The 115343-nt window shown below is 66.3% G+C and carries 101 protein-coding genes (2 of these 101 running past the window's edge); 47 read left to right on the top strand and 54 right to left on the bottom strand.

What is annotated here, in order from left to right:
* Positions 1 to 26, top strand: the end of a protein-coding gene (locus tag QX108_RS28210; RefSeq protein ID WP_315784153.1) for an alpha/beta fold hydrolase. Its footprint begins 1045 nt before the window's first position; the window shows 26 of its 1071 coding nt (coding positions 1046-1071); its start codon lies beyond the left edge, outside the window; its stop codon occupies positions 24 to 26.
* Positions 27 to 123: 97 nt separating this feature from the next.
* Positions 124 to 510: a hypothetical protein gene (locus QX108_RS28205; protein WP_315783785.1), complete on the top strand. Its 387-nt coding sequence runs from the start codon at positions 124 to 126 to the stop codon at positions 508 to 510.
* 269 nt (positions 511 to 779) lie between these two features.
* Here QX108_RS28205 and QX108_RS28200 read toward each other — a convergent pair whose 3' ends face one another.
* The gene (locus QX108_RS28200; protein ID WP_315722177.1) at positions 780 to 1502 is read right to left on the bottom strand and encodes a hypothetical protein; all 723 of its coding nucleotides are present in this window, start codon (positions 1500 to 1502) and stop codon (positions 780 to 782) included.
* Between the two features lie 201 nt (positions 1503 to 1703).
* On the opposite strand from QX108_RS28200, the gene mbfA reads away from it, so the two are divergent.
* The 3 genes from mbfA (at position 1704) to QX108_RS28185 (ending at position 4831) form a co-directional block, all read left to right on the top strand.
* Complete coding sequence (gene mbfA / locus QX108_RS28195; RefSeq protein ID WP_315783783.1) at positions 1704 to 2675, top strand: iron exporter MbfA; 972 nt, start codon at positions 1704 to 1706, stop codon at positions 2673 to 2675.
* 73 nt (positions 2676 to 2748) lie between these two features.
* A complete protein-coding gene (locus tag QX108_RS28190; protein ID WP_315783781.1) occupies positions 2749 to 3279 on the top strand; it encodes a cytochrome b in 531 nt (176 codons plus the stop codon).
* A gap of 82 nt (positions 3280 to 3361) precedes the next feature.
* Positions 3362 to 4831, top strand: a complete 1470-nt coding sequence (locus QX108_RS28185) for an amidase (RefSeq protein ID WP_315783779.1) — start codon at positions 3362 to 3364, stop codon at positions 4829 to 4831.
* A gap of 185 nt (positions 4832 to 5016) precedes the next feature.
* On the opposite strand, the gene QX108_RS28180 is transcribed toward QX108_RS28185, so the two are convergent.
* Both QX108_RS28180 and QX108_RS28175 read right to left on the bottom strand, forming a co-directional pair.
* Positions 5017 to 6105, bottom strand: coding sequence for a Zn-dependent alcohol dehydrogenase (locus tag QX108_RS28180; RefSeq protein ID WP_315783777.1), 1089 nt, complete (start codon positions 6103 to 6105; stop codon positions 5017 to 5019).
* A 41-nt stretch (positions 6106 to 6146) separates the two neighbouring features.
* A complete protein-coding gene (locus QX108_RS28175; RefSeq protein ID WP_315783776.1) occupies positions 6147 to 7931 on the bottom strand; it encodes an acyl-CoA dehydrogenase family protein in 1785 nt (594 codons plus the stop codon).
* 110 nt (positions 7932 to 8041) lie between these two features.
* Here QX108_RS28175 and QX108_RS28170 point away from each other — a divergent pair, with 110 nt between their 5' ends.
* A complete protein-coding gene (locus tag QX108_RS28170) occupies positions 8042 to 9061 on the top strand; it encodes a glutathione S-transferase family protein (protein WP_315722183.1) in 1020 nt (339 codons plus the stop codon).
* An 89-nt stretch (positions 9062 to 9150) separates the two neighbouring features.
* Positions 9151 to 9852, top strand: a complete 702-nt coding sequence (locus QX108_RS28165; RefSeq protein WP_315783774.1) for an SDR family NAD(P)-dependent oxidoreductase — start codon at positions 9151 to 9153, stop codon at positions 9850 to 9852.
* A gap of 254 nt (positions 9853 to 10106) precedes the next feature.
* Here the strand turns inward: QX108_RS28165 and QX108_RS28160 are convergent, their stop codons facing one another.
* Together QX108_RS28160 and QX108_RS28155 are read right to left on the bottom strand one after the other, a co-directional pair.
* Positions 10107 to 10718, bottom strand: a complete 612-nt coding sequence (locus QX108_RS28160; protein WP_315783772.1) for a GNAT family N-acetyltransferase — start codon at positions 10716 to 10718, stop codon at positions 10107 to 10109.
* A 78-nt stretch (positions 10719 to 10796) separates the two neighbouring features.
* Positions 10797 to 11000, bottom strand: a complete 204-nt coding sequence (locus QX108_RS28155) for a DUF1127 domain-containing protein (protein ID WP_172131266.1) — start codon at positions 10998 to 11000, stop codon at positions 10797 to 10799.
* 112 nt (positions 11001 to 11112) lie between these two features.
* Between QX108_RS28155 and QX108_RS28150 the strand changes: the two genes are divergently transcribed.
* From QX108_RS28150 to QX108_RS28140, 3 genes are all read left to right on the top strand, one after another.
* Positions 11113 to 12033: a transcriptional regulator GcvA gene (locus QX108_RS28150; RefSeq protein ID WP_315783769.1), complete on the top strand. Its 921-nt coding sequence runs from the start codon at positions 11113 to 11115 to the stop codon at positions 12031 to 12033.
* Positions 12034 to 12150: 117 nt separating this feature from the next.
* Positions 12151 to 13461, top strand: a complete 1311-nt coding sequence (locus QX108_RS28145; protein ID WP_315722187.1) for an MFS transporter — start codon at positions 12151 to 12153, stop codon at positions 13459 to 13461.
* A gap of 84 nt (positions 13462 to 13545) precedes the next feature.
* A complete protein-coding gene (locus QX108_RS28140) occupies positions 13546 to 14028 on the top strand; it encodes a CinA family protein (protein WP_315783767.1) in 483 nt (160 codons plus the stop codon).
* Positions 14029 to 14208: 180 nt separating this feature from the next.
* On the opposite strand, the gene QX108_RS28135 is transcribed toward QX108_RS28140, so the two are convergent.
* From QX108_RS28135 to QX108_RS28090, 10 genes are all read right to left on the bottom strand, one after another.
* Positions 14209 to 15549, bottom strand: coding sequence for an HlyD family type I secretion periplasmic adaptor subunit (locus QX108_RS28135; RefSeq protein WP_172131269.1), 1341 nt, complete (start codon positions 15547 to 15549; stop codon positions 14209 to 14211).
* 13 nt (positions 15550 to 15562) lie between these two features.
* On the bottom strand, positions 15563 to 17305 hold the full coding sequence (locus QX108_RS28130) for a type I secretion system permease/ATPase (RefSeq protein WP_315783764.1): 1743 nt from the start codon (positions 17303 to 17305) through the stop codon (positions 15563 to 15565).
* Between the two features lie 193 nt (positions 17306 to 17498).
* Complete coding sequence (locus tag QX108_RS28125) at positions 17499 to 17768, bottom strand: GlsB/YeaQ/YmgE family stress response membrane protein (protein WP_009030922.1); 270 nt, start codon at positions 17766 to 17768, stop codon at positions 17499 to 17501.
* A gap of 124 nt (positions 17769 to 17892) precedes the next feature.
* Entirely contained in the window at positions 17893 to 18876 is a 984-nt protein-coding gene (locus QX108_RS28120) for an ABC transporter ATP-binding protein (protein WP_315783763.1), read from the bottom strand.
* Positions 18877 to 19116: 240 nt separating this feature from the next.
* A complete protein-coding gene (locus tag QX108_RS28115) occupies positions 19117 to 20529 on the bottom strand; it encodes an amidase (protein ID WP_315783762.1) in 1413 nt (470 codons plus the stop codon).
* A complete protein-coding gene (locus QX108_RS28110) occupies positions 20526 to 20723 on the bottom strand; it encodes a hypothetical protein (RefSeq protein WP_006611297.1) in 198 nt (65 codons plus the stop codon). Before QX108_RS28110 ends, QX108_RS28115 begins: the two co-directional genes overlap by 4 nt.
* A 28-nt stretch (positions 20724 to 20751) precedes the next feature.
* On the bottom strand, positions 20752 to 21801 hold the full coding sequence (locus tag QX108_RS28105; RefSeq protein ID WP_315783761.1) for an oligopeptide/dipeptide ABC transporter ATP-binding protein: 1050 nt from the start codon (positions 21799 to 21801) through the stop codon (positions 20752 to 20754).
* Positions 21802 to 22081: 280 nt separating this feature from the next.
* Positions 22082 to 22981 carry an ABC transporter permease gene (locus tag QX108_RS28100; RefSeq protein WP_315783759.1) on the bottom strand — a complete coding sequence of 300 codons (900 nt, stop codon included), beginning with the start codon at positions 22979 to 22981 and terminating at the stop codon, positions 22082 to 22084.
* A gap of 2 nt (positions 22982 to 22983) precedes the next feature.
* The gene (locus tag QX108_RS28095) at positions 22984 to 23937 is read right to left on the bottom strand and encodes an ABC transporter permease (protein ID WP_315722194.1); all 954 of its coding nucleotides are present in this window, start codon (positions 23935 to 23937) and stop codon (positions 22984 to 22986) included.
* 128 nt (positions 23938 to 24065) lie between these two features.
* A complete protein-coding gene (locus tag QX108_RS28090) occupies positions 24066 to 25685 on the bottom strand; it encodes an ABC transporter substrate-binding protein (protein ID WP_315784150.1) in 1620 nt (539 codons plus the stop codon).
* Between the two features lie 249 nt (positions 25686 to 25934).
* On the opposite strand from QX108_RS28090, the gene QX108_RS28085 reads away from it, so the two are divergent.
* Positions 25935 to 27530, top strand: a complete 1596-nt coding sequence (locus tag QX108_RS28085; protein ID WP_315783757.1) for an ABC transporter substrate-binding protein — start codon at positions 25935 to 25937, stop codon at positions 27528 to 27530.
* Positions 27531 to 27809: 279 nt separating this feature from the next.
* On the opposite strand, the gene QX108_RS28080 is transcribed toward QX108_RS28085, so the two are convergent.
* Positions 27810 to 30044, bottom strand: coding sequence for an adenylate/guanylate cyclase domain-containing protein (locus tag QX108_RS28080; RefSeq protein WP_315783755.1), 2235 nt, complete (start codon positions 30042 to 30044; stop codon positions 27810 to 27812).
* 110 nt (positions 30045 to 30154) lie between these two features.
* Positions 30155 to 36451 carry a VCBS domain-containing protein gene (locus QX108_RS28075; RefSeq protein ID WP_315783752.1) on the bottom strand — a complete coding sequence of 2099 codons (6297 nt, stop codon included), beginning with the start codon at positions 36449 to 36451 and terminating at the stop codon, positions 30155 to 30157.
* 600 nt (positions 36452 to 37051) lie between these two features.
* Between QX108_RS28075 and QX108_RS28070 the strand changes: the two genes are divergently transcribed.
* Positions 37052 to 37822: a transglutaminase-like cysteine peptidase gene (locus QX108_RS28070; RefSeq protein ID WP_315783750.1), complete on the top strand. Its 771-nt coding sequence runs from the start codon at positions 37052 to 37054 to the stop codon at positions 37820 to 37822.
* 16 nt (positions 37823 to 37838) lie between these two features.
* Here QX108_RS28070 and QX108_RS28065 read toward each other — a convergent pair whose 3' ends face one another.
* The gene (locus QX108_RS28065) at positions 37839 to 39314 is read right to left on the bottom strand and encodes an amidase (protein ID WP_315783749.1); all 1476 of its coding nucleotides are present in this window, start codon (positions 39312 to 39314) and stop codon (positions 37839 to 37841) included.
* Between the two features lie 274 nt (positions 39315 to 39588).
* Here QX108_RS28065 and QX108_RS28060 point away from each other — a divergent pair, with 274 nt between their 5' ends.
* From QX108_RS28060 to QX108_RS28040, 5 genes are all read left to right on the top strand, one after another.
* A complete protein-coding gene (locus QX108_RS28060; protein ID WP_315722200.1) occupies positions 39589 to 40170 on the top strand; it encodes a LysE family translocator in 582 nt (193 codons plus the stop codon).
* 87 nt (positions 40171 to 40257) lie between these two features.
* The gene (locus tag QX108_RS28055; protein WP_315783747.1) at positions 40258 to 40611 is read left to right on the top strand and encodes a hypothetical protein; all 354 of its coding nucleotides are present in this window, start codon (positions 40258 to 40260) and stop codon (positions 40609 to 40611) included.
* 58 nt (positions 40612 to 40669) lie between these two features.
* Positions 40670 to 41938 (top strand): divalent metal ion exporter subunit IhpA, encoded by a 1269-nt coding sequence (ihpA, locus tag QX108_RS28050; protein ID WP_315783745.1) that lies wholly within the window; start codon positions 40670 to 40672, stop codon positions 41936 to 41938.
* Positions 41935 to 42924 (top strand): divalent metal ion exporter adaptor subunit IhpB, encoded by a 990-nt coding sequence (gene ihpB, locus QX108_RS28045; RefSeq protein WP_315783743.1) that lies wholly within the window; start codon positions 41935 to 41937, stop codon positions 42922 to 42924. Before ihpA ends, ihpB begins: the two co-directional genes overlap by 4 nt.
* Complete coding sequence (locus QX108_RS28040) at positions 42917 to 46084, top strand: CusA/CzcA family heavy metal efflux RND transporter (protein ID WP_315783741.1); 3168 nt, start codon at positions 42917 to 42919, stop codon at positions 46082 to 46084. The genes ihpB and QX108_RS28040 overlap by 8 nt, the downstream gene beginning before the upstream one ends.
* A gap of 151 nt (positions 46085 to 46235) precedes the next feature.
* Here the strand turns inward: QX108_RS28040 and QX108_RS28035 are convergent, their stop codons facing one another.
* Positions 46236 to 46805, bottom strand: a complete 570-nt coding sequence (locus tag QX108_RS28035; protein ID WP_315722205.1) for a hypothetical protein — start codon at positions 46803 to 46805, stop codon at positions 46236 to 46238.
* Between the two features lie 212 nt (positions 46806 to 47017).
* Between QX108_RS28035 and QX108_RS28030 the strand changes: the two genes are divergently transcribed.
* The 3 genes from QX108_RS28030 (at position 47018) to QX108_RS28020 (ending at position 52551) form a co-directional block, all read left to right on the top strand.
* Positions 47018 to 47413, top strand: a complete 396-nt coding sequence (locus QX108_RS28030) for a GFA family protein (RefSeq protein ID WP_315722206.1) — start codon at positions 47018 to 47020, stop codon at positions 47411 to 47413.
* A gap of 886 nt (positions 47414 to 48299) precedes the next feature.
* Positions 48300 to 49556, top strand: coding sequence for an aminopeptidase (locus tag QX108_RS28025; RefSeq protein ID WP_315783739.1), 1257 nt, complete (start codon positions 48300 to 48302; stop codon positions 49554 to 49556).
* Positions 49557 to 49764: 208 nt separating this feature from the next.
* Positions 49765 to 52551 (top strand): methyl-accepting chemotaxis protein, encoded by a 2787-nt coding sequence (locus QX108_RS28020; RefSeq protein ID WP_315783737.1) that lies wholly within the window; start codon positions 49765 to 49767, stop codon positions 52549 to 52551.
* Positions 52552 to 52641: 90 nt separating this feature from the next.
* On the opposite strand, the gene QX108_RS28015 is transcribed toward QX108_RS28020, so the two are convergent.
* A complete protein-coding gene (locus tag QX108_RS28015) occupies positions 52642 to 53106 on the bottom strand; it encodes a DUF4399 domain-containing protein (protein WP_172131286.1) in 465 nt (154 codons plus the stop codon).
* 323 nt (positions 53107 to 53429) lie between these two features.
* On the opposite strand from QX108_RS28015, the gene QX108_RS28010 reads away from it, so the two are divergent.
* Entirely contained in the window at positions 53430 to 53882 is a 453-nt protein-coding gene (locus QX108_RS28010; RefSeq protein ID WP_172111574.1) for a cupin domain-containing protein, read from the top strand.
* A 2-nt stretch (positions 53883 to 53884) separates the two neighbouring features.
* Here the strand turns inward: QX108_RS28010 and QX108_RS28005 are convergent, their stop codons facing one another.
* Entirely contained in the window at positions 53885 to 54703 is an 819-nt protein-coding gene (locus QX108_RS28005) for an MBL fold metallo-hydrolase (RefSeq protein ID WP_315783735.1), read from the bottom strand.
* Between the two features lie 101 nt (positions 54704 to 54804).
* On the opposite strand from QX108_RS28005, the gene QX108_RS28000 reads away from it, so the two are divergent.
* Positions 54805 to 55728, top strand: coding sequence for an alpha/beta hydrolase (locus QX108_RS28000; RefSeq protein WP_315783733.1), 924 nt, complete (start codon positions 54805 to 54807; stop codon positions 55726 to 55728).
* A gap of 5 nt (positions 55729 to 55733) precedes the next feature.
* On the opposite strand, the gene QX108_RS27995 is transcribed toward QX108_RS28000, so the two are convergent.
* Both QX108_RS27995 and QX108_RS27990 read right to left on the bottom strand, forming a co-directional pair.
* Entirely contained in the window at positions 55734 to 57260 is a 1527-nt protein-coding gene (locus QX108_RS27995; RefSeq protein ID WP_315722211.1) for a permease, read from the bottom strand.
* Complete coding sequence (locus QX108_RS27990; RefSeq protein ID WP_315722212.1) at positions 57257 to 58006, bottom strand: ABC transporter ATP-binding protein; 750 nt, start codon at positions 58004 to 58006, stop codon at positions 57257 to 57259. The genes QX108_RS27995 and QX108_RS27990 overlap by 4 nt, the downstream gene beginning before the upstream one ends.
* 221 nt (positions 58007 to 58227) lie before the next feature.
* Between QX108_RS27990 and QX108_RS27985 the strand changes: the two genes are divergently transcribed.
* From QX108_RS27985 to QX108_RS27950, 8 genes are all read left to right on the top strand, one after another.
* Complete coding sequence (locus QX108_RS27985; protein WP_315783730.1) at positions 58228 to 59004, top strand: SDR family NAD(P)-dependent oxidoreductase; 777 nt, start codon at positions 58228 to 58230, stop codon at positions 59002 to 59004.
* A 6-nt stretch (positions 59005 to 59010) separates the two neighbouring features.
* Positions 59011 to 59190 (top strand): DUF2256 domain-containing protein, encoded by a 180-nt coding sequence (locus QX108_RS27980; RefSeq protein WP_315722214.1) that lies wholly within the window; start codon positions 59011 to 59013, stop codon positions 59188 to 59190.
* Between the two features lie 4 nt (positions 59191 to 59194).
* The gene (locus QX108_RS27975; protein ID WP_315783728.1) at positions 59195 to 59656 is read left to right on the top strand and encodes a DUF3429 domain-containing protein; all 462 of its coding nucleotides are present in this window, start codon (positions 59195 to 59197) and stop codon (positions 59654 to 59656) included.
* 66 nt (positions 59657 to 59722) lie between these two features.
* On the top strand, positions 59723 to 60472 hold the full coding sequence (locus QX108_RS27970; RefSeq protein ID WP_315783726.1) for an aspartate/glutamate racemase family protein: 750 nt from the start codon (positions 59723 to 59725) through the stop codon (positions 60470 to 60472).
* 357 nt (positions 60473 to 60829) lie between these two features.
* Entirely contained in the window at positions 60830 to 61915 is a 1086-nt protein-coding gene (locus tag QX108_RS27965) for an ABC transporter ATP-binding protein (RefSeq protein WP_315783724.1), read from the top strand.
* 24 nt (positions 61916 to 61939) lie between these two features.
* A complete protein-coding gene (locus QX108_RS27960) occupies positions 61940 to 62986 on the top strand; it encodes an ABC transporter substrate-binding protein (RefSeq protein ID WP_315783722.1) in 1047 nt (348 codons plus the stop codon).
* Between the two features lie 3 nt (positions 62987 to 62989).
* Complete coding sequence (locus QX108_RS27955; RefSeq protein WP_315783720.1) at positions 62990 to 63859, top strand: ABC transporter permease; 870 nt, start codon at positions 62990 to 62992, stop codon at positions 63857 to 63859.
* On the top strand, positions 63856 to 64671 hold the full coding sequence (locus QX108_RS27950) for an ABC transporter permease (protein ID WP_172111586.1): 816 nt from the start codon (positions 63856 to 63858) through the stop codon (positions 64669 to 64671). Before QX108_RS27955 ends, QX108_RS27950 begins: the two co-directional genes overlap by 4 nt.
* Before the next feature lie 196 nt (positions 64672 to 64867).
* Here QX108_RS27950 and QX108_RS27945 read toward each other — a convergent pair whose 3' ends face one another.
* Positions 64868 to 65209: a hydroxyisourate hydrolase gene (locus QX108_RS27945; RefSeq protein WP_315783718.1), complete on the bottom strand. Its 342-nt coding sequence runs from the start codon at positions 65207 to 65209 to the stop codon at positions 64868 to 64870.
* 29 nt (positions 65210 to 65238) lie between these two features.
* On the opposite strand from QX108_RS27945, the gene QX108_RS27940 reads away from it, so the two are divergent.
* The gene (locus QX108_RS27940; RefSeq protein ID WP_315783716.1) at positions 65239 to 66432 is read left to right on the top strand and encodes an MFS transporter; all 1194 of its coding nucleotides are present in this window, start codon (positions 65239 to 65241) and stop codon (positions 66430 to 66432) included.
* A complete protein-coding gene (locus QX108_RS27935) occupies positions 66419 to 67768 on the top strand; it encodes an amidase (RefSeq protein ID WP_315783714.1) in 1350 nt (449 codons plus the stop codon). The genes QX108_RS27940 and QX108_RS27935 overlap by 14 nt, the downstream gene beginning before the upstream one ends.
* 264 nt (positions 67769 to 68032) lie before the next feature.
* On the opposite strand, the gene puuE is transcribed toward QX108_RS27935, so the two are convergent.
* From puuE to QX108_RS27900, 7 genes are all read right to left on the bottom strand, one after another.
* Complete coding sequence (puuE, locus tag QX108_RS27930; protein ID WP_315783713.1) at positions 68033 to 69460, bottom strand: allantoinase PuuE; 1428 nt, start codon at positions 69458 to 69460, stop codon at positions 68033 to 68035.
* A gap of 4 nt (positions 69461 to 69464) precedes the next feature.
* A complete protein-coding gene (gene uraH / locus QX108_RS27925) occupies positions 69465 to 69821 on the bottom strand; it encodes a hydroxyisourate hydrolase (RefSeq protein WP_172111590.1) in 357 nt (118 codons plus the stop codon).
* An 81-nt stretch (positions 69822 to 69902) separates the two neighbouring features.
* The gene (locus QX108_RS27920; RefSeq protein ID WP_315783710.1) at positions 69903 to 71195 is read right to left on the bottom strand and encodes a four-carbon acid sugar kinase family protein; all 1293 of its coding nucleotides are present in this window, start codon (positions 71193 to 71195) and stop codon (positions 69903 to 69905) included.
* Positions 71192 to 72466: a ribulose-bisphosphate carboxylase large subunit family protein gene (locus QX108_RS27915; RefSeq protein WP_315783708.1), complete on the bottom strand. Its 1275-nt coding sequence runs from the start codon at positions 72464 to 72466 to the stop codon at positions 71192 to 71194. The genes QX108_RS27920 and QX108_RS27915 overlap by 4 nt, the downstream gene beginning before the upstream one ends.
* A gap of 2 nt (positions 72467 to 72468) precedes the next feature.
* Positions 72469 to 73008: a VOC family protein gene (locus QX108_RS27910; protein ID WP_315783706.1), complete on the bottom strand. Its 540-nt coding sequence runs from the start codon at positions 73006 to 73008 to the stop codon at positions 72469 to 72471.
* A 31-nt stretch (positions 73009 to 73039) separates the two neighbouring features.
* On the bottom strand, positions 73040 to 74896 hold the full coding sequence (locus tag QX108_RS27905) for a TRAP transporter large permease subunit (RefSeq protein WP_315784149.1): 1857 nt from the start codon (positions 74894 to 74896) through the stop codon (positions 73040 to 73042).
* A gap of 50 nt (positions 74897 to 74946) precedes the next feature.
* Positions 74947 to 75960, bottom strand: a complete 1014-nt coding sequence (locus QX108_RS27900; protein WP_315784146.1) for a TRAP transporter substrate-binding protein — start codon at positions 75958 to 75960, stop codon at positions 74947 to 74949.
* Between the two features lie 150 nt (positions 75961 to 76110).
* On the opposite strand from QX108_RS27900, the gene QX108_RS27895 reads away from it, so the two are divergent.
* Positions 76111 to 77166: a LacI family DNA-binding transcriptional regulator gene (locus tag QX108_RS27895; protein WP_315722228.1), complete on the top strand. Its 1056-nt coding sequence runs from the start codon at positions 76111 to 76113 to the stop codon at positions 77164 to 77166.
* A gap of 9 nt (positions 77167 to 77175) precedes the next feature.
* Here QX108_RS27895 and QX108_RS27890 read toward each other — a convergent pair whose 3' ends face one another.
* A complete protein-coding gene (locus QX108_RS27890) occupies positions 77176 to 78069 on the bottom strand; it encodes a LysR family transcriptional regulator (RefSeq protein ID WP_315783704.1) in 894 nt (297 codons plus the stop codon).
* 134 nt (positions 78070 to 78203) lie between these two features.
* On the opposite strand from QX108_RS27890, the gene QX108_RS27885 reads away from it, so the two are divergent.
* The 3 genes from QX108_RS27885 to QX108_RS27875 all read left to right on the top strand — a co-directional run bounded on the left by QX108_RS27885 (position 78204) and on the right by QX108_RS27875 (position 81094).
* Complete coding sequence (locus QX108_RS27885; RefSeq protein WP_315722230.1) at positions 78204 to 79142, top strand: ring-cleaving dioxygenase; 939 nt, start codon at positions 78204 to 78206, stop codon at positions 79140 to 79142.
* Positions 79139 to 79771: an alpha/beta hydrolase gene (locus QX108_RS27880; RefSeq protein ID WP_315783702.1), complete on the top strand. Its 633-nt coding sequence runs from the start codon at positions 79139 to 79141 to the stop codon at positions 79769 to 79771. Before QX108_RS27885 ends, QX108_RS27880 begins: the two co-directional genes overlap by 4 nt.
* Before the next feature lie 117 nt (positions 79772 to 79888).
* Positions 79889 to 81094, top strand: coding sequence for an amidohydrolase family protein (locus tag QX108_RS27875; RefSeq protein WP_315722232.1), 1206 nt, complete (start codon positions 79889 to 79891; stop codon positions 81092 to 81094).
* Positions 81095 to 81100: 6 nt separating this feature from the next.
* Here QX108_RS27875 and QX108_RS27870 read toward each other — a convergent pair whose 3' ends face one another.
* From QX108_RS27870 to QX108_RS27850, 5 genes are all read right to left on the bottom strand, one after another.
* Entirely contained in the window at positions 81101 to 82333 is a 1233-nt protein-coding gene (locus QX108_RS27870) for a carboxylate-amine ligase (protein ID WP_172111601.1), read from the bottom strand.
* A gap of 19 nt (positions 82334 to 82352) precedes the next feature.
* Entirely contained in the window at positions 82353 to 84125 is a 1773-nt protein-coding gene (locus QX108_RS27865; protein ID WP_315783700.1) for an N-acetylglutaminylglutamine amidotransferase, read from the bottom strand.
* A gap of 21 nt (positions 84126 to 84146) precedes the next feature.
* Entirely contained in the window at positions 84147 to 84974 is an 828-nt protein-coding gene (locus tag QX108_RS27860; RefSeq protein ID WP_315783698.1) for a class II glutamine amidotransferase, read from the bottom strand.
* 146 nt (positions 84975 to 85120) lie between these two features.
* Positions 85121 to 85333, bottom strand: a complete 213-nt coding sequence (locus QX108_RS27855) for a hypothetical protein (RefSeq protein ID WP_315722235.1) — start codon at positions 85331 to 85333, stop codon at positions 85121 to 85123.
* Between the two features lie 139 nt (positions 85334 to 85472).
* Positions 85473 to 86354 (bottom strand): LysR family transcriptional regulator, encoded by an 882-nt coding sequence (locus QX108_RS27850; protein WP_315783696.1) that lies wholly within the window; start codon positions 86352 to 86354, stop codon positions 85473 to 85475.
* A 108-nt stretch (positions 86355 to 86462) separates the two neighbouring features.
* Here QX108_RS27850 and QX108_RS27845 point away from each other — a divergent pair, with 108 nt between their 5' ends.
* Positions 86463 to 86882 (top strand): CidA/LrgA family protein, encoded by a 420-nt coding sequence (locus QX108_RS27845; protein ID WP_315783694.1) that lies wholly within the window; start codon positions 86463 to 86465, stop codon positions 86880 to 86882.
* On the top strand, positions 86857 to 87567 hold the full coding sequence (locus QX108_RS27840; protein ID WP_315783692.1) for an LrgB family protein: 711 nt from the start codon (positions 86857 to 86859) through the stop codon (positions 87565 to 87567). Before QX108_RS27845 ends, QX108_RS27840 begins: the two co-directional genes overlap by 26 nt.
* Here QX108_RS27840 and QX108_RS27835 read toward each other — a convergent pair.
* The 4 genes from QX108_RS27835 to QX108_RS27820 form a co-directional block, all read right to left on the bottom strand.
* Entirely contained in the window at positions 87557 to 88402 is an 846-nt protein-coding gene (locus QX108_RS27835) for a type 1 glutamine amidotransferase (protein ID WP_315783690.1), read from the bottom strand. The genes QX108_RS27840 and QX108_RS27835 overlap by 11 nt on opposite strands.
* Before the next feature lie 22 nt (positions 88403 to 88424).
* Entirely contained in the window at positions 88425 to 89255 is an 831-nt protein-coding gene (locus QX108_RS27830; RefSeq protein ID WP_315722240.1) for a hypothetical protein, read from the bottom strand.
* Between the two features lie 132 nt (positions 89256 to 89387).
* Complete coding sequence (locus QX108_RS27825; protein WP_315783688.1) at positions 89388 to 89822, bottom strand: hypothetical protein; 435 nt, start codon at positions 89820 to 89822, stop codon at positions 89388 to 89390.
* Between the two features lie 117 nt (positions 89823 to 89939).
* Complete coding sequence (locus QX108_RS27820; RefSeq protein WP_315783686.1) at positions 89940 to 90626, bottom strand: HAD-IA family hydrolase; 687 nt, start codon at positions 90624 to 90626, stop codon at positions 89940 to 89942.
* A gap of 107 nt (positions 90627 to 90733) precedes the next feature.
* On the opposite strand from QX108_RS27820, the gene QX108_RS27815 reads away from it, so the two are divergent.
* Both QX108_RS27815 and QX108_RS27810 read left to right on the top strand, forming a co-directional pair.
* Positions 90734 to 91447, top strand: coding sequence for a hypothetical protein (locus QX108_RS27815; protein ID WP_315783684.1), 714 nt, complete (start codon positions 90734 to 90736; stop codon positions 91445 to 91447).
* 129 nt (positions 91448 to 91576) lie between these two features.
* Positions 91577 to 93616: a YgiQ family radical SAM protein gene (locus QX108_RS27810; protein WP_315783682.1), complete on the top strand. Its 2040-nt coding sequence runs from the start codon at positions 91577 to 91579 to the stop codon at positions 93614 to 93616.
* 36 nt (positions 93617 to 93652) lie between these two features.
* Here the strand turns inward: QX108_RS27810 and QX108_RS27805 are convergent, their stop codons facing one another.
* The 4 genes from QX108_RS27805 to QX108_RS27790 form a co-directional block, all read right to left on the bottom strand.
* Positions 93653 to 94051: a hypothetical protein gene (locus QX108_RS27805; protein ID WP_315722245.1), complete on the bottom strand. Its 399-nt coding sequence runs from the start codon at positions 94049 to 94051 to the stop codon at positions 93653 to 93655.
* Positions 94041 to 94541: a reverse transcriptase domain-containing protein gene (locus tag QX108_RS27800; protein WP_315783680.1), complete on the bottom strand. Its 501-nt coding sequence runs from the start codon at positions 94539 to 94541 to the stop codon at positions 94041 to 94043. The genes QX108_RS27805 and QX108_RS27800 overlap by 11 nt, the downstream gene beginning before the upstream one ends.
* A 51-nt stretch (positions 94542 to 94592) precedes the next feature.
* Positions 94593 to 95723 carry a PcfJ domain-containing protein gene (locus QX108_RS27795; protein ID WP_315783678.1) on the bottom strand — a complete coding sequence of 377 codons (1131 nt, stop codon included), beginning with the start codon at positions 95721 to 95723 and terminating at the stop codon, positions 94593 to 94595.
* Between the two features lie 417 nt (positions 95724 to 96140).
* On the bottom strand, positions 96141 to 96545 hold the full coding sequence (locus QX108_RS27790) for a DUF1801 domain-containing protein (protein ID WP_315783676.1): 405 nt from the start codon (positions 96543 to 96545) through the stop codon (positions 96141 to 96143).
* Between the two features lie 219 nt (positions 96546 to 96764).
* Between QX108_RS27790 and QX108_RS27785 the strand changes: the two genes are divergently transcribed.
* Entirely contained in the window at positions 96765 to 98456 is a 1692-nt protein-coding gene (locus QX108_RS27785) for a methyl-accepting chemotaxis protein (protein WP_315722249.1), read from the top strand.
* A 303-nt stretch (positions 98457 to 98759) separates the two neighbouring features.
* Here QX108_RS27785 and QX108_RS27780 read toward each other — a convergent pair whose 3' ends face one another.
* The 4 genes from QX108_RS27780 to minC are packed head-to-tail and all read right to left on the bottom strand — an operon-like array spanning position 98760 to position 101352.
* Positions 98760 to 99533 carry a thioesterase family protein gene (locus QX108_RS27780; RefSeq protein ID WP_315783674.1) on the bottom strand — a complete coding sequence of 258 codons (774 nt, stop codon included), beginning with the start codon at positions 99531 to 99533 and terminating at the stop codon, positions 98760 to 98762.
* Positions 99534 to 99554: 21 nt separating this feature from the next.
* On the bottom strand, positions 99555 to 99830 hold the full coding sequence (gene minE / locus QX108_RS27775) for a cell division topological specificity factor MinE (protein ID WP_315783672.1): 276 nt from the start codon (positions 99828 to 99830) through the stop codon (positions 99555 to 99557).
* Entirely contained in the window at positions 99827 to 100642 is an 816-nt protein-coding gene (gene minD, locus QX108_RS27770; RefSeq protein WP_315783671.1) for a septum site-determining protein MinD, read from the bottom strand. Before minD ends, minE begins: the two co-directional genes overlap by 4 nt.
* Positions 100643 to 100662: 20 nt before the next feature.
* Positions 100663 to 101352, bottom strand: a complete 690-nt coding sequence (minC, locus tag QX108_RS27765; RefSeq protein ID WP_409998561.1) for a septum site-determining protein MinC — start codon at positions 101350 to 101352, stop codon at positions 100663 to 100665.
* Between the two features lie 714 nt (positions 101353 to 102066).
* Between minC and QX108_RS27760 the strand changes: the two genes are divergently transcribed.
* The 6 genes from QX108_RS27760 to QX108_RS27735 all read left to right on the top strand — a co-directional run bounded on the left by QX108_RS27760 (position 102067) and on the right by QX108_RS27735 (position 111766).
* Positions 102067 to 102513, top strand: coding sequence for a hypothetical protein (locus QX108_RS27760; protein WP_311976267.1), 447 nt, complete (start codon positions 102067 to 102069; stop codon positions 102511 to 102513).
* Positions 102514 to 102556: 43 nt separating this feature from the next.
* A complete protein-coding gene (locus QX108_RS27755; RefSeq protein WP_315783666.1) occupies positions 102557 to 104188 on the top strand; it encodes an ABC transporter substrate-binding protein in 1632 nt (543 codons plus the stop codon).
* Positions 104189 to 104328: 140 nt separating this feature from the next.
* Positions 104329 to 105858: an ABC transporter substrate-binding protein gene (locus tag QX108_RS27750; RefSeq protein WP_315783665.1), complete on the top strand. Its 1530-nt coding sequence runs from the start codon at positions 104329 to 104331 to the stop codon at positions 105856 to 105858.
* A gap of 212 nt (positions 105859 to 106070) precedes the next feature.
* Complete coding sequence (locus QX108_RS27745; RefSeq protein WP_246739098.1) at positions 106071 to 107642, top strand: ABC transporter substrate-binding protein; 1572 nt, start codon at positions 106071 to 106073, stop codon at positions 107640 to 107642.
* 453 nt (positions 107643 to 108095) lie between these two features.
* Entirely contained in the window at positions 108096 to 108905 is an 810-nt protein-coding gene (locus tag QX108_RS27740) for a helix-turn-helix transcriptional regulator (RefSeq protein ID WP_315799617.1), read from the top strand.
* A gap of 137 nt (positions 108906 to 109042) precedes the next feature.
* The gene (locus tag QX108_RS27735; RefSeq protein WP_315783661.1) at positions 109043 to 111766 is read left to right on the top strand and encodes an autotransporter domain-containing protein; all 2724 of its coding nucleotides are present in this window, start codon (positions 109043 to 109045) and stop codon (positions 111764 to 111766) included.
* A 648-nt stretch (positions 111767 to 112414) separates the two neighbouring features.
* Here the strand turns inward: QX108_RS27735 and QX108_RS27730 are convergent.
* The 5 genes from QX108_RS27730 to QX108_RS27710 all read right to left on the bottom strand — a co-directional run.
* Entirely contained in the window at positions 112415 to 113383 is a 969-nt protein-coding gene (locus QX108_RS27730; protein ID WP_315783659.1) for a nitronate monooxygenase family protein, read from the bottom strand.
* A 135-nt stretch (positions 113384 to 113518) separates the two neighbouring features.
* Complete coding sequence (locus QX108_RS27725; RefSeq protein ID WP_315783657.1) at positions 113519 to 114133, bottom strand: hypothetical protein; 615 nt, start codon at positions 114131 to 114133, stop codon at positions 113519 to 113521.
* The gene (locus tag QX108_RS27720; protein ID WP_172110136.1) at positions 114133 to 114714 is read right to left on the bottom strand and encodes a YqaA family protein; all 582 of its coding nucleotides are present in this window, start codon (positions 114712 to 114714) and stop codon (positions 114133 to 114135) included. The genes QX108_RS27725 and QX108_RS27720 overlap by 1 nt, the downstream gene beginning before the upstream one ends.
* 63 nt (positions 114715 to 114777) lie before the next feature.
* A complete protein-coding gene (hisE, locus tag QX108_RS27715) occupies positions 114778 to 115179 on the bottom strand; it encodes a phosphoribosyl-ATP diphosphatase (protein ID WP_315722260.1) in 402 nt (133 codons plus the stop codon).
* 105 nt (positions 115180 to 115284) lie between these two features.
* A protein-coding gene (locus QX108_RS27710) for a hypothetical protein (protein WP_315783655.1) crosses the window boundary here: on the bottom strand, positions 115285 to 115343 show its 3' end. 346 nt of this gene lie beyond the right edge of the window; 59 of the gene's 405 nt are visible here — the last part of the coding sequence; its start codon lies beyond the right edge, outside the window; it ends in the stop codon at positions 115285 to 115287.

Here is a 115343-nt window from a genome sequence, read left to right as displayed (position 1 = left end):
CGTTCCTGAACAAATCGACAGCCTGATTTTGGACGCGTTGCGGCCTCATCAGGCGAATCGAGGAACGAACATTCGGGGTGCGACGTTTTGGCATCCGGGCGATGCGCATCAGGAGATGAATTCATGGATAAGAAGATCGCAGGCTTGTTGGGCGCGGTTGCCGCTGTCGGCGCGCTCGGCACGGCACAGGCATCGGCGGCTCCCGCCCCCACCGACGTGCTGAAGGCCAATTCCTACGCCGACCTGCTCGAGCCGATCCCTAACGCCGCCAAGGTGCTGCAGGCGCTCGACGAGCAGGCGCCGCCGGAGGCCGAGCCGAAGGTGCAGTTGGCGCAGTGGTATCATCACCACCATCATCATCACCACCATCACCATGGCTACTGGCGCGGCTATGGCTACGGCCCCGGCTATGGATATGGCTACGGTCCCCGGGTCTATGTGGTGCCGCGCCGGTACTACCATCACCACCACCATCATCACCATCACCACTGGTACTACGATCGCTATTGATCGTGGTGCGGTAAGAAGGCAAAGGGCGCCGGCCGCGAGGTCGGCGCTCGTCATTTGAGAAAAGGGCATGAGAGCATCATTGGGAGACAGGGGACTGTCGCGACGAGCAGGCCTGTGAATTTGTTTCTCCGTCATGCCCGGGCTTGTCCCGGGCATCCACGTCTTTCAGCGCGCTGGGACCGACGTGGATGGCCGGGACAAGCCCGGCCATGACGACGAGGAGAGAAAAACGTGTACTTCTGACATCCGATACGATTGTCTGATCAGCGTCAGGACTTACGCGCCTTCTCCTTGGCCGCGCGGTGGAGATGGCGGTAGGTGCCGTCGAACACCGTGTCGGTGCTCGACACCCATTCGGTCTCCTTGGCGAGCACGGGCCGGCTGGCGTGGATGCGGCGCGACTGCAGCTCGCGCTCCGCCGCCTCGTCGGGACTCATCGGCTCCACCGTAAAATTGGCTTCCTCCGGAATCACGATCACCTGCGCGAACGGCTCGCCCGGGCGGAAGATGTGCGTTCGTCCCTCCGCCGGCGCCTTGAACACGCAGAAGAACAGCATCGGCCAGAAGTTGCGCACCAGTGCCGGCACCGCGATCGGACAGGTATCCGTGCGATCGGTGTAGAAGCGCGGATGCGGCTCGGTCCGGATTGCAAAGCCCGGGGGCACCTTGAGATCGAGCAGGATCTGATAGGTGTAGAACGCGCCGCCAAAATTTCGGAATGGCGGCCATTGCAGCCCGGGGCTGGGCGGCTCGCCCCAATCGCCAGTGATCTCCAGCTTGCCGTCGCGCGTCGTGACCTGCAGCTCGAAATCATAGGGGTAGAACAGCTCGATGCCGTATTGCGCGCCTTCGGAGAACGGCACGCAGTGCCAGACCTGCTCGTGCGAGCCATTCGCGCGCGGCTGCCGCTCGCCGGCCCAGCCCGGAATGTCCATCCTGGTCCGCCGCGGCGCCAGTCCTGGATCATTCAGCCTGTATTTGACGCTGGTCATTGGAACTCCTTAGGTAAACAAGCGGAAGCGCGAACGTTGATTTTGCCTATGGGTTCCCTGACTGGGGCCTGAATGCGACCTCACGATATGTTTCGCGGCCGCGGCGCGGCAGCAGTTTGACCGCGCTGCGGCAGAGCCATATACAGATTAGAAACGTTCTAAACACTCGAATGTTGAGAACGGCAATCCGGGGACTTTGGAATGAAGAATTTCGCCGACCTCACCGAGCGCGAGATCCTGGCGATCGCGATCTCGGCCGAAGAGGAAGACGGCCGCATCTACATGAGCTTCGCGGAAGACCTGGCGGAGCGGTATCCGGATTCGGCGAAACTGTTCGAGCAGATGGCCGAGGAGGAGAAGGGCCATCGCCACATGCTGCTCGAACTCTATGAGGAGCGCTTCGGCAAGAACCTGCCGCCGATCCGGCGCGAGAACGTCAAGGGCTTCATGCAGCGACGGCCGATCTGGCTGACCAAGAACCTGTCGCTCGACGCCATCCGCAGGGAGGTCGGCACGATGGAGTTCGAGGCCGAGCGCTTCTATGCCAAGGCCGCCGAACAGGCCAAGGATGTCGGCGTGCGCCGGCTGCTCGGCGATCTCGCCGAGGCCGAGAAGGGCCACGAGAAGGTCGCGGCGCAACTCACCGACAAGATCCTCAGTCCGGACGTCCGGGACAAGGAAGACGAGACGCGCCGCCGCGTGTTCGTGCTGCAATATGTGCAGCCTGGCCTCGCCGGACTGATGGACGGTTCGGTCTCGACCCTGGCTCCACTATTCGCCGCCGCCTTTGCCACGCATCAGAATTTCCAGACCTTCCTGGTCGGCCTCGCCGCCTCGATCGGCGCCGGCATCAGCATGGGCTTTGCCGAGGCGCTGTCCGACGACGGCTCACTCACCGGCCGGGGCTCGCCCTGGCTGCGCGGCGCCGTCTGCGGCGCGATGACGACGCTCGGCGGCCTTGGCCATACCATGCCCTATCTGGTGCCGGACTCCTGGGCCAATGCGTTCTGGATCGCCACCGCCATCGCGTGCCTCGTCGTGTTCTTCGAGCTGTGGGCGATTGCCTATATCCGCGCGCGCTACATGGACACGCCGTTCCTGCAGGCGGTGTTCCAGATCGTGCTCGGCGGCATCATCGTGCTCGGCGTGGGGATATTGATCGGCGCGGCCTAGCATCGCCCGCGGCAGGCGGAACATTCAGCCGCGGTGCTGATTGCGCCCCAGCTCTGATCACGGAAGCCTCGTCATGACACCACGCCTGCACTACGGCACCCCCGCAAAGATCCTGCACTGGCTGGTGGTGCTGCTGCTCGCCGTCCAATATCCGATAGGCTGGCTGATGCCGGATCTGCACGCCAACACGCCGCCGGGCGCGCCGATGATCCTGCACATCTCGTTCGGCCTCACGCTGCTGGCGCTGATCGTGCTGCGCTTGATCTGGCGGCTCACCCATCCGGTGGCGCCGGAGAGCTCGCTGCCGCCGTGGCAGCGGCTGAGCTCGGAGGCTGTGCATTGGATGCTCTATGTGATGGTGCTGGCCAGCACCATCACCGGCTGGCTGTTCGCCTCGTTCCGCGGCTGGAGCGTGTCGTTCTTCTATCTGTTTCCACTGCCGATGCTGGCCGCGCACAACCCCGCCGGCAACCGCGCCATCGACGGCCTGCACCAGGCCTCCGAGTGGCTGTTGCTGATCCTGATCATCGTGCATGTCGGCGCCGCGCTGGCGCACATCGTTGTCTATCGCGACCGCGTGATGCAGCGCATGCTGCCGGGCTGATCGTCCGACCAGCAATTTCGGTCAAGCGGCCGCCGCACGCCTGGGGTAAAAGGCGAGCTCCACGCGCACGGGGAGCAGGACCTTGGCTGCATCGCAATGGACGTTCGCAACCGCCGTCGAGACGGCGAAAGCTCTGGCACATCGCGAGATCTCGTCGGTCGAGCTGACTCAGCTCGCGATCGACCGCATCGAACGACATGACAACAAGATCAATGCCGTCTGCGTGCGCGACTTCGATCGCGCCCTGGAGGCCGCGCGTCGCGCCGACGCGGCGCTGGCGCGCGGCGAGAGCCGGCCACTGCTCGGCCTGCCGCTGACCGTCAAGGAGTCCTACAACATCGCTGGACTGCCGACGACCTGGGGTTTTCCGCAACAGAAGGATTTCATCGCGGCCGAGGATGCACTGACGGTCACGCGCGCGAAGGAGGCCGGCGGCATCGTGCTCGGCAAGACCAATGTGCCGCTCGGACTCGGTGACTGGCAGAGCTACAACGACATCTACGGCACGACGAATAACCCTTACGATCTCGGCCGCACGCCGGGCGGCTCCTCCGGCGGATCGGCGGCGGCGCTTGCCGCGGGCTACGGCTCGCTGTCGCTCGGCTCGGACATCGGCGGCTCGCTGCGCGTGCCGGCGTTTCATTGCGGCGTCACCGCGCACAAGCCGACCTATGGCCTCATGCCGACACGCGGCCACACGCCGCCGCCGTTCCAGCCGCTGCCGAACGAGGCGGATCTTGCCGTGGTCGGCCCGATGGCGCGCTCGGCCGCCGACCTGTCGCTACTGCTCGACGTGATGGCTGGTCCCGATCCACTCGAAGCCGGCACGGCGTATCGGCTGGAGCTGCCGCCGCCGCGGCATGCGCGGCTGCAGGATTTTCGCGTGCTGGTGGTCGCGTCGGATCCGCTGCTGCCGACCGACACCGCCGTGCGCGGGGCGATCGAGCGGCTCGCAACTGATCTGGCGAAGGCTGGCGTCAATGTCGTGAGCGAGAGCCCGCTGCTGCCGGACTTCGCAGCAACCAGCCGGCTCTACATGCGCCTGCTGCTCGGCTTCCTCGGCGCGACCATGCCGCCGCAGGTTCATGCCGAGGCCAACCAGGCCGTCGCGCATCTTCCGAAGGAGGAGATGAGCCTTGCGGCCGAGCGGCTGCGCGGCCTCGCGCTCAGCCATCGCGACTGGGTGCAGGCCAACAACGCCCGCTTCGGCCTGCGCGCGCAGTGGCGAGCGCTGTTCGCACGGTTTGATGCGGTGATCTGTCCGATCATGCCGACACCTGCGTTTCCGCACGACCACTCGCCGGATCAAAGAGAACGTCGCGTCAACATCGATGGCGTGGCGCACGACTACAACGATCAGCTGGCATGGCCAGGCGTCGCGACCCTGCCCGGCCTGCCGGCGACGGCCATCCCGCTCGGGCTTGCGGATGGCCTGCCGGTCGGCGTGCAGATCGTCGGCCCCTTCCTCGAAGACCGCACGCCGATCAAGCTCGCCGAACTGATCGAGCGCGAGTTTGGAGGCTTCACGCCGCCGCCGATGTTCGCGGATTAGTTGGCGTCAGGGACGCAGTCACGCGCCTCACCCAGCGCCGTCGTCCCGGCCTTGAGCCGGGACCCATAGCCACCGGCCGTGGTGAGACGATGACTCGTAGTTGAGCCAACTCGATAAATTCCGCGGTATGGGTCCCGGCTCAAGGCCGGGACGACAGCTGTGTGTACGGCGACAGCCTCTACTCCTCACGCGTCGAACATGATGACGCTGCGAAGGGTCTTGCCGGCCTTCATGTTGGCAAAGCCCTCGTTGATCTCGGACAGCTTCAGCTTGGCGGAGATCCAGTCCTCCAGGTGCAGCTTGCCGCGCAAATAGAATTCGACGAGGCGGGGCATGTCGACGCGGAAGTGATTGGAGCCCATCGACGAGCCCTGGATGCGGCGCTCGCGCAGGAAGTCGAAGCCGTGCAGCTCGATCTTCTGGCCGAACGGGATCATGCCGACGATGGTCGCGGTGCCGCCCGGCGCGAGCATGGCGAACGCCTGCTCCGCGGTCTCCTTGCGTCCCAGCACCTCGAAGGCGTGATGCACGCCGCCCTTGGTGAGTTCACGAACCTGCGCGACGACGTCGCCGTCGGCGGGATTGATGATGTCTGTGGCGCCGAGTTTCGTCGCAAGCTGCAGCTTGGCCGGATTGGTGTCGATGGCGATGATGCGCCCGGCGCCGGCAATCTCCGCGCCGTTGATCGCCGCCATGCCGACGCCGCCGCAACCGATCACCGCGACGGTTTCGCCGGCCGTCACCCGCGCGGTGTTGACGACCGCGCCATAGCCGGTGATCACGCCGCAGCCGATCAGCGCGGCGAGCTCAAGCGGCATGTCCTGGCGGATCTTCACGATCGCGTTCTCGTGCACCAGCATCTGCTCGGCGAAGGACGAGAGGTTGAGGAACTGATGCAGCTTCTCACTTCGTCCCCATGACAGCCGATTGGACGCGCCGGGCGGCATCTTCACCGTGGTGTCGGTGCACAGCACCGGACGACCCGTCGTGCAGTTGTCGCAGGTGCCGCAGAACACCGACAGGCAGGTGACGACGTGATCGCCCGGCTTCACATAGGTGACGTCGGATCCGACCTGCTCGACGATGCCGGCGGACTCATGGCCGAGCACGGCGGGCAGTGGATGCGGATAGAGGCCCTCGATGAAGTGCAGGTCGGAGTGACAGAGGCCTGCCACGCTCGTGCGGATCAGCACCTCGCGCGGCCCCGGCTTGGGCACGCTGATGTCCTCGATCACCAGCGGCTTGTTGACCTCCATCAGCACGGCGGCTTTCATTGGCGTTCTCCCGATCTTGTTTGTTGTTGGTCGTGGCAAGCCTACGCCGCTGACAGCAGTTCGCCAACCTCCTCCATGTCAGCGGCACGTTCGCCGAGCAGCAGTGTCGAGATGGCATCATCCATCCTATTTTCCGCAAGCCGGAACGGATCGGACGGCGTCAGCCGATGATCGACGACGAGCTTGGCGAGCAACAGCCGGCGCGCATCGCCACGCATGGCGTGAATGCGCGCGCTCTCCCAAGTGAGGGAGACGGCGCTCGACGTGTGATACAGCAGGCTAGTGGCGCGGCGGGCTTCGGCTTCGTTGTCGGCGCGCGCCGCGACCTCACGCGCAAAGCCGACCGCGCGATCGACCAGACGATGCAGCTGATCGCGCCAGGCCTGCGGCACGGCGGCGCTATCATCGAGCCGCGCATGCAGATCGGCTGCCAGCGCCTGCTCCGCGCCGTGACGCCCGACCGCGCGCTTCAGCGCATCGAGCGCGACGATGTTGCCCGTGCCCTCCCAGATCGAGCCGAGATGGGCGTCGCGCAAGAGGCGAGCGGTGGCGAACTCCTCGACATAGCCGATGCCGCCGCGCATCTCCAACGCATCGCCGCAGACCTTGCGGGCATCGCGGGTGGCACGGAATTTCAAGGTCGGCGTCAGGATGCGGAGCAGCGCGGCCGCGTCCTGGCTGCCGGCCTCGGCACGGTCGAGCGCATCGGCCGTGAGGAAGCTCATCGACAGCGCCTGCTCGGTCGCGAGCAGGATCTTCATCAGTTGACGACGACCGAGCGGCAGGTCGACGATGCGCTGCCCGAACACCACGCGATTGCGCGCAACGGTGATGGCATCGTGCCAGGCGCGCCGCATCAGGGCCGTCGACTTGACGCCGTTGGAGAGGCGCGACGAGTTGACCATCTCGGCCATCTGAACGAAGCCGCGATCGAGCCGGCCGACCGCATAGGCAATGGCGCCTTCCAGCTTGATCTCGCCCGACGCCATCGAGCGGGTGCCGAGCTTGTCCTTCAGACGCACGATCCGATAGTGGTTCTGGCTGCCGTCATCGAGGAAGCGCGGCATCAGGAAAAGTCCCACGCCGCGCGTACCGCCGTCAGCGCCATCGGGTCGTGCCAGCAGCATCACCACTTTCGCATCGGCATTGGAGCAGAACCACTTCTCGCCATGCAGGCGCCAATGATCACCCTCGGGCACCGCGACCGTGGACAAGGTGCCGACATCGGAGCCGCCCTCCTTCTCGGTCATGAACTGTCCGCCCTGGGTCAGCTTCCGCATGTCGGTCTGCGTCAGGCCGTCGAGATATCGGGCTTTCAGCGCGTCGCTGCCGAAGCTCGCGAGCAGCTTGGCGCAGCCGTCGGTCACGTTGATCGGACAGCCCAACCCGAACTCGGCCTGGTTGAACAGGAAGGTGAAGGCGTGCTTGGCGACGACCGGATATCTGGTGGGCCAGCCGAGAATACCCTTGCGGATCGACATCGCATGGATGCCGAACTCGCCAAAGGCGGCGCGCTCCAGCTCGCGATAGGCCGGATGATATTCGATCCATTGCACGTCGCGGCCGAAGCGGTCGCGCTGATGCAGCACCGGTCCGTGGCGATCGGCCAGCCTGGCGCATTCGTCGAGATAGCCTCCGGCGAGCTCACCCAGCCGATCGAGATGCGGCACGAGGTGGTGAAACAACCGCTCGGGCAGATGGATGCGCAGGAGGTCGGCAAGCGCCGGATCGGCCCGATAGAAGTTCAGCCCGGTGGTATCAGGCGCCAGCAGCTCCGGGCGCTTGCCGCCGGTCATCACGTCATCGCGTCTCAGGAACTGATGCATGATCGTTAAGCCCTCGTTCGTTTCCGCCAGTCTTCTTACGGACTCTTCGACAGGTTGCGCCTGATCGGATACACAACAGCAACGGCTTGCGCCGAACCGGGAGCAGATCCATGACCAGTCAGCCGACGGAGGTTTATCGCATCTTCGGGGCGGAGATGTCGCCCTATTCGGTCAAGGTGCGATCGTATCTGCGTTACAAGGGCATTCCGCATCACTGGATATTGCGCAATGCGGAAAGCGAGGCGGATTATGCGCGACATGCCAAGCTGCCGATCATTCCGCTGGTGGTCGCTCCCGACGACGCGCCGATGCAGGATTCGACGCCGATCATCGACGCGTTGGAGCTCGACTTTCCGGAGCCGCCGATTCACCCGGCCGACGTGCTGACCAGCTTCGTCTCGGCCCTGCTCGAGGAGTTCGGCGACGAGTGGGGCAACAAATGGATGTTCCACTACCGCTGGGCGCGCGACGTCGACCAGCGCGCCTCGGCCGGGCGCATCGCCCGCATGGTTGCGCCGAAGGCCGACGAGACCACCTTCGGCAAGGTGGCGGAGAAGATCCGCGCCCGCATGGTGGAGCGCCTCTGGTATGTCGGCTCCAACGAGGTCAACGCGCCGCAGATCGAGCAGGGTTTCGTCGAGATGCTCGGCCTGCTGGAACGGCATCTCGCCATCAGGCCCTATCTGTTCGGCGGCCGGCCGTCTTACGGCGATTTCGGCCTGTGGGGGCAGTTCTACGAACTGTGGACCGATCCGACCGCCGGCGCGCTGATCGAGGGCAATGCGCCGCATGTGCTGGCCTGGATCCATCGCATGCTGTGGCCACGCGCCGAAGGCGAGTTCGAGCTGTGGCCGGAACTGTCGCTGACCCTGATGCCGATCCTGACCCGGCAGGTCGGCGCATTGTTCATGCCGTGGACGCTCGCCAACGAGCGGGCGCTGACGGAGAACCGGGACATGTTCAGCGTTCAGCTCGGCGACACCGTGTGGACGCAGAAGCCGCAGAAATATCACGCCCGCTCACTGCAGATGCTCCGCAGCAAATACGCGTTCCTGCACGACCGCAGCCGGCTCGACGTGGTGCTGGAGGAGATCGGCTGCCTCAATGGATTGCAGCCGCGCCCGGCCTGACATCAGGCAGATTTGTGGGGATGGACGATAGGAAGATGGCCGCAGCTGCACTAGCTTGAACGGCAGCGAACGCATGTCGAGGACAAGCCATGGACATCCCTGCCTACAAGATCGCCCTGATCGTCGGCGCCGGCGAAGGGCTCTCCGCCTCGCTGGCCCGGCTGTTCGCGCGCGAGAAGATCCGCGTCGCGCTCGCCGCGCGCAAGACCGAGAAACTTGGCGCGCTGTGCAACGAGACCGGCGCCCGCGCCTATCCCTGCGACGCCAGCAATCCCGAGGATGTCGAGCGACTGTTCGGCCTCGTGACGCGCGAGATCGGCGAGCCTGATCTCGTGGTCTACAATGCGAGCGCCCGGGCGCGCGGGCCGCTCACCGATCTGGTACCGGCCGACGTGCAGGAGTCCATTGCCGTCAGCGCCTTCGGCGGCTTCCTGGTGGGGCAGCAGGCAGCGCAGCGCATGCTGCCCCACAAGCACGGCGCGATCCTGTTCACCGGCGCCTCCGCCAGCGTGAAGGGCTATGCGCAGTCGGCCGCCTTCGCGATGGGCAAGTTCGCGCTGCGCGGCCTCGCCCAGAGCATGGCCCGCGAGCTGTCGCCGCAGGGCATCCACGTCGCGCATTTCGTCATCGATGGCGGCATCAGGAGCGCCGGGCGGCAGGAGCCGGCGGAGCGGCCGGACTCGATGCTCGATCCCGATGCGATCGCCGCCAGCTATTGGAACGTGCTGCAGCAGCCGCGCAGCGCCTGGAGCTGGGAGATGGAGCTCCGACCCTGGCTGGAGACGTTTTGAGAACTCCCCACGTGGAGGGCAAATCGCACCACAGTCGCCGTCATTGCGAGCGCAAGCGAAGCAATCCAGAGTCCTTGCTCGGCGCTGGATTGCTTCGCTCACGCTCGCAATGACGTGGATAGGTCCTTGCCAAATGCAAGCTGCTATCACCCGGCTTGACCGGGCGATCCAGTAAACGCAACTGATAGCTGGCGATACGGTGAGGCCGCGTCGTACTGGATGCCCCGCCTTCGCGGGGCATGACATCCTTCAGCCTATCTCAAACGTGCGATCTGCGGGTCGTTGTGGATCACGTGCAGATCTGCACCCGTTGAATGCGCCAGCGCTTGGCTCAGCACCTTCTCGAACCGCACCAACGTCCAATCATCCGCGTGCGGCTGGGTGGCGAAGCCGGCCTTGCGCGCCAGCGCGATCATCACGTCGTTGGTGCGCAGCGCCTCGCCTGACAGCGTCACACCACCGAGTGCACGCGCTCGGCCTTCGAGATGCGCGATCAGTGCCGGGCCGATGCCGTGGCCGTGCCAGCGGTCATGCACCGAGAGGCCGAACTCGACGCGGCCCGTGCTGCGATCGAGCGCGTAGCGCGCCTCGGCCACGATGCTTTCGACGCCGTCGTGATCCATCGCTCCGATCAGGCTGTAGCGGTCATTGCGGCCGAGCGCGACGAAGTCGTCGAGCACCGGCTTCGGCAGTTCGCTGAGCGCGCCCAGGAAACGCCTGTTTCGCGAGCGTGGGCTCAGCGACCGCACATAGGCCTGCAGCACCTCGGCATCATCAGGCGTGACGAAGCGGAGGCGCACCTCCTCGCCGCGCCGCGTGCGGATGACATTGGACGCAGCGTGGACGGCAGCAGCTTGCGTCGGCATGGCGGGCTCCGGCGGAGATGGAGTTGCCGGCGTCCTCCTTTGCGAAGCGGCGCCGGCGCGGCGGGATGAGTGAGGGGCTCACCCCCGCCAGAACGGCTTGTCGATCTCGGCGGCGATGTCGCTGCGAGACAGGCCGAGATCGTGCAGGTCGCGCTCCGACCATTGCGCCAGCTCGTGCCGGGTGCGGTAGCGGAAGCGCCAGGCCGAGAGCAGCTCGGCAACCCCCGACCAGAACCCGGGTGCATGATGTTTCGTCATTGACGAGGAGACGTAGAGGGACATGAAAGCCTCCCGAAATTCCTTGAGGATGCAATATCGAGCGGTTGCGCTTCATCCACAAACGACATTTACTACCGTTTCGGATGAAATAACGTCATGAAACGGGAGGCCGTGAATGGCCCGACTGCCGTCGCTGAATGGACTAAGGGCGTTCGAGGCTGCCGCGCGGCACCTGAGCTTCACCCGCGCGGCGTCGGAGCTGAACGTGACGCAGACCGCAATCAGCCATCAGATCAAGCGGTTGGAGGACGAGCTCGGCATCCGCCTGTTCGTCCGCCAGAACCGCAGCCTGGCGCTGACGCCGCAGGCCCGCGACTATCTCCCGCTGGTGCGTGCCGCATTCGACGATCTCCGGCTGGCGACGGAACGGCTGGTCCGCAAGGACAACGCCAAGGTGCTGACCGTCTCGACCATCGCCTCGCTGGCGGCGAAATGGCTGCTGCCGCGACTGACGGCCTTTCAGGAGGCGCATCCCGGCATCGACGTGCGCATCACGACCTCCACAGGCCTGGTGGATTTCCGCAAGGACGATGTCGACGCCGCGATCCGCTACGGCCGCGGCCACTGGCCGGGCGTGCGCGCCGAATGGCTGATGGCCGACGAGCTGTTTCCGGTGTGCAGCCCGGCCTTGTTGCAGGGCGACAAGCCGCTGCGCTGTCCGGAGGACCTCGCCCATCACACGCTGTTGCAGGCCAGCGGCGGCTATGATGACGACTGGCGGCTGTGGCTGACGGCGGCGGGGCTGCCGGTGGAGCTGTCGCGGCAAAGCCGGCTGAGCTTCGATCTGTCGCTGATGACCGTGCAGGCCGCGATCGACGGGCTCGGCGTCGCGATCGGCCGCACCGCCTATGTCCAGGACGACATCGCCAAGGGCCGGCTGGTGGTGCCGTTCAAGATGACGCTGCCGAGCGATGCCGGCTTCTATCTGGTGATGCCCGAGGGCCGCACAGACCCGCCCAAGCTGAAGGCGTTCCGGCAGTGGTTGAAGGGTGCAGCGCAGCAGAAGTCTCCGTCGCTGAATCCCGTTCAGATCTAGGCATTCGCCAGCAAATCTATTGGCCCAATTGATCAGGCGTGGCAGATTGTCGCACCTTTCCTTCGGCCGGCGTAGAAATCCTCCGCACGAGCCCCTCGACGGTAGGAGTTTCCCCGCGTGTCCTCACAGCCAATCCCGCAGCCGGCTACCATCCATTCGCGCATCGGCGCGATTCTGCGCGCCACCAGCGGCAATTTCCTCGAGCAGTTCGACTTCTTCCTGTTCGGCTTCTATGCCCCGATCATCGCCAAGGCGTTCTTTCCGTCGGAGAACGAGACCGCGGCGCTGCTCAACGCCTATGGCGTGTTCTGGCTCGGCGCCTTGATGCGGCCGGTCGGCGCGGTCGTGCTCGGCGCCTATGTCGACAAGATCGGCCGACGGCAGGGCCTGATCGTGACGCTCGGCATCATGGCGTTCGGCACGGTCGTCATCGCGTTCTGCCCGACCTATGCGACCATCGGCATCGCAGCCCCGATCATCGTGCTGCTCGGCCGCCTGCTGCAGGGCTTCTCGGCCGGCGTCGAGCTCGGCGGCGTATCGGTCTACCTGTCGGAGATTTCCACGCCCGGCAATCGCGGCCTCTACACCTCGTTCCAGTCCTCCAGCCAGCAGGTCGCGATCTTCGTCGCCTCTCTCATCGGCTATGTGCTCAATCAGGCCATGCCCGCGGACATGGTGGCCGCCTGGGGCTGGCGCATCCCGTTCTTCATCGGCTGCCTGATCATCCCGCTGATCTTCTTCTTGCGCCGGACGCTGGAGGAGACGCCGGCCTTTCTCGCGATGAAGAAGCACCCGACCGCGCGCGAAGTGTTCGCCTCGGCGCTGGACAATTGGCGCATCGTGATCCTCGGCATGATGATCGCGGTGCTGACCACGACGACGTTCTACTTCATCACCGTCTACGGCCCCGGCTTCGGCAAGGAGCTGAAGCTGTCAGCGGCGGACTCGCTGCTCGTCACCCTGCTGGTCGCCGTCACCAACTTCCTGTGGAATCCGGTCGGCGGTGCGGTGTCGGACCGGATCGGGCGCAAGCCGGTGCTGGTGGCCATCGCGGTGCTGGCGCTTCTCACCGCCTATCCGGCGCTGCATTGGCTCGCGGCGGCGCCGAGCTTCGGCAAGTTGCTCACCGTCGAGATGCTGTTCTCGTTCTATTTCGGCGTCTACAGCGGCACCATGCTGGGCTGCCTGGTCGAGATCGTGCCGGCGCATGTCCGCACCACCTGTTTCTCGATCGCCTTCGCGCTGGCCGCCGGCCTGTTCGGCACCGCGACGCCGGCGGTCTCGACCTGGCTGATCAACAAGACCGGCGACAAGGCCTCGCCCGGCTACTGGCTGATGTGCGCCGCCGTGCTCGGCATCATCGCCGCGACGACCGTGTATCGCGGCGGCCGGCAGGCCGTCGCGGCGCGCGAGCCGGTCGCGGCCTGATCCGCTTGTCTGTTCGCGTCGCGGGCGGCATCATCGAATGCCGCCCGTTTTTCGTCGGGGGCCGGAGTGGGAGCGAGGTCTGTCATGGATGAACTGATTGCCGTCGCCGCCCGGGCGGCCGAACGGCTGATCGCCAACAAGCAGACCATCGCGGTGGCGGAGTCGTCCGCGGGCGGGCTGATCGCCGCATCGCTGCTCGCGGTTCCCGGCGCCTCGGCATATTTCCTTGGCGGCGCGGTGGTCTATACCCGCGACGCCCGCCGCGTGCTGATGGACATCCCGGACGAGGCGATGAAGGGCATCCGCTCGGCATCGGAGCCCTATGCGGAGCTGCTGGCGCGGCAGATCAGGACGCGCTTCGCGACGGATTGGGGCCTGTCGGAGACCGGCGCCGCCGGCCCGACCGGCAACCGCTACGGCGATGCGGCCGGTCACGCGTGTTTCGCCGTGGCCGGCCCGGCATCAGCCGTGGTCACGCTGGAGAGCGGCAGCGGCGATCGTGGCGCCAACATGCACCTGTTCGCGAAGAGCGCGCTGGAGTTGTTGCTAACAAAGCTTGATGAGTAACTCGGTGTCGTCCCGGACAAGCCCGACGACGCGAAGCGTCGCGTGATCTGTCTTGGTGCAGGCTGGATGTTGAAGCTGTCGCGCAAGCCAACAACCGCCTGTGGTTATGGATCCCCGCTTTCGCGGGGATGACAGTGAGTGTGAGGTGCCAGATGTGGGCCAAGCGAGTGGGCCGGCTCCTCACTTCTCCCGGAACGCCCGCATCAGCTGGTCGTGCAGCGGCTTCATCAGATAGGAGATGACGGTGCGGTCGCCGGTCTGGACGAAGGCTTCCACCGGCATGCCCGGGATCAGCTTGACGTCGCCGAGCCGGGCGATCTCCTCGGGCGGCATCGAGACGCGGATGGTGTAGTAGCTCTGGCCGGTGCGCTGGTCGGTGGTGACATCCGGCGACACGCGGCTGACGACGCCGTTCAATTCCGGCGTCGTGCGCTGGTTGAAGGCGGAGAGACGCAGCAAGGTCTTCTGCCCGACCTGCAGCTTGTCGATGTCCTGCGGATTGACCTTGGCCTCGACCTGCAGGTCGTCGCTCTGCGGCACGATCAGCATGATGGTGTCGCCGGCAGTGATGACGCCGCCGACCGTGTGCACGCTGGACTGCAGCACCATGCCGTCCTGCGGCGCGCGGATGTCGACGCGGCGGAGCTGGTCCTCGGCGGTGACCTTGCGCTCGACGAACTCGCCGATCTTGTCGGTGGTCTCGCGCAGATCCTTGGAGACCTCGCTGACCATGTCCTTGTCGACCTGGATGATCTGCAGCTCGGTCTCGCTGATCTTGCCCTTGGCCTGGGCGCGGGCGGCGATGTATTGCGCGCGCTCGCCATTGAGGCGGGCCGCATCACGCTCCAGCGTGGTCAGGCGCGACAGCTGCACCAGGTGCTGCTCATAGAGCTGGCGCACGCCGTCGAGCTCCTTCTGCACCAACGCGATCTCCTGGTCCTTGGCGCTGACCTGCGCCGACAGCCCCTCGATCTCCTCCGTGAGCTGGGCCACGCGTTCGCGCAGCTGCGCCTTCTGGCCGATGCGGCCGTTGACGCGAACCTCAAACAGCTTGGTCTCGCTGGCAGCCAGGCTCTTGACGTCGGGATCGCTCATCCGCTGCAGCAACTGCGGCGGAAACAGAATCTTGGCCCAGCCGCGCTGCTCGGCCTCGAGCCGGGCGGCGCGCGCCTGCAGCGCGTCGAGATTCTTAGTCACGATGGCGAGAGACGCCTTGGTCACGGTGTCGTCGAGCCGGACGACGATGTCGCCTGACTTGACGACGTCGCCATCGCGCGCGCGGAGCTCGCCGACCACGCCGCCGGTCGGATGCTGCACCTTCTTGACGTTGGATTCGACGACAATCTGGCCCGGCGCGATCAGCGCGCCCGAGATCTGCTGCGTCGCGGCCCAGCCGCCGAGCCCGCCGGCCACCGCAACGACGACGCCCATGCCGACGATGAGGTGACGCCGGATCGACTGCTGCGCGCTCTCCGGCCGCCGGACGCCCGGGACAGGACCGGTGATGACCTGACTGCTCATGCGCCGCAACTCCTCATGACTTCGTCACGCCGGCTTCCGAGACGATCTTGATCGGCGCCGGCGGCCGCGGCTGCAGCACCTGCGCCAGCACCGTCTCCTTCGGGCCGAACGCCTGCGCGCGGCCGTCCTTCATGACCAGAACCTGATCGACCGCCTCGATGCCGATCGGGCGATGCGCCACGACCACGACGATGGCACCGCGCGCCCGCGCCGAGCGCACCGCGCGCGACAGCGCCTCGTCGCCTTCGGTGTCGAGATTGGAGTTGGGCTCGTCGAGCACGATCAGGAACGGATTGCCGTAGAGCGCGCGCGCCAGCGCCACGCGCTGGGCCTGGCCGGCCGACAGCGCCGTGCCCTGCTCGCCGATCTCGGTGTCGTAGCCCTCCCGCATCTTGATGATCATGTCGTGCACGCCGGCCTCCTTGGCGGCGGCGATGATGCCGTCGGCGGAGGCGTGGGGATCGAAGCGGCAGATGTTCTGCGCCACGGTGCCGGCAAACAGCTCGACGTCCTGCGGCAGATAGCCGACATGGCGGCCGAGTTCGTCCGTCGACCATTGGTCGAGCGCGGCGCCGTCGAGCCGGACGTGGCCGCGCACCGGACGCCAGACGCCGACCAGCGCGCGCACCAGCGAGGACTTGCCCGACGCGCTCGGGCCGATGATGCCCAATCCATTGCCGGCCGACAGCGCGAAGCTGACGTCCTGAACGATCACCTTCTGGTCGCCCGGGGCGACGATCGAGATGCCCTCGACCGAGAGCTTGCTGACCGGAGGCTGCAGCAGCGTCGGCACGCCACGCTGCGGCATGGTCTGCAGCAGCTGGTTGAGCCGGTGCCAGCTCTGGCGCGCGGCGACGAAGCTCTTCCAGTGCGCGATCGCGAGATCGACCGGGGCCAGCGCCCGCGCGCTGAGAATCGAGCCGGCAATGATGATCCCGGCGGTTGCCTCCTGGTGGATCACCAGATAGGCGCCGACCGCGAGCACCGCCGACTGCAGCATCATGCGCAGCACCTTGGCGATGGCGCCGAGACCGCCGGCAACGTCGCTGGCGCGCTGGTTGCCGGCGAGGTACTTCTGGTTGGTATCGCCCCAGCGCTCCAGCATGCGGCCCGTCATGCCCATCGCGACCAGCACCTCGGCATTACGGCGGCTCGTGGTGGCCAGATCGTTGCGGCGGGCGGCGAGGCCCATCGCCTCCTTGGCGGGGGTGCGGGTCAGAAATTCCGTGATCAGGGTCAAGGTGACGAGGATGACGGCACCGACCAGCGCGGTCACGCCGAGCAGGACGTGGAAGGCGAAGCAGATCGCCAGATACAGCGGCAGCCACGGCAGGTCGAAGAACGCACCGGGGCCCTGGCTGCCGAGAAAGCTCCTGATATTGTCGAGGTCGCGCAGCGGCTGCAGCCCCTCGTTGCGCCCGCCGGACGACAGCGGCAGCCGGACCACCGTGTCGAACACCCGGGCGTTCAGGCTCTCGTCCAGCGCGGTGCCGATCCGGCCGAGGATGCGGCTGCGGATCATGTCGAGCGCGCCCTGGGCCATGTAGAGACCGGCCGCGATGATGATGAGGCCGATCAGGGTCGGCACCGAGCGGCTCGGCAGCACGCGGTCATAGACCTCGAGCATGAAGATCGAGCCGGTCAGATACAGCAGGTTGATGATGCAGCTCATCACCCCGACGCCGATGAAGGCGCTGCGGCAACCGTGCAGGGCATCGCTCAGCTCGGATTGCCTCACGTGAGGTGCGGCCGCCATCACCACCATCTCTTCAATTGATCAAATGAGCTGCAGAGCCGCCGATCAAACCGACAAGTTGGCGGCAAACAAGGCGAAATATACTGATTCCTGCGGCGAGCGTCCAACGACGCGCGCTTTAGCGTAAATTAGCAGTTGCGCCTGATGTGTCTCGCGGCGCAACGAAAACGTTCAGAACAGCGGGATCGCAGCGCTAGAGGCGTCCGCCGGTTCGCACCAGCCGGACGACGAGCAGCAGAATGATGGCACCGAGCGCGGAATAGACGATCTCGGACACCAGCCCCGTTCCGAGCCGGATGCCGAGCCGCGGAAAGATGAGGCTCGCGACGAGCGCACCGAGCACGCCGATCACGATGTCGCCGATGAGCCCGAAGCCGGTGCCGCGCACGATCTTGCCGGCCAGCCAGCCTGCGATCAGGCCGACGAACAGGATGACCAAAATACCTTCGTTCGATACGTGCATGGCATGTCCTCAAGGGCGGCGGACGGTCGGTCCCGCGCGCCACCGCAGCATAGCGATGCTGTCGCCAGGCTTCGACATGCGATGCAGGGTTCCGTCCGGGCGGCGCTGTGTTTCGGTGCAACCGTTACGTTGCCGCCACACTGGCCGGCGCTTCCGCCAGGATGCAGCGGGCGAGGCGTTGCGGACCGAGACCGACATTCGGCGGCAGCGTCTCCGCGCAACGCGGCTGGGCGAGACTGCAGCGCGGCGCGAACGAGCAGCTCTGCGGCGCATGGTCCAGCGAGGGCGGTGTGCCGGGAATGGTCTGCAGCCGCTCGCCGCGCTTGGCGCCATGGACGGTGGAAGCCAGCAGGCCGCGCGCATAGGGATGGACGGGCTGGCGAACGATGTCGCGCAGGGAGCCCTGCTCCACGATCTGGCCGGCATACATCACCGCGACGCGATCGCAGATCTCGATCGCGACGCCGATGTCGTGGGTGACGAAGATGACGGACATGCCGAACTCACGCTGCAACTCGCGCAGCAACAGCAGGATCTGGATCTGCACGGTGGCATCGAGCGCGGTGGTCGGCTCGTCGGCGAGCAGCACTTTCGGCCGGCACGCCAGCGCGAGCGCGATCATCGCGCGCTGCCGCATGCCGCCGGACATTTCGTGCGGATAGGACTCCAGCCGCCGCTTGGCCGAGGGAATGCGGACCACATCGAGCATCTCGAGCGCCCGCGCCGTGCCCTCCGCGTAGCTCTTGCCCTCGTGCCTCATCACCGTCTCGGCGATCTGCCGGCCGATCGTGTAGACCGGATCGAGCGCCAGCCCCGGCTCCTGGAAGATCATCGACACCGTGCGGCCGCGGAACTGCGACAGCTCCTCGTCGCTCATGGCGAGCACGTCGCGTCCCATCACTCGGACGCTGCCGGATATCTGCGTCCGCTTCTTCGGCAACAGCCGCATCAGCGCCCGCATGGTGACGCTCTTCCCGGACCCGGACTCGCCGAGCAGTCCAAGCACCTCGCCATCGCCAAGCGACAGGCTGACGTCGTTGACCGCGTGCACCGTGCGCTCACCGGTGAAGCGGATGGTGAGGTTGGAAATCTCGACGAGGTTGGTCATCTCTACTTCACTTTGCCGTCAGGAGCGCCTTGGCAAGCTGCCACCCTCCCCTGGAGGGGGAGGGTCGGCTCGCATGAAGCGCAGCGGAATGCGAGACGGGGTGGGGTGGCAGCCCCTCCATTGGCTCGCTTCTAAACGGAGAGACTGTCACCCCACCCCGATTGCGCATTGCATGCGCAATCGACCCTACCCCTCCAGGGGAGGGTGAGAGCGTCGGGCGGGATGCAGGTGTCTGTCCCATCATGGCAGCGTCGGCACCCGGGCGTGAAAGTCTGTCGCCCTCTGGAACGCGGCGCCGATGGTGAGGATCGTTGCTTCGTCGAACGAGCGGCCGATCAGCTGCATGCCGACCGGAAGCCCGGTCGACGTGAAGCCGGTGGGGATCGCGAGCGACGGCAGGCCGAGATAGTTCACCGGCCGCGTGAAGCGGGTGATGCGCTGGATCACGGCTTCGGCGCCGGGTGCGCCGCCGACATCGCTGTCCGCGATCGACGGCGTCACCAGCGGCGAGACGGGCGCGATGATCGCGTCGACGCCCGAGGTCGCCGCGACATGCGCGGCCAGCGCCGCGCCACGCCAGCGCAGCGCTTCGAGATAGGCGACGCCTGAGACGGCGAGCGCGTTCTGCAATCGCATCAACACCTGCGGGCCATAATCCTGCGGCCGCTCGATCATCCAGCGCTTGTGGAACGCGGCCGCCTCGACCGCCAGCACGAGCTGGCAGGCTGCGGTGAGCTGGCGCTGGTCCGGGAGATCGACCTGCACGACATCGGCGCCCTCGGTCTTCAGGACCGCGATCGTCGCATCGAGGCAGCGCGCGACCTCCGGATCGAGGTCGTCGACATAGAATGCCTTGGGCACGCCGATCCTGAGGCCCTTGATCGAGGCCTGGGTCGCCGCAACGTAGTCCTGCACCGGCGCGGCGCTGGCGGTCGGATCCTCCGGATCCGGACCGGCCATCAGGCCGAGCAGCAGCGCGCAATCCTCTGCCGTCTGCGCCAGCGGTCCGACCGTATCCAGCGATTGCGATAGCGGCATCGCACCGGCGCGGCTGACGCGGCCCCAGGTCACCTTGAGGCCAGTGACGCCGCAGAAATTCGCGGGCATCCGGATCGAGCCACCGGTGTCCGAGCCGAGCGCCGCAAACGTCAGGCGGGCGCCGACCGCGGAGCCCGAGCCGGACGATGAACCGCCGGTGACGTAGCCGAGCTTCCACGGATTATGCACGGCGCCGTAATGCGCGTTGTGGCCGGTCGGGCCATAGGCGAACTCGGCCATCTGCAAGGTGCCGAGCCGGATCGACCCGGCGTCCTTCAGCCGCTGCAACGCCGTCGAGGTCGTCGTCGCGACGAAGTCGCGGCGGATCAGCGAGCCGCAGGTCGAGACGTGACCGGCCTCATAATACATGTCCTTGTGCGCGAGCGGTACGCCGTGCAGCGCCCCCTTGGGGCCGTCCTTGGCCAACGCAGCGTCAGCTTCGGCGGCGGCCTTCAGCGCCGGCTCGGACTCGATCGCCATGAAGGCGTTGAGCTTCGGTTGCCACTCGGCGATGCGGTGCAGGCAGGAGCGCGTCACCTCGACGGAGGAGAGCTTCTTCTCGGCGATCGCCTTGGCGACCGCGGTCAACGTCATCAGCGCGGGCTCGGTGCTCATCGGCCCACCTTCAGGGTCTGCGCTACGACGTAGCTCGCCGGCTCCAGGTCGAACGGCAGGGTACCGGCGACGGCCGCGAAATTGTCGAACGCCGGTCCGATCGAGTCGGCGATGCGGGTCGCGACCTCCTTGTCGACCGGCAGGCCGGAGGCCTCCGCGATGGCACTGACTTGCTGGGGCGTGGGTCTGGTCATTGACGCTTCTCGCTGCTGGTGTCTGCCCTCAGGCGGCCGGCGCGCGGCTGTGTCCCGAACGGGGGATCGCCATGTGGCAGGCGGCCTGATGGCCCATTGTATCCAGCTCCGTCAACCTTGGCGCGACATTCGAACAGGGCGCCTCGGCGAACGGACAGCGGGTGTGGAAACGGCAACCGGCCGGCGGATCGATCGGGTTGGGCGGATCGCCAGACAGCGGCGGCACCTCCGTGCGCCTGTCCGGGTCGGACGACGGCATCGCAGCCAGCAGCGCGCGCGTATACGGATGCGCCGGCTTGGCCCAGACCTGCTCGACCGGGCCGAGCTCGACGACCTCGCCGAGATACATCACCAGCACGCGGTCGGAGATGTAGTTGATGACGTTGAGGTCGTGGCTGATGAACAGATAGGTCAGACCGAACTCGCGCTTCAGGTCCATCAACAGATTGAGCACCTGCGCCTCGACCGATTTGTCGAGCGCGGAGACGGCCTCGTCGAGAATGACCAGCCGCGGCGACAACGCGAGCGCACGGGCGATATTGACGCGCTGGCGCTGACCGCCGGAGATCTCGTGCGGATAGCGGTTGGCGAACGTCTCGGGCCGTAGCCCGACCTTGCCGAGCAGCTCGCGGGCGAGCGCCCGCGCTGCGCCGTCGGCCATGCCATGCACCTTCGGCCCGAACGCAATCGACTCCTCGATCGTCAGCCGCGGATTGAGCGAGGCGTAAGAATCCTGGAACACCATCTGCATGCCGCGGCGCAGCTCGCGCAACGATATCTCGTGACCGACCTGCCGGCCATCGAAGATGATCTCGCCGGCATCGCGGTCCATCAGATGCATCAGGAGCCGCGCCGTCGTCGATTTGCCGCAGCCGGACTCGCCGACGATGCCGACGGTCTCGCCCTTGCCGATGTTGAACGAGACGTCATCGACTGCCCGCACCGTCTTGCGCGCGCCGAACAGGCCACCGCGCACGGGGAAGTGCTTGGTCAACCCATCGACGCGCAACAGCGGCTGCGCCTTGCCGCCGAGGTCTTCGATCGGTGCGAGCCCGGTGACGGTTGCTGCTTCGCTCATGATGCACCCGAACGTACGCGACAGAGACGGTGCGCTCCCTCTCCCCGTTCTTCACGGGGAGAGGGTTGGGGTGAGGGGCAGCCGCACGGGAAGTGTATGTGGAGAGACCTGTGCCCCCTCACCCGGATCGCATCTTTCGATGCGATCCGACCTCTCAGCGCGAGCGAAGCTCGTCGCGCCCCCGCATCCGCCTTCGCTCTTCGAGCTACGGCGGACAAGAGCGGAGCGAGGTGCACTACCGATGCCGCGCGCCTCTCTTTACAAATTAGCATGGCAAACATCAGCTCCGGATATCCATGGCGCTACGCAAGCCATCACTCAGCAGATTGAAGCAGATCGACACAGCGAAGATCATCACGCCGGGCAGCGCCGCCACCCAGGGATTGACGTAGATCGCCGTGCGCAGCGTGTTCAACATCAGGCCCCATTCCGGCTCCGGCGGCTTGGTGCCAAGGCCGAGGAACGACAAACCCGCGGCGAGGATCATCGACACCGAGATCAGGCCGGTGGCGTAGACGAAGATCGGCCCGAGCACGTTGCCGAGCATGTGCGCCCGCATGATCGTGAAGGCATTCGCGCCGGAGGCGCGCGCAGCTTCGACGAAATCGCGGTTGCGCACGCCCGTGGTGACGCTCTCGGCGACGCGGGTGATCTGCGGCACGAACACGATGGTCAGCGACACGATGGAGTTGGTGATGCCGGCGCCGAGCGCGCCCGAGATCGCGATCGCCAGCAGCACCGACGGGAAGGCGTAGAACACGTCGATGGTGCGCATGATCATCGTGTTGACCCAGCCGCCGACATAGCCGGCGACGAGTCCGAGCAGGGTGCCGATGCCGAAGGCGAGGATGACCGGCGAGATGCCGATCAGCAGCGACAGCCGCCCGCCATAGATCAGCCGCGCCAGCATGTCGCGTCCCAGCTCGTCGGTGCCGAGCGGATAGTTCGGGGTGCCGATATGCCGCAGGCGGCGGATCATCGACCCCTGATAGGGATCGGCGAGATGCAGATAGGGCGCCAGCAATGCAGAGAGAAAGATCAGCAGCAGGATCGCGACGCAGACCATGCTGACCTTGTCGCGGACGATGCGGCGGCCCACGGTCGCCCAATAGCCGCGCGCGTTGGCCACTGGCGCGGCCTGCAGCGCGGAGTCGTTCATCGCGCTCGAACCGACGCTCATCGCTAGCCCCGCTTGATGCGCGGATCGATCGCGGCCTGCGCGATGTCGACCACGAGATTGAGGATGACGAAGAACATCGCCAGCACCAGGATAGTGCCCTGCAGCAGCGGCAGATCACGCTGGAAGATCGCGGAGTTCAAGAGCAGGCCCGAGCCGGGCCAGGAGAACACCGTCTCGATCAGGATCGATCCACCGAGCATGTAGCCGAGCTGCAGGCCCATCACCGCGAGCGCGGTCGGCGCGGCGTTCTTCAGCACGTGACGGAACACCTGCGTCTCGCGCAGCCCCTTGGCGCGCAACGCCTCGACGAAGTCCTGACTGAGAATGTCGCCGGTGAGCGCGCGGACGGTGCGCGTGATGATGCCCATCGGGATCACCGACGTCGTGATCGCCGGCAGAATCAGAAAGCGGATGTGCGCCCAGTCCCACGCCCACGCGCCGGAGCCGGACGGGCCGGCGCCGACCGCGGGCAGCCAGTTCAGCTCGACCGAGAAGATGATGACGAGCACCATGCCGAGCCAGTAATGCGGCACGGACACGCCGGCGATCGCGATGGAGGTGGCGACCTTGTCGATCCAGGTATCGCGGAAATAGCCGGCGACGAGGCCGAAGAACAGGCCGAGCGAGAAGCCGATGATCGCCGCGGCAATCGCCAGCGTCACGGTGTTCGACACCGCGCGCAGCACCTCGGCCAGCACCGGCCGGCCGGTCGCGATCGAGCTGCCGAGATCGCCGTTGATCGCGCGCCACAGCCACAGGCCGAACTGCACCGGCAGCGGCTTGTCGAAGCCATAGGCGACACGCAATTGCTGCGCGAGCTCCTGCGAGGCGTCGGCCGGCAGCACCGCGACCAGGGGATCGCCGGGCGTGATGTGAACGAGCATGAAGCAGACGAGCGCGACGCCGATGATGATCGGGATCGCATAGACCATCCGCCGGGCAGCATAAGAGAGCACGAGTCACCTACTAAAGGTCTATCGATCGTCATGCCCGGGCTTGACCCGGGCATCCACGCCTTTCCCTCCGCGGGTAAAGATGGATGGCCGGGTCAAGCCCGGCCATGACGGCGACTGATGTTGGTCGCTTACGGCTCCACCGAGATCGGCGAGAAGTCGATGAACCAGCTCTTCGGCTGCACCACGCCCTTGACCTTCGGGCTCATCGCGCGCGGGCCGACGTCGTGGGCGACGTAGAGGAACGCCGCGTCATCCACCGACGCCGCATGCAGCTCGGCCAGCGCCTTGTCGCGCTCGGCGGGATCGAAGGTCTGGCGCGCCTTCTTCACCAGCTCATCGAACTTCGGGTTGTTGATGAAGCCCCAATTGTTCGACACGGGCGGGGCCATCGACGACTGCAGGAAGCGCACCAGCGCGAAGAACGGATCCATCGCCGCATAGGTGACGTTGGTGGCGTTGGCGCCGTTCGCAGAGGCGTCCTTGGCACCGCGGCGCCAGTTGGTGAACAGCGTGTTCCACTCGATGACGTCGAGCTTGACGTCGAAATAGCACTCGGCGAGCGCCTGCTGCAGATACTCGTTCATCGGCAGCGGCTGCATCTGGCCCGAGCCCGACGCCGAGGTCTGCGTCTTGACCTCGAGCTTCTTGTTCGGACCGTAGCCGGCCTCCTGCATCAGCTTCTGCGCCGCCGCCTTGTCGTACTTGATCTCGAAGGTCACGTTGCCGCGCCAGGGATGGCCCTTCTCGAACGTGCCGCTGGCCGGCACCATCAGCCCGGCGAGCAGGCCGTCGCGCAGGCCTTCGCGATCGATGCAGAGATTGGCAGCCTTGCGGACGCGGATGTCGTTCCAGGGCGAGCCCTCGATGCGCGAGAACTGCCACGGCCAGACATGCGGCTGCTCGTTGGCGTAGAGCTTGAAGCCGCGCTGCTTGATCTCCGGCAGCGCATCCGGCGCCGGCGCCTCGACCCAGTCGACCTGCCCCGACAGCAGCGCCGCGGTGCGCGCGTTGGCTTCGGGCATCGGCAGCAGGATCATCTTGTCGGCCTTGGGCACGCGCGCCTTGTCCCAATAGGCTTCGTTCTTGACCAGCTCCAAACGCTCGCGCGGCGTGAACTTGCTCATCTTCCACGGGCCGGTGCCCGAGGCGTCCTTCGCGAACGCCGCCCAGGCGGCTTGCGACTTCGCCTTGTCGTCGGCGCCGGTCGCCGCCTCATAGAGCTTCTGCCACTTGGTCGGGCTCGCCATGAACAGGTTGGTGAGATTGATCGGCAGGAAGCTGTCCGGCTCCTTGGTCGTCAGCTCGACGGTGAGATCATCGATCTTGCGCGCGGACGCGAGCGTCGGCATGCGCGAAGCCGTCACGCCGACCTGGCTCGGATCGAACTGCGGCGCATCCTGCTTCAGCACCTTCTCGACGTTCCACACCACGGCGTCGGCATTGAACGGCGCGCCGTCATGGAAGGTGACGCCGGGGCGCAGCTTGAACGTCCACTTGGTCTTGTCGGCCTCGTCGACCTTCCACTCGGTGGCCAGGCCCGGAATGACAACGCTCGGCTTTTCGGCCGACGACAGGTCCCACATCGTCAGCGCGTCATACATCGTGAGGCCGGTGAAGCGGTTGCCCTCGAAACCCTGGTCGGGCTGGCCGAGCGTGCGCGGAACGTCGGCGGCCGTCATGCCGATGCGCAGCACGGATTCCGCACCCGCCTGCGCCGGCAGCACCAAGGCCGAGACCGTCGTCATCATCGCGGCCGCAACGGTGGCACGCACATTCATGGAGGTCGCAATACGAGAAAGCACGATCTTCTCTCCGATAAGACTGGCTAGATTCTGGGCAGCATTATGCAACGCCTATGCCAGCACGGCCGGCGGAGCTCACCCTGCGACGCGACGTCACAACGTTTGTACTCAAACGATCTCGCTCGAGGGGCTTGGCACCCGGATTGCAGGTTCTGCGCGTCGAATTTGATCCGGTTTCCACGGAGCCTCACCTTCATGCGTCTTCTCAAGCCACTGCTCGCCACCGCGCTCGCGCTCGGCCTCTCTGCCGCTGCCGCACGCGCCGAGACTGTTCTGCGCTACGGCATCTCGATGGCCGACATTCCGTTGACGACGGGCCAGCCCGATCGCGGCGCCGGCGCCTATCAGTTTACCGGCTACACGATCTACGATCCGCTGGTCGCCTGGGACATGAGCGTCGCCGACAAGCCGGGCAAGCTGATCCCCGGCCTTGCCACCGAGTGGAAGGTCGACGAGGCCGACAAGACCAAGTGGCGCTTCACTCTGCGCAAGGGCGTCAAGTTCCACGACGGCAGCGACTTCAATGCCGATGCGGTGATCTGGAATCTGGACAAGGTGCTCAACGATAAGGCACCGCAGTTCGACAAGCGGCAGAGCGCGCAGGTCAAGACGCGGCTGCCGTCAGTGGCGAGCTACGCCAAGATCGACGATTCCACGGTCGAGATCACGACCAAGACCGTCGATTCCTTCTTCCCGTATCAGATGCTGTGGTTCCTGATTTCGAGCCCGGCGCAATACGAGAAGCTCGGCAAGGACTGGGACAAGTTCGCCAGCCAGCCGTCCGGCACCGGCCCGTTCAAGCTGACCAAGCTGGTGCCGCGCGAGCTTGCGGAGCTATCAAGGAATTCCGAATACTGGAACAAGGATCGGCTGCCGAAGACCGACAAGCTCGTGCTGGTGCCGATGCCGGAGGCGCTGACGCGCACCAATGCGCTGCTCGCCGGCCAGGTCGATCTGATCGAGACGCCGGCGCCGGACGCGGTGCCGCAACTCAAGGCGGCCGGCATGAAGCTCGTCGACAACGTCACGCCGCATGTCTGGAACTATCATCTCAGCGTGCTGCCGGGCTCGCCCTGGACCGACATCCGGCTGCGCAAGGCGCTCAACCTCGCGATCAACCGCGACGAGGTCGTCGGGCTGATGAACGGGTTGGCCAAGCCGGCCAAGGGCCAGGTCGACCCGTCGAGCCCGTGGTTCGGCAAGCCGAGCTTCGAGCTGAAATATGATCTGGCCGCCGCCAAGAAGCTGGTCGAGGAGGCCGGCTACTCGCCGGCCAAGCCGCTGAAGACGACCTTCATCATCGCGCAAGGCGGCACCGGCCAGATGCTGTCGCTGCCGATGAACGAGTACCTGCAGCAGAGCTTCAAGGAGATCGGCATCAACATCGACTTCAAGGTCGTCGAGCTCGAGACGCTGTACACGCATTGGCGCAAGGGCGCGGCCGACGAGATGAACGCCGGCATCACCGCCAACAACATCGCCTATGTCACGTCGGATCCGCTCTACGCCATCGTCCGCTTCTTCGCCTCCGACCAGATTGCGCCTGTCGGCGTCAACTGGGGCGGCTACAAGAATCCGAAGGTCGACGCGCTGATCGCCGAGGCCAAGCAGACGTTCGATCCCGCCAAGCAGGACGAGCTGATCGCCCAGGCCCACGCCGCCGTGGTCGACGACGCCGCGCTGGTGTGGGTCGTGCACGACACCAACCCGCACGCGCTGTCGCCGAAGGTGAAGAAGTTCGTCCAGGCCCAGCATTGGTTCCAGGACCTGACGACGATCGGGGCGGAGTAAGGAGCTGTCGTCGCAGCCTCGCAGCAAAGCGGTTGTCAGATAGTGCGCCCTCTCCCCTTGTGGGAGAGGGCATGTGCGGCCTGTCCGCGAACGCGGTTTGGTGAGGGGTCTCTCTCAACGGGCCAACTTGCGGAGAGAGACCCCTCACCCAACCGAGCTTGCCGAAGCGTCCTACATGCCCTCTCCCACAAGGGGAGAGGGCGCATTCATAAGCACTGCACTCATCGCCCGGCAACCGCACCCTGAAGGGGGTAGTTCATCGTTGCTAAGAGTTTAGCGCTACTTCGATGTCAGCGCGTGTGCACCGTTCCAGTCGACCGGCGGCGGGTTCCGCTGATAGCTGCGAATCCGCGCCTCGTAGAGATCGAACAGCTTCGCCAGCTCCTTGGCCTCGTCCTTCTTGCGTCCGCGCGCGATCGCGGCCAGCGCCTCGTCCCAGTCACGGCTGCGATAGGCGGCCAGCATCTCGATGGTGAGATTGCGCAAGAGCTGGAAGCGCTCGGAATACATCACGTCCTCGCGACCGGCGATCGCATAGATCACCTCCGGCTCGGTCTTGCCCTTGACCATGATGAAATCGAGCTCGAGGATCGCGAGCTTGTCCTTGACCGCCATCGCCGTTGCCGAGCCGACGATGATCGGAAAGCCGTATTCCTTGGTCTGGCCTTCGAGGCGCGAGGCGAGGTTGACGCTGTCGCCCAGCACCGAATAGTTCTTCTTGAGCTCCGAACCCATGTTGCCGACGACGCCGATGCCGGTGTTGAGGCCGATGCCGACGTTGAGCGGGATGTAGACATGGCCGCCATGGGCGGCCTCCTGCTCGCGCTCCCGGTTGACCTCGTCGATCTTGTCCAGCATGTCGAGTGCCGCCGTGCAGGCGTTGAGCTGATGCTCCCGGTCGTCGAGCGGCGCGTTCCAGAATGCCATGATGGCATCGCCCATGTACTTGTCGACATAGCCCTTGCGCAAGATGATCGCGTCGGTCAACGGCGTCAGAAAGCGGTTCATCAGCATCGTCAAGCCCTGGGGATCGCGCTTGTAGCTTTCCGAGATCGAGGTGAAGCCGCGCACGTCCGAGAACATGATGGTCATCTCGCGCTCCTCGCCGCCGAGCACGAGTTTTTCCGGCGATTGCGCCAACTGCTCCACCAGCACCGGCGACATGTATTGCGCAAACCAGCCGCGAATCTCCTTGCGCTGCTGCTGCTCGCGAATGAAGCTGGCGAAGATCAGCGTCAGATAGATCGCCGTGGTCGACAGCATCGGATAGGTGAAGTCGATCAGGAACCGGTGCTGCGTATAGGCGTACCAGGAGAGGCCGATCAGAACGCTTGCGAACAGGGCTCCGACGAGCACCAGCGTGACGGCACCGAGCCGCGGCGCGAACACGATCACGAGCAGACCGAAGATCACCGCACCGAAGAACTCGGCCGAAAGCCCCCAGAACGGCGGGGACAGGATCGAGTTCGTGAGGACGGATTCGAGAACCTGCGCATGCACCTCGACGCCCGGCATGGCCGGATCGACCGGCGTCGTCTTGATGTCGTTCAGGCCGATGGCGGACGGTCCGATCAGGACCAGCTTCCTTGCGATCTTCTCCGGCGGCACGCGCCCCTCGAGCACGTCGATGGCCGACACGTAGATCGACGGATCGGAGCGGGCATAGTGCACCCAGATCCTGCCTTTTCGATCCGTCGGAATCTCGAAGCCGCCGATGCGAAGGCTCTTGATGCCGCCGATATCGGCCTTGATCACCAGGGTGTCAGCGCCGCTCACCACCCGAAGCATCTCGAAGCTGAGCGCCAGCATCGTGATGTCCTGCGCCTGCAGGATCATCGGCACACGACGGATGATGCCGTCACGCTCGGGCGGGATCGTGAACAGCCCACGGCCGGACGCGGCATGCTCGATCACCGAAACGTTGCGCAACAGTCCCGGGTAGCTCTCCATGAAGCCATCGGCTTCGGGCCCGATCGTCGCAACGCCCGTGACCGGCAAGGTCTTGTCGAGATCGGCACGGACCTCGTTGCTGGCCGTCTCACCGAGAACGATTCGCGATCGGCGCAGAGCATCGGCGAGCACCTGATCGTTCGACGGCAGCGCCTTCAGCTTCTCGCGCGTCGCCTCGTCGAGATTGGGAAAGGTCTCGGCCGCAAGCGCCGGGTTCAACCGGTCCGGTTCGGCAAACACGACGTCGAACGCAATGACGAGGGCACCGAGGCGTGTGAGCTTCTCGATGATCTCAGCGATCCGCGTCCGTGGCCACGGCCACTGACCGAGCTTGGGATCGGCGACGCTCTTCTCGTCGATATCGACGATCGTGACCGGACGCACGGTCTTCACCCGCGGGCTGAACGCCTGGAAGTTGTCGAATGTCCGCAGGCGCAGCTCCTGCATCGGCGCAGGATCGGCGGCGCGCAGCGCGGCGAAGGCAACCAGCAGCACGAGGCACATCAAGCGCGCATAGCCGAACTTGCGTGCGAACCACCGGGGAACTGCTCTCAATCGCTTCATGGCGCATCCGTATCACGCCTGGACCGGCGATTCCCGAGGCGTCTGATGATCCCGCAAGAGCGCTCGGCTTGGCAACGCTGCCCGCCCGCATCCCGGACGGGCGCCCCGGCTCAGACGAGGTGGAAACCGTCGTGATGCAGCTTGAACTGGTCGAGCGTCACGCCCTTCAAGGTCAGCGTATCATGCGCCGCATCGGTGATGACGGTGTCGTGGCCATTGTTGGCCGATTGCGCCGATGCGAGCAGCGCCTCCGGGTTCGCGAACAGCGACTGATCGAACTCGACGACGTCCCGGCTGAGATCGAGATCGCCGATGGTGGCGCTGCCGAAATGCGGGTTGAAGACGAACGTGTCGTTGCCACCCTTGCCGAAGATCGTGACGCCGCCGCCGACATTGACGAAATTGTCGTCCTGGTCCGTGCCATTCACCGTCGAAGCGCCGTTGCCAGCGAGCGTGACGGTCAGCGCCTTGGTCGCGGTTCCGCCGTGACCGTCGCTCACCCGGGCCTGATAGGTGACGGTCAGCGTATCGCCGGGATTGAGGAAATCCAGGTTGACGTCGGCCGGATGATACGTCCAGTGCAGGACGTCGGGCTTGCCGTCGGATGTGGTGCTGTCGAAGGTGATGGCATGGGCATCGGCCAGCGCCTGGACGTGGGCATTGGCGGGGAGGCTCGGCAGGCCGTTGTACTTGATGACGCCATCGTCGATCACTGCGGCCGTCAGCGTGTCACCGACATCCTTGTCGAGCACGGTCAAGGTGCCCGACATCTTGCTCGCGAGCTGGACCGGCTGATCGGCGACGTTGCCAGCCGAGATGTTGTCGATCTCGAATGCATTCTGGCTGCTGGCCAGCACGACCTTGTTGAACGGTGACAGGCCGAGGAACTCGACATAGCCATTCGAGCTCAGCGACCCCTGGCCGCCATTGGCGAGCAGCGGCGCGACGTCGTTGCCCGTGTAGGACGCGACCAGCTTGTTGCCGTTGTAGAAGGAGATGCTGTTGTAGCTGTCGACCGAGCCCCAATACAGCCCAAAACTGTTCTTGACGCTGTCGAAGGTGATGGTCTCCTGCGCGTGACTGCCGATGCTGAGGTAGTTGGTCTTGTCGGCACCGTCGGCCATGTAGGGCGCCGCCGACACCGGCGAGGAGCCGTGCACGATGCCCGCATTGCCACTGGCCGTGAAGGTCGCGTGCAGCGCCTCGCTGTAGAAGCTGCCGTGACCACGCCCGTTGTCGGAGATGTTGCCGGCCGAGACGTGATCGAAGGTTTCGGTCGGCATGCCCTCGGCATTGGTCTTCGCCGTGCTCGCCAGCACGGTGGCCCGCTCCGACAGGATGACGGTCTGCACCGTCGGGTTGGTCTCGCCGGTGATGACGGGCGCATCCTCTGCGCCATTGACCGTGATGGTGACGGGCACGTCGACGACGACGCCATGGCCGTCGTCGATCGCAACCGTGTAGGTCAGCGTCACTTGCTGGCCAACGCCGAGATAGTCGAACACCTTGTCCCGGGCAGCGAAGGTCCAGGCCTGCGATGCTCCGCCCGTGCCGGTTTCGGTGAGCGTTCCGAGCGACAGCCAGCTCTCGAGCACGGACGCGTCCGCGGGCAACCCGCTATCGTTGCCGGAAGTGGCCACTCCGGTCACCTTCAGGACATGCGCATCGGTGATGTCGGCATCATCGAAGGTGATCGTGCCGCTCGCCTGATCGAGCAGATCCGAGCCGGACGTATCCGTGCGCTCGGCAATCGCCGCGGACTGCACCTCGCTCGTGACGACCGGCAGATCGTTGGTGCCGTTGATGGTCACGACCACCGCCGACATCGCAGTGTGGCCCTGATGATCGTCGATCGTCACCGTGGAGGTGACCGTCACGGTCTGGCCGGCCCCGAGGAAATCGAGCGTGCCGTCGGCAATGGCATAGGTCCAGTCGACTTTGCCATTATTTGCGCCGCTCTGGCTGAATTGCAGCGCCTGTTCGAGCGCGGCGATCTGGTCCGGCGTGAGGTGATCCGACAGATCAGTCAGCTGATCAGCCGCAAGCCAGGTCACGCTCTGCGCCCCGATCGACGCAGTCGGCCGGTCGGTCAGGTCCGCATCGGTGAATTTTACGCTGCCGGTGACGCTGTGCTGATCGGACGCCCCCGTCTGCGCCGCCGCTTCGGTGATCGCACCTGGCCGACCCGCATCCGCGACCACCGGCGCCGTGTCGTCGGCCTTCAGCGTGATCAGCGTTCCGCCCTGCCCGTCATCGCTGCCTGCGAAATGCAAGTCGCTGAAGTCGCCTTCGAGCGTCAGCGCGATGCTGTGCCCTTCGCCGTCGACGACCGTGAGCACGCCCTTTTCCGCATCATAGGACGCCGTCGTCGCGTCGCTCCATTTGATCGTTTGCAGGTCGATCCTGTCGCCGGTGCCGAGACCGGCGAGCTTGGCGGAGAAGCTGGCGTCGTCGATGACGATCTCGCTGTTGCCCTCGCTGCTGAAGTCGATCGTCTGATGGATGTGGCCATCGACTGTCAGCGTCGCATCGGCGTCGACCTTGATCAGCCCGGATCCCTCGACATCGCCCGTGATCTCGAACGTGCCCGCCGTGATCTCGATCGTGCCAAAATTGAAGATCGTTCCGCCGATGCCGCTCAGCCCGCTCGCGGTGATCGTGCCATAGATGTAGAGCGTGCCGTCACTGCTCACCTTGGTATCGGCAAGGCCGAGGGTCGCGCCGGGGTCGACGGTGAAGATGCCGAAATTCTGGACGTCCATATCGGACAGTGTCACGTCGTGGCCGACGATCTGCAGCGTGCCGACGCTGCGGATTTCCAGCGTGCCGCCGGTCAGCGCCGTGTTCCCATCCAGCACCAGAGTCGACTCCACCGGGATCTCGCCATCCTCGTCGATGATGATCACGCCGTCGGTGTTGTCGATGGTGACGTTGTCGAAGGTGGTCGCGGCCGCGGTTTCGACATGCACGGTGCCGTGGTTGACGAGATTGCCTCCGGCGATCGTGCTGTTCTCGATCAGCAGCAGCGCATCGTCGTCGACCTGGACCGTGCCGGAATTGTCGACGGTGACGCCGACCAGGGTCGCCGTCTCGTCTGCCGCAACCTCGAGCGTCGAGCCGTCGCCGATGGTGATGTCGACGCCGGTCAGCGACGCACCGCCCTCGACGGTCAGGACCGCCGTCATCTCCGCGAGCGGACCGATCTCGCCGACCAGCAGCACGCCACCCGCGACTGCGCTGCCGTCGATCGTGCTGTCGCCGTCGACCGAGATCGTCCCCTCGCTGGTGACGGCACCGCCGGCGATGCTCGTCCCGCTCAGCGACAGCGCGCCGCCGAGCGCGATCGTGATCGCGGCGGCGTTCGCATTGGTGATCGTTTCGTCGTCGAAGGCATTGCCGCTGCCCGACACAGCGATGATGCCGGAGTTGTCGAGCGCGCCACCGATCAGCGCGGCGCCGCCGGTCAGTGCGATCGTTCCGCCGGCTTCATTGGTCAGCGTGCCGCCCGACATCTCCGCATGCGAGAGCGTCAGGGTCGCGGACTCCGCGATGGTGACGATCGCGCCAACGGCATTGTCGATGATCGTTTCATTGCCGAGCGCAAGCTCGCCGCCCGCCTTGACGTCGATCAGACCGACATTCGTGATGGTCTCGTTGCTGAAAGTATTTCCGCTGCCCGACACCTCGATCGTGCCGAAATTGGTCAGCTCCCCATTGCTGAGCTCGGCCCCGTTCTTCATGGCGAACAGCCCGTTCACGGGCGTTGGCGTGTCCCCGCCTTCGTTCAGCGTTCCGAAATTCTGAACGACCGGCGCACCTTGGATCAAGATGGTGCCGCCATCGATGCTGCCACCATCCAGGGTCAGCGTCGCGCCGAGGTCGACCTGGATCAGACCGGAGCTGTCCTCGCCGACGTTGGTGACGTCGCCTTGCACCGTCAGCGTTCCGCCGGACAACTCGATCGTGCCGGTGTTGAAGATCCCGGCATCGACCCCGAACATGCCGCCGCCCGCCAGCAGCACGGTGCCGGCATTGTGCAACTCGCTTTGCCCCAGGATCTGCACCGAGCCGCCGACGGTGATCGTCGCAGCCGAGAAGTTGTAGATCAGCGAATCGACCTTGGCCGTCAGCGCGCCGCCGATCGTCAGCGTGCCGTGATTGTCGAGCTCCGGAATGGCTCCGCCGCCGAAATCATTCAGCGTGACCGACTTGGCATAGGCGAGGACGTCCTCGTCGATCGTCACCGGGAAGGCCGGCGTCAGGCCGTGCAGCTGGTCGGTGATGATGATGACGTCGTCATCGGCGGTCGGGACCAGGCCGGTGGCCCAGTTCGCGCCGTCGCTCCACAAATGAACCTGCGCGCCGCTGCTGCCGCCGGCTTGCGTCGTCGCGATCCAGACCACGGCGGGATCGTCGGTCCCGGTGATCGTCACCGTGATCGTCTGGGTCGACGTCGCGCCCTGCGAGTCCGTCAACGTCACCGTATAGGTCAGCGTCACGGTCTGCCCGGCCGGAATGAAATCCGCGACATAGACCGGCAGGTTGCCGAGGCTCCAATTGATCGTTCCGGTGCCGCTGCCGGTGCTGTCGGACGATATCGACGCGGTCAGTGCCTGCGCGAACAGCGCCAGCGGCGCCGGCGGAATGCTGCCGCCGCCTTCCAGAACGGCGCTGGTCAGCGTGGCCGAGACCGTATGCGTGTCGGTGAGGTCGACATCCTTGAAGGTCAGCGTGCCCGCGGTCGGATCGTCGGAGGTCAGCGGCCCGCCGGGAACGTTCGTTCCGCCCTCGAACGCGATCGTCGGCACGCTCGCCGTGATCTCGGGCTTGTCATTGGTGCCTGTCACGGTGATCGTGACGGGGACAAGGGTGAATTCGTTGGACGGCGCAAAATTGTTGTCGACGCGGACGATGTAGGTCAGCGTCAGCGTCTCACCTGCCGCCAGGAAGTCGAAATACTTGTCGGGAACGCTGTAGGTCAGCGTCGCCGTGCCGGAGTTCTTGTTGTTCGGATTAGGCGTGACCGTGATCTTCACGGCCGTCGCCATCACGTCCTGCAGCTGCAGCGCATTCAACGAACCGGTGACATCGGTCTGTTGCGCGCTCTTGTATGAATAGGCGTTGAAGCTCACCGAGACCGTCGGCCGGTCGATGCCGTTGACGTCGAGAAAACTGACGCGGCTGAGCACGGTGTCGAGATCGCTGCCGTTCCCGGTCTGCCCGGCGCGCTCGATCAATCCGAACGCCGCTGTCAACCGGCCGTCGGCGTCGAAAATCCTGACCTCCGGCGGACCCGGGATGTGCAACGGCTGCTCGCCCGTCTGGCCGGTCCCGGTCGTCGGGCCGGCGTCGTCGACCACGCGGACGATCGGCGTTGCACTGGTGCCGTTGGCCAATGTCACCGGCGTCAGCGCCTGCGGCACGCCGATATCGGTGAAGTGGGTCGTCGACTTCGGGTTGGTGTTGTCGGTGAACTTGAGCGTGAAGACGTCGTTGATCAGCTTCTGGATGTCGGGCGAGAGCGGCACCGCGCTCTGATTGACGATGCCGTTGCTGATCTGGATCTGCTGGCCGGCCTGGTTGACGACGGCAATCGGCTGCAACGTCGTCTTGTCGTACAGCACGTAGGAGCCGGTGCGGCCATCGGGCTCGACCAGCACCTGAAACTTGGCATCGGGCAGACCGCCCTGCCCCGGCACCGTGAAGTCGATCTCGACCAGCACGGCCGTGCCGCGAATGCCCATCGTCGCGACGGGCGTATCGACCTTCATGTCGCCATGCTTGGCGGTCTCGCCGGCCACGAACGAGATCGTGCCGGCCACCAGGCTGATCAGCGAGGAGTTGTTCGACCCGTTGGGGTCGTACACCATCTCGTTCAGCACCATCCGGGCGTTCGAGGACAGGCCGAACACGGTGCCGTCGATGAAGGTGATGCCAACCGTCGAATTCGAGCCGGACTGGACGATGTCACCCTTCTCGACGTTGTCGCCGTTGTGAAGGAGGATCGAGACGCCGTTGCGGATGACGGTCGCCGTGCCCTGCAGTTTGGTGACGTGACCGATCACCTTGCCGGCGCTCGCAGCGGTACCGGCCTGGCTGACCTGCACGGCGCCCGACAGCGCGTTGACGAGGTCGCCGGTCAGATGGGCGCCATCGGGCGAGGCCAGCGGCGCCCGCTTCTCGCCCTTGAAGTAATCCGGCAACACGAGTTCGCGACCATCGGACGACAGCACAAGGTCGAGGCCGGAACGCTTGAAATCGGCGTTGAAAAGAAAATGCGCGTCCGGAACGACGATCGCATCCGCCGGCGCATGGGCCGGCGGCGCATCCAGCTTCAAATAAGCCGGCGCGGACGTGCCCAGGCCGTCGGAGAAAAGCGCGGCGTCAGACTTGCCAGCGTAATTCACGGGGCCACCGACTATGGTTAATTATTACATAACAATTTGTGTTCAAAGCGTGCATATCACTGGCGAGTGTCTGGAGGAACCATCTTCAGCTTGTGCTCCCGAGGCGTGGAAACGGCGGCGTCCACCGGTTTGCTTTGATATCGTCAAGCTTGCGCCTTCTTTCTGGCGAGCAAATTGCGGTATAATCAAGTATTCATCGGCCCCGATGGAGCGACTACAAGTCTAGATCTGTATTTCCGAGACCGCGATTACAGAGCCCGACCGGAACATCCGCACCCGCATACTCCTGCGGACCCATTTCGAGCGGAGGACGGAGACCGGGCGGACGGAAATCTACAAATTGCATCAATTAAGTGTGTGCTGGGGGTGATCGACGGCCACAACCCGAACGCGAATCGCAGTGATCCTACGCGACCCTCGCCCGGCTTTCGCTAGGATTTGTCGCATCGGAGCAACACAACGTTCAGCCTGACTGACGCGATTTTATCGCGGGCACCCCCGCCTTAAGCAGCGCCAAAGCCTCGGCGCGCATGCTGGCCCCAACAACACCCGGTTCCGCAGGCGCGTCTTCGCCGGCGAGGTCCGGGGACGGGGCGTCACATGACCATTCTCGCGCTGATCCGCGCATCATTTGCGGCTGCGGCTGCCACGGCGATGCTGTGGATCGGCAGCCCGGCACAGGCGGGTCCCGTCGGGCAGCCGGCGGAGCTCGGGGCCTTCATCGGCGCTGACGAGCCGTTCGGCCTGAGCCGCACGGAGATCGGAGCCGGCCCGCTGCTGAGCAAATGGCTCACGCTGGCGCATCGGCTCGACGACGAGCGCGTGCAGCTCGCTTTGTGCGACGGAGATCGCGAGCGCTGCGTCTCGCCCGCCGCACTGCGCCTGCTCGCCATCGTCGATCAGGCGCGCGCCAGAGACGGTCGCGCCCGGCTCGGCGAGATCAACCGGGCGATCAACCTCGCCATCCGGCCGACCAGCGACCAGGTCCAATATGGCGAGCCCGACGTCTGGACGTCCCCGCTCGTCACCTTCGGAAGCCTGGCGGGGGACTGCGAGGATTATGCGATCGCGAAGTTCGTTGCGCTCCGGCTCGCCGGCATTGCGGCGCAGGATCTGCGCATCGTCATCCTCCGCGATACCGCGCGCAACGAGGATCACGCCGTCGCCGCCGCGCGTCTCGACGGACGCTGGCTGCTGCTGGACAACCAGCGGATGGCCATGATCCAGGACGGCGATGCACGGCAGGTGCGGCCACGCTTCGTGATCGACGAGACCGGCATGTCGATCCTCGAGCCGGCGCCGTTGATGGCCGAGGTCGGCCGCCCACCGTTCGACCGGCCGGCGCCGGGCTCCATGTCCGCCAGCAACTGACGATCGTCCGCAGCGCTCAGTCCCTGGTGACGTGCACGGCCGGTGTCGCCCCGCCGTTCCACTTCCCATCGATGGCGCGTTCGATCTGGGCCGCCAGCTGCAGCAGCAGGCCGTCATCGGCCTGCTTGCCGATCGCCTGGATGCCGAGCGGCAGGCCATGCTCGTTGGTGGCGAGCGGCAGCGAGATCGCCGGAATGCCGCAGAGATTGGCCAGCGGCGTGAACGCGAAGTTGCGCCAGAGATTGCCGAACCAGTCGAGCACGTCCGGATTGTCGCTGATCGTCAGATATTCCGTGGTGCCGATCTTTGGCGTCGGCAGCGCCGTGATCGGGGTCAGGATGATGTCCCATTCCTCGAAGAAGGCGCCGAAGGCGCGCGAGGTCGTGTTGAACACCGCCTGCATCGCCGCGCGCTCGGCGAAGCTGGTGCCGCGGCCCGCTTCCCAGATGCGGATGTTGACCGGCTCGATCAGATCGGCCGGCGGCCGGTCGAGCTGCCGCGACGCCAGGAGGTTGTTGATGACGATCGCGAAGTTCGAGATGTAGCACGTGGTCTGCGCGGCGAATGCCTTGGGATAGTCGACATCCGGCAGCGCGTAGCCGACGTGATGGCCGAGGCTCTCGAGGAATGTGCCGACGCGCGCGAGCTCGGCCGCAATGTGCGGCGTCGCGCGGTAGTCGCCCCATTGATGCGACAGCGCGATCCGCAGCTTGCCGGGATCCCGCTTGATCAGCTCGACATAAGGCTCCGGCGTGGTCCAGTACGGCATGAACTCGCCTGGCGCGCCGCCGCGGCAATGATCGACGAAGGCCGCCGTGTCGCGCACGCTGCGCGACTGGCAGCCCTGGATCGAGACGAGCCCCGACAGGTCCGACAGATGCGGCGCGATCGAGAACACGCCGCGCGACACTTTCAGGCCGATGTTGCCGTTGACGCCGGCGGGAATCCGGATCGAGCCGCCGCCATCGGTCGCATGCGCGATCGGCACCACGCCGGCGGCGACCATCGCCGCACTGCCGGCCGACGAGCCGCAGGTCGTGTAGTCGGTGTCCCAAGGATTGCGCGTCACGTAGACGGCAGGGTTCTCCGCCGAACTGCAGACGCCGAATTCCGGCGTCGTGGTGCGCCCCATCAGATTGAGGCCGGCCTTGCGCATCTTCGTGGTGAGGTGCGTGTCGGCAGCGGGACGGTTGCCGCGCATGTAGAGCGAGCCCTGCTCCTGCAGGCGGCCGGCCATGGTCGGGCCGAGATCCTTCATCAGGAACGGCAGGCCGGCAAACGGACCCGCGGAATTCGCCCCGGCCTTGATCGGATCCTCGACCGCGTCGGCGAACACTTCAACGACGCCGGACAGCTTCGGATCGACCCTGGCGATGCCCGCCGCGGCCTGCTGCGCCAGCTCCGCCGCCGTCAGCTCGCCGCTGCGAACGCGCGCCGCCAGCGCCATGCCATCATGCCGGGCCCACTCGTCCCAGCTCATCGCCAAAGTCATCTGTCGTCCGATCCTTCGCGCGACCACCGATGGATGCGATGATTCTGCGCAGTGGTGTTCCGCCGCGGACCTTAGTTTGCGAAGGCAACGAGTCAATCAAGCACGCTGCATGCCGCCAATACGGCCTGCTCATGCGCCGCGGCTTACCGCTGAGCAAGAACACGTTCCGGAAATCGGAACTCAAGCTCCGTCGAGCCGCGAGCCGATCGCGAGATGCCTGGCCGACCTTGACCCGCATCAAGGCAAGCAGACGGCGCGCGTGCTCGATGCACGGATGGACCTCCCGACCTTCGTCGCCGCAAGCATCGCCCTCCTCGCCACGCCCGGACCGACCAACACCCTGCTCGCGACCGCGGGCGCGAGTCGCGGCATCCGCAGCTCCGTGCACCTGCTGCTTGCAGAACTCGCCGGCTATCTGCTCGCGATCCTGGTCCTGCGCGTCGCGCTCGGTCCGGCGCTCGCGGCGATGCCGGTGATCGGTCACGTCCTGCGCATCGCGGTCGTGCTCTATCTGCTGCATCTCGCCGTCGAGCTGTGGCGCCACGGCGGCGGCCGCAGTGACGATGCCGTGCCGGTGACGCTGCGCCGGGTGTTCATCACGACGCTGCTCAATCCAAAAGCCATCATCTTCGCCTTCACGCTGCTGCCGGCGGACGACACGGCGCGCCTGCTGCCGCACGCCGCCGCACTCGCTTTGTCGATCGCGACCCTTGGAGGCGGCTGGATCCTCGTCGGCGCGACCTTGCGCCACGGCCTCGGCGGCCTCGTGCCGGCTGCGCTCGGCTATCGCTGCAGCGCTGCGGCGCTGGCCGTGCTCGCCTGCGTGATCCTCGCGCCGGCGCTGGCCGTGCCGTAAACGGTTCCGCTTGTTACATTGTTGCTGATCGACAACGCCCGACGCCGCATGCTATCCGCGGAGCGAACAGGGGGCACCGTGCGCGGCATGGGTCGATCATATCTCACGAGCCGTCCGCGCCTGCTGCGCCGGATCGCGGCGTTGTGCCTGATGATCGCCTATCTGCTTGCCGGCACGCTGCACGGCGCCTGCGATCTCGATGTCGCGCATGCGTCGGCCGGCAAGCCGGAGATCGCCTCCCTGCTCGACAAGGCCGGGCACTCCGACCAACGCGGCATCGCCGACCATCATTGCCATGGCTGCTTCTCGGTGGCCGTGCCGCAGCTGCACCTCGCGGCCGTTCCAGCCGAGATCGTCGCAGCAACGGACTGGCCGATCCCCGCCATCAGGGCCGGCATCCTGTCCGAGTCCGATTCCCCGCCACCAAGACACCTGACCTGACGCCACATGCCGGACGGCGAACGCCGTCCTTCCTCGCTCGTCCAGACAGGTTCATCTCATGCCATTCCCCGCGATGGCTGCGCGCGCGATCTGCGCCGCGGCCCTGCTCGCGACGTCCGCGCAAGCCGCGGCCGCGCAGACGCTGACCTTGCGCGAGGCGCTGTCGCGCGCGCTCGCCGCCAATCCCAGGCTGTCCGCCGCCGACCGCGACATCGGCATCGCCTCCGGCCAGCGGCTGCAGGCCGGCGCGCTGCTCAACCCGGAGCTCAGTTACGAGCAGGACAATTCCCTTGGCTCCGGCCAATATCGCGGCACGCGCTCGGCCGAGACGACCTTGCAGATCAGCCAGGCGTTCGAATGGTTCGGCAAGCGCGACGCGCGCATCGCCGCCGGGCAGGCCGGCATGCGCGTCGCCGAGATCCAGCGCCAGGCGGTGCGGCTCGAAGTCCTGTCGGAGACGGCGATCGCCTTCGTGACGGTGCTGGCCACGCAGCGCCGCATCCAGATCCTCGACGACCAGGTCGCCGCGCTCGATCGCCTGACGCCGTTGCTGCGGCGGCGGGTCGAGGCCGGTGCGTCGTCGCCGGCGGAGACCGGCCGCGCCGAAGTCGCCTCCGCCCTGGTGCGGGCCGACCGCGAGCGCGTCAAGGCGACATTGGCGAGCGCGCGCCGTGAGCTCGCCGTGCTCACCGGAGACAGCTCGGCGAAACTCCCTTCCGTCACCGGCCGCTTCGATGTCACGACCCAGCCGCCGTCGTTCCAGACCGTCATCGCGGCCATCGATGCCAACCCCCAGCTCGTGCGCTGGACTGCCGTCTACGCGCAGCGCAACGCCGAGCTGCTGCTGGCGCGGCTGAAACCCTATCCGGACGTGCGCGTCGGCGCGGGCTGGCGGCATTTCAACGACACCCAGGACGATGCGGTCCGGCTCAGCGTCTCCGTGCCGATCCCGGTGTTCGACCAGAACCAGGGCAACATCCTCTCGGCGCAAGAGAGCGTCGCCAAGACCGAGGCCGAACGCAAGGCCAACCGCAACGCGCTGCTGGTGATCGCCGGCCGCGCCTACGACTCGCTGCAGGGCTCGCTGCGTGAGCTCGCGGTGCTGCGCGAGATCGCGATCCCCAAGGCGCAGGAAGCCGCGGACGAGATCGCGCAGGGCTACAGCGCCGGCCGCTTCTCCCTGCTCGAGGTGCTCGATGCGCAGGCGAGCGTGGCGCAGGCGCGGCTGCGCGAGCAGGAGGCGCTGCAGAACATCCATGTCGCCGTGGCGACGATCGAGGGCCTGGTCGGCCGTCCCTTCACCCTGGCACGGGAGACCGCGCGATGAAGACATCCACCGTCATTCTCATTGCGATCATTGCGGCCGTCGGCGGTGCCGGAGCGTCGCGCCTTCTGGTGGATGCGGTGCCGCACACCGAAGCAGCCGCCGGCCATGCCGAGAAGGACCACGCCGAGAAGGCGCCGAAGGATCACGTCGAGCAGGACGAGCACGGCGCCGACCGCATTCGCATCAGCGACGTCAAGCTCGCCGCGGCCGGCGTGACGCTGGCCGAAGCCGGGCCGGCAACCTTGTCGGATACGCTGGCGTTCAACGGCGTGCTCCGCGCCAATCAGGAAGCGCTGGTGCAGGTGACGCCGCGCTTTCCCGGCATCGTCCGCGCGATCAGGAAGCGCATCGGCGACACCGTCGCCAAGGATGAATTGCTGGCATCGATCGAGAGCAACCAGAGCCTGACCGCCTACGATCTCAAGGCGCCGATCGGCGGCACCATCATCGACCGCCAGATCTCGCTCGGCGAATACGCTTCCGAGCAGAAGCCGGCCTTCGTAGTCGCCGATCTCTCGACCATCTGGGTCGACCTGTCGATCTACCGCCAGGATCTCCGGCGCGTCCGGCTCGACGACGAGGTGCTGATCGATCCCGACGACGGCCGCGGCGCAATCCGCGGGCACGTTTCCTACATCGCCCCCGTCGGCGCCAGCGAGACCCAGACCGCGCTGGCGCGCGTCGTGCTGGCCAATGCCGACGGCCGGCTGCGCCCCGGCCTGTTCGTGACTGCGCGGCTGGTGCTGGCCAAGCGCAGCGTCGCCGTCGCGGTTCGCGCCAGCGCGATCCAGACCTTGGAGAACAAGACCGTCGTGTTCGTGCGCGAGGAGGGCGACAAGATCGAGGCGCGTCCCGTCGCGCTCGGCGAGTCCGATCCGACCCATGTCGAGATCCGCGACGGCCTCTCGCCCGGCGAGCACTACGTCGCCGAGAACAGCTTCGTGGTGAAGGCGGAGATGGGCAAGGGGGAGGCCGAGCATGATTGACGCGGTCCTGGCTTTCGTCGTGCGACAGCGCTGGCTGGTGCTGCTGGTCTCGCTCGCCGCAGCGGCGTTCGGCGCCTGGAATTTCACCCGGCTGCCGATCGATGCGGTGCCCGACATCACCAACGTCCAGGTGCAGATCAACACCAAGGCGCCCGGCTATTCGCCGCTCGAGACCGAGCAGCGCATCACGTATCCCGTCGAGACCGCGATGGGCGGCCTGCCGCGCCTCGACACCACGCGCTCGCTGTCGCGCTACGGGCTGAGCCAGGTCACCGTCGTGTTCCAGGACGGCACCGACATCTACTTCGCGCGCCAGCAGGTCAATGAGCGCATCCAGGAGATCAAGGATCAGCTGCCGCCCGGCATCGAGGTCGCGATGGGACCGCTCTCGACCGGCCTCGGCGAGATCTTCATGTATGCGGTGGAAGCAAAGCCCGGCGCCAAGACCGCCGAAGGCACCGACTACTCACCGACCGATCTGCGCACCATCCAGGACTGGATCATCCGGCCGCAGCTGCGCGGCGTGCCCGGCGTGATCGAGGTCAACACCATCGGCGGCTTCGCGCGCCAGTTTCACGTGCTGCCGGATCCCGGCCGCCTGATGGCCTACAAGATCAGCTTCCGCGACGTCATCGCCGCCCTCGCCTCCAACAACGCCAATGTCGGCGCCGGTTACATCGAGCGCAATGGCGAGCAGTATCTGGTGCGCGCGCCCGGCCAGGTCGGCAGCGCCGCCGAACTCAGGGACATCGTGATCGGCGCCCGCGGCGGCACGCCGGTCCGGATCGGCGACGTCGCGGAGGTCGCCGAGGGACGCGATCTGCGCACCGGCGCCGCGACGCTGAACGGCGAGGAGACGATTCTCGGCACGGCCATGCTGCTGATCGGCGAGAACAGCCGCGCCGTGGCGCGGCGCGTCGCCGCCCGGCTCGACCAGATCGCAAGATCATTGCCCGAGGGCGTGATCACGCGGACGCTCTACGACCGCACCCATCTGGTCGAAGCCACGATCCGCACCGTCGAGAAGAATCTCCTCGAAGGCGCAGCCCTCGTCGTCGTCGTGCTGTTCCTGCTGCTCGGCAACATCCGCGCCGCGCTGGTCACCGCCTGCATCATCCCGCTGTCGATGGCGATGACCATCACCGGCATGGTCGAGAGCAAGGTCAGCGCCAATCTGATGAGCCTTGGGGCGATCGATTTCGGCATCATCGTCGACGGCGCCGTCATCATCGTCGAGAACTGCCTTCGCCTGCTGGCGCAGGCGCAGCACAACAAAGGCGGCCTGCTGACGACGTCCGAAAGATTGCAGACCATCGTCAGCGGCGCCCGCGAGGTGATCGGGCCGAGCCTGTTCGGCACATTGATCATCGGCGTGGTCTACCTCCCGGTGCTGACGCTGACCGGCGTCGAGGGCAAGATGTTCACCCCGATGGCGCTGACCGTGCTGATGGCGCTCGGCGCCGCCGTGCTGTTCTCGATCACCTTCGTTCCGGCCGCGGTCGCGATCTTCGTCACCGGCAGAGTGTCCGAGCAGGAGAACCTGGTGATGCGCAGCGCACGGCGGATCTACGCGCCGCTGCTGCGGACCGCGATCGCCTATCGGATGACGGTCGCAGCCGGAGCCATCGTCATCGTCGCCGTGAGCGGCGTTGCCGCGACGCGGATGGGCGGCGAGTTCATTCCGAGCCTCGACGAGGGCGACGTCGCGCTGGCCGCGCTGCGCATTCCCGGCACGAGCCTCACGCTTTCAGTCGACCTGCAGAAGGCGCTGGAGACGCGCCTGCGCCGGATCCCCGAGGTCAGGGACGTCTTCACCCGGATCGGCACTGCCGAAGTCGCCACCGATCCGATGGCGCCGTCGCAGGGCGACGGCTACATCATGCTGAAGCCGCGCAGCGAATGGCCAGATCCGGCCAAGGACAAGGCGAAGCTGGTGGCGGAGATCGAAGCGGCCGCCGACGAGATCCCTGGCAGCAATTACGAGATCTCGCAGCCGATCCAGCTGCGTTTCAACGAGCTGATCTCCGGCGTCCGCAGCGATGTCGGCGTCAAGATCTTCGGCGACGATCTCGACATCCTGCAGGGCGCCGCACGCCAGGTGGAAGCTGCGATCCGCGGCATCAATGGCGCGACCGACGTCAAGACCGAGCAGGTCGCCGGACTGCCTATCCTCACCGTGAAGATCGACCGCCAGGCGCTGTCGCGCTACGGTCTCAGCGTCGCCGACGTGCAGAACGTCGTCGAGATCGCGATCGGCGGCAAGGCGACGGGAAAGCTGTTCGACGGCGACCGCCGCTTCGACATCATCGTCCGTCTGCCCGAGCGCCTGCGCGGCAATCTCGATGCGATTCGCGCCATCCCGATTCCGCTGCCCGCCGGAGAGGACACGACGGCGACGCCGCTGCGCACCGCCTTCAACACCACGAGCCAGCCGCGCTACGTGCCGCTGTCGTCGGTGGCCGCGGTCGCCTCCGCGCCGGGACCGAACCAGGTCAGCCGCGAGAACGGCAAGCGCCGCATCGTCGTGTCAGCCAATGTCCGTGCCCGCGATCTCGGCTCGTTCGTCACCGAGGCGCAGGCCGCGGTCGCGGAGAAGGTCAAGCTGCCGCCGGGCTACTGGATCGGGTGGGGCGGCCAGTTCGAGCAGCTGGTGTCGGCGACCAAGCGCCTCACCATCGTGGTGCCGATCGCGCTCGCATTGGTGTTTCTGCTGCTGTTCATGAGCATGGGGTCGCTCGCCGATGCGGCACTGGTGTTCTCCGGCGTGCCGCTGGCGCTGACCGGCGGCATTGCCGCGCTGCTCGCCCGCGGCCTGCCGCTGTCGATCTCGGCCGGGGTCGGCTTCATCGCGCTGTCCGGCGTCGCCGTGCTCAACGGCCTCGTCATCATCGCCTTCATCGAGCGGCTGCGCCGGGAGGGACGCTCGGTGCGCGTCGCGGTGGAGGAAGGCGCGCTGGCGCGGCTGCGGCCGGTGCTGATGACCGCGCTGGTCGCCTCGCTCGGCTTCGTGCCGATGGCGCTCGCCACCGGCGCCGGCGCCGAGGTGCAGCGCCCGCTCGCCACCGTCGTGATCGGAGGCATCATCTCCTCGACCGTGCTGACGCTGCTGGTGCTGCCCGCGCTCTACGTGCTGTTCAGGCGGGAGACGCGGGCAGGCTAAAGCATGATCCGGAAAAGTGCGCAGCGATTTTCCGAAACGATCATGCACAAACAACAACCTAAAGCGCGATGACGATTCATCCTGATCTCATCGCGCTCTAGCGACGTGGCGAGCGCTCCCGCTTGCCACGTCGCGGGACGATGTCGCGGCGTTAGTTGAACACCGGGGTCGCGTTGGCCATCCAGCCATCCAGCCGGCCATTGCGGGCGAACCGCTGGTAGCGCGGCGCGCGGGCCTCGCGCGTCGTCCGGGAGGCTGCGCCGAACATGGTCGAGCCGCCCCTGGGGTTCACGATCGTGTAGCCCGCAATCGAGCGCGGATGCTCGCGGGTGACGTGACCGCCGGAGTTGCCGTCGTGAACGAGCCAGACGTTGCCGGCCACCTGCTGCTGCAGGATCATGACATGCCCGGAGCGGACCGCCGCCATGCCCGGCGCGGGCGCCGTGCGCGGAAAGCGGCGCCAGTTCGATGCGAGATTCAGCTCGGGAATGACGCGGCCGAAGGTGTAGAGCGACGCCTCGCAGCCACAGAACGCATGCGGGCATCCTGACGGCCGGCCACCGACGACGCGGCCTTCGCCCGGAATCGAGGCCATCGCGTTCATGACGGAGTGGTGGCGGTGCGAATAATGATGATGACGGTGATGATGATGGCGAGGGCGGGCCTCCGCCTGAACTGATAGAGCGAGCAATGCGACGACGACAACAACAACGCGGTACATTCGGAGGACTCCTGTACACTGTGAAATCCCCCTGCCGCGCGCCTTTCAACGGCCAAACGTGTCCTCAACGTGACCGAATCGCCCGCGAGCCATGCATTTGCGGGATGCGCCTGCCCGCTTCGGCAGTTCCCAATTGACCTATTTGCTTGACTCGCTCCCACTGCGCGACCGCGCAGGATCAACTCATCAATCGAAGCTCGCAGGAGGAAAATATGACCGCATTCCGTGGTAGTTGCCTGTGCGGCGAAGTTGCCTTTGCGGTTGATGGACCGTTCGACAAATTCCTCAACTGCCATTGCTCGCGCTGTCGCAAGGCAAGCGGCACGGCCCATTCTTGCGAGGTCATCGTCAGGGCAGAAGCGCTGCGCTGGCTGCACGGCGAAGCCAGCGTCACGCGCTTCGACCTGCCGCAGGCGCGGAGCTTCGCGACCGCGTTCTGCTCCCGATGCGGCAGCCCGATGCCGCATCTGACCCGCAGCGGCCGCGAGGCGATCGTGCCCGCCGGCAGCTTCGATCAGCCGCTCGGCACCGCGCCGGATCGCCACGTCCATTGGACATCTCGTGCGGATTGGTACGTCCACGGTGAGCGCCTGCTCATCGAGGATTGAAGCTGCGAAGCTGGCCCTGCCTGCCCGGCGGGCGACTCGCCCAGGATGGGAAGGCTCGAGCAGGTCTCCGAGCCGCGCAAACGACCGTGCGCACGAATTCTGATTTCACGAGCAGGTTCAAGCTGATTTGGGCTGTCCAGTCCCTCGGACGAAAATATTCCGCTTCGCGTTTTCGGAATTTCATGATCTTCTCCCGTCATCCCGCCTCATCGACGAGGGGCGCTGCGCGGTCGTCACGAAGCGTGGAGTGCGGGATGTGATGGGCGGGCCGGTTTGCAGCGTGAGCAGTCGCGCCGACGAACAACACCGGCCCGTACGGTCAAGTCGCGTGGTCCTGGCCTCCCGAAGCTGAGGTCAAGTCCGTGCCGATGCGCTGCAAGCGCTCGCGTGGATGACGGTGGCCAACAAGCCCGGCGCACCGGGGAGATCGCGAAGCAGCCGTTCAAACCATCGCGCAGGGAGGGCCGGGTCGATCCGGCTGGACCTGTGGTACCTGCCGCCTGCATTTTTTTCGCAGGCGGGCCACGGGCCTCAGCCGAGGCCCGGCCTTCCCTGCACCCTCGGTTTGGAGGGTGATCAATCACAACACTCGGACGCAAACAGCGGGCGCGAGAATGAATGACCGCGCCGATCTTCTCCGCAGTCGTCCCGGACAAGCCGTGACGCGCAACGCGCGTCGCGGCGCCGATCCGGGACCCATAATCCGCAGCAGTCGTGCGAGGCACGCTGGAGCATCCCGCTCGTGCACCCATTCCCGCCGGTGGCTATGGGTCCCGGGTCAAGCCCGGGACGACAGCGAAGAATGCCGCGTTGCCTTCACCATTGACCGCCGTATCCATTGGCCTATCTCTTCGAAGATCCCCAAAGCAACGGAACTGGACACCCGATGACAGCACATCCCCGAAGCTTCGATACCGCCATCGATCCCGTGAAGCTCGACCGCCTCGCCGAGGTGGCGGTGAAGGTCGGGCTGCAATTGCAGCCGGGGCAGGATCTGCTGCTGACGGCGCCATCGGTGGCGCTGCCGCTGGTGCGCAAGGTCGCCGAGCACGCCTACAGAGCGGGTGCTGGGATCGTCACCTCGTTCTTCTCGGACGAGGAGTTGACGTTGGCGCGCTACCGCTTCGGTCATGACGACAGCTTCGATCGCGCCGCCGACTGGCTCTACCAGGGCATGGCCAAGGCGTTCTCGGAGAACACCGCGCGCCTCGCCATCGTCGGCGACAATCCCATGCTGTTGTCCGGCCAGGATCCGGCCAAGGTGGCGCGCGCCAGCAAGGCCAATTCCAAGGCCTATCAGCCGGCGCTGGAGAAGATCACCAATTTCGAGACCAACTGGAACATCATCGCCTATCCGAGCCCGGCCTGGGCCAAGCTGGTCTTTCCGGACGTCCCCGAGGAGGCCGCGGTGGCAAAGCTCGCGGACGCGATCTTTGCCGCGTCGCGGGTCGACCGCGAGGATGCGGTGTCGGCCTGGGAGCGTCACAACGCTGTGCTGCGCGAACGCACCGAATGGCTCAACGGCCAGCGCTTCAGCGCGCTGCATTACACCGGCCCCGGCATGGATCTCACGATCGGTCTGGCCGACGGCCACGAATGGGAAGGCGGCGCCTCGACCGCCAAGAACGGCATCACCTGCAACGCCAACATCCCGACCGAGGAGGTGTTCACGACGCCGCACTGCCGCCGCGTGTCCGGCCACGTCAGGAGCTCCAAGCCGCTGTCCTACCAGGGCACGCTGATCGACAACATCCAGGTCAGGTTCGAGGAAGGCCGCATCGTCGAGGCCAAGGCGTCGAAGGGCGAGGAGGTGCTGAACAAGGTTCTCGATACTGACGAGGGCGCGCGCCGGCTCGGCGAGGTCGCGCTGGTGCCGCACTCCTCGCCGATCTCCAAGAGCGGGTTGTTGTTCTACAACACGCTGTTCGACGAGAACGCCGCCTCGCACATCGCGCTCGGCCAATGCTACTCGAAGTGCTTCGTCAACGGCACCTCGCTGTCGCCGCAGCAGATCGCGGCGCAGGGCGGCAACCAGAGCTTGATCCACATCGACTGGATGATCGGCGCGGCCGAGACCGACATCGACGGCGTCCATGCCGATGGCCGCCAGGTGCCGGTGTTCCGCAAGGGCGAATGGGCCTGATCTGATTCGCGCGGTCGGCGGTGCATCGCATGATGAGACCGCCGACCGCACGAGATCGTGCGTAGAATTGTTTGTTGTTGTTCAAAGCCCGTAGATCTACTGCATCCAATGGTTGAATAGTTCGCTCCTGCCCGCCTCGATTAGTTCGTCCTTAAGCACGATCCATGACACTCGCCCCTGTTGCTCAATTGATTCACAGGGAACGACAATGAGTGCGCTCGCGGTCTCCGCGCAGGGTCGGATTCGCTTTGGGCTCAAGGGCCAGATTCTTTGCCTCGGTGTCGCCGGCGTGGCGGTCATCGGCTGCCTCTATCTCACCGGACTATCGATCGAACGGCGCAGCCAGCAGGTTGCGGATCGTGTCGGGATGCTGGCTGGCTTGAGCGGCGGCATCTGGGAAGGGCTGTTGCAGGCCCGCGGCACCGCGACGGAGTTCCTGCAGAAGCCGTCCGACGCCAAGGTCGCCATGCATGAGCAGATCGTCGCGTCGATCGGGTCACGGCTCGACCGTGCCGACGCAATCCTGTCGGCGGCTCCCGGTGACGAGACCGCGCGGCAGGCCGCTTCGTCGCGCGAGGCCATCGCCGGCCATGCGGCGCGTTTCGCCAACGTCGTCGCAGCGCAGAAGATCATCGGCTTCGACGAGAACGACGGATTGCAGGGCAAGCTGCGCGGCGCTGTTCGCGCGATCGAGACCCAGTTGACGAAACACGATCAGCCGCGTCTCGCCGTGCTGATGCTGATGATGCGGCGGCATGAGAAGGACTTCATGCTGCGCGGCGATCCGAAATACGGCGACGACCTGCGCAAGCGCGTCGACGAGTTCGGCGCGGCGCTTGCGAAATCCGATCTGCCCGAGGCGGTCAAGTCCGAGATCGTCAGACTGATGGACGTCTATCGCGAGAGCTTCCTCGCCTATATGGGCGGACAGACCAAGCTGCTGGACGAGGCGGCAGAGCTGACACGACACTACGAGAGCGTCAGCCCGACGCTGCAGGGAATCCGCTCCGCCGCCGATCAGCGTCTCGGTGTCGTCAAGGCCGAGCTTGCCAGCGTCAAGGACTCGGTGTTCTGGTCGATCTGCATCACGGTGCTGATCACGGCGATTGCGGCTCTGCTGTTCGGACGCTGGCTGGCTTCGCCGCTGCTGCAGATGGCCCGCGCCATGGAGCGGCTGGCGCAGAATGATCTCGATGTCCAGCTGGAGCCGGTGAAGCGCCGCGACGAGGTCGGCCAGATCTCGCGCGCGCTCGGCGTATTCCACGGCAAGCTGCTGGAGAACCGGCAGCTCACGGAGGAGCAGGCCCGCGCGAAGGAAGCCGCCGAGCGCGAGCGCAAGAAGATGTTCGCCGAGATGTGGGAGCTGCTCGAGACCGACCTGGATTGCGCCGTCGCCGAAGTCATGACCATCAGCGGCGATGCGTCGTCGCGCAGCGCTCAGGCCGTCTCGGAGGCGAAGACGATTGCCAGCGAGGCCGGCATGGTGGCCCAGGCGTCGGCTCGCGCCAGCAGCAACATCACGACGGTGTCGAGCTCGGCGGAGGAGCTGTCGGCAACGGGACGGGAGATCGCCCAACGCGCCGCCGAGACGGCCGAGCTGGCCAGCCGCGCCGCGCGGGAAGCCCAGCAGGCCGGCTCGACGGTCGCCGCCCTGAGCGATGCGGCCGAGCAGATCTCATCCGTCGTCAGCACCATCGCCGAGGTCGCAGCCCAGACCAATCTGCTGGCGCTCAACGCCACGATCGAGGCGGCGCGCGCCGGCGAGGCGGGTGCCGGCTTTGCCATCGTCGCGCACGAGGTCAAGGCGCTGGCGCGCAAGACCTCCGACGCCGCTGACGACATCGCCCAGCGCATCGAGCGCATTTCGACTGCGACCTCGGATTCGACGGCCGTGATCAGCAAGATCAGTGCTGCGATCGGCAGCATCGACGGCGCCAGCGCCGCCATGGCCGCGGCCGCCGAGCAGCAGGAGGCGACGTTGCGCGAGGTCGCGCGCAGCCTCACCGAAGCCTCGGCCGGCGTCGCCCTTGTGGCAGAGAACGTCACCCGCATCTCCAGCCGTTCGACGGAGATCGAACAGCAGACCCAGACCGTGTCCGAACTCGTGAACGGCACCAATGGCCGCGTGTCCGAACTGCGGGCCAACCTGATGGTGTCGCTACGGACCTCCAGCCTCGGCGATCGTCGCTCGTCCGACATGCGCCGGCCGCTCAGCACGCCCGCGCGCCTGCACAGCCGAGGCGGTCATGTCGACGGCGCCCTGCTCGATATCTCCGGCGGCGGTTTGCGTTTCCGGGCTGCGATGGACGTGGTCGGGCTGGCCGAGCAGCAGCGGGTCAGGGTCGAATGCGCAGCGTTCGGCGTCGTGGAAGCCGACATCGTGGCGATCGGCAATCGCGACGTTCATCTCAGCTTCGGCGAGCTCGACCAGGCGCAGCGCGAAGCAGTCGATGGATTGCTCGCCAAGATCGATCGCGCCGAACAGGCGCATGTCGATGCCGCGCGGGCCATCGCGGACGAAATCACCGAGGCGATCGAGCGGTCGATCGCCTCGGGCGAGTCCACCGTGGCGCAATGGTTTGATTTCGACTATCAGCGCATTCCGGGCACCGATCCCGAGCAGTTCGAGGCGCCGTTCACGGCGCTCTGCGACCGGCTGCTGCCGCCCATCCAGGAGGCTGCGCTGGTTGCGGATCCGAACGTCGTGTTCTGTGTGGCGATCGACCGCAACGCCTACATTCCGACGCACAACCGCAAGGTCTCACTGCCGCAGCGGCGCGGCGAGCGGGTGTGGAACGTGGGCAACAGCCGCAATCGCCGCTTCTACAAGGACCGCGCCGGCATGGCGGCGGCCCGGACCCTTCATGGCCATCTCGCGCAACGTTACGAGCGTGACATGGGCGGCGGCGTCACCATGCTGGTGAAGGAGATCGACGTGCCGATCAGGATCAACGAACGCCATTGGGGCGGGCTGCGGCTGGCGTTCAAGATGTAGATGAGCACGAGCTTGCACCACACAGACGCCAGCCGCGCAGCCCGCCATGACGCGGGCCGCACAGCGGTCGTGCTCAGGCGACTTGGCGTGCTAGGGCGACTTGGCCTGCGTGGTCGGCTCGACCGTGATGGTGATCCGCTCCGACATCACGGGCTTGTTGTGCGGAACGTGGCTCCAGTCGCCGAGCACCATCTGCAGGGTGTGACTGCCCGGCGTGAGGTTGACCGAGGCTTCGGTCTGGCCCTTGCCGAAATGAACGTGCTCGGCATCCACCGGAATGGCTTCGTTGAGCGCGTCACCCGTGAGCGCGGGCGCGTCGATCAGCAGATGATGATGACCGGTGTTCGGCGCCTCGGTGCCGGACGGCGCCACGCCCATGCCCGACAGGCCGAAGCGGATCAGGACCGGCGAGGAGACCTTGTCGCCGTCCTTGAGGTTGATGAAGTAGGCCTTGGCGTTATCCGGAGCGGGCGTCTCGCCGGCCATGACATGGGTTGTCGTGGCGAGGCTGGCGGCGGACAGGGTGAGGGCGATGGCGAGGCTCAGTCGGCGCATCCTGGAAATCCTTATCTCTGCGACGGCGGAAAATCTCTAAAGGTGAAGGCACGATGCAGGATGGGTCGTGCGACCAGCGGAGGCATGTCGCATCTTGCAGTGCGAGCAAACAGTAGATCGGCAGGTTTGGCGAGGCCGCGAACAAATTGCGGCGTTCGCGTGAAGTTTATAGCGCTGGCGTGGTTGTGATGCGACGGCTGGTCGCGGCAGTTCGTTCACATCTTAACGATCGCGGAAAGCAGCCATTAGGCGCAACCGGCTACGGTTGCAGGCCCATGCCGGCCCACGTCCGGTCATTTCAGCCCATGAATTTGAGGTCCTCAATGTCTCCTTCCTTGATCGAAACCGCCAATCTCGCCGTCGACCTGTCGCCGGCGCCGATCGAGCCATCCTGGATCATCGAGGGCAACCCGACAGCGACCTCCTGCACCGTCGCCCGCAGCAGCGACGGTCTCGGCTCGACCATCGTCTGGCATTGCACCGAGGGCAAGTTCAACTGGTACTACGATTTCGACGAGACCATCCTGATCCTCGAAGGCTCGATCACGCTCGAGAGCGAGGGCATGCCGGCGAAGCGCTACGGACCCGGCGATGTGATCTTCTTCCGCGACGGCGCCCATGCCAAATGGCATGTCGAGGGGCACGTCAAGAAGCTCGCCTTCTGCCTGAAGACCCAGCCTTACGTGCTCGGCCTCGCCGTGCGCGTGATCAACAAGCTCAAGCGCATGTTCCTGACGCCCGAGGGCCGCCGCGGCACCAGCCTTGCGGGTGCCTGAGCTTACACGCCGTCCAGGATGATCACGGTCGGACTCGACGGCAGCAGCTCGCGCGACATCTTCAAGGTCCGCTCGACGCGGCGGTCGATCTCGAACTGCTGGCCGATCTTGCGCATGAACTCGTCGAGCGGCGTCGCGAAGCGGTGCATCGGCAGCACGACCGATGCGCGCAGCCGCTTGGTGATCTCCGAGATGCCGTCCAGCGACATCGTGTAGGTGCCGTCGATCGGCACCATCACGACGTCGAGCCGGCCGATCGCGGCGAAGTGCGTCTCGTCCAGCTTGACGTGCAGATGGCCGAGATGGCCGATGCACAGGCCGGCAACCTCGAAGATGAAGATAGAGTTGCCGTCCTTGATCATGTCGGCACCGAGCGAATCGCTGAAATAGCGGCGGATGTCGGTGGTGATGTTGCGCACCAGCACGTCGCCGATCCGCTCGAACACCTGCGCCGGCTTGCCGTCGTCGCCCCAGCCGCGCAGCACGTGCGGAATGCGCGGATCGGGCGCCAGCGTGTAGTGCGTCGAGTGCGCCCGGTTCATGGTGATCACGTCGGGCAACCGTCCGACCTGATAGGCGCCGCTGTAATCGGTGGCGATGCGGATGCCCATCGGGGTGTCGATGAAGTAGGTCGAATGGCCGGCATAGGTGATCGTCACCTCGTTGGCGGCGGCGGTCCGGCGCAGGCTCACCGGCATGGCGCGCGGCGGGCTGCTGGCCATGGCGAGACATTCGCTGGTGCGCGGTCCCGATTGTTGCGCCAGAGCGGGCGATGCGAACGAGACCAGGACGGCGAGCAGCGAGACCAGCGAGCGCAGCATGGCGGTTCCTCTTCAACGGCGCGTGAGAGTGTAGCGAGGATTCCGGAACAGAACTATCCTCATCGCAATGCGCGGCGGACTCAGCGAAGCGGGAGGTTGGCATGAATGATCGGGACGGATCGTCGCAGGCGCAGCCGATGCAACCGATCAAGGCAGTGGATGCCGGGGTCCTGAGCATTGCCTATGTCGAGAGCGGGCCGGCCGATGGACCCGCCGTCATCCTGCTGCACGGCTACCCCTACGACATCCATTCCTATGTCGACGTCGCGCCGCGCCTTGCGGCCCAGGGCTGCCGGGTCATCGTGCCCTACCTGCGCGGCTATGGCCCCACCCGCTTCCTCGATCCCTCCACGCCGCGCTCCGGCCAGCAGGCCGCCATCGGCGCCGACCTGATCGCGCTGATGGATGCGCTGGCGATCCCGCGTGCGGTGTTCGCCGGCTATGATTGGGGTGGCCGGGCCGCCTGCGTCGGCGCGGCGCTATGGCCGGAGCGCTGCACGGGCCTGGTGTCGGTCAACGGCTATCCGATCCAGGACATCGCCAGGGCGTTGGAGCCCGCCCCGGTGCCGCGCGAATTCGCGTTCTGGTATCAATGGTACTTCCAGACCGAGCGTGGCCGCGCCGGCCTCGCCGCGAACCGCGCCGAAATCGCCCGGGTGCTGTGGCAGCAATGGTCGCCGAACTGGCGGTTCGACGACGCGACCTTCGCGCGCGCGGCCGCCGCGTTCGACAATCCCGACTATGTCGACGTCGTGATCAACAGCTATCGCCATCGCTACGGTCTGGCCGCGGGCGATCCGCGCTACGACGAGCTCGAGCGGCGACTGGCGGCCCTGCCCGTCATCACCGTGCCCACGATCACCCTCGATGGCGACAGCGACGGCGTCATTCCGGCGACGGACGGCACGGCACATGCCGCGAAATTCAGCAACCGGATCGCGCATCGCGTGATCCGCGCCGGGCACAATCTGCCGCAGGAGGAGCCCGCGGCATTCGCCGAAGCGGTCATGGAGGTGCTGCGCTGAGCAGGTCAGGTCCGCGCGGGGCTCAGCCTCCAGGCGGCAAACAGCAGGCCTGCGGTCATCAGGCCGCAGATCGCAGCGGCTTCGGGCAGCGCGAGCGCCAGCGCCGCGGTCGCGGCCCAGCCGATCGACGAGAACGCCTCGGCGAAGGTCGCAAGCCGCGACGAGGTCTGACGGCGCCGGAACTGGCTGCGCCGCGCCTGGATGCGGAACCAGAGCTGAATGGCGGTCGAGGACATCGTGGCAACCAGCACCGCCGCCGCGGTGACCAAAGCCTGCCATGGCGCGATCCAGCCGAGCGCGAGCACCAGCGGCGCGAAGATCACCGCGATCGTCATGAGCACGACCTCGATCTTCGCGCGCACAATGCGCGCGGCGGTCAGCGGGGCGGTGGCGACCAGTTCGGGCGCATCCTCGCCGGAGATCGTGAGCCAGGCGAGGCCGCCGGCGAGCTGGCCTGCCGCCATCACGATGACCGGCGTGATCAGGATCACCGCCTGCGAGCTGTCGGAATAGCTGCGCCACAGCAGCAGCGCCGGCGGCACCAGATAGAGCAGCTGCATCAGCGTCTGCGAGATCAGCCAGGGATCGCGCCGCAGCAGCATGAACTCCTTGCGCCTGAGCGCCTGCTGCCGCGAGCCGCCGCGGAAGCTGCGGATCCGCGCGCCGGTGCGGCTGGTGACGCCTTGCGCGGCGGCACTGATCGCGGTGTCGGCAAAGCGCGGCGAGAACACCATCATGACGACGCCGAGCAGCAGCAGGCCTGCGGCAAGCAGGATCAGCAGCGCCTGAATGTCGCCGAGCGCGGCGCGCGCCGGCAGCCACACGACGCTCTCCGGGTCGGGCGCGATGGCCGCGGCGGCATCGGAGGTGAGCACGGCAAAGCGCGACAGCGTGCCGTAGGACACGATCGCCGCGATCTGCAGCACGATGACGAAGCCGGCGCCGATCACGGCGGCCAGGATCTGCGCCACCAGACGGGTGCGTGCAGGGCCGATCAGGCGGAACAGAATGATCGTCACCGCGATGGCAGCCGCGGCCGCCGACAGGCCGACCGCTGCGACGACGACGAACGCAGCCAGCCAGCGCACCCCGCCCTCGATCAGCAGCACGTCCACGAAGGGCGTCGCCAACAGCAGCGCCATGCTGGTGACCGAGAGCGCGATGGCCGCGATCCGGACAGAAAAGATCTCAGCCAGTCGCACCGGCGAGGACATGATCAGGTCGAGATCGGCACGGGCATAGAACACGCGTGTGACCGACTCGATCGCCTGCGACAGCATCAGGGCCCACGACAGCATGATGGTCGCGGTGATGACGATGAGAGCAGTCTTGTCGAGCGGCGGCTGCAGATCGGCATAGCGGCCGACCACGGCCCAGGCCGGCAGATGCATGATCGCGCCGAACAGCACGAGGCCGATGATCGCGGCGCGCGTGCGGCGGCGTCTGCCCGCGGTGATCATTCCGAGCCATTCCCGCCAGGCGAGCCTGAGCTCGTGGCGGGCGAACCAGGCCAGCGTCGCCGCCCGCGTCATGCCGCCGACTCGACGTCGACCAGCGCGATGAACAGCTCCTCGAGGCTGGTATCGGTCCGGCCGTTCTGCTCGCGCAGCTCGGCAAGCGTTCCCTCGGCGACGATCCGCCCGGCGGCGATGACGCCGATCCGGTCGGCCATCCGCTCCGCCACTTCGAGAATGTGCGTCGTCATGATCACGGTGCCACCGCGGCGGACGCGCTCGGCGAGGAGCCCCTTGACGTGACGGGCCGAGACCGCATCGAGGCCGGTGAGCGGCTCATCGAGAATGATCAGTTGAGGATCATGGACCAGGGCGCCGGCGAGCGCCACCTTCTGGCGCATGCCCTTGGAGAAGCCTTCGCAACGCTCGTGCAGATGCCGCTCAAGCCCGAGCGAGACCAGCAGCTCGCGCGCCGCCTGACCGGACGTCATGGGATCGATGCCCCACAGGCCGGCGACGAATTCGAGATATTCGAGCGGCGTGAGCTTGTCGTAGATCATCGGCTCGTCCGACACCCACGCCATCACCTGTTTGGCGGCAATGGGCTCGCGCAGCGCGTCGATGCCGAAGATCGCGATCTCGCCTGCGTCCGGACGCAGCAGGCCGGCGACCATGCGCAAGGTCGTCGTCTTGCCGGCCCCGTTCGGGCCGACGAGGGCGTAGAACTCACCGGCGCGCACGACGAGATCGAGCCCGTCGACGGCCGGCCGTTCGAAACATTTGGTTAACCCTCGGACGGTGAGGGCGGAGCTCTGTGGGGTCATGACCGCTCATTCGGTTCGCATCGGCAACTTGGACGCAACTCGTTGCGGCGCGGTGAACGACCACTCGATCGTGATCGTGACGAGCCTTCCCCGCGACCGGCTCCGAGAGCCCGAACCGGATCGCTCCGGCCCAACCTGGCGTCATGATCCGAACGCAGGGCGATTTCGTTAGCACGACGACCAGCCGCCATCGCGGCTGCGCGGCTCCGGCGAGGATGGACGTGACGGAACAGCTGATCGCGACGGCGACGAGTGACGGCACTCCGGAAGCAGCAGCGGCCCTGCCCCTGCACACCATTCGCCTGGAGTCCTTCCCGCGCGGCGGCGTCGCTGCGGTGTTCGGCGCCAGCGGCGGCATCGGCTCCGCGCTGAGCGCGATGCTGACCGACAGCGGGCGGTTCGACGCCGTGGTCGGCTTCAGCCGCAGCACGGTTCCTCCCTTCGACCTCACGGATGAAGAAAGCCTCGCGCGGGCCGCCGAGCAGGCGGCGGACGCTGGCGAGGTCCGGCTCGTGATCGTCGCAACCGGCGTGCTGCAGCAGGGCGAGACGCTGCCGGAAAAGAGCTGGCGCGAACTCGATGCCGACCGTCTTGCCCGCGCCTTTGCCATCAACGCCACCGGGCCGGCGCTGCTGATGAAGCATCTGCTGCCGAGGCTCCCGCGCAGCGGCAAGGCGGTGCTCGCCGCGCTGTCGGCGCGGGTCGGTTCGATCGGCGACAACCGGCTGGGCGGCTGGTACGCCTACCGGGCTTCGAAGGCGGCGTTGAACCAGCTCGTGCGTTGCGCGGCCATCGAGCTTGCCCGACGGGCGCCCGAGGCGATCTGCGTCGCGTTGCATCCCGGCACGGTGGCGACACGGCTGTCGGCGCCGTTCACCTCGGCCGCGGGCATCGCACCGGCCGAGGCCGCGCGGCATCTGCTCGGTGTCATCGACCGACTCGGAGCAAAGGACTCCGGCGGCTTCTACGACTGGCGCGGAACACAGGTCCCGTGGTGACTCCCCATGCCGAAGATGCGCCGCAAAGCCGATTTGCCGACCAAGACCTGCACCGCCTGCGGTCGCCCTTTCGCGTGGCGGCGCAAATGGGCGCGCGACTGGGACGAGGTGAAGTTCTGTTCCGACCGCTGCCGGTCCGAGCGCGGCCGGGCGTTTTCTTCGATGCCCAAGAAGCGAGCGAGCTAGCCTCATGATGCCTGGCGTCCCCTCTCCGATGCGCGCGCTCGGCCTTGCCGGGCTGATCCCGTTTGTCGGCCTCGCTGGGCTGGTGATCGCGGGTGACGAGACGGTCCGGACGGCCGCACTGCGCGCACAGATCGGCTACGGGGCGGTGATCGCCAGCTTTCTCGGCGCGATCCATTGGGGGTTGGCGGTGCAGACGCCGGCGCTCTCGACCCTGCCGCGCATGGGCTGGGGCGTGACGCCGGCTTTGCTCGGCTGGGCAGCGCTGCTGCTGCCACCTGTCCCGGCGCTGGTGCTGCTGACGACGGCACTGCTCGCAGCGCTCGTGATCGATGAATTCAGTTTCGGCGGTGGCGATCGGCGGGCCTGGTTCCTCAAGCTGCGACGGCTGCTCAGTGTCGGAGCCATGCTGTCCCTGCTCGTCACCTTGATCGACCTCGTCGTGAAGGGTCCACCGGACTCGGCCTGATATCCGCACCGCCATGGACAAAGCCGTCATGCCTCGGGCAAGCTCGCGCATCCCCCGTGAGGCGCCATGAACATCCTGCTGCTGAATCCAAACATCCGCACCGACATCACCGATCTCATGCTGCAGGTCGGCCGCGACGCTGCGGCACCCGGCACGACGCTGATCCCCTGCACCGCGCCGCGCGGCGTGCCCTATATCGCCACTCGCGCAGAGGCGCAGATCGGTGGCGCCGTGGCGCTGGAGATGCTGGCCGAACGCAACGGCAGCTTCGATGCCGCGATCATCGCCGCGTTCGGAGATCCCGGCCTGTTCGCGGCCCGTGAGCTGTACGACGTGCCGGTGATCGGGTTGGCGGAAGCCGCGATGCTGACCGCCTGCATGGCAGGGCGTCGCTTTGCCATCGTCACCTTCGCGCAGGCGCTCGGCCCCTGGTACGAGGAATGCGTGCGCATGCATGGGCTGATGGAGCGCTGCGCCGGCATCCGCATGCTCGACGGCAGCTTCAAACAGATCTCGGACGTGCAGCACGAGAAGGAGGAGTTGCTGGTGGAGCTGGCGCTGCGCGCGGTGGAGGAGAACGAGGCCGACGTGCTGATCTTCGCCGGTGCACCGTTATCGGGACTTGCGGCCCGCGTCGCACACCGCATCCCGGTGCCGGTGGTCGATCAGGTGATCGCGGCCGTGAAGCAGGCCGAGGCGCTGCTGGCGCTGAAGATGCGCAAGGCCACGGCGGGCACTTTCCGGAGGCCCGCGGCGAAGCCGACGACGGGCCTGCCGGAGGCCCTGGCGGCGCGGCTCGAGCATCGTGACGTGTAGTTGACACTGGAGGATCGTGAGAGGTCACAGCCCTCTCCCCACGTCATTCCGGGGCGCGCGTCAGCGCGAGCCCGGAATCCATAACCACGACTGTCTGTGACGACATGAGGTGTGCCCACGACCATCTCGCCCAACAATATCTGCCTGTGGGCATGGATTCCGGGCTCGTCCTTCGGGCGCCCCGGAATGACGTGGGGAGAGAGCTGGCCTTCGACCGACAGCTCGCGCTTGGAGTGAGATCTCATTCCCTCCTCACACCTCAATACCGGCTCCGCCTCTACTTGTACACAAACGGCCGCCACTGCCTCAAAAGACGGCACGCTTCTTGCTTTTTCAACTTAGTTGAGCAGGAAGCCCATGGCCAGCGTATCGGAAGCCAAGTCGCTCGTTCTCGATCGGATCACGCACCGCTTTGCCAGCGGCACGATGGCCGTCTCGGACATCAATCTCGATGTGAAAGGCGGCGAGATCATCGCCCTGCTCGGCCCGTCCGGCTGCGGCAAGACCACGCTGCTGCGCATCATCGCCGGCTTCATCGGCCAGAGCGAAGGACGCGTCATCATCGGCAATGACGTCGTCGACGCGCTGCCGCCCAACCGGCGCGCGGTTGGCATCGTGTTTCAGAACTACGCGCTGTTCCCGCATCTGTCGATCGCGGAGAATGTCGGCTACGGCCTCGCCGCGCGCGGCGTCGACAAAACGACGCGCAACAAGGAGGCGCAGCGGCTGCTCGACATGGTGCAGCTCGGGCCGTTCGGCGAGCGCTTGCCGCGGCAGTTGTCCGGCGGCCAGCAGCAGCGCGTCGCGCTGGCGCGCGCGCTCGCGATCAAGCCGTCGATCCTGCTACTCGACGAACCATTCGCCGCGCTCGACAAGAATCTGCGGCTGGACATGCAGATCGAGGTGAAGCGGCTGCAGCGCATGGCCGGAACGACGACCTTGATCGTGACCCACGACCAGGAGGAGGCGCTGTCGATGGCCGATCGTGTCGCCGTCCTCAGCCATGGTCATCTGGAGCAGTTCGGCACGCCCAGCGAGATTTACGACCAGCCGCAGACGCTGTTCGTGAACACCTTTGTCGGCACCGCGAACAAGATGAGGGGCACCGTGATTGCGACCGACGCGGGCAATGTCAAAGTCGCCCTGGAGGCGGGCGGCGAGATCATCGCGCGTGCGCCAAATCCGGTTCGTGCCTCAGACAAGGTCACTGTCTGCCTGCGTCCCGAGCACCTCGCCTTCGTCAGCGACGACTCCGGCTTTGCCGGCGAGATCGGCATGGCGCTGCCGCTTGGCGCCACCGTGGTTCACGAGATCAAGGCCAAGGACGGCTCGAGCATCAAGATCTCGCAGGCCCGCACTGGCGGCACACCGCTGCGCGAAGCCGGCACGCCGGTGCGCGTCGCGCCGCTCGCGCCGGGGCTCGCGACCGTGTTCCCGCAATAGACAACCAACACATCGGAGTGAAACATGATGCTTGATCGCCGCCGGCTCCTGACCAGCGCATTGACGCTGGGAGCCATGCACGCCTTTCCGGGCCTGAGCCTCGCGCAGGCCCGGCCGCTGGTGTTCGCGACCTTCACCGGCAGCTGGGAGGAGGCGCACAAGGCGGTGCTGGTGCCCGCCTTCCGCAAGGCCAATGGCGACGCGGGCATCGTGCTCGACCCGATGCTATCGGTCGACCAGATCGCCAAGGTCAATGCCGCCAAGGCCAATCCGCCGATCGACGTCATGCTGCACGATCCGGGTCCTGCGCTGGTCGCGATCGGCCAGGATCTCGTAGAGCCCTACCCGGCCGACAAGAGCACCTATTTCAAGGACCTGATTCCGGAAGCGCAGGACGCGATGGGCCCGGCGCCGTTCTTTCAGGTCGTCGGCCTCACCTACAATCCGGAAACGGTGAAGACGCCGCCGACGTCCTGGGCCGATCTGTGGAAGCCCGAGTTCAAGGGCAAGGTCGGCATCACCAACCTCAACTCGACGCTCGGCACCGGCTGGCTCGTCGAGATCGCGCGCATGCGCGGCGGCTCGGAGGCCAATGTCGACGAGGGCTTCAAGGCGCTGGAGGAGCTCAAGCCGAACCTCGCCGCGGTCGCCGCCAATCCCGGCGCGCTGGCGACCCTGTTCCAACAGGGCCAGATCGACATCTCGCCCGGCAATTTCAACGCCATCCAGATCCTCAAAGCCCGCGGCGTACCGGTCGAGTTCGTGGCGCCCAAGGAAGGCGCGATCGCGTTCAAGACGACGATCCACATCGTCAAGAATTCGCCGAACAAGGAGCTTGCCTTCAAGCTGATCGAGGCGGCGCTGTCGCCGGAGGTGCAGACGACCCTGATGAACTCGCCCTATCTCATCGTGCCGACCAACACCAAGGTTGCGATGTCCGGCGAGATCGCCAAGGTGCTGGCCAAGGACACCGCGGAGCTGAAGAAGAAGTTCGTGTTCCAGGACTGGAAGAAGATCAACGAGCAGCGTGCGTCCTGGATCGAGAAGTTCAATCGCGACATCAAGATCTGAGCCATGAAGAGCGCCACGACGGCACCGGGAGACGTGACCAGCTTCAGCCTAGGGCTTGCGCTGCCTTTGGGCCTGGTGTTCGCGGTCTTCTTCGTGCTGCCGCTGGCACAACTGCTCTATCTCTCGCTGCACAACGACACCGCGGCGACGGTGTGGGGGCTCGGCCAGTACATCAAGTTCCTGACCGATCCCTTCAGTCTCGCCGTGCTCGGCTCGACGCTTCTGCTCGGCGCCGAGGTAACGCTCGCCTGCCTCGTGCTCGGCTATCCCATCGCCTGGCTGTATCAGCGTTCGGGCAGCCGGGTGCAGACCCTGATCATCATGATCGTACTGCTGCCGCTGCTCACCAGCGTGGTCGTCCGCACCTTCGCCTGGATCGTCATTCTCGGGCGGCAGGGCATCATCAACTCGGTGCTGCAATCGCTCGGCCTGATCGGCACGCCGCTGCGCATGATCTACACGCAAGGCGGGCTCATCGCGGCGCTGGCGCAAGTGCAGATGCCGCTGATGGTGCTGCCCCTGATCACCGCGATCGGCCGCATCGATCCCAACCTCTCCGACGCCTCGGCATCGCTCGGCGCCGGCAGCTGGCGCACCTTCTTCAAGGTGATGCTGCCGCTGTCGATGCCCGGCATCATCGCCGGCTGCACCCTCACTTACGCCGCGGCGATCACCGCGTTCATCACGCAGTCGCTGGTCGGCGGCGGGCAGATGCTGTTCATGCCGATGTATCTGTATCAGCAGGCCTCGACGTTGCAGAACTGGCCGTTCGCCGCCGCCATCTCGATCATCTTCCTGTTCGCGGTGCTGGCGATCGTCGCGCTGTTCTCGACGCTCGGCCGGCGCGCCCGCGGCTATGGAGACGCGCGATGAGCCGGCGGCAGAATAATCTCGAAGCGCTGAGCTTCCAGATCGTGATGACGGTGATTGCCGTGCTGGCGCTGATCCTGATCGTGTCACCGTCGCTGGTCGTGGTGATCGTCTCCTTCACCTCAGGCTTCTCACTGAAGTTCCCGCCGCCCGGCTATTCGACGCGCTGGTATGTCGAGCTGTGGAACGCCTGGCAGCTGCAATTCGCCGCGCGCAATAGCGTCGTCGTCGCACTGTGGTCGACCGGGCTGTCGGTCGTGCTCGGCGTCGCCGCGGCGCTCGCGATCTCGCGATCGAAGACGCTGACCGCGAAGCTGCTGGACTCGCTGTTCATGTCGCCGCTGGTGCTGCCGGCGCTCGCCTTCGGGCTCGCGGCGCTGATGTTCTTCTCGCTGATCGGGCTGCCGGTGTCGCTGCTGACGCTGGTCATCGGCCACACCATCGTCTGCGTGCCCTATGTCGTCCGCAACACGGTGGCCGCCTTGGCGCAGCTCGAGCCGACACTGCTGGAAAGCTCGGCCATCCTCGGCGCCAGCAGGCTCTACACCTTCCGCCGCATCGTTCTGCCGCTGATCCGCCCGGGCATCATCTCCGGCGCGTTCATCGCCTTCATGTCGTCGTTCGACAACGTCCCGGTGTCGCTATTCCTGCGCGACGCCGCCACCGACATGCTGCCGATCCGGATGTGGCAGGATCTCGAAGGCAAGCTCGACGTCACCATCGCCGCGCTGTCCAGCGTACTGATCATCGCCACGGTAGCGCTGATGGCGATCATGGAGCGGACGACAGGGCTGTCGAAGCGGCTGACGGGCTAAGGCTGCTTGGCTCTCATCAGTGCCGGCTAGTGCCCGTCTCCATCAGCGCCGTCATGGCCGGGCTTGTCCCGGCCATCCACGTCGATCGGCGACTGCGGACAGACGTGGATGCCCGGGACAAGCCCGGGCATGACGAGCATCTCCTTGGTAGCGACCTCGTTCAATCAGCGTAGGACGGGGGGAAGGCATATCGCCCTCAAGCCCCGCGGAAGATCGAGTATCCCCACGGGGTGAACTTCAGCGGCAGATGAAAATGCTCGTCGACCTTGTCGATGGCGAAGCGAAACGGCACTGTGGTCAGGAATTTCGTTTGCGCGTTTGCCCCGAAGAACTCACCGATATGGAACAGCACTTCATACTCGCCGGCGATGACGCCGTCGCCCTTGACGATCGGCGCCTGCAAGGTGCCGTCGGCACCGAGTGCCCCTTCGGCGAGCAGCGTGCGGTCCGGCGCCACCCGCCAGATCGCGACACCAAGGCCGAGCGCCGGGCGCCCGTTCGCCACATCGACTGCATGAACCGAGATACCGCCGGCCATTTCGTGCTCCGCCATCAGGTTGCCGCGGCATGATAGACGCGAAACCCGAGGCGGCGCCAGCGCCGCCGCTGTGGCCTGCCCTCGTCGCGATGACCGCGCTGCAGGCGCTGGTGTCGCTGGCGCTGTTCGCACCGGGCACGGTGGCGCCACGTGCCGGGCTCAGCATCGAGGAATTGTCGCTGTTCTCGACCGCGGCGTTCGCGATCAGCCTGGTGTCCTCGTTCTGGGGCGGCACGCTGGTGCAGAAGATCGGCTCGCTGCGCGTCGCGGCGCTGTGCGCGGTCGTCGTCTGCGTCGGCATGTCGATGGCCACACTCGGCCAAGGCTGGGCCTTGCTCGGCGCCGGCCTCGTGCTCGGATTAGCCGCCGGGCCGGAAACGCCGGCGAGTGCGGCCCTGCTCGGACGCCTCGTGCCGCCGGAGCAGCGCGCGATGGTGTTCTCGATCCGGCAGACCGGCAGCCAGATCGGCGCGGTCGTCGGCTCGCTGCTGCTGCCGCCGCTCGCGGTTGGGCTGGCGCCGAGCTCCGCCTATGCCGCGGTGATCATCTGCGCCGTGATTGGCTTCATCAGCTTCGAGCGGCTGCGGCCGGCCTACGCGGTCAAGCTGCCGCCGATGCCGTATCTCGGCCTGCGGCAGCGGCTGCAACTCGTCAGCTCCGACCGGCGCATGGCCGCGCTCGCGGTCGCCTCGATCCCATTCAGCGGCATGCAGGTGATCCTCAACACCTGCTACATCTCCTTCGGCACCTCGGAACTCGCACTCTCTCATGTCGAGGCCGGCTGGCTGCTGGCCTCGGCGCAAGGCGCGGGCCTGATCGGACGGCTCGGATGGGGCGCGGTCGCGACGCGGCTGCGCTCGGCGCGCGCCGTGCTGGTGATGGCGGGCGCGGGCATGGCGGTGTGCGCGCTGCTGCTCGGCCTGTGGGGACCGTTGCTGAGCGGATCGATCCTGGTGCTGCTCACCTTCGTGTTCGGACTGACGGCCAGCGGTTGGAATGGCGTGTTCATCGCCGAGATCGCCAATCTCGCCAAGCCAGGGCGCGTGGCGGAGGCCACCGGCGCGGTGCTCACCACGTCGTTTCTCGGCCTCGTCGCGGCGCCGCTGCTGGTGGCGGCGCTGACGCCGCGCATCGGCCTCGGCGGCAGCTTCGTCGCGCTTGGATTGATGGCGGCTGCAGGCGCGGCCGTGCTGCTGATGGAGCGATCGCATGCGCGCAACTGAGATTGCACGCGCCGTCACGGCGCGAAAGACCACGGCCAGGCACATGGCCGAGCAGGCGTTGGCGCGCATCGATGCCGGCCGTTCGCTCAACGCCGTCATTACGATCGATCCGGATCGGATGCGCGCCGAGGCCGATGCGGTGGACGCGCGCGTCGCCGCCGGTGAGAGCTTGCCGCTGGCCGGTGTGCCGGTGGTGATCAAGGACAACATCTGGGTCGGCGGCTGGCGCATCACGCAAGGCTCGAAGCTGTTCGCCGGGTTCACCGCACCGGAGGACGCGATCGCAATCGTGCGCCTGCGCCGCGCCGGTGCGGTCATCGTCGGCATCGGCGCCACCTCGGAATTCGCCTGCAAGGGCGTCACCACGTCGCTGCTGTACGGGCCGACGCGGCATCCGCAGAACCCGGAACTCACGCCGGGCGGATCATCCGGCGGACCGGCCGTCGCCGTGGCCGCGGGGCTCGTACCGCTGGCGATCGGCACCGATGCCGGCGGCTCGAGCCGACGGCCGCCCGCCCATGTCGGCGTGGTCGGCTTCAAGCCGTCCTACGGCGCGATCCCCTATGGACCGGGTTTTGCGGAGGCCGGCTGGGGCATCTCGGTGATGGCGCCGATCGCCGCCGATGTCGAAGACGCGAGGCTCGCTTTCGAGGCGATGGCCGGCTTCGATCCGCGCGATCCCGCGACGTTTGCGCTGCCAGGAGCGGATCACGCCAAGCCACTGCGCCTCGCCTACTCGCCGCGGCTCGGGCTCGACGTCGCGGTCGATGATGAGGTGAGCAGCGGTCTGCACCACGCGGTCGATCGGCTGCGCGCCGCGGGAATGGCGATCGCCGACGCAGATCCGGTCTGGCCCGCAGACCTTGCCGAGGACGCGGTGATGCCGCTGCAGCATGCCGGGCTGGCGGCGCTGTATGGCGACGCCTTCCGCAGCGATGCCACGCAGTTCGATCCTGATATCGCCAAGCAGATCGAGCGCGGCCTCGCGCTCAGCGGCGCCGACGTCGCGCGCGCGCTCGAAGCCAGCACGCAGATTGCGCGCGCCTTTGCGGCGTTCTTTCTGGACGTCGACGTGCTGCTGGCGCCGACCGTGCCCTGCGTGGCCTGGCCGTTCACGCAGCTCGGCCCGTCCATGATCGGCGGCCGGCCGGCGAGCCCGCGCGGGCATGCGGTGTTCACGCCGTTCGTCAACCATGCGGGGGTGCCGGCGATCTCGATTCCGTGCGGAAGGAATGCGCAGGGGCTGCCGTTCGGAATGCAGCTGATTGCGGCGCGCGGGCGGGATCGCCTGCTGCTGGATGTGGCTGCGGCGGCGCAGCGGGCATTGCTGGGCTAGCTTGCCTCAGCTCTCGCAGCCCGCGCGGTGCTCATCTCGCCCTGCAGCCGGCCGGGCAATCGCATATGGAGATGCTGGGCCGTCGCGGCGAGCAATCCTGCACATTAGTTACTCCGTCATGCCCGGGCCTGTCCCGGCCATGACGACTTGGAGAGAGACGGGCACAAAATTGCGATCGCCATAGGCGATCGCCCTGCCGCAACCGGGACGAGGGAGGCACCGCCTCCTGGCAACCAGCGTCGACTGGGCCCCCTGATCTGCCGCTCACCCCTGCTCGAACTTCTTCGCCAGCCTGGCCCGGGTGATGTGGCCGATCTGGTCGATGGCATTGGCGATCTCCGTGTCCAGGTCGTTGCTGATGCGACGGTCCATCTCGGCGATCACGGAGGGGCGGTCGGCGTGCAGTGCGAGCGCCACGATCAGCGGCATGCCGAACTTGTCGCGATAGCGGCGGTTGATGTCAGCGACACGCTCGAACTCGGCGCGCGACAGCGACGTGAAGCCGAGCCGGCCCTGCTCGCCGATCGAGTCGTTCGTCATCTCCCCGGCCAGCGCCTCGCGCCCGGCGAGCTCGGGATGGGCGCGGATCAGCTTCAGCTTCTCGTCGCGGCTCATGCCGCGGACGACGTTCATCAGCGTCGTATGCAGCGCATCGGCGGCATCGTCGAAGGCGGACAGGCCGGCGCGATAGGCGCGCTCGGCAATCTCGGGCGTGTGCTCGAAGATGTCGCCATAGCGCTCGACGAACAGCACGCGGGACATCTGCGATGGGCGAAGATGACCGGCCGGCGGATGCGTCCGGATCCAGTGCCGGGCAATGTCGAGCCGGGTCGCGACCCAGACCTTGTCGTAGCTCATGATGTAGTCGAGGAAGCGCGCCAGCGCAGCGGCACGTCCGGGACGCCCGACCAGCCGGCAATGCAGTCCGACCGACATCATCCGCGGGCAGTCGGCGCCTTCGGCATAGAGCAGATCAAAGCTGTCCTTCAGATAGGCGAAGAACTGATCGCCCGAATTGAAGCCCTGAGGGGTCGCGAAGCGCATATCGTTGGCGTCCAGCGTATAGGGCACGATCAGTTGCGGGCCGTGCGGTCCTTTGATCCAATAGGGCAGCTCGTCGGCGTAGGAATCCGCGCTGTAGACGAAGCCCTGCTCCTCCAGCACGATGTCGAGCGTGTGCTCCGACGTGCGGCCCTGGTAGAAGCCGAGCGGCCGCTCGCCGGTGAGCGCGGTGTGAAGCCGGATCGCCTCCTCGATCTGAGCACGCTCATCGGCCGCGGAGACATCGCGATAGTCGATCCATTTCAGACCGTGCGAGGCGATCTCCCAACCGGCCTCCTTCATCGCGGCCACGGCGTCCGGATTGCGCGCCATGGCGGTTGCGATCGCGAACACGGTGACCGGCAGCCTGCGCGACGTGAACATCCGCCACAGCCGCCAGAACCCGGCGCGCGAGCCGAACTCGTAGATCGACTCCATGTTCATGTGGCGCTGGCCCGGCCAGGGCGCTGCACCGACGATCTCCGACAGGAACGCCTCGGAGGCGGCGTCGCCGTGCAGGATGTTGTTCTCGCCCCCCTCCTCGTAATTGATCACGAACTGCACGGCGATGCGGGCATCGCCCGGCCAGCGCGGATGCGGCGGCGTGCGGCCGTAGCCGATCATGTCGCGCGGATAGGAATCAGCAGTCATCGACTCAACTCCCGCGATAGGTCTGGTAGCTCCAGGGCGTCGCAAGCAGCGGCACGTGATAGTGCGCGCCGGCATCGGCGACCGCGAAGCGGAGCGGGATCAAATCCAGGAACAGCGGATCATCCGCCGCAAGGCCGTGGGCCTTGAAATAGGCGCCCATGTGGAAGGTGAGCATGTAGGTGCCCGTGGTGAGCTCGTCCCCGGCCAGCACCGGCTGGTCGGTACGCCCGTCGGCATTGGTGCGGACCTGCTTGACCCGGTGCCAGGATCCGTCGGGCTCCAGCACATCGAGGTCGATCGCGACGTCGGCGGCGGGCTTGCCCCTGACCGTGTCCAGAACATGCGTGCTCAGCCGCCCCATCCGTTACCCCCAAATGCTACGAGTCCAACCAGGACATTAGCAGCAGCCGGGAGTGTGCTCGAAGCGATTTTCTTCGACGCGTCAGCCCGTGATGACGTCGGCGAAGAACGTCACCGGGCCCATTTGTCCGCCCTTGAGGATGATGTCGCGGCCGTCGAGATGGGGATCGTCGCTGTGCAGGCGGCACAGCGGCGCGCCAGGGACCATCGGCGCCCGGTACGACAGGCCCCAGGCGTCGAGCGCCGCGACCGCATGGCTCGACGTATCGCCGCCGGCCACGACGATGCGCGAGACGTCGGCTTCGCCGAGCACAGCACCAAGCAGTGCGGCGGTCGCCTGCGCCACCCGCGCCATCTCCGCGCCGGGAGCCTCGTTCGTGACCAGCATGACGTGTCCCTGGGCAAGGCCCGCGATCGCCGCACGCCCCAACCCGTGCTGATACGCGGGATCCGCGAGCAGCCTCGCCGGCTCGATGGCGATGATCTGGTAGCCGCGCGCCGCCGCGACCTGGGCCCGTGTCACCGGCGACAGGCTGCCGACCAGCGCCAGCACAGGGCCGCCGGTGCGCGGCCGAGCGTGAGGCAGGACGAACGGCGCGGCCGGCTCGTCCCAGACGGCTGCCAGCGCCCGCGCCACCGAGCTCGGACCGACCGCGAGCATCGGCCCCGCGACGAGGTGATCCGTCAGCAGCCGGCCGATGACGACCAGGTCGCTCTCCTGGGCGACATCGAACAGGACGGCATGAGGCGCGGCCGCCAGGTTGGCATCGAGCCTGGCCTCGGCATCCCCCTCCGCATAGGCGCGGTAGTCGATCAGGGCGACCCTCTCCAGCCCCTGCGCTGTCAGATGCCGGCGCAGATCGGCCTCCGCCATCGGAGTGACCGGGTGCTTGCTCATCGTCGGATGACGATCGATGCGATGGACGGCGCCGCCGGCGCCGGCTGCGGCGAACAAATTGCCGAACAGGCAATAACGGCCGAGATTGGGTTGACCACCCAGGATCGGCACCAGCGGATTGGCGACATGCCGTCGCAGCACTGCCACGGCGGCGCCGATGCTGCCGATATCGGGCGCGCTGTCGAACGTCGAGCAGCATTTGTAGTGCACAACGTCGACGCCGAGCGCGGCGAAGGCGCGGCCGGCGGCATCGAGCTCCGCGGCAGCGGCATCGGGCGGCATCGAGCGCGCTGCGCCGGCGATGCCGACGGCATCGAGCGGCCCGGCCGCCGCCAGTTGCGAAGAGGTCGGCGGACGCAGGAACAGCAGCGCGCGACGGCCGCGCTCGGCCCAGGTCGCGAGCGTATCGGTGGCGCCGGTCAGGTCGTCGCCATACCAGCCGACCCGCGGCCGCGCGAAATGCGCCGGCGCACTCATCCGGCGCGCCCGAAGGTGGCCAGCGCCTGCCGCAACTCCGGCTGCTCGCGTGCAGCCTGTTCGAGCCGTACTCCCGACATCACCGCGTCCCAGGCCTGACGGATGCTGGTCACGCCCGCCGCGGGTCCGCCCGGATGCGCCATGATGCCGCCGCCGGCCATGAACAGGAGATCGGCATGGCCGATCGCGGCAAAGGTCGCCTGGACCGTCGCAGCGGACTGCCCGGACGAAAACGCCGGCAGCACGCGATCGTCGCAGCCTTCGGCCAGCGGCGTCACGCAATCCCTGGCCGCGCTTACGACCTCCTCGTCGTCCTGCGCGAACTTGCCCTGCAGGCCGTGCACATGCATGTGGTCGACGCCGGCAAGCCGCCACAGCGCCTGATAGGCCTGAAAGCCGATGCCGAGCAGCGGATGACGCGAGATCGCTCCAAAGCCGTTGCGGTGGCCATGGAGGGCGAGATCGGTGCTGCGGCGAAGCGTCGTCACCGCAGAGAATCCGCACCAGTTCAGCGACACCATGGCGCAGGACCCGCCGTGCTGCGCGATCAGATCGGCGTGGCGCCGCATCGCGTCGGTCTCGTCGGTGATGTTGAACGCCATCATCACGTGCTTGCCGGTTCTGTCCTGACGCCGCTTGACGGCGGTGAGGACGGCGGGAATTCGCTGGGCAAGCGGAGCATGATCGGGATCGGCCGAGATCTCGTCGTCCTTGATGAAGTCGACGCCGGCGGCACAAAGGCGCGCAACCAATGCAGCGGTCTCCTCGGCGTCGAGACCGATATTCGGCTTGATGATCGAACCGACCAGCGCACCCTTGCTCACGCCCGTGAGCCGGCGCGTGCCGGCGATGCCGTGCTTCGGCTTGTCGAAGCGCGCGCGATACGTCGCCGGCAGCGTGATCCGCTCCAGCCTGAGGCCGGTGACCTCGCCGAGATCGTAGAGATTGCCGGCGACCACCGAGGCCAGCGTCGGCAGATTGGCGCCGACATTGACCACGGGAAACGCGATCGTCACGCGCGCCCGGCGATAGGGTCCATCGACGCGTTCGCGCCGCAGCCAGGCATTCGGCAGGCTCGGCTGATCCGCCGGCGGCAGTTCGACGATTTCGGTCACAGTGGCCCGGGCACGCGCGCGCAGATCGTCGGTCTCGCCCTCGACGCGGGTGAACGTGCCGCAGGACTGCTCGCCCGCCATCACCTCCGCCACGACAGCGGGATCGAGCGGCGTCTCGATCAGATAGCTTGCCTCGAAGCGGTCGAAGGCCGTCATGCTCACAGCCTGCTGAGATCCGGGAACGGGCGCACCGGATCCTTGCCGTCCCAGTTCTGCGAGGCCTCGCGGATCATGCGGAACATCGTGCCCTTCGGCCCCAGCACCTCCGACAGCTCGATCACGGTGCCGGGATGATAGTGCGTGTCAAAATAGATGAAGCGGCCGCGCTCGCCAACCTCGCCGCCCATGACCGGCTTGAAGCCTTCGCCGAGCAGCCGTTCGAGATCGGCATCGAAGCTTTCGGTCCAATAGGCGACATGCTGCAGGCCGGAATGGCCGGCTCGCGTGAAGTCGCGGTACATCGACGGCACGTCGTTGCGGCACTGGATCAGCTCGATCTGCAGCGGTCCTGAATTGGCCAGCGCCACCGAATTATGCGGCTCGAAGCTTTCGCCCCGGTACTGATAGTTCCGGATCGGCACACGCTCGTTGTAGAAGAACGGGCCGACGCCGAGCACACGCGACCAATAGTCCATCGCCGCCTCGATGTCGGGTACGACATACCCGGCTTGACGGATCTCGCCGAACAGGCGGCTCATGGCAACGTCCTTTCCAACACTCGCTCAATCATCAAAGGAAGCCGGTCGAGAACCACGGGATCGCGGCCACGGCGACGAGGCCAAGCAGCAGCGCGAGCACATAGCTCCAGATGTAGCGCAGCCCCTCGTCCGGATTGATCTTGCTGATGGCGCAGGCGCCGTAATAGCCGACGCCGAAGGGCGGCGCGAACAGGCCGATGCCCATCGCGAAGATCACGACCATCGCATAGTGCACCTCGTGCACGCCGGCCTGGCGCGCGATCGGGAACAATAGCGGTCCGAACAGCACGATCGCAGGAATGCCTTCGAGGATGCTGCCGAGGACGATGAAGGTGAGGATCGAGATCGCAAGAAAGCCCCAGGCGCCGCCGGGAATGGCCGCCATCAGCTCCGCCAGCTTCTGCGAGAAGCCGGATTGGGTGAGGCCCCAAGCCATCGCGGTGGCGCAGCCGATGATGAAGACGATGGCGCCGGTCAATGCGGCGGTCTCGACCAGCATCGCCGGCAGCCGGCGCCAGTCGAACTGGCGGTAGATCAGGAGGCCGGCGAGCACGGAATAGGCGATGCCGATGGTCGAGACCTCGGTGGCCGTCGCGACGCCCTCGACCACCGCCAGCCGGATCACGAACGGCAGCGCGATGGCGGGCAAAGCGATCAGGCCGAGCCGTCCGACCTCGCGCCAGGACGGGCGCGCGATATGGCTGAGATCCTCGTTGCGATAGCGCCACCAGACGATGCTGCACAGGCCGAGGCCCAGCACGACGGCCGGCAACATGCCGCCGGTGAACAGCGCGGCGATCGAGACGCCGGTGACGGAGCCGATCGTGATCAGCACGATCGAGGGCGGAATGGTTTCGGTCTGCGCGCCCGTCGCGGCGAGCAGCGCGACGAGGTCGCCGGGCTTGGCGCCGCGTGCGCGCATCTCCGGAAACAGCACCGGTGCGATCGCGGCCATGTCGGCGATCTTCGAGCCGGAGATGCCCGACACCAGATACATCGCGCCGATCAGCACATAGGAGAGGCCGCCTCTGACATGGCCGAGCAGTGACGACAGCCATTGGATCATGGCTGCGGCCATTCCCGTCATGCCGATCAGGGCGCCGAGGAAGATGAACAGCGGCACCGCCAACAGCACGAGATGGCTCATGCCTTCGTCGAGCCGTCCGACCATCACCAGCATTGGCGTCGAGGTGGTCAGGCCGAGATAGCCGAAGGTGGCGAGCGCAAAGGCGAAGGCGATCGGTACGCCGGCAAAGACGTTGAGGCCAACGACGCCGACGAAAAAGACCACGAGGTTGAGCCGTCCGAGCGGCTTCAGCACAGGCCCTGCAAGCCAGAACAGCAGCAGCAGCGCAGCCGTGAGCGCGATCGCGAGCAACGCCGGCTTGAGCGCATGCAGCCGCAGCAGACGGAACATTGCTGCGAGCAACATCAGCGTGATGCCCGCCGGAATCGCCGCCGCACGCCAGGCGCTGGCGATCTCCAGCGCCGGCGTGACGATGAAGCGCTCATCCGAGGCGTAGTCCAGCGCATGCGGCAGGATCAGCAGCAGCAGCGCGATCGACGCTGTCATCGCCACGGCTTCGAGCAGAGCGCGGGTGGCGGGTGACACCCGCGCGACGATGCCCGTCATTCGCATATGCTCGCCGCGGCGGAGCGCAATCGCTGCGCCCAGCATCGACAGCCACAGGAACAGGATCGAGGCGAGCTCGTCCGACCATACCAGCGGGGCATGCAGCACATAGCGCGCAACGACGCCGGCGCCCAGGATCAGGATCTCGACGACCAGCACGATCGCGGCGACGGCCTCGACGATGCGGCCGACGGCGAGCTCGATCCGGTGGGCAGCCGCCACCAGGCCCGATGCCGGCAGGTCCGGCGCCGGCATCGCAACCGCGTGACTGTCCATGGCGAGTGACTCCCGAAGCATCTGGACGATCAAGCGAGCACGCCGACCTCTTTCTCCAACAGGCCCCAGGCCTCTGGACCGAAGCGCTCCTTCCATTCCTTGTAGAAGCCGGCGTCGCGCAGCTTGGCGCGGAAGCTGTCCGGCGCGGCCTTGTTGAAGGCCAGGCCCTTGGCCTGCAGATCGGCCTGGACCGATTCATTCAGCCATCGGACGTCGTCGCGCTGCTTCATGCCGGCCTCGTTGAGCGCCTCGGTGATGATCGTCTTGACGTCATCGGGCAGGCCGGCCCAGGCGCGGCCATTGGCGACGAACCAGAAGCCGTCCCAGATGTGGTTGGTAAGCGCGCAGAACTTCTGCACCTCGTAGAGCTTGGCGACCTGGATGATCGAGACCGGGTTCTCCTGCGCATCGACGATGCGGGTCTGCAGCGAGGTGTAGACCTCGCTGAACTGCAGGCTCGCGGGCGCCGAATCCAGTGCCTTGAACATCGACAGGCTGAGCGGGCTGACCGGCACGCGGATCTTCAACCCCGCCATGTCCTTGGCCGACTCGATCGGCTTGCTGCTGGAAGTCATCTGGCGGAAGCCATTGTCCCAGATCTTCTCGAAGGCGTGCAGATTGACCTTGGCAATCGCGGCCCGGACATGTGCGCCAAGGCCGCCATCCATCGCGCGCCACACCTGATCGTAATCGGCGAAGGCGAAGCCGACCGCGTTGATCGCCGCCACCGGCACCAGCGTTGCGATCACCAGCGCCGAAGGCGTGAAGAAGGTGATGCCGCCATTGCGCACCTGGCTCAGCATGTCGGTATCGCCGCCGAGCTGATTGTTCGGGAAGATCTTGATCTCCACCCGGCCGTTGGTCTTGGCACGAACCTGGTCGGCCGCCTGCTGCGCGCGGATGTTGAGCGGATGGGTCAGCGGCAGATTGTTGCCGTAACGCAGCTCGATCTCGGCGGCGCGCGCCACCATCGGCGCCCCGATCACGGAGGCCGCAGATGCACTCGCAAACGCCCCGAGGACGCTGCGCCGGCTCAGATTGATCATGACTTCCTCCCCCTTTTGTTTGGCTGGCCGGCCCTTGTTCCGGGCCCTTGCCGTGAGGTCGGACGCACGATAGAGAGCACAATTGACGGCCGTCAAACTCATTTATTGATGGTTTTTGATGGGTTTTGGCTCGACGGGGGGCAGTCGATGACGGACACGAACAGCGAGGCGCCGCGACGCCGCCGCCTGGCGCGCATCGATGACATCGCGCGTCTGTCCGGCGTCTCCGCCGCAACCGTCGATCGCGTCCTGAATCAGCGACCTGGCGTCCGCGCCGTCACGGTGCAGCGGGTGCTACAAGCTGCCAACGAGCTCGGCTATCTGATGGATGGTACGCTGCCGGCACAGGCGCTGAAGCCGTGGCGGCTCGGCTTCCTGCTGCCGGCCGGCACCAACCGCTTTCTCAACATGCTGGGACGGCTGATCATCTCATCCCAGGATCAGCTCGCTTCGTTCAACATGCGCGCGCGCGTCGAGCACATCGAGAGTCTCAAGCCGGATCTGTTGGCGCAGGAGCTGCTGCGGCTCGGCCGCGAGGTCGACGGCATCGTGTTCATGGCGATCGAGCATCCGGCCGTCCGCGAAGCGGTCGATGTGTTGGCCGACCGCGGTGTGCCGACGGTGACCTTGATCTCGGACATCGCCAACACGCGCCGGATCGCCTATGTCGGCCTGGACAATCGCGCAGCCGGACGCACAGCGGGCTATCTCATCGCGCGCTTCATCGGCAACCGCCCGGCGCAGGTCGCCATGATCGCGGGCAGCCTCAGCTATCGCGCTCATGAGGAGCGCGAGATGGGCTTCCTGCATCTGTTTCGCGAGGAGTTTCCCGACATCGAGGTCGTCGGGCTGCGCGAAGGTCACGACGACGAGGCCAACAATTATCGTCAGACCAAGCTGCTGCTGGCGCGGCATCCGCGCCTCGCCGGGATCTACAACATCGGCGGCGGCGCCGACGGAATCGGGCGCGCGCTGCGCGAGGTCGGCCGCCAGCGTGACGTCGTGTTCGTCGGTCACGGCCTGTCGCCCGATACCCGCGCGATGCTGCTGGATGGCACGATGGACGCCGTGCTCACACAGAATCCCCAGGCCTCGCTGATGGATTGCATCACGATCTTCTCCAGCCTGCGTGCGGGGCGCACCGTGCAGGAAGCCGCCATGCGCGCCCGCACCGAGCTGATCGTGCGCGAGAACCTGCCGTGAGCAGAATTCTCAGCCGGCGTCCTTGCCGAAGCGCTCGACCAGGAAGTCGATGAACAGCCGCACCTTCACCGACAAATGCCGCGTCGGCGGATAGATCGCGTAGAGCGCGAGCGGCGGCGCGGTGTAGTCGGGCAGGATCGCAGCCAGTGCGCCGCTGGCAAGCGCGTCGGCAGCGATGAAGCGCGGGATCAGCGCAATGCCCTGCCCCTTGATGGCGACGTCGCGCAGCACCTCGGCATTGTTGACGCACAGGCTCCAGGCCGGCTGGATCCAGTGATCGCCATCGGCTCCGCTGAGCTTCCACTGATTGCCTGTGAGCAGGAAGCCGTAGGTCAGCGAGGTATGCCGGCGCAGATCGTCCGGGACCTGCGGCTTGCCGTGACGCTCGAGATACGAAGGCGCGGCGCAGACGATGCGCTCCACGGGCATGATCCGCCGCGCCACCAAGCTCGATGATTCCAGCTCGGCGATCCTGAGCGTCACGTCGAAGCCGTCCTGCACCGGATCGAGCAGGTCGTCGCTGAGCACGATCTGCAGCTGCAGCTCTGGATAGCGCGCCATGAAGTCGGCCACCACGGGACCGAGCCGCATGGTGCCGAACGACATCGGCGCGTTGACACGCAACAGCCCGCGCGGCGCGGCCTGCGACTGGCTGACCGCCTGATCGGCCGCGTCGAGCTCGGCAAGGATCGAGGCCGCGCGCTCGAAATAGCGTTGCCCGGCCTCGGTCGGACTGGCGTGCCGGGTGGTGCGGACGATCAGCTGCACGCCGAGGCTCGTTTCGAGCTCGCCGATATATTTCGAGATCGCCGAACGCGACAGCCGCAGCTGCCGACCGGCCTCGGCGAAGCTGCCGCTCTCGACGACCTTTACGAAGGCCCGCAGGCTACCGAGCTTGTCCATGATCCCCGGATCGTCATTGTCGCCAAATCGTAGACAGAGACGTCACAAGAGCACGGATTGTCTCCAAAACAAAGCCAGCCAATATAGCGCCATACCAGTTCAACGGCCCGAGGGCCAAGCGACAGGAGACTCACATGCCCGGACTGCACCACGTCACCGCGATCGCCGGCGATCCGATCCGCAATTTCGGCTTCTACACCCGCGACCTCGGCCTGCGTTTCGTCAAGAAGACGGTCAATTTCGACGATCCCGGCACCTACCACTTCTACTACGGCGACGAGACCGGCCGCCCCGGCACGATCCTGACCTTCTTCCCCTGGACCGGCGTGCGGCCCGGCCGCCGCGGTGTCGGCGAGACGCACCAGACCGCGTTCCGGGTGCCGCAGCGCTCGCTCGGTTACTGGACGCAGCGCCTCACCGAGAAGGGCATCGCCTATGAGGCGCTGGAAAAGCGCTTTGGCGAGTCGGTGCTGCCCTTCACCGACCCCGACGGCATGGCGCTCGCCCTGGTCGGCGTGCCCGGCGCGGAGAACGAGCCCGGCTACAGCAATGGCGACATTCCGGCGGAGCATGCCATTCGCGGCTTCCATGGCGTCACGCTGCTGCTCGACTCGGCGGAGAAAACTGCCGCTGTCCTCACCGACGTGTTCGGCTTTGCCGAGCAGGGTCGCGAAGGCTCGGTGATCCGCTTCAAGGCTCCCGGCGCTGCAGAAGGCAGCGTGGTCGACATCTACGAAGCCAAGGGGTTTCTGCGCGGGGCGCAAGGCGCAGGGTCTGTGCACCACATCGCCTTCCGCGCGGCCGACGACGCCGCGCAGGGCGTCATGGCCCAGAGGCTGGTGGATCGTCACGGCCTGCATCCGACCGAGCAGAAGGACCGCAACTACTTCCGCTCGATCTACTTCCGCGAGCCCGGCGGCGTGCTGTTCGAGATCGCGACCGACATTCCAGGCTTCGCGGTCGACGAGCCTGTCGCCGAGCTCGGACAGAACCTGAAGCTGCCCGCGTTCCTCGAATCCCACCGCAAGCAGATCGAGGGCGTGCTGCCCAACCTCGAGGAGGCCGTATCATGACCGGCGCATTGTCCTTCACGCACCGCTTCCAGCCTGGAAGCACGACGGGAGCGGCGCCGCTGCTGCTCCTCCACGGCACCGGCGGCGACGAGAACGATCTGCTGCCGCTCGGCGCCACGCTCGCGCCCGGCGCAGCCCTGCTGTCGCCGCGCGGGCAGGTGCTCGAGCATGGCATGCCGCGCTTCTTCCGCCGTCTGGCGGAAGGCGTGTTCGACGAGGACGACGTCCGCCGGCGTGCACTGGAGCTCGGCGCCTTCATCGGTGAGGCACGGCAACGCTACGGCATCGAAGCTCCGGTCGCGGTCGGCTATTCCAACGGCGCCAACATCGCCGCCGCGCTGCTTCTGCTGCAACCCGAGGCTCTGGCCGGCGCGGTGCTGATCCGCGCCATGGTGCCGCTGACCCAGCCGCCGGCGGTCAAGCTGGCACGCAAGCCGGTCCTGATCCTGTCCGGATTGACCGACCCGATCGTGCCTGCCAGCAATTCGGCGAAGCTGTGCAGCCAACTCATCGAGGCCGGCGCCGACGTAACTCACACCACGCTGCCAACCGGGCATCAGCTGTCACAGGCGGACATCGCACTCGCCCGCGATTGGATCGCCGGATTGCCGCAGGCGATGGCAGCCTGACCAGCATCTGCACTTGCGGCGCCGATCGATCCTGATCGAGAATGCCGCATCCGCGTCGGCATCGGAACGCACCATGCGGCTCCGGTGCCGGCGGCAGATGGAAAGGGGTTCGGCGAGATGGTCGTGGACAAGCTGTTCATCAATGCGCGGCTCGACCGTGGCGCGCGTCAAGCGATCACCGTGCACGACGGCCGCATCAGTGGCCTGCTGCCTGAGACCGAACGCCCGGAGGCGCGCGAGGTGATCGATCTCGGCGGCGCCCTGGTCCTGCCTGGCTTCGTCGAGGGCCACATCCATCTCGACACCAGCTTCTATGGCGATGCGTGGAAGCCGCACAAGCCGTGCACGAACGGCTTCGACGTGCATGAGCGCGTCACGTTCCAGGCGCAGAACATCGCCGCGGCCGCGCCGATGGACGTGCGCGCCCGCAACCAGCTCGATCTCTGCATCGGCCACGGCACCACGCGGATGCGCAGCCATGTCATGGTCGACGGCTCGGTCGGTCTCAGATCGCTGGAGACGATTCTGCGCGTACGTGAAGAATATCGCGAGTTGATCGAGATCCAGCTCGTCGCCTTTCCCCAGAGCGGCATCCTCAAGAGCGCGGGCACGCCGGAGCTGCTCGACGAGGCGATCAAGCTCGGCGCCGATCTCGTCGGCGGGCTCGATCCGGCAAGCTTCGACCGCGACGTCGAGAAGCATCTCGACGTCGTTTTCGGCATAGCCCACAAGCACGGCGTCGATGTCGACATTCATCTGCACGATCCCGGCATGCTCGGCCTGTTCGAGCTGGAGCAGATCGCCGCGCGCACCCGCGCGCTGGGAATGGCGGGCCACGTCGCAGTCAGCCACGCCTATGCGCTTGGCGACTTGCCGGCGGATCCGCTCAAGAAAATCGCCGACGTGCTGGCGACGTCGGGTGTCGCCATCATGACCAATGCGCCGGGCGCGCGGCCCTTTCCGCCGGTGGCGCAACTGCGCGCGGCCGGCGTCACCGTGTTCAGCGGCAACGACAACATCCGCGATTCCTGGTGGCCCTATGGCGACGGCGATCTATTGAACCGCGCCATGATGGTCGGCTACCGATCGGGCTTCTATGTCGACGACGAATTGCGCATTGCCTTCGACCTCGTCACCGAGGCTGGCGCCAAGGCGTTGCGGCTGGCGGATTACGGCCTGCGCGTCGGGGCGCGCGCCGACTTCGTCACGGTGAATGCGGAGCACGTGCCGGAGGCCGTGGTTGCCGTGCCCAAGGGGCGCTCCGTGTATAAAGGCGGCTGCCTCGTCGCCCGCGACGGCCGCATCATCAGGCCGGCGACCTGACCGGCATCATTGCGCCGGCTCGACCGGCGCCTGCGAACGTGGCGGCTCGGCACGCGAGACCGTCGCGGCTTCGATCCAGCGCGTCACGGCTGTCAATTGTCCACCGGACTCGCGATAGGCCTGCAGCTGATAGTCGGCCGAGCTGCCGAACTGCATGATGGTGCGGCAGCGCTCGACCTCGGCAAGACAGCCGAGCGTCTCGGCATGCGGCGCGACGTCGGCGATCATCCGATTGAGGATCTCCTGGCCGGTCACAGGGCCGTCCTCGGTGACGAACAGGCAGTCGGTGCCATAACGCTGCGCCCGCCATTTGTTCTCGACGGCGATCGCGCGCTCGACATTGCCGACGGCCTCGGCGAGATCCGGGTTGAGATACAAGTGGCGCGCCAGCGCGCGGTACAGCGAGGCAACTGCCACAGCATCATCGACTGCGGTGCAGACATCGGGCGCACGCAATTCCAACGTCGGATGACGCAGCGATGGCCGCATCGCCCACCAGACATGGCTCTCGTCCGGCATCACACCCGATTTCGTCAGCGCCGCAACATAGCGGTCGTACTGCTTTTTGGACGTGAACAGCTCCGGCAGGCCGGTACGCGGCAGCTCGTCATAGGCTGCGAGCCGATAACCCTTCAAACCAGTCTCGCGTGAATTCCAGAACGGCGACGACGCGGACAGCGCGATGAACACCGGAATATAGGGAATCATCGCGCGCATGACCGCGAAGCGCCGCTCGGGATCGGGCAATTGGACATGCACGTGCATGCCGCACAGCATGTTGCGCTGGCCGACGATGCGCAGATCCTCCATCATCTCCACATAACGTGGCCTGGGCGTGGGCTGCGAGCTGCGCCAGGTTGCAGTCGGATGCGTCGAACAGGCGAGAATCGTGAGGCCATACTGGCCGGCAACGCTGGCAACCTCGCGGCGCAGGAATTTCAGCTCCTCGCGCGCATCGCCCGCGTCGACATGCACGTTGGTCGCGACCTCGAGCTGCGCCTGCAGCATCTCGCGCATGGCCTGGCCGCCGGTCGACCAGTTCGCGGCCTCGAACAGATCGTCCGGCGTCCGGATCGCGACATCCAGCGTCTTCGCATCGGCGAGGAAATACTCCTCCTCGATGCCGAAGGAATACTCGGTGACCTCCTCGCCGCCCGTGGCCGAGCGGATCACCAGCCGGCGCTCATCGTCGCTCAGGCCAAGCCGGAGCTTCTCCAAGATGCGTGGATCCAATCCCATGTGATCAATCCTGTGAGAATCAAATGCCGTGAGTCTGCAGCCAGGCTTCCAGCAAGGCCGCCTGCCAAAGTCGCGAATGCCCTTTTGGGCTCATCTCGGCTTCGGGGTTTTGCAGCATGTGATCGACGAAATCGCGTCGATAGAGCCCGCGCGCGCGCGCCTCGTCCGTACTGAGCGCGTCACGCACGTAGTCGAGGAACGGCCCCCTCAGATAGCGTAGCGAGGGGACGGGGAAATAGCCCTTTGGACGGTCGATCACCTCCGCCGGCACGCAGCGCCGTGCGGCCTCCTTCAGGATGTGCTTGCCGCCGTTCCTCACCTTCAGCTCGGCCGGCAGGCGCGCGGCCAGCTCGATCACCTCGTGATCCAGGAACGGAACGCGCGCTTCGAGTCCGAACGCCATGGTCATGTTGTCGACCCGCTTCACCGGGTCGTCCACCATCATGATCTCGGCGTCGATCTGCAGCACCTTGTCCACTGCGGACGCACCGCCGTGATCGGCGAAAAAGCGCTCGACCAGATCGAGACTCACGTCGTCGCCGAGCAGATCCGGCGTCAGAAGCTGTTGCAGATCCGCATGCTTCCAGTCGAAATAGGCGTTCTGATATTGCTGCACGGCATCGTTGGCCGAGAGAAAGCCGGGGTACCAGCTGTAGCCGCCGAACACCTCGTCTGCGCCCTGCCCGCTCTGCACCACCTTGACGCGCTTGGCGACCTCCGATGAGAGCAGATAGAACGCGACGGCGTCGTGACTGACCATCGGCTCCGACATCGCGGCAATGGCCTGCGGCAAGGCCTCGAGCGCGCGATCGCCGTCGATCCGGATCTGCTCGTGATGGGTGCCGAAGGTGCGCGCGATGATGTCCGAGTAGCGAAACTCATCGCCGCTGTGGCCGCCGACCGCATCGAAGCCGATCGAGAAGGTACGGATGTCCTCGTGACCCAGCTTCGAGAGCAGGGCGACCAGCAGCGACGAGTCGAGCCCGCCGGACAGCAGCACGCCCACCGGCACGTCCGCAACGCGGCGGCGGTCGACCGCAGCCGTCATGGCATCCAGCACCGCATCCGACCATTCGTCCTGGCTCATCGCCCCATCGGTCGAACGCTGCTCACCGACATTGAACCGCCAGAAGCGCTCGCGGCGCTGCGTTCCGTCCGGGTCGATGGTCAGCAAGGTCGCCGGCTCGAGCTTCTTCACGCCGTTGAGGATGGTCCGCGGCGCCGGCACGGCGGCGTGGAAGCTGAAGAAGTGATGCAACGCCACCTGGTCGAGCGAGGTGTCGACGTCCCCGCCGGCAAGAAGCGCCGGCAGGGACGAGGCAAAGCGCAGGAAGCCCGGGCCTTCGGTGTAGTAGAGCGGCTTGATCCCCAGCCGGTCGCGCGCCAGGACCACGCGCCCGCTGTCGCGCTCCCACAGCGCGAAGGCGAACATCCCCTTGAAGCGCTGCACGCAGGCTATGCCCCAGGCATGGTACGCCTTGAGGATCACTTCGGTGTCGCCATCGGAGAAGAAGCGATAGCCTTTCGCCTGCAGCTCGCTGCGGAGCTCGCGGAAATTATAGATGCAGCCGTTGAAGGCGATGCCGAGACCGAGCGCGGCGTCGATCATCGGCTGCTGCGCAGCCGCCGACAGGTCGAGGATGCTGAGGCGGCGATGGCCGAGCGCGATCTGGCCTTGCACGTAGAGACCGGCCGCATCGGGTCCGCGCGCCTGCATCGCATCGTTCACACGGCCGAGCGCCGCCAGCGACGGCTGGCCGGAAAATCTGATCTCACCACAAATGCCGCACATCGCGGATCCAATTCCCTCGTTCTAAGCACCTCCGATAACCCTCTGTGATCTCTTGCGTTCCGCGACGAAACCAGCCTGACCTGCGGCAAATAGCGGAACGATTTTGGCTGGTCGCGACGCACGCGCGACCAGCACGTGATCCGGCGGCACCTCGATCCAGTCCGGCTCCTTGTCGTATGGCTCGGACACCGCGATCACCTGGTCGCCGTCCTCGCGATAATAGAGCGAGTTCGCGCGGTCGTTGGCGGCGAAGCGAAACGCATAGAGATCGTGGCCATTGGACAGCGCCGAGGTGAAGCGCATGTGCTCGCGAAGACCGTCCTCATTCACGAGCTCACAAAGCGACCTCAGCACCTTGCGTGTCGCGCCGATCGGATCCTGCTCGATTCCGGCACCGACCATGGCGAGGAACACGGCTTCGGAATCGGTGGTCCCGAGCCGCGACGGATACAGTCCATCCGGAATCATCGCCTCGACCTTGCGGCGCAGCCGGTTCCAGCTGCCGACGAAGCCATTATGCATGAACAGCCAGCGGCCGCAGGCGAACGGATGGCAGTTCTGCCGCGTCACTGCGGTGCCCGTCGCGGCACGCACATGCGCGAAGAACAGATGCGAATGCAGGTGGCGGCAGAGATAGCGCAGGTTCTCGTCCGACCACGCCGGCCGCGTCTCGCGATAGAGGCCGGGCTCCGGGTGATCGCCATACCAGCCAAGTCCAAATCCATCACCGTTTGTTCCTGCAGTCGATTCGAGCGCACGCAGACTCTGCGTCACCAGCGAATGTTCCGGCTCGGTGACGTAATGCTCGAACGCGGTGCGCTCTCCGCGATAGGCGATCCAACGGCACATCCCTGCCCCTCCGGACGAACGATGATTCCCGCGACACCTGAAGACGGGTCGCGTTGATTCGGAGGAGGCGGAAACGCCTCAGAGCACCGGCGGTTCCGTGCCGAGATGCTCGATAGGGTTCCCGGCACGAGTCATGACATCTAAGTTCATCCCGTCGGGCTGGGGTTGGAGGAGCCCGGCTCCGGCAACATTCCGGTGCCGGGCGTCTTGTCATTGTCGGTGAGCTCAGGCCGCGCATGCGGGCCTGCCGCTGGCATGTCCCCGCCCTGCGGCGTCTTCGGCGCGTCGCCGACCATTTTTCGAGGCTCAGCAGCAGGGCTGGGATTGAGGTCGGACGTCTTGCGATCTTGCTCGCTCATCAATCATCCTTGAATGCCGGGCCAACGCGAGCTGTCCTGCTGACAGCCGTTGAGCCATGGTGGTTCTCGCCGAATGGTTGGGCGACAATTATCCGTCTCGCCACATGTTCCTCCGAGGAGACAGCGACACCATCGCAGCTCACGCTTGGCCGCGCTCCCGCACCAGCCCGAGCCACGCGGCCGCGGCCGGTGACAGATAGGCGCCGCGCCGCCAGGCCATCGCCAAGGTCCACTCGGTGTCGGACTCGTCGAGCAGGACCAGGCTGATCGGCACCTGGGTGCGTTGAGTGGCGATCATGCGCGGCAGGAATGCCACCCCGAGACCCGCGCCGGCGAGCTCGGCAATGAAGTCGATCTGGGTGCTCCGTGCGGCCACGACCGGCTCGAAGCCGTTGCGGCGGCAGGCCTCGCGAAGGATGCGGTTGAGCGCGAAGCCCGCCTCGAACAGCACGAACGGTGTGTCGCGCAGCTCGCCAAGCGTGATCGTTTCACGTCCGGCAAGCGGATGGTCGACCGACAGCAGCGCCATCAGCGGCTCACGGCGCACGATCTGGGCCGCAAACTCCTCGGCGATCGGCGGCAGCAGGCCGGCGAAGTCGATCTCACCCGCCGCGAGCAGCTCGCCGAGCCGGTCGCTGCCATGCTCGACCAGCCGGATCTCGATCTCCGGATACAGCTGGCGATACAGCGCGAACAACGGGGCGAACACCGTGCTCGATCCGATCGGCGGCAGGCCAAGGCGCAGCGCGCCGCGCTTCAGCCCGCGCAGGTCGGCGAGCTCCGCCTGCAGGTCGTCCCGCTCCGCCAGCAGCCGGATGGCACGGCGATAGACGATTTCGCCGGCCGCCGTCATCCGGCTCTTGTGGCCGAGCCGGTCCAGCAGCGGCAGGCCGAGTTCGTCCTCGAGCTGCTTGACCGCCTTGCTGACGGTCGACTGGGTGGCGAACACCACCTTGGCCGCCTGGGAGAAGCCGCCCTGCCGGACGACTTCGACGAAGGTCTTGAGCGTTCTCAGTTCCATAATCGGCCATACTATTCCAAGTTCGACTGGAAAGTAGTCAATCAATTCATTTTGTACATGCTGCAATGCCGCATACTCTTCGCGGCACCAGCAGTTGGAATACCGCTCATGACGCACCGCAACATTCCCCTCTCGCTTCAGCGGCTGCTCCGCCGCAATCGGTTGGCGCAGATCGGCCTGCTCGGCCTGTTTTGGGCTGCCGGCGAAATCCTGGCGCGAACCACCGGCCTGCCTCTGCCGGGCGGTATCATCGGCATGGCGCTGGCGCTCGCGCTGTTCCTGGCCGGCGGCCTGAAGGTCGCCAACATCAAGCGCGGCGCCAACTGGATGCTGGCCGAGATGCTGCTGTTCTTCGTGCCCGCCGTGCTGGCGCTGCTCGACCATCGCGAACTGCTGGGACTGCTCGGATTGAAGATCTTTGCCTTGATCGTCGTGAGCACCACCGCCGTGATGTGCGTGACTGCGCTCACCGTTGACTTCTGTTATCGCTGGAGCGAGCGTGATGACGGCCGCAACGCTGTGGCGTGAGCCGCTGGTCCAGGCTGCGGTCTGCTCGCTGGCAACGATCCTGCTCTATGTGCTCGCCAAGCGCGTGCACCGGCGCTGGCCACGTTGGTGGCTGATGCCGCTCGCGGTGGCGCCCGCATTGCTGATGATCGCGGCGTTGGCGCTCAACGTCTCCTATCGTGACTACATCCGCGGCACGCATTGGCTGGTGGCATTGCTCGGTCCCGCCACGGTCGCCTTTGCCGTGCCGATCTATGAGCAGCGCGCGCTGATCCGCCGCCGCTGGCCGATGCTGCTCGCCGGCATGGCCGCGGGCAGCCTTACCGCGGTGGCGACCAGCTGGGCCCTGGCCTACGTGCTCGGCATCGACGGCGAGTTGCGGCTCAGCCTGTTGCCGCGCTCGATGAGCACGCCGTTCGCGATGGAGGTGTCCGGCGAGATCGGCGGCATTCCGGATCTCACCGCGGTGTTCGTCGTGCTCACCGGCATCATCGGTGCCGCGGTCGGCGATGTCGTGCTGGCGCGGCTGCCGCTGCGCTCGGCGCTTGCGAAAGGTGCACTGTTCGGCGTCGGCGCCCATGGCGCCGGCACCGCGCGCGCCCACCAGATCGGCCGCGAGGAGGGCGCGATCGCCGGCCTCGTCATGGTGCTGGTTGGACTGATGAACGTCGCGCTGGCCCCTCTGATCATCCAGTTCATGAAGTAGCCGCTTGGCCGTGGCCCAGTGAGGCGAGCCAGTTGCCGATCTCGGCCTGGCGCAGCGCGTCGTCGGCCACGTCCTGGTCGAGCCCCAGACGCCAGAGCAGGTCGCGTCGCGCGCGGTCGTGGTGCACCGTCGCGAGATCGTCGGCGTAGCGCTCGAGCTCGGCGAGATCCGCGAAAAATCCCTCGTCGACCAGCGGCTGGCCGATGAGCCGGATTACGCAGGCGACATCCTGCAGGCTGAATTCGGGATGATACTGCACGCCCCAGAAGCGGCCGCGGCCGCTGCGGATCTCGGCGGCCTGCACTTCGCTCATCGCATTGCACGCGGTCACGGTCGCGTCCGGCGGCAGCGTGGTGACGATGTCGCTGTGAATGGCCGGTGCGTCGAACACGATACCGCGCGCCGCGTGCATCGGATGGGCTCGCCCCGCCTCCGTGAGCGCGATCTTGCGCGCAAAGCCGACCTCGCGACCGGCCGGATTGAGCGATACGTCGCCGCCGGCCGCGACCGTCGCCAGCTGCAGGCCCCAGCAGGAGCCGAACATCGGCACGCCCTGCGCGAAGATCGTCCGCACCAGCTCGATCTGGCGCAGCGCTTCCGGCTCGCGCTGATAGATGTTGAGCGCCGATCCGGTGATGACGATGCCATGATAGGCATCGATCGGCTGCGGCAGCCCTGCGTCGGCATCGGCCGGCGTGGCGATGTCGACAACGGCATGCGGCGCCAGCGCGCGCAGCACGTCGGCATAGCTCTCCGACGGCGTGAGGCCAGCAATCTCTCCCCAGCGCCGCCGGCCGGCCAGCGAGTTGCCCTCGAGCACGAGCAGTCTCGGCACCTTCAAACTCCCGCCTGGCTCGTCATGGATTCAACACGCCGCGCAGGAAGCGCGCGCTCCGGTCGCGCACCTCGGGCCGGTTCAGGATCGTATGCACGTCGGCATCGATCACCATCACCTCCGCCCGCGGATCATCCTTGAGCGCGGCGGCGCAGGAGCCGGTGACGGCGCGGTCCTTGTTCCAGGGATTGGCGGCCGAAAAATACGGATCGCGCGCCGAGATCGCGTTCAGCACCGGCTCCTTCGGGCCGATGCCGAGCCTGGGCGCGGTGACGAAGTAGTTGTCTTCGCAGGACCATGAATAGATCAGGCGAGCGGCGACATCCTTGCCGGCATGGCGGCCGACCGCCACGGCCCCTTCGCTGGTGCCCGCCATCACGAGGCGCTGGCGGTCGACCCAGCTCCACTCGCGCGCGGCCTTCAGGGCATGGTCCAATTCGGCGAGCCGCAAGGCATGAACGCGCTCATAGGTCGCGACATCGACCGGCGAGGTGTAGGTCAGCCGGTCGGGGATCGCGAGGCTGTCGGGGGCAACCGAGGCGGCGCCGAGCTCGTCGGCCAGCCAGACCTGAAACTCCTTCACCGCCGGCGCCACGCCGCTCGATCCATGCATCACCACGACGAGCGGCGCGATGCCGATCACGTCGGGCGCATCCTCGGCACGTCCCTCCCAGCGCCGTCCGCCCGCAAGCGCCGCCGGCAGCACCAGATTCGCCTTCGCCCAGGTGCGTGCGAGGTTCTCCGCCGACGGCTCCAGCACCGTGCCCTTGGTGTCGCCGGGCTTGTCTGCGGCGAGGGCGGCGGTTGCGCAACACAGAGCTGCGATCAGCAACAGAACGCGCGACACCCCCATGATCGATCCGACCTTCTGCAAAAGCGGCCCCAGCCTGTCTGGCGCGCATTGCTCGGTTCAATCACGGCATCGGTCTCCGGACAAGCAACGCGCGGCGGACAGTGCATGCAGGGCACCCATGCAGCGATGCCGTCAACAAACGCGCAGCCGCCGGCGCTGCTCGCGCGGCGTTTCCACCGACCGGACGTGATGGCGGGGAGTGGCCGTGGCATGAAAGATCGCGTTGGGCGCCGGCATGACGGCCGCCTCGCGCGCGCCGCCGCAATCGCCGACGAGGCGAAGCTGCGGCGCGCCCCAGGATACGTCCCGCATGCCATCGACCCGCATGTCCTCGCCGCGAGGGCTGGCGCCGCTGCGGATCTCCGCGGGCGCCAGGGCCAGCAGCGTGGCCCGCAGGCCGCGGAGGATGATGGCCATGGCGCGCGACGGTTGTGCCCAGTGAAACCGCCGCGACCGACGTCCGCGCCGGATGCCGCGCTGGCCGCGATGTCCAGGTCCCGTATCGGACTGCGGCATCAGGCGGTGGGGCTGTTCGGAGGGGCCTACCATGATCAGCAGGTTGCGCATGCGTCTCACCTTCGTCTCGTCCCGGCCGATCGGTCGGCCGCGTTCGTGACGACAATCGCGCAACTGCGGTGACGACAAGCTGTTGGCTGATGTCAGCAACATGTCAGCTCCGCCCTTTCACCGCGGGGCGCCCGCCTTGACGAGCGCGAGCACTTCGGCCTCGTCGAACGACGCCGCGCTGATCGCCGCCCCCGCGGCAATCAGCTCGTCATGGCCGAGATTGGTGCGCATGCCGATGGTGGTGATGCCGGCGGCCGTCGCAGCGGCGATGCCGGCCCGCGAATCCTCGAAGGCGACCGCGCAATCCGGCGCCGCATTCGCCGCGCGCAGGCCTTCCAGATAAGGCAGCGGGTGCGGCTTGCCGTGCGGCAGCTCGTCGCCGATGATGACCGCGCGAAACCGGTCCGTGATGCCGAGCCCGCGCAGGATCAGCTCGGCATTGGCGCGCGGCGCGTTGGTCACTGCGACGACCGGGATCGATGTCGCCGCGGCATGATCGAGCAGCGCCATCAGACCCGGCAGCGGCTGCACCGCGCCAGCGGCGAGGCTGCGAAACACCTCCTCCTTCTGCGCCATGATTGCGGCGCGCCGCTCGGGCAGCTCGTCTGGCAGAAACTCGGCGCCGATCGATGCATTGGAGCGGCCGAGCAGTTCGCGTGCCGCACGCGCGCGATCGAATGCATGGCCGAAGGGCGCAAACACCGCGTTGAAGGCCTGAAGATGCAGCGCATCGGTGTCGGCAAGCGTGCCGTCGATGTCGAACAGCAACGCCTGCAGCTTATTAAGAACGCCTCGCATCAGCAAATTGACCTCAAACTCATCCGGATGTTGACGCGATCTGATCCAACTCTCGACCACAGCCGCTGTCGTTATCTCTGAAACGGCGTGAAACCGCGACGGGGGAAATTGCGATGATCGGTGATTTGAAAGCGACGTCCCAATTCAGTTCGATACCGAGGTTCGGCGCCGCCGCGGCGCTGCTCGCGACGATGATCCTTGCGGTCCCCAACATGGCCCAGGCCGGTTCGGCGAACGAGGAGATGGTCAACGGGCAATACTGCAACTCGCTCTGCAAGGCCTACATGTCCTGGTCCGACCGCATGCTGGCGATCACCCAGCCGCATGCGCGGCCGCAGGTCCGCGTCGCGTTGCCGCAACAGAGCATGACGCCGAAGAAGATGGTCAAGGTCGAGACGACCGACCGGGCGGAGCCGCGGGCGCAGCACGCGCCGAAATCGCACCGGCCGACCAACCTGGATTCCTTCGCGCAGCTGCCGGCGGCAAGCCATGCGGCGCAGTCGGCCATGGACGATGGCCGCAGCGACGAGGCGCCGGCCGAGTATGCCGCAGCGCGCCTGGGGCGGCTGTACGGCACCGATCCGACCCCGCCCCGCTCCGCCCTCGCCGAGATGCGCCGGGCCACGGCCGAGACCGCCGACATGCGGCTGGTGTCGATGACCGAGCCGGGCATGTCGCAGGGCGCGATGACGGTGGGCGAGGCCTCGGGTAGCACCCGCTCGAAGATGCCCTCGATCTGGATCATGCTCGCCGCCGTGGCCCTGCTGGCGTTCTTCGGCCATGGCTGGCTGAAGCGGCGGGCCGACGCGGACCACGGGATCAACTGAGACCCGAGCGACAGGCACGGGTGTCCCGCGATACCCCGCGGGAACCATTCCGGACAATTTGATCGATCGCTGGAAGCTGCGACAGGGGGCTCGGTTGAATCCGCAGCCCCCTTTCTCTATGCCTGGGCGATGAACATCGCCCTCACCGCCCCGCCTCTGAGCGCTCCCTCCTTGAGTTCCTGGCCGCGCCACCGCGCCGACCTCAAGCCCGCGCCGTTCCTGCCGATGAGCCGGAAGGAGATGGACGCGCTCGGCTGGGACGTCTGCGACATCGTGCTGGTGACCGGCGACGCCTATGTCGACCATCCCTCGTTCGGCATGGCGATCATCGGCCGGCTGCTCGAGGCCCAGGGCTTTCGCGTCGGCATCATCTCGCAGCCGGACTGGCACTCGGCCGAGCCGTTCAAGGCGCTGGGACGCCCCCGCGTGTTCTTCGGCGTCACCGGCGGCAACATGGACTCGATGGTCAACCGCTACACTGCCGACCGCCGCATCCGCAGCGACGACGCCTACACGCCGAACGGCGAAGGCGGCAAGCGGCCGGACCGCTGCACGCTGGTCTATGCGCAGCGCTGCCGCGAGGCGTTCAAGGACGTGCCGGTCGTGCTCGGCGGCATCGAGGCCTCGCTGCGCCGGATCGCGCATTACGACTACTGGTCCGACAAGGTGCGCCGCTCGGTGCTGGCCGACGCCAAGGCCGACATCCTGATCTACGGCAATGCCGAGCGCGCCGTGATCGAGGTCGCGCACCGCATCGCCGGCGGCGAGCCGCCGAAGGACATCCAGTCCGTGCGCGGCACCGCACTGTTCCGGAAAGTGCCCGAGGGCTTCGTCGAACTGCACGCCGACGATCTCGACTCCGCCGACGAAGGCGCCGCGCGCGAGAAGGGCGACGTCGTCATCCGCATTCCGTCCTGCGAGCAGGTCGAGCAGGACAAGGAAGCCTATGCGCGGGCCTCGCGCGTGCTCCATCGCGAGAGCAATCCCGGCAATGCGCGCCCCCTGGTGCAGCGTCATGGCGACCGCGACCTCTGGCTCAACCCGCCGCCGATCCCGCTGACCATGGCGGAGATGGATAGCGTCTACGACCTGCCCTACGCCCGCGCGCCGCATCCGTCCTACGGCGATGCCAAGATCCCGGCCTGGGACATGATCAAGTTCTCGGTGACGATCATGCGCGGCTGCTTCGGCGGCTGCACCTTCTGCTCGATCACCGAGCACGAGGGCCGCATCATCCAGAGCCGCTCGGAAGGCTCGATCCTGCAGGAGATCGAGCGTATCCGCGACAAGACGCCGGGCTTCACCGGCGTGATCTCCGACATCGGCGGCCCGACCGCCAACATGTACCGCATGGCCTGCAAGGACCCGAAGGTCGAGGCGGCATGCCGCCGGCCGAGCTGCGTGTTTCCTGAGATCTGCCCGAACCTCAACACCTCGCATGACGATCTCATCCGTCTCTATCGCAAGGTGCGCGAGGTCAAGGGCGTCAAGCGCGTGATGGTCGCCTCCGGCGTGCGATATGATCTCGCGGTCGAGAGCCCGGCCTACATCAAGGAGCTCGTCACGCATCACGTCGGCGGCTACCTGAAGATCGCGCCGGAACATACCGAGCGCGGCCCGCTCGACAAGATGATGAAGCCGGGCATCGGCACCTATCACCGCTTCAAGCAGATGTTCGATGCCGCCGCAGAGCAAGCGGGCAAGAAGTACTATCTGATCCCGTATTTCATCGCGGCGCATCCGGGCACGTCCGACGAGGACATGATGAACCTCGCGCTGTGGCTGAAGAAGAACCGCTACCGCGCCGACCAGGTCCAGACCTTCCTGCCATCGCCGATGGCGACGGCGACCGCGATGTACCACACCGGCGTCAATCCGTTGCGCGGCATCCGCCATGGCGCCAGCGACAAGGTCGAGGCGATCAAGGGCCTGAAGCAGCGCCGCCTGCACAAGGCCTTTCTGCGCTATCACGACCCGGACAACTGGCCGGTGCTGCGCGACGCGCTCCGCGCCATGGGCCGCGCCGACCTGATCGGCTCGCGCCCGGACCAGCTGGTGCCGGCGCATCAGCCACCGGGGACCGGCAAGGCCGCAGTGACGCGGCGACCGGTGAGGCCCGAGCCGCGGCCGCAGCGTTTCACGACCAAGGGCGTGAAGATCAGGAAGTAGTCGGTCAGACCTCGTCTTGTCATGAGGCGCGCTCTCTCATCCTCTCCGCTGTCGTTCCGGCCGTGAGCCGGGACCCAGCCACAGGAGACGTGTTGGGCACACCCCGAGCCACCTGCTTGCCTCACACATCCGACGGTGGTTATGGGTCCCGGCTCGAGGCCGGGACGACACTGAGTTTGTTATACGGCCGTTCCACACCACCCTGCGGACCTCGAGGTAAGGCAGGCCGCGTGAGGCGAAGAAGGATTTTGGCAGAGCTCTGGCCAGCGCGGCGCTGTTGGCGAGCCGCCAGGGACCACGTGGGTTGCCGGCGGCTTTGAGCGCCGTCTCCCGGTCGACACCGCGGCGTCGCAGCTCATCAAAGCGATTAGGACCACGCTTCCATTGGGTCCAGACGACGGCGCGCAACCGCCGCCCGATCCACTCATCCAGCATGCGCAACACCGACCTTGCGCAACACCGACGGCGTCTCGCAGAACCCGAAGCAGCCGCGCCATCCCTTTAGGTACAGCGACAGCTTCTCGATGATCTGCTCCAGGCTGCGGCCAGACTGTTGCCCCGTCAGCTCCCGGACTCTCGCCTTGCAGCGGGCGATCGCCTCGGGCGCGATGCGCCGGCGCGGCTTTCTCCCCTGCGTGAAGCTGAAGCCCAGGAACTTGCGGTGGCTCGGCCTGGCGACCGCGCTCTTGGCCCTGTTCACCTTGAGCTTGAGGCGCCGTTCCAGGAACGTCTCGATGCTCGTCATCACCCGCTCGCCCGCCTTCCGACTGCGCACATAGATGTTGCAGTCGTCGGCATAGCGCACGAAGCGATGGCCTCGCCTCTCCAGTTCCTTGTCCAGCACGTCCAACATCAGGTTCGACAGCAGCGGCGAGAGCGGCCCGCCTTGCGGCGTGCCTTGGATGGCGGGGACAGGCCCGGCCAAGACGACGTGGAGACGATCGAGCGCAAAAACCCAATCCGCACGGGCCGGGGATCAGAGGTCTCCCAACGCGTCGCGTGACGGCGCGAGCGGCAGCCAATCCGGAATCCGCCGCTTGGCCAGCCAGTAGGGCCGCCACAGCGCGCGCCAAGTGGCAAGGTCCAGCGGCGCAAGGCACCACTTGATCCTGCCTGTCTCGACCTGCGGCAGATCGTGCAGATGCAGCCAGCGCCGGGCCGCCCACCACAGCTCGCGCGGAGCGGGGGCGTTGCCGGGGCCCTTGAGCTCAGCCACGTGCAGCAAGCCGTCCTCGAACCGGTCAGCGATCTCCAATGTCGCGACGCGTTCGCCGTGACTGCGGACACTCCATAGCCGCGAGCGGTTATGCGCGATGCGCGAGCCATAGGTCCGGACGCAATTGCGCATCGCGATGCCCTCCTCGACCAGGTCGCGAATGTCCGCGAGCGGCCGGAACTCGTAGTCGCCGATGCGGCCTGGATCGAGCCACATGTTGCTGACCGGCCGTTGACCGAGATTGAGATGCAGCGTGACCTGCCTTCGCCAATCGGAAGCGGCGGCCAGCGCCGCGTCGAGCTTCATGTGCGGCGTCCACGGCCGCTCGATCAGTCCCCGGGCGAAACAGCCTGGTTGTCCGGAGAACCAGATCCACAGCGCGAGCAGATGCACGTGCTCGCGCTTCACCGCCTTGGGTGTCCGGACAAGCTCGCGAGCGATCCAGACCGCCGCCGGCTCATGCGCGAGCGCAGCCATCTCGGCCACCAACTGCAGCCACCTCGGCATCAGCTTCGGCGAGCGCGGCAGATGATTGCCGATCTGCCGGCGGAACAGCTCGCCGTCCGGCAACGGATCGATCGGACGAACGAAGGCTTCCGGCGGCAGCTTGCGCAGCCACATCGGAATGCCCGCTGCTGCGGCGGCCACAGCGAGCGGGCGACCGGCGATCACGCAGGCGATCGCCAGCTCCGGATCACGCTGCCGGCGCGGCACCGCCAGCGCGAACAACAAGGCCGGAAAGCTCACCGCGAGATCGGCAAGATGGGGATGCCGCATCGCGCAGGCGCGGACGCGGGATTGGTAGCGCGGGCAATAGCGCCGCAGCCGGCGTTCAGGCAACGACGAACGCACCGGCTCCCGGCGGGGAGCAAGCAACAAATGGGATGTCATGACACGACTGCTCAAACGCAGGCCGAGAAGGCCGCGGGCTCTTTGATGAGTTGTGAAATCGTTAAATCCTAACCGGGACAATCATCCCGGCGCCTGCGTCAATGATCGCGCAGCGAGCCCGGGAAGCGCGTGAGTCTGGACATCGTCGCCTCCTGCGTTGAAGTTGAGTCAGCGCCACATAGCTCGTTTTTCGGACGGATGCAACGTTGACGGAACAGCTCGTCTTTCAGTCCCCATCGGGCAGTTGAGGATTGGCCGTCTGCTACCAGTCCATCGTCATCGCGAGCAGAGCGACGAAGCGATCCAGAGCTATTCGGAACAGCCTTGGTCTGACCCTGGATTGCTTCGCTGCGCTCGCAATGACGGGATGGCCGATGGCGTATCATAACTGGCAGCAACCAAGACGATGCCGCTGCCCTACCTCTTCTTCGCCGTGTTCAGCGCGACCGCCGCGCGGATCAGGCCCTTGAACGCGGCCTCATCGATCCGGTCGTTCTCGTGAATGTCGATGGCGCGGCGTGCGTTGCCGTCGAGGCTGGCGTTGAACAAGCCCTTCGGATCAGGCAGCGCGGCACCCTTGGCGAAGGTCAGCTTGACATACGCCTTGTAGCTCTCGCCGGTGCAGATGATGCCGGCATGCGACCACACCGGGACGCCGCGCCATTTCCACTCTTCCACCACCTCGGGATCAGCCTGCTTGATCAGGTCACGGACGCGCGCGAGCATCGCACCGCGCCAATCGGCGAGCTCCGCGATGCGCCGGTCGATCAGTTGCGACGCCTCGCCTGATGTTTGCTTTGACGATCCTTTCGAACTCACCATCGATCTCGCTCCAACCCCGCGGTTCCAAGCCGTAGTACTACCGGCCCTCCGCTCAGCCTAATTTTAGGGCAAAGTTTAACTCTTCGGCCGCTAATCACAACAAGCCCCACAACCGATGCCTCAACGGCGAGCATCCAAGGCGCCCGCACCCCGCGGAGCGTCATTCGCTGGGTCTGTCCCATCAATTCCCTCCCGGAACTACCGAAGCTGGAGTCGCAGATGCCGTCGTTTTCCAACCTTTCCATTCGCACCAAGGTCCTGTTGGCCTTCGGCATCGTGCTGCTCACCGCGATGGGCCTCGGCGGCTTCTCGATCGATCGTCTGGCGAACGTGAACGGCTCGGCGGCGGAAGTGCGCGACAACTGGCTTCCGGCGACCGGATGGCTCGGCACCATCTCCAAATCGATCGAACAGTATCGCGCCCGGCAAGGTCAGTTCCTGCTGGCGACGACGGCCGAGGAGAAAGCAATCCAGGAGCGTCAGATCGCCGAAAGCTTCGAGCTGTTCGACAAGACCTGGCGTCTCTACGAGCCCACGGTCACGACCTCGGAGGAGAAGGCGCTGGTGGCTGCGTTCAAGAAGCCGTGGACCGCGTATCTCGACGACAGCAAGCAGTTGCTCGATCTGTCGCGCAAGAATCAGGTCGAAGCCGCTACCACGCTCTTCATGAGCAAGCTGCGCGACGACTTCGTCCTGGCACGCAAGGCGTTGGAGAAGGACCTCGCCTGGAACGTCGAGCAGGGCAAGAAGGAAGCCGACAAGGGCGCCGCCGTCTATCTGTCCTCGCGCGCCTGGATCCTGGGCGTCATCGCGCTGGCGGCGCTGCTATGCATCGCGATGGGCTATCTGATCGTGGCCGGCGTGTCGCGCCCGATCACCGCGATGACCGATGCGATGCGCCGGCTCGCCGGCGGCGACATGGCGGCGCCGATTCCCGGCACCGACCGCAAGGACGAGATCGGCAACATGGCCGGCGCGGTGCTGGTGTTCAAGAACAACGCCATCGAAACCGAGCGCCTCCGTGCCGAGCAGGCCGAAGCCGAGAAGCTCGCCGTCGAGCGGCGCAAGCGCGACATGCACGATCTTGCCAACCGGTTCGAAGGCGCGGTCGGGGAGATCATCAACACGGTCTCCTCGGCTTCGACCGAGCTCGAAGCCTCGGCCACGACGCTGACCTCCACGGCCGAACGCACCCAGCAGCGGACCACGACGGTGGCAGCGGCCTCGGAGCAGGCGACCGCCAACGTCCAGTCGGTCGCGTCGGCCACCGAGGAGCTGAGCTCGTCGGTCACCGAGATCAGCCGCCAGGTGCAGGATTCCGCGCGCATCGCGACCGAAGCTGTCGACCAGGCCCGCAAGACCAATGATCGCGTCAGCGAGCTCTCCAAGGCGGCAGCGCGCATCGGCGACGTGGTCGAGCTGATCAACACCATCGCCGGGCAGACCAACCTGCTCGCGCTCAACGCAACCATCGAGGCCGCGCGCGCCGGCGATGCCGGCCGCGGCTTCGCCGTGGTCGCGACCGAGGTCAAGGCTCTCGCCGAGCAGACGGCGAAGGCGACCGGCGAGATCGGCCAGCAGATCGCCGGCATCCAGGCCGCGACGCAGGAGTCGGTGGGCGCCATCAGGGAGATCAGCGGCACGATCGAGAAGTTGGCGGAAATCTCCTCGACGATCGCCGCCGCGGTCGAGGAACAGGGCGCCGCCACGCAGGAGATCTCGCGCAACATCCAGCAGGCGGCGCAGGGCACGCACGAGGTGTCGTCCAACATCACCGAGGTGCAGCACGGCGCCAGCGAGACCGGCTCCGCCTCGACACAGGTGCTATCGGCCGCGCAGTCGCTGTCGCAGGACAGCAACCGGCTGAAGCTCGAGGTGGGGCGGTTCCTGAGCACGGTAAGGGCTGCGTAAGCATTGCGCCTTGTAGGAAGAGGCCGCTTAGTCCTCGGCTAGCGGAGCCGTCGCGACAAAGACGGTCGACTCCCTCTCCCCGTTCTTCACGGGGAGAGGGTCGGGGTGAGGGGCAGCCGCACGGGTGGTGTGAGTAGAGACGCCCGTAAGCAGGAGCGAATAGCTTGCGTCACTGGGTGTGGCTGCCCCTCACCCCAGCCCTCTCCCCGTGAAGAACGGGGAGAGGGAGCGCACCGGCCGCACCGCGATGCTTGTGACTTTCAGGCACATTGCAAATGAGCGTAACTCATTAGTTCCGTTTCATCACCGCTTCTCGATCACCAGGCTCTGCACCACACGGCCGAAGTAGCCCTTGGCGTCACCGAGCCGCGCCATCGCGAGCCCTGCACCGTCAGGGCCGATCCAGCTCTCGGCATCCAGCAAAATCCAGTCACCGACCGGCTCGCGCGCCATGTTGACGGTGAGGTCGGCGTTGAGGAAGGTGTAGCTGTGGAAGTCGAGCGCGGCGGAGGTGCCGTTGCAGAAGTCGCTGGCGACCACCGCGCGCATCGCCTGTGAGACGACGTGGCCCTCGACCAGCGGCCAGTCGACGCGGTACCAGATCGCCCCCGGCCCCCTGACGCCGAAGCGACCGCGTGCGGCGCGCAAGGCCATGCCGCGCACGAACGGGCTGGTGGAGAAGTCCGCCGGTTCCGGCTGCGCATCTTCCGGTCCGACGAGATCGATCGGCAGCTCGCGCACGTCCTCCGGCAGCGGCACCGCGTCCTGCCTGATCTTCAGCACGGTCGCCGTGACCACCACCGTGTCGCCAGCACGCAGGCGCACCGCACAGAGTTGGATCTTGCGGCCCTCGCGCAGGACCTCGGTCTCGACGGTCAGGTCGGCGAGCGGCACCGGCCGCATCAGGTCGATGGTCACGCGGGCGATGCGCATCGGCGACTTCGTCGGAATGCGCTCCGCCGCCCACACGGCCAGCGCCGACGGCGCGGACCCGTGCTGCATGGTCGGATCCCACGGTCCCGCGGCATCGGGACTGACGGTCACCTGATTGTCCGCCACGCGGAAGATCGGCCGCATCAGCGGGCGCCTTCCCACGCGTCAGCCGGCGCTGGCAAAGGCGCGATCGGCGCCATTGGGCAGTTCGATGTCGACCTCGAGCGTCGAGACATGCTTCCCCCGGTCCATGCGGACGATGACCTTGTCGGGATCGAGTACCACATGGCGCGAAACCACGCTGAGGATTTCCTCGCGCAACTGCATCAACAGATCGGGGTGGCCACGCAGGCTCCGCTCATGCGCGAGCAGGATCTGCAGCCGCTCACGCGCGACCGGCGCCGAGGCCGTACGCCCCGTAAAGAGCCGCAGCACGCTCATGCAGCCCTCCGTCCCAACAGCAGGTTCATCAGGCCCTTGCGTTCGCTCGGGATCTGCATCTCGACGTCCTCGCCGAGCAGGCGGCGCATCGCATCATGATAGGCGCGCGCCGGCGCGCTCGCCGGACTGTTCAAGGTGACGGGACAGCCGACGTTGGACGCGCGCAGCACGTCCTGGCTCTCCGGCACGATGCCGAGCAGGGGCGTCGCCAGGATCTCCAGCACGTCCTCGATCGACAGCATCTCGCCGCGCGCGGCGCGGCCGGCATCGTAACGGGTGATCAGGATGTGCTTCTCGACGCGCTCGCCATTCTCGGCGCGCACCGTCTTGGAATCGAGCATGCCGATGATGCGGTCGGAATCCCGCACCGACGACACCTCCGGGTTGGTCACGATGATCGCTTCGTCGGCATAGCGCATCGCGAGCATTGCGCCGCGCTCGATGCCGGCGGGGCTGTCGCAGATCACCCAGTCGAAGCTCTTGCGCAGCTCGGCAATGACGCGGCCGACGCCGTCCTCGGTGAGCGCGTCCTTGTCTTTCGTCTGCGAGGCCGGCAGCAGACAGAGATTCTCCAGCCGCTTGTCGCGGATCAGGGCCTGCGGCAGCTTGGCCACGCCGTGCACGACGTTGATGAGATCGAACACCACGCGGCGCTCGGCGCCCATCACGAGATCGAGATTGCGCAGGCCGACGTCGAAATCGACCACGACCACCTTCTCGCCGGCCTGCGCCAGCGCCGCGCCCATCGCCGCCGTCGTGGTGGTCTTGCCGACGCCACCCTTGCCCGACGTCACAACAAGTACTTTCGACATGTTACGAATCCTCCTGCTACTCAGTTCAATGCAACGATCTTCATGGAATGCCCTTCGAGCCGCGCCTGCGCGGCCTTGCCGCGCAAGGTGGCGTCGATCTGCTCCGCGGTCTGGTAGTAGCCGTCGATCGCGACCAGCTCGGCCTCGATCTTCTGGCAGTAGATGCGCGCCGCCGAATTGCCGTTGATGCCGGCCATCGCGCGGCCGCGCAGCGCGCCGTAGACATGAATCGAGCCACCGGCGACGATCTCCGCGCCCGACGACACCGCGCCAAGCACGGTGACGTCGCCGTCGGGGAAGACGATCGATTGCCCCGAGCGCACCGGCTGGTCGAGCAGCAGCGAGGTCGGCTGCTGCAGAGACGGCTTCTCCGGCTCGATCTCCTGCACGGCGCAGTGACGTCCGCCGGACAACAGTGGCGGCATGCCGAGCGACAACCTCCCCTGCTCGACGCCTTCGAGACCGAGCACGCGGATGTTGCGCGACTCGATGCTCTTGATGAGGTGGGTGATGGCGAGCGGGCTCAGATCCACCGCGGAGAGATCGAGCACGATCGGCTTGCCGACGAAGAAGCCGGGCGACCCTGCGAGCGTCGCGTCGAGCTCGCCGAGCCAGTCGGCAATGGGTACCACCGGCGAGAACACGAAGGCGACGTAGGAGCGCCCGCGCAGACGAATAAGAGGACGTACCGTTTCAGCGCTGGCACTCATGACCATCCGACCCAACCCTTCTTAGTGATTGGTTAACTGTCGGCGCGAGATGGTTAACGGATGGTTAAATCGACGCTAAGCCGCTCGAAAATCGACAGCGGCCCGCCCGACATAGTTCGATGATGATCGAATCGAGGCAGAATCTTGGCGTGATTGAGACGCAATTCATGAGCATCTGCGTCAAGACCTGTCACGCCTCATTTTAATCACATCATGATGATAACTTTAACGTACATATAATTCGGAGCTGACGGGTTTAGACGGTTCCGATCAATTGACACTCGTCAGGGGGCGGGGCATGGGATCGAGAGAGGCGCTGCAGGCACGATCAACGTGTCATGGCGCCTTGCAGGAAAGGGCTTTCGGCGTGCGATCGATGATCGGCGCGAACCGTCTGATTCTGCAAGTGATTCCGTGTGGACTGAAGTGGCAGAAGCGCTCCCGCTCTTCGTTTGAAACTAGCTCTCATACGACCGTGGCAGAAGCGTATCAGTTTACCGGAATCGAGCGTCAGAGGAGTAGCGTATGAGTTCGTTGAGTGAACAGAATCCGATGAACCCGCAGGACCCGCTGCACTATGCTCCGCGGTGGCTGCGTGAACGACCGGAAGCCGCGCGTCTATCTCTCGTCGGTGACACCGCCAAGGCAGCGGAGGCGGCCGAGCGTCCCGCTTCGGGACAGCAAGGTCCGCTCGACGCTCGCTTGGAGACCGCCGTGTTCGAATCCCTCCGTCAGTCGTTGAATCCGCAAGTGATGCGCGAGCCGCCGGAGTTCGAGCGGGAGCGCGACCGCCGCTCGGTCGTGTTCAAGATCGCCGGCCGCTTTGCAGCCGCCACCGGCGTCGCGGCCGTCGTCGCACTGTTCTTCGTCAACATCGTTCCGGTGTGGCGCCAGCCTGATGCGAGCTCGTCCTTCGTCGCTGCCGTGCAGTCGATGAAGACGCTGCCGCCGGTCGCAGCCGATGCCCAGGACGCCAAGGCCGACCAGACCAGCGCGCTGCCGGAGCGTGTCGAGGCTCAGGCCCCGGCGCTGTCGCAGTTCAAGTCGCTGCTCGCGGACGCTCCGGCGCCGACGGCAGAGGCCGATACGCCCGAAAAGCCCATGCTGCAGCAGTTCATGCAGTGGAACCAGAAGACGGGTCAGATGGAGCGGGTTCGCTAATCCGCTTCGACTGAGCCGGCATCCAACATCTTTCAAGGCGATCATGATCGACGTCCTACCGCAGAAAGCGGCAGCACGCGGTCCGTTAGCTCACGCCCGCATCGCAGTGATCCTGCTCGGGAGCATCGTGGCCAGCGGAGCCTTTGCCGTGACCGGCGATGCCCAGGCGGCGCCGGGCGAGAATGTGAGCGTGGCGCGCCAGCTCGGCAGCCGCGTCGGACCGATCATCGGCTCGGCGCTCGCCTGCCGTGACATCGCCCGGCCGCGCATCCAGGCGATCATCGAGAAGTTTCAGCTCGTCATCCGCGAGGCCGCCGCCGGCGAAGCCGATCGTGACGAATTGACGCGCCTGCTCGACCGCTATGTGGCAGAAGGCCGCAGCCTGGTCACCTCAGGCCGGATGGATTGCCGCAGCGCCGATCGCCAGCTCGCCGATCTCGAACAGTCCATTGCGGCCCCCACCCCGGCGCGCTCGACGCTGCCGGGCGTGACGATAGCGCCGTCCAGCGCCGTGGCCGCGATCGCGCCGGCGCAGATCCTGCCGCCCGTGGTCGAGACCCGCGGCGTCACCCAGAACGACATCAAGTTCGGCATGGTCATCCCCCAGGGCGGCCCCGTGAAGGAAAGCGGGCGGCAGCTGAAGATCGGGGTCGAGGCAGCCTTCAACCGCAGCAACGAGGCCGGCGGCGTCAATGGCCGCGTGCTGAAGCTCGTGACCGCAGACGACGGCTATGATCCGTCGCGCACGCTCGATGCGATGAAGCAGCTGTATGAAAAGGACCAGGTGTTCGGCTTCATCTGCAATTTCGGCTCGGCCACGGCGGCCGTCGCCATTCCCTATGCGCTGGAGCGGCGCGCGCTGTTCTTCGCGCCTTACACCGGCGCCAATGTGGTGCGCCACGATCCGCCGGACCGCTACGTCTTCAACTACCGGCCGAGCTACGCCGAGGAGACCGACACGCTGGTCCGCTACCTCGTCAAGATCCGCAAGCTGCAGCCGCGCCAGATCGTCGTGTTCGCGCAGCACGACGCCTTCGGCGATGCCGGCTTCGCCGGCGTCTCCAAGGCCTTCCGTACGCTCGGCGCCAACGAGAACGCGATCGTGCGGGTCAACTATCCGCGCAACAGCGTCGAGGTCGACGACGCCATCAGTCAGCTCCGGCTGCTGAAGACGCCGGTCCGTGCCGTGATCATGCTCGCCACCACGCGCGCCGCGGCAAAGTTCATCGAGAAGGCACGCGACGTCTTCCCCGGTGCGATCTTCGCCAACATCTCGGCGGTGGACGGCTCCGCGCTCGCCAGCGAGCTGACGCTGCTCGGCCCGCACTACACGGAGAACGTCATCGTCACCCAGACGGTGCCGGGCGTATCGGGCTACTCCAGCCTGGTGCTGGACTACAAGAATGCGCTGGCGAAGTACTTCCCGGGCGAGCAGGCCGACTACATGTCGCTCGAAGGCTACATCTCGGCGAGCATCCTGATCGAAGGCTTGAAGCGCGCCGGCCGCAGCTTCGACACCGAGCAGCTCGTCGACACCCTGGAGACGATGCGCGACCTCGATCTCGGACTTGGCGTCCGGCTCGGCTTCGACCGCTCCGAGCACCAGGCTTCGCACAAGATCTGGGGGACCGCGCTGGACGAAAGCGGCAGCTATCGACCCATCGAACTTGATTAGGATACCGCCGAAACGGAGTGAGCCCCTAGCAAGGGCGGATAAAAACACGACAGAGAAACCCGACATTAATTCGAAATGCCACGAATATCAGAGCGGTGAGGATTAGCAGCAGCTCCTAGAGCGAATGGATAGATAGTTCGATGACGGTTCATTGGTCCGCCTTGATCATCGGGAGCCTGTTAGCGGCTTCCACCAGTCCCGCTTTTGCGGCAGCAACCGACGTCGTCAAGGATCTCGCCGGCCGGGTGGGACCGATCGTAGGACAGGCATCGGCCTGCCCGGACATTGCTCAGGGCCGCGTCCAGACCATCGTCGACAAATTCCGCGAAGCCATCCGCCAGTCGACCACGAATGATGGCGAGCGCGATCAGCTGACCCGCAGTTTCAACGGCTACATTGCCGAAGGCCGCAGCCGCACGGGCGGCTCGCAGGCGAACTGCGCGGTGGCCGAGCGGCAGCTGACCGATCTCGAGCGCTCGCTCAACCAGCCGGCCGCAGCCGGACCGGGGACGGCGACCAGGGCGGAGGCAACGACCGGCGCCGTCACCTCCGGACCCATGCGCGGCGTCACCGATCGCGAGATCCGGTTTGGCATGGTGCTGCCGTTCTCGGGCATCCGCAAGGAGACCGGACGCCAGATGCGGCAGGGCATCGAGGCCGCCTTCTCGCGCGCCAACGACGCCGGCGGCATCAACGGACGCGCGCTGCGGCTGGTCGCCGCCGATGACGGCTACGATCCGAACCGCACGCTCGCCGCGATGACGCAGCTCTACGACAAGGAGCAGGTGTTCGGCTTCATCGGCAACGTCGGCACCGCCAATGCGCAGGTGGCAATTCCCTATGCGCTGGAGCGGCGTACGCTGTTTTTCGCGCCGAACACCGGCGCGGCGGTGGTGCGGCGCGATCCGCCGGACCGCTACGTCTTCAACTACCGGGCGAGCTACGCGGAGGAGACGGCCGCGCTGGTGCGCTATCTCGTCAAGATGAAGCGTATCGCGCCCAAGCAGATCGCCGTGTTCACGCAGCAGGACGCGTTCGGAGATGACGGCTTCGCCGGCGTCGCGAAAGCCTACCGGCAGTTGAACATCCCCGATCCGGTGACGCGCATCAACTATCCGCGCGCGACGATGGACGTGGAAGAGGCCGTCAATCAGGTGAAGGCGCACAAGCCCGGCCTGAAGGCCATCATCATGGTGGCGACCGACCGGGCCGCCGCGAAGTTCATCGAGAAGACGCGCGACGCGGTGCCGGGCCTGATCTATGCCAACGTCTCCGCCGTCGGATCGACCTCACTGGCGACCGAGCTGAAGCTGCTCGGGCCGCGCTTCACCAACGGCGTCATCGTGACGCAGGGCGTACCGGCCGTTTCCGGCTATTCGAGCCTCGTGCTCGACTACAAGAATGCGCTCGCCAAATACGCTCCCGGCGAGGCGCCGGACTACACCTCTCTCGAAGGCTACATCGCGGCGACGATCCTGATCCAGGCGCTGAAGCAGACCAACCCGCTCGACACCGAACGGCTGGTCGACACGCTCGAATCCATGCGCAGCCTCGATCTCGGTCTCGGCACTCCACTTGCATTCGGACGCGCGGAGCACCAGGCCTCTCACAAGATCTGGGGCACCGCGCTCGACGAGAACGGCACGTATCAGGCAATCGAACTTGAGTAGAGTTAGCGTCAAAGGGGAATAACTGGTGAAGACGCTTCGTTAGCAGGTTCTAAAGTATGATCGGAGATTGGCGTGTCGGGTTACCGAAATGGTCATGCTCTTAGGAAAGGCTGGTCTGTGCATGGTGACGGTCTTATGTCTTCTCCGTCGCAGACAGAGCGTCAATTCACCAGGCGGAAGACCTGGATGGGGTCCATAGTGGGATAGTGGCAATGAGCTTTCGTTCTAGCGTGTTCTTGGTTGCGGCATTGCTCGCAACGCCCGCCAGCGCGGCGGGCACCAATGCGGATGTGGTGCGTAATCTTGCGAGCCGGGTCGGGCCGATCGTGGGAGCAGCATCCGCCTGTCAGGCGATCGACCAAGGCCGCGTTCAGGCCATTGTCGACAAGTTTCGCGAGGTGATCCGGGAGGCCTCCACGGGCGGCTCGGATCGCGACGAGCTCACGCGCGTGTTCAACGGCTATGTCGCCGACGGCCGCAATCGGGTCGGCGCGGCGCAGACCGACTGCAACACGGCCGGCCGCCAGCTTGCCGAGCTCGAGCGTTCGCTCGGGCAGACCGCACCGAGCCAGACGGCCACCAGCCTCGCCGGCGTGATCGCGCCGTCGGCGGCGGTTGCCGCGACGGCGCCCACCGCAACGCTGCCGCCTCCGACCGCCAACAACGTTCAGGGCGTCACTCCCAACGAGATCCGCTTCGGCATCGCCGCTCCGTTCTCCGGCGCAGCCAAGGAGCTCGGCCGGCAGATGAAGATGGGAATCGAGGCCGCCTTCAACCGCGCCAACGACACCGGCGGCATCAACGGACGCTCGCTGCGCCTGTTCTCCGCCGATGACGGCTACGAGCCGTCGCGGACGCTGGACGCAATGAAGCAGCTCTACGAAAAGGACAAGGTGTTCGGCTTCGTCGGCAATGTCGGCACGCCGACCTCGGCCATCGCGATGCCCTACGCGCTGCAGCGTCGGGTGCTGTTCTACGGAGCGTTCACCGGCGCCAACATTCTGCGCAATGATCCGCCGGATCGTTACGTGTTCAACTATCGCGCCAGCTACGCCGAAGAGACCGACACCGTCGTTCGCTATCTCGTGAAGCTGCGCCGCATTCCGGCCAAGGATATCGCGGTGTTTGCTCAGCAGGATTCCTATGGAGATGCCGGCTTCTCCGGAGTCGCCAAGGCTTTCCGATCGCTGGGCCTTGCCGACACCTCGATCCTGCGCCTCAACTACAAGCGCAACACCGTCGATGTGGACGACGCGGTCAATCAGCTGCGCGCTCTCAAGAATCCGCCCAAGGCGATCGTCATGGTCGCAACCTACCGGGCGGCCGCGAAGTTCATCGAGAAGACGCGCGATCTGTTCCCGCATCTGATCTACACCAACGTCTCGTTCGTCGGCTCGACCGAGCTGTCGGATGAGTTGATGCTGCTCGGCCCGCGTTATGCCAGCGGCGTGATCGTCACCCAGGTGGTGCCGGCGGTCGGCGGCTATTCCAGCGCCGTGCTCGAATACAAGAGCGCGCTGGAGAAGTACTTCCCGGGCGAGGCTCCGTCCTACGTCTCGTTCGAGGGCTACGTCGCAGCCAACGTGCTGGTTCAGGCGCTCCGAAAAGTCGGACCGCAGCTGGACACCGAGGCTCTGATCGACACGCTGGAAAACATGCAGAGCGTCGATCTCGGCCTTGGCGCCAAGCTCGGCTTCGGCCGCGCAGAGCACCAAGCCTCGCACAAGATCTGGGGTACGGCGATCGACGAGCGCGGCAAGTTCCAGGCGATCGAGCTGGAGTAGCCGGACGGCCCGATACAGCGTTCGAGAGGCGCGGCAGCTCAGTCTGCCGCGCCTTTCGCGTTTTGGCGACCGCTCGAAAGCGCGAGCCTGGACGGCGACGACGGCCTTGTCCCCTCTTGAAGGGGAGATCGGCAGGCCGCTCAGCGATTTGCCGCGTCTCTCGCCCGGCGGAGAGGCGACGGAAGGTGGAGAGCCCCGCCCCCATCGCCGCCCCCAGGCCGGCTGATTTCAACCAAAAGTTGTTTTTCTCTCCCAACGATGACTTGTATTCCGGGTGGAACCGCGTGATCCTACGCAACGGTATTTATCGAACTCGATCCCGCCCACCCCGACCGCAACTCCGGCAGACATGCTGCGCCCGCGACAGGTAGCCGTGTCTTCTCGTGGCGTCCGCGTGGCGCGGCGGAACAATTCCGCGCGCTGGGTTGAACCCAGATGGAAGAGCAGCAAGCTATGATGTCGCCATCCGACCTCACCTCAGCCGACTGGCGCGCGATGCTGGCCCTTGTAGGAGAGATCGGCGAGCTCAGCGCCACCCCTGGAGAGGCCTGCGCGCATCTGATGGCCCGCTTGGCAGATCTGATCGGCTCCGGTCCGGTTTGGTGGAGCGTGGTCGGGGGGGCCGCCAGCGGCGACGGACAGGCGAACGATGCGGCCGACGTGATGCGGTCGCGCGTCCATGGGCTCGATCGCGCAACCCTGCAGAGATGGGAGCGGGACTATCTGCAGGCGCGGGTCTATGGCGAGCACCCCATGTGGGAAAAGGCCTTTGCCGCACCTGGCCGTCCGCGAAGCTTCCTGCGGCGGGACATCGTCGAGGACGGTGTCTGGTATCGCAACCCGCACGTCACCGACTACGTCCGGGGCTTCGGCGCTGACGATATCGTGGCCGCCATCGTCCCGACCGGCGACGGCACTGAGCTCTGCGTCGCAGCCATGCGATCCTGGGGCGACGTCGGCTTCACGGCGCGCGAACGCGAGATCATCCAGCTGCTGGCGACCAGCACGGCATGGCTGGCGCGGCGGCCGGATCCCCTCGCCAGCATCGCCAACGGCCACATTCGGGCCCCTGTCACGATCGCCGACCTTGCGCCGCGTCATCGCGCGGTGCTGGAGCTGCTGGCCGCCGGCCACAGCGAGAAGCGGATCGCGGCGACGCTGAACATCAGCCCCCGCACGGCGCACAAATATATCGAGCAGATCTACCGCGCCCTCGACGTTTCCAGCCGAGCCGAGCTGATGGCGCGATTCATTGCGCGCTGACAACACGTGCACACAAACGGCCGAAGGTAGCCATTTGGCTACGCTGACCGCCGGCTGGTCTCACCGGTAGCGTGATCGGGTGCCGTGCTGCGCCGCCCCGTCGGCGCCGCCCAAAGCGTTCAGCTCCGGAGACTGGAATGCCTGCCCCCTCGACCCGCCGTGCCTTGCTGGCCTCCACGGCGCTGACCACCCTCGTACTGGCTTCGAGCATGCTGGCGCCGATACGGCCCGCCACGGCTCTGGACGGCACCTGGGAAGCGACACCCGCCACGGGCGACTTCAACTCCGGAGCCAATTGGAGCACCGGTAACGTGCCGACCGGCACCGCCACTTTCGATACCTCCTCGACCACGAACGTGACGCTCACGAGCAGCGCCACCCTCGGTGAGTTCGTGTTCACCCCGGGCGCGTCGAACTACAGCTTCACGACCACCTTTCAGACCCTGACCTTCGCCGGGCTCGGCATCGTCATCAATGGCGGCAGCGCCACGTTCAACATGACCGGCGGCATGTTCGTGGCGATGTCGTTCTGGAACAGCAGCTCAGCTGGAACAGCGACCATCACGGGATCCGGGTTGAGCTTCTTCGGCAACAGCACCGCCGGCTTTGCCAACATCACCAACGACTCCACCTCGTTGAGCAACAGCGCCACGCTCGGCCATGCCACGTTCAACAACCAGGGAAGCCTGGTCCTGTTCGACACCAGCACCGCCGGCAGCGCCATCATCGCCTCCTACTTCGACACGAGCTTCTACAATTCGAGCAGCGCCGGCACCGCCACGATCACCAATCACAGCGGCGGCGTGACATTCTCGCAAAGCTCCACCGCAGCCAATTCCATCATCACCAACGACAATGGCGCGACGCTGTCATTCCAAGAGAACAGCACGGCCGCCGACGCGACCATCACCAACAACGGCAGCATGGTCGTCCTGAACAATGCCACGACCGGCAACGCGACCATTCTCAACAACGCCGGCGGCACCGTGAACTACGCGGGATCGACCGGACCCGCCAATGACGGCCGGCTGAGCGCCGGCTCGATCGCCGGTGGCGGCAACTACATCCTCGGCAGCAATGAGCTCACCGTCGGCGGCAACAACAGCTCCACCATCGTCAGCGGAATCATTTCCGGCACCGGATCGCTGGTCAAGACCGGCACCGGCACGCTGACGCTGTCCGGCCTCAACACCTATACCGGCGCGACGCGCCTCGACGCCGGCACCTTGGCGGTCAATGGCTCGATCGCGACCTCCAGCGGCCTCACCGTCGCCAATGGTGCCACGCTCGGCGGCATCGGGCAGTTGCCCGGCGTCGTCGTCAATGCCGGTGGCATGCTCGCTCCCGGCAATTCGATCGGCATCCTCACCGTCAACGGCAATCTGCAGTTCGGCACCGGCAGCACCTACCAAGTCGAGGTGTCCCCCACCTCGGCGGACCGGACCAACGTCACGGGTACCGCGAACCTGACCGGCGCCACCGTGAATGCCGTGGCGTTGCCGGGCAGCTTCAGGCAACAGACCTACACCATCCTCAATGCGACCGGCGGGCTCGGCGGCACGCAGTTCGCCGGGCTCGACATTACCGGCACGTTCAGCGACGTCCGCAACCCGCATCTCACCTACGATCTCAACAACGCCTATCTCGTGCTCGACCCCAGCACCCTGACGCTGGCGCCAGGCGCAAGCAGCAACCAGGCCAATGTCGCGGGCGGCCTCAACCGCGCGGTGGTCGGCGGCATCACGCCCCCGGCCGGGTTCGACACCCTGCTCAACATGCCGTCCAATACAGCCGGCCGTGCGCTCGACCAGCTCTCCGGCCACAGCAACACGCCCGCCCAGAGCGGGGCGACGCAGCTCGGCGGCTCGTTCCTGACGATGCTGTCCAATCGCTCGGGTCCCGGCAATGGCCGCGGCTCCGCCGCGCCGCTCGGCTATGCCGGCGAGCGCCACAGCACGCCGGCGGCCGTGCGCGAGGTCTTTGCCGCGTTCGAATCGCCCGACCGCCCCGACATGCGCTGGAATGTCTGGGGCAGCGGATTCGGCGCCGGCAACAAGCTGTCGGGTGATGCCGCAACAGGCAGCCGCGACAGCTCGGCGCGCGCCGGCGCCGTCGCTGCAGGCGCGGACTATCGTTTCGCGCCCAACACACGCGCCGGCTTCTCGCTCGCCGGCGGCACCATGAGCTGGTCCGACGGCGCCGGCGGCGGCAGCGCCGATCTCATGATGGCCGGCGTCTATGGCAAGCACGAGATCGGACCGACCTACATCAGCGCCGCCGCGAGCTACGCCAACTACTGGATGTCGACCACGCGCACTGTCACCGTCGCCGGTCTCGACCAACTGGGCGCGCGCTTCAACGCGCAGAGCTTCGGTGGGCGCATCGAGGCCGGCCACCGCCTGCCGGTGCCGTTCCTCTCGGCGCGCTGGACGCCCTATGGCGCGATCCAGGCGCAGGGCTTCCGCACCCCGGCCTATGCCGAGACCGCGTCGCAGGGCTCAAACCAGTTCGCGCTGAGCTATGCCGGGCGCACCGCGACCGCCTTCCGTGCCGAGCTCGGCGTACACACGGACCGGACCATCGCGATCGAGAATGGCGGCCAGCTGACCTTGTTCGGCCGCACCGCCTACGCCCATGACGTCGTCAGCAGCGCGTCCGTGACCGCCAATTTTGCCGCGCTCGGCACGACCAGCGGCTTCACCGTGTTCGGCGCCAAGCCGTCGCAGAACCTGATGGTGTCCTCCACCGGCGCCGAATGGCAGCTCGCCAGCGGCGTCTCCTTCATGGTCCGCGCCGACACCGAATGGGGCGAGCGCTCGCGGACCTGGTCCGGCACGGGGCGCATCCGCTATACGTGGTAGTCAGTGGAGATGAGCCTGCGCGGGGTGGCGAGCGAGGCTACGCCCAATTCACGGCGATCGTCGCGAAAGTGATCCCCGCTCTCTCCTTCGTCATTCCGGGGCGTGCGCAGCACGAACCCGGAATCCATCTCACGACAGCGCATGCGGCCCAATGGATTCCGGGCTCGCCGCGCTGGCGCGCGCCGCCCCGGAATGACACCGGCATTGGAGTTGTCGCCGGGGGCACCAAATGCGAAGGCACGCCCGAGCAGCTCAAAGCCGCTGCGATCGCAACGAACTGATCGCCGGTCCCTCCTTCGTCATTCCGGGGCATGCGCAGCACGAGCCCGGAATCCATCTCACGACAGCGCATGCGGCCCAATGGATTCCGGGCTCGCCGCGCTGGCGCGCGCCGCCCCGGAATGACACCGGCATTGGAGTTGTCGCCGGGGGCACCAAATGCGAAGGCACGCCCGAGCAGCTCAAAGCCGCTGCGATCGCAACGAACTGATCGCCGGTCCCTCCTTCGTCATTCCGGGGCATGCGCAGCACGAGCCCGGAATCCATCTCACGACAGCGCATGCGGCCCAATGGATTCCGGGCTCGCCGCGCTGGCGCGCGTCGCCCTGGAATGACATCGAGTTTGAAGCACGACCGCAGGCCGCCACCTCACAGCGGCGGGTCGATCGCCTCGTCGTATTCCTTCTTGAATCGGGCGATCAGCTCCGCGGCGGGCAGCACGTCCTTGATGGCGCCGATGCCCTGGCCGGAGCCCCAGATCTCCTTCCACGCCTTCGGCTTGGCGCGCTCGCCGGAGGCATCCGTGCCGAAGCTCATCTTCGACGGATCGGAGGTCGGCAGATTGTCGGGATCGAGGCCGGCGTTGACGATCGAAGGCTTCAGGTAGTTGCCGTGCACGCCGGTGAACAGGTTCGAATAGACGATGTCATCGGCGCCCGACTTGGTGATCATGTCCTTGTAGGCCTCGACGGCATTCGCCTCCTTGGTGGCGATGAAGGCCGATCCGACATAGGCGAAGTCGGCGCCGAGCACGCGGGCGGCGCGGATGGCGCGGCCATTGGCGATCGCGCCCGACAGCGCGATCGGACCGTCGAACCAGCTGCGGGTCTCCGCAACAAAGGCGAACGGCGAGATCGTGCCGGCATGGCCGCCGGCGCCGGCCGCGACCAGGATCAGGCCGTCGGCGCCCTTCTCGATCGCCTTGTGGGCGAAGAACTGATTGATCACGTCGTGGAAGACGATGCCGCCCCAGCGATGCGCCGCCTGGTTCAGCTCCTCGCGCGCGCCGAGCGAGGTGATCATCATCGGCACCTTGTACTTCTCGCACAGTGCCAGATCCTGCTCGAGCCGGTTGTTGGAGCGGTGCACGATCTGGTTGACCGCGAACGGCGCCGACGGACGCTCCGGGTGCGCGCGGTCATAGGCGGCGAGCTCCTCGGTGATGCGCGACAGCCATTCGTCGAGCAGCGCGGCAGGCCGCGCGTTGAGCGCCGGAAACGAGCCCACCACGCCGGCCTTGCACTGCGCGATCACCAGATCGGGCACGGAGATGATGAACAGCGGCGAGCCGATGACCGGGATCGACAGGCGCCCCTTGAACAAGGCAGGCATGGACATGGATGGGAATTCCTCGTTGTGAAATGCGGAAACGCTCGTGATGGCGAGCATGCCCGACATCATGCCGTCATGGCAATTCGCCCGCAGAGGGACCGGAAAAGCCCGTGGAGGGTCTTGCGTTGAGACGCTGACGACCTATTGGCAGAGCGCAGAGGTGACAAACGTGTCGGTGCGGCAGTCGTCCGGCTTGCGCTGCCGGCCGGGGATCAGCACCTTGGCCGAGCAGGTCTCCGCCGAATCGGTGTTGAGGCTCTTGCCTTCCTTGTAGCCCTTGCCCTGGCACAGCCGGTCCGCGCCGAGCTTGCAGTCCGGCGTGCCGTTGGCGGCGATCGGGCAGACGATGCGGCCCGAGATCATCGTGGACGGCTTGGCGAGCCGCGAGAGCGTCTCGCCGGTGTCCTTCAGCACGCCAGGCGGATTGTCGCCGGCCTTTGGTGCGGGCTGCCGCGGCGGCTGTTGCGCCCGATCAGCGGGAGCCGCTTCCCCTTCCGCCGGCCGCTCGCCATCGGCCTCGCTTGGACGCTTCAGCGGAATGATCGACATCTTCTCGAACAGCTTGCCGAACTCTTCCACCAGACCGGGATTGCCGGGCGGTGACGCCGGTTCTGCGGCGGGCGCCCGCTGCGGCGGCTGTTGCGGCGCCTCGCGCAAGCCCAGCGGCGGCTCCGATTGCGCCCATGCCGTGGCGGCGCAGAGCACGATGACGAGCGGCGCCAGCGCTGCAACCAGCCCTCGGCGCCGTGGCCACATCAGATCAGCTTCAATGCGACGACGAAGCCGGCGACCAGCACCGCCGCGCCGATCGCCACCCACAGACCGAGATGCTTCTCAATATGCACCCGGATCCACTCGCCGTAGCGGTTGAGCACGATCGCGGCGATGAAGAAGCGGCCGCCGCGGGCCACGATCGAGCAGACGATGAACAGGAACAGGTTGTAGCCCGCAAAGCCGGACGTGATCGTGACCAGCTTATAGGGGATCGGCGTCAGCCCCTTGAGCAGGATGATGACGGCCCCCCACTCGGCATAGGACGCACGGAAGGCTTCGACCTTGTCGCCCAGGCCATACAGGTGGATCAGCCACTGGCCGAGCGAGTCGTAGAGCAGCGCGCCGATCGCATAACCGACCACGCCGCCGGCGACCGAGGCGGCCGTGCAGACGCCGGCGAACAGCCAGGCGCGCTGCGGCTTGGCCAGCGACATCGGGATCAGCATCACATCCGGCGGCACCGGAAAGAACGAGCTTTCGGCGAAGGCGATCGCCGCCATGATCCAGAGGGCATGCGGCTTGTGGGCGGCGTCGATACACCAGTCATAGATCCGTCTGAGCATGGTCCGCGATGAAGCAAACCAGACAGCGTTTGTCCATGGGCGATGTGCCGGTCGTGTGCCGCGTCAATGCCGCTTGCGGATCGTCCGGCCTTCGGCCGCGACGATCGGTCGCCCCGGCAGGCGTCCAGGCGCGGCCTTGGCGACCTTCGCCGGCGATTTCGGCAGCTTCTCGGCAATGCCGAGCATCAGTTCGCGCCGCTCCATCTCGCGCCAGACGTCGTCGGGCTGGATGCCGAGCTCGGCCCAGAGCACTGCGAGATTGTAGAACAGGTCGGCGCTCTCCCGCACCACGGCCTGGACATCACCGCCGACCGCGTCGATGGCGACCTCGATGGCCTCCTCGGCGAGCTTCTTGGCCATCTTGCCCGTGCCCTGCTGCATCAGCTTGGCCGTGCGCGAGCGCGCGGGATCAAGATCCCTCGCAGCCAGAATTGCACGATAGAGCCGCTCGATCGAATCGGTCATTGGGCCACAATAGTTAAAATCGATGGCTTCGGTGTTAACGACTGCGGCAGACATGAAAAAATCCGCCGGCGCTGGGGCCGGCGGATCGCTTCGGATGATCTGCGATCACCAGTGCGGGTGATGGTGATAGCCGCCACCGTAATACGGGCCGCCGCCATAATAGC

This window comes from Bradyrhizobium sp. SZCCHNR1002 (assembly GCF_032381435.1).
Taxonomy (GTDB): Bacteria; Pseudomonadota; Alphaproteobacteria; order Rhizobiales; family Xanthobacteraceae; genus Bradyrhizobium; species Bradyrhizobium aeschynomenes.
The sequence above is the reverse complement of the archived record's forward strand: the minus strand, read 5'-3'. Positions and strand labels throughout refer to the sequence as shown.

What these genes read in the sequence shown, in the direction of transcription:
- QX108_RS28130 (WP_315783764.1), bottom strand. Translation starts at nt 17,305, where the DNA reads ATGGCGGCCGCACCTCACGTGAGGCAATCCGAGCTGAGCGATGCCCTG.
- QX108_RS27735 (WP_315783661.1), top strand. Translation starts at nt 109,043, where the DNA reads ATGCCTGCCCCCTCGACCCGCCGTGCCTTGCTGGCCTCCACGGCGCTG.
- QX108_RS27850 (WP_315783696.1), bottom strand. Translation starts at nt 86,354, where the DNA reads ATGGAACTGAGAACGCTCAAGACCTTCGTCGAAGTCGTCCGGCAGGGC.
- QX108_RS27795 (WP_315783678.1), bottom strand. Translation starts at nt 95,723, where the DNA reads ATGACATCCCATTTGTTGCTTGCTCCCCGCCGGGAGCCGGTGCGTTCG.
- QX108_RS27725 (WP_315783657.1), bottom strand. Translation starts at nt 114,133, where the DNA reads ATGTGGCCACGGCGCCGAGGGCTGGTTGCAGCGCTGGCGCCGCTCGTC.
- QX108_RS28030 (WP_315722206.1), top strand. Translation starts at nt 47,018, where the DNA reads ATGACCGCATTCCGTGGTAGTTGCCTGTGCGGCGAAGTTGCCTTTGCG.
- QX108_RS28090 (WP_315784150.1), bottom strand. Translation starts at nt 25,685, where the DNA reads ATGATGACGACGGTCTCGGCCTTGGTGCTGCCGGCGCAGGCGGGTGCG.
- QX108_RS27895 (WP_315722228.1), top strand. Translation starts at nt 76,111, where the DNA reads ATGACGGACACGAACAGCGAGGCGCCGCGACGCCGCCGCCTGGCGCGC.
- QX108_RS28205 (WP_315783785.1), top strand. Translation starts at nt 124, where the DNA reads ATGGATAAGAAGATCGCAGGCTTGTTGGGCGCGGTTGCCGCTGTCGGC.
- minE (WP_315783672.1), bottom strand. Translation starts at nt 99,830, where the DNA reads ATGAGCGTGCTGCGGCTCTTTACGGGGCGTACGGCCTCGGCGCCGGTC.
- QX108_RS27790 (WP_315783676.1), bottom strand. Translation starts at nt 96,545, where the DNA reads ATGGTGAGTTCGAAAGGATCGTCAAAGCAAACATCAGGCGAGGCGTCG.
- QX108_RS27970 (WP_315783726.1), top strand. Translation starts at nt 59,723, where the DNA reads ATGAACATCCTGCTGCTGAATCCAAACATCCGCACCGACATCACCGAT.
- QX108_RS28160 (WP_315783772.1), bottom strand. Translation starts at nt 10,718, where the DNA reads ATGCCGACGCAAGCTGCTGCCGTCCACGCTGCGTCCAATGTCATCCGC.
- QX108_RS28135 (WP_172131269.1), bottom strand. Translation starts at nt 15,549, where the DNA reads ATGAGCAGTCAGGTCATCACCGGTCCTGTCCCGGGCGTCCGGCGGCCG.
- minD (WP_315783671.1), bottom strand. Translation starts at nt 100,642, where the DNA reads ATGTCGAAAGTACTTGTTGTGACGTCGGGCAAGGGTGGCGTCGGCAAG.
- QX108_RS27860 (WP_315783698.1), bottom strand. Translation starts at nt 84,974, where the DNA reads ATGTGCCGTTGGATCGCCTATCGCGGAGAGCGCACCGCGTTCGAGCAT.
- uraH (WP_172111590.1), bottom strand. Translation starts at nt 69,821, where the DNA reads ATGGGGCGGCTGAGCACGCATGTTCTGGACACGGTCAGGGGCAAGCCC.
- puuE (WP_315783713.1), bottom strand. Translation starts at nt 69,460, where the DNA reads ATGACTGCTGATTCCTATCCGCGCGACATGATCGGCTACGGCCGCACG.
- QX108_RS27745 (WP_246739098.1), top strand. Translation starts at nt 106,071, where the DNA reads ATGAGCTTTCGTTCTAGCGTGTTCTTGGTTGCGGCATTGCTCGCAACG.
- mbfA (WP_315783783.1), top strand. Translation starts at nt 1,704, where the DNA reads ATGAAGAATTTCGCCGACCTCACCGAGCGCGAGATCCTGGCGATCGCG.
- QX108_RS27905 (WP_315784149.1), bottom strand. Translation starts at nt 74,896, where the DNA reads ATGCCGGCGCCGGACCTGCCGGCATCGGGCCTGGTGGCGGCTGCCCAC.
- minC (WP_409998561.1), bottom strand. Translation starts at nt 101,352, where the DNA reads ATGAGTGCCAGCGCTGAAACGGTACGTCCTCTTATTCGTCTGCGCGGG.
- QX108_RS28115 (WP_315783762.1), bottom strand. Translation starts at nt 20,529, where the DNA reads ATGAGCACCGAGCCCGCGCTGATGACGTTGACCGCGGTCGCCAAGGCG.
- QX108_RS27750 (WP_315783665.1), top strand. Translation starts at nt 104,329, where the DNA reads ATGACGGTTCATTGGTCCGCCTTGATCATCGGGAGCCTGTTAGCGGCT.
- QX108_RS28100 (WP_315783759.1), bottom strand. Translation starts at nt 22,981, where the DNA reads ATGAGCGTCGGTTCGAGCGCGATGAACGACTCCGCGCTGCAGGCCGCG.
- QX108_RS28040 (WP_315783741.1), top strand. Translation starts at nt 42,917, where the DNA reads ATGATTGACGCGGTCCTGGCTTTCGTCGTGCGACAGCGCTGGCTGGTG.
- QX108_RS27890 (WP_315783704.1), bottom strand. Translation starts at nt 78,069, where the DNA reads ATGGACAAGCTCGGTAGCCTGCGGGCCTTCGTAAAGGTCGTCGAGAGC.
- QX108_RS27915 (WP_315783708.1), bottom strand. Translation starts at nt 72,466, where the DNA reads ATGACGGCCTTCGACCGCTTCGAGGCAAGCTATCTGATCGAGACGCCG.
- QX108_RS28175 (WP_315783776.1), bottom strand. Translation starts at nt 7,931, where the DNA reads ATGCATCAGTTCCTGAGACGCGATGACGTGATGACCGGCGGCAAGCGC.
- QX108_RS28015 (WP_172131286.1), bottom strand. Translation starts at nt 53,106, where the DNA reads ATGCGCCGACTGAGCCTCGCCATCGCCCTCACCCTGTCCGCCGCCAGC.
- QX108_RS27870 (WP_172111601.1), bottom strand. Translation starts at nt 82,333, where the DNA reads ATGGGATTGGATCCACGCATCTTGGAGAAGCTCCGGCTTGGCCTGAGC.
- QX108_RS27885 (WP_315722230.1), top strand. Translation starts at nt 78,204, where the DNA reads ATGCCCGGACTGCACCACGTCACCGCGATCGCCGGCGATCCGATCCGC.
- QX108_RS28120 (WP_315783763.1), bottom strand. Translation starts at nt 18,876, where the DNA reads ATGACCAACCTCGTCGAGATTTCCAACCTCACCATCCGCTTCACCGGT.
- QX108_RS28060 (WP_315722200.1), top strand. Translation starts at nt 39,589, where the DNA reads ATGGACCTCCCGACCTTCGTCGCCGCAAGCATCGCCCTCCTCGCCACG.
- QX108_RS27920 (WP_315783710.1), bottom strand. Translation starts at nt 71,195, where the DNA reads ATGAGTGCGCCGGCGCATTTCGCGCGGCCGCGGGTCGGCTGGTATGGC.
- QX108_RS27845 (WP_315783694.1), top strand. Translation starts at nt 86,463, where the DNA reads ATGACGCACCGCAACATTCCCCTCTCGCTTCAGCGGCTGCTCCGCCGC.
- QX108_RS28005 (WP_315783735.1), bottom strand. Translation starts at nt 54,703, where the DNA reads ATGCTGCGCTCGCTGGTCTCGCTGCTCGCCGTCCTGGTCTCGTTCGCA.
- QX108_RS27840 (WP_315783692.1), top strand. Translation starts at nt 86,857, where the DNA reads ATGACGGCCGCAACGCTGTGGCGTGAGCCGCTGGTCCAGGCTGCGGTC.
- QX108_RS28125 (WP_009030922.1), bottom strand. Translation starts at nt 17,768, where the DNA reads ATGCACGTATCGAACGAAGGTATTTTGGTCATCCTGTTCGTCGGCCTG.
- QX108_RS27875 (WP_315722232.1), top strand. Translation starts at nt 79,889, where the DNA reads ATGGTCGTGGACAAGCTGTTCATCAATGCGCGGCTCGACCGTGGCGCG.
- QX108_RS27720 (WP_172110136.1), bottom strand. Translation starts at nt 114,714, where the DNA reads ATGCTCAGACGGATCTATGACTGGTGTATCGACGCCGCCCACAAGCCG.
- ihpA (WP_315783745.1), top strand. Translation starts at nt 40,670, where the DNA reads ATGCCATTCCCCGCGATGGCTGCGCGCGCGATCTGCGCCGCGGCCCTG.
- QX108_RS28080 (WP_315783755.1), bottom strand. Translation starts at nt 30,044, where the DNA reads ATGAAGCGATTGAGAGCAGTTCCCCGGTGGTTCGCACGCAAGTTCGGC.
- QX108_RS28085 (WP_315783757.1), top strand. Translation starts at nt 25,935, where the DNA reads ATGCGTCTTCTCAAGCCACTGCTCGCCACCGCGCTCGCGCTCGGCCTC.
- QX108_RS27980 (WP_315722214.1), top strand. Translation starts at nt 59,011, where the DNA reads ATGCCGAAGATGCGCCGCAAAGCCGATTTGCCGACCAAGACCTGCACC.
- QX108_RS27960 (WP_315783722.1), top strand. Translation starts at nt 61,940, where the DNA reads ATGATGCTTGATCGCCGCCGGCTCCTGACCAGCGCATTGACGCTGGGA.
- QX108_RS27825 (WP_315783688.1), bottom strand. Translation starts at nt 89,822, where the DNA reads ATGCGCAACCTGCTGATCATGGTAGGCCCCTCCGAACAGCCCCACCGC.
- QX108_RS27945 (WP_315783718.1), bottom strand. Translation starts at nt 65,209, where the DNA reads ATGGCCGGCGGTATCTCGGTTCATGCAGTCGATGTGGCGAACGGGCGC.
- QX108_RS28020 (WP_315783737.1), top strand. Translation starts at nt 49,765, where the DNA reads ATGAGTGCGCTCGCGGTCTCCGCGCAGGGTCGGATTCGCTTTGGGCTC.
- QX108_RS27730 (WP_315783659.1), bottom strand. Translation starts at nt 113,383, where the DNA reads ATGTCCATGCCTGCCTTGTTCAAGGGGCGCCTGTCGATCCCGGTCATC.
- QX108_RS27975 (WP_315783728.1), top strand. Translation starts at nt 59,195, where the DNA reads ATGATGCCTGGCGTCCCCTCTCCGATGCGCGCGCTCGGCCTTGCCGGG.
- QX108_RS27780 (WP_315783674.1), bottom strand. Translation starts at nt 99,533, where the DNA reads ATGCGGCCGATCTTCCGCGTGGCGGACAATCAGGTGACCGTCAGTCCC.
- hisE (WP_315722260.1), bottom strand. Translation starts at nt 115,179, where the DNA reads ATGACCGATTCGATCGAGCGGCTCTATCGTGCAATTCTGGCTGCGAGG.
- QX108_RS28155 (WP_172131266.1), bottom strand. Translation starts at nt 11,000, where the DNA reads ATGTCCCTCTACGTCTCCTCGTCAATGACGAAACATCATGCACCCGGG.
- QX108_RS27805 (WP_315722245.1), bottom strand. Translation starts at nt 94,051, where the DNA reads ATGCTGGATGAGTGGATCGGGCGGCGGTTGCGCGCCGTCGTCTGGACC.
- QX108_RS28140 (WP_315783767.1), top strand. Translation starts at nt 13,546, where the DNA reads ATGGATGAACTGATTGCCGTCGCCGCCCGGGCGGCCGAACGGCTGATC.
- QX108_RS28025 (WP_315783739.1), top strand. Translation starts at nt 48,300, where the DNA reads ATGACAGCACATCCCCGAAGCTTCGATACCGCCATCGATCCCGTGAAG.
- QX108_RS28200 (WP_315722177.1), bottom strand. Translation starts at nt 1,502, where the DNA reads ATGACCAGCGTCAAATACAGGCTGAATGATCCAGGACTGGCGCCGCGG.
- QX108_RS28035 (WP_315722205.1), bottom strand. Translation starts at nt 46,805, where the DNA reads ATGTACCGCGTTGTTGTTGTCGTCGTCGCATTGCTCGCTCTATCAGTT.
- QX108_RS27865 (WP_315783700.1), bottom strand. Translation starts at nt 84,125, where the DNA reads ATGTGCGGCATTTGTGGTGAGATCAGATTTTCCGGCCAGCCGTCGCTG.
- QX108_RS28010 (WP_172111574.1), top strand. Translation starts at nt 53,430, where the DNA reads ATGTCTCCTTCCTTGATCGAAACCGCCAATCTCGCCGTCGACCTGTCG.
- QX108_RS28180 (WP_315783777.1), bottom strand. Translation starts at nt 6,105, where the DNA reads ATGAAAGCCGCCGTGCTGATGGAGGTCAACAAGCCGCTGGTGATCGAG.
- QX108_RS27995 (WP_315722211.1), bottom strand. Translation starts at nt 57,260, where the DNA reads ATGACGCGGGCGGCGACGCTGGCCTGGTTCGCCCGCCACGAGCTCAGG.
- QX108_RS27755 (WP_315783666.1), top strand. Translation starts at nt 102,557, where the DNA reads ATGATCGACGTCCTACCGCAGAAAGCGGCAGCACGCGGTCCGTTAGCT.
- QX108_RS27810 (WP_315783682.1), top strand. Translation starts at nt 91,577, where the DNA reads ATGAACATCGCCCTCACCGCCCCGCCTCTGAGCGCTCCCTCCTTGAGT.
- QX108_RS27830 (WP_315722240.1), bottom strand. Translation starts at nt 89,255, where the DNA reads ATGGGGGTGTCGCGCGTTCTGTTGCTGATCGCAGCTCTGTGTTGCGCA.
- QX108_RS28110 (WP_006611297.1), bottom strand. Translation starts at nt 20,723, where the DNA reads ATGACCAGACCCACGCCCCAGCAAGTCAGTGCCATCGCGGAGGCCTCC.
- QX108_RS28170 (WP_315722183.1), top strand. Translation starts at nt 8,042, where the DNA reads ATGACCAGTCAGCCGACGGAGGTTTATCGCATCTTCGGGGCGGAGATG.
- QX108_RS27740 (WP_315799617.1), top strand. Translation starts at nt 108,096, where the DNA reads ATGATGTCGCCATCCGACCTCACCTCAGCCGACTGGCGCGCGATGCTG.
- QX108_RS27910 (WP_315783706.1), bottom strand. Translation starts at nt 73,008, where the DNA reads ATGAGCCGCCTGTTCGGCGAGATCCGTCAAGCCGGGTATGTCGTACCC.
- QX108_RS27950 (WP_172111586.1), top strand. Translation starts at nt 63,856, where the DNA reads ATGAGCCGGCGGCAGAATAATCTCGAAGCGCTGAGCTTCCAGATCGTG.
- QX108_RS28000 (WP_315783733.1), top strand. Translation starts at nt 54,805, where the DNA reads ATGAATGATCGGGACGGATCGTCGCAGGCGCAGCCGATGCAACCGATC.
- QX108_RS27935 (WP_315783714.1), top strand. Translation starts at nt 66,419, where the DNA reads ATGCGCGCAACTGAGATTGCACGCGCCGTCACGGCGCGAAAGACCACG.
- ihpB (WP_315783743.1), top strand. Translation starts at nt 41,935, where the DNA reads ATGAAGACATCCACCGTCATTCTCATTGCGATCATTGCGGCCGTCGGC.
- QX108_RS27785 (WP_315722249.1), top strand. Translation starts at nt 96,765, where the DNA reads ATGCCGTCGTTTTCCAACCTTTCCATTCGCACCAAGGTCCTGTTGGCC.
- QX108_RS28065 (WP_315783749.1), bottom strand. Translation starts at nt 39,314, where the DNA reads ATGACTTTGGCGATGAGCTGGGACGAGTGGGCCCGGCATGATGGCATG.
- QX108_RS27965 (WP_315783724.1), top strand. Translation starts at nt 60,830, where the DNA reads ATGGCCAGCGTATCGGAAGCCAAGTCGCTCGTTCTCGATCGGATCACG.
- QX108_RS28070 (WP_315783750.1), top strand. Translation starts at nt 37,052, where the DNA reads ATGACCATTCTCGCGCTGATCCGCGCATCATTTGCGGCTGCGGCTGCC.
- QX108_RS28165 (WP_315783774.1), top strand. Translation starts at nt 9,151, where the DNA reads ATGGACATCCCTGCCTACAAGATCGCCCTGATCGTCGGCGCCGGCGAA.
- QX108_RS27815 (WP_315783684.1), top strand. Translation starts at nt 90,734, where the DNA reads ATGATCGGTGATTTGAAAGCGACGTCCCAATTCAGTTCGATACCGAGG.
- QX108_RS28150 (WP_315783769.1), top strand. Translation starts at nt 11,113, where the DNA reads ATGGCCCGACTGCCGTCGCTGAATGGACTAAGGGCGTTCGAGGCTGCC.
- QX108_RS28190 (WP_315783781.1), top strand. Translation starts at nt 2,749, where the DNA reads ATGACACCACGCCTGCACTACGGCACCCCCGCAAAGATCCTGCACTGG.
- QX108_RS27855 (WP_315722235.1), bottom strand. Translation starts at nt 85,333, where the DNA reads ATGAGCGAGCAAGATCGCAAGACGTCCGACCTCAATCCCAGCCCTGCT.
- QX108_RS27955 (WP_315783720.1), top strand. Translation starts at nt 62,990, where the DNA reads ATGAAGAGCGCCACGACGGCACCGGGAGACGTGACCAGCTTCAGCCTA.
- QX108_RS28055 (WP_315783747.1), top strand. Translation starts at nt 40,258, where the DNA reads ATGGGTCGATCATATCTCACGAGCCGTCCGCGCCTGCTGCGCCGGATC.
- QX108_RS27880 (WP_315783702.1), top strand. Translation starts at nt 79,139, where the DNA reads ATGACCGGCGCATTGTCCTTCACGCACCGCTTCCAGCCTGGAAGCACG.
- QX108_RS28105 (WP_315783761.1), bottom strand. Translation starts at nt 21,801, where the DNA reads ATGAGCGAAGCAGCAACCGTCACCGGGCTCGCACCGATCGAAGACCTC.
- QX108_RS27990 (WP_315722212.1), bottom strand. Translation starts at nt 58,006, where the DNA reads ATGACCCCACAGAGCTCCGCCCTCACCGTCCGAGGGTTAACCAAATGT.
- QX108_RS27940 (WP_315783716.1), top strand. Translation starts at nt 65,239, where the DNA reads ATGATAGACGCGAAACCCGAGGCGGCGCCAGCGCCGCCGCTGTGGCCT.